Genomic DNA, 113750 nt, shown 5'->3' on the forward strand with positions numbered 1-113750 from the left:
CAGGTCAGTCGCTGTTCCTCGGCGACCCGGCGGCGGATCAGCGCGGCGATCTCGGCGGGCCGGCCGAACAGCCGGCGGGCGCCCGCCACGTCGAGGAACGCCTCGTCCAGCGACAGCGGCTCGACCAGCGGGGTGACGTCCCGGAAGATCCGCATGACCGCCCGCGACGCCTCGGTGTAGGCGGCGAAGTCGGGCGGGAGGTAGACCGCGCCGGGGCAGAGCGCCCGGGCGCGGGCGGTGGGCATCGCGCTGCGGACGCCGTACCGCCGGGCCTCGTAGCTGGCGGAGCTGACCACGCCGCGCGGCCCGACGCCGCCCACCACCACCGGCCGGCCGCGCAGCTCGGGGCGGCGCCGCACCTCCACCGAGGCGTAGAACGCGTCCATGTCGACGTGCAGGACGGTGCAGCCGGTGTCGTCGGCGTCCGGCCCGAAGCGCGGGTCACCGCCTCGGGGCAACGACTGGCTGCGGCCCATGCCAGCAGGCTAGCCCGCCGGTCCGACAACCCACCGCCCAGTCCACGCCACCAGCGCGAAGGCACGGACCAGGTGAGGCCGGCGCAGAGGCACGGACGAACCGGCGTCAGCCCCGGATCACCAGCAGCGGGATGGTCATCTCGGCGGCGGTGTCGGCACCGTGGTACGCGACCAGCCGCGATGCCATCGGCGGTTCGGAGCGGCTGGCGACCACCGCGTACGTGTCCCGGCAGACCACCACCACGTCACCGATCCGGGTCAGGTGCGCCTCGGGCACCGGCCCGAACCAGCCGGTCGCCACCGCCTCGGCCCGGGTCAGCACCTGCGCGGCCGGGCCCAGCACCCCGGTCCAGGCGGCCACCACGTCGGCTTCGGCACCCGGCTCGACGTGCAGGTAGCGGACCCGGGGCTCACCGGCGACCACCCGTACCCCGGCCCGCAGCCGGGGGTCGGTGTCCAGGTCGATCCGGTGCCCGGCGGGCACGTCGAGCTGGCCGTGGTCGGCGGTGACGAGCAGCGCGGCGTCCGGCGGCAGCCCGTCGACGAGCCGGGCCAGCAGCGCGTCCACGTCGGCGGCGGCGGTCCGCCAGGGTGCGGAGTCCACGCCGCTGAGGTGCCCGTGCCGGTCCAGGTCGGGGTGGTAGCCGGAGACGAGCGTGGGCCCGTCCCCGGCAGCGAGCGCCGCCAGCATCCGGGCGGCGAGCGCGTCCACGCCCGCCGCGCCCCGGTAGTCGCCGCCCCGGTTGGCGGCGAGCGTCAGGCCGCTGCCGGCGAACTCGGGGCGGCTGACCACAGTCACCGCGACCCCGGCGGCACGGGCCCGCTGGTACCAGGTGGGCACCGGCTGCCAGCTCACCGGATCGGGGTCGCCGGCCCAGTCGACGTGGTTGAGCACCCGGCCGGTGCCGGGCACCCGGACCGTGAAGCCGAGCACGCCGTGCGCGCCGGACCCGGTGCCGGTGCCGAGGCTGACCAGGCTTGTCGGGGTGGTGGACGGGAAGCCGGTGGTGAGTGGGCGGCCGGCGGTGGCGGCCAGGCCGGCGAGCGTCGGGGCGTACGGGGCGGCGGTGGGGATCTGGTACCAGCCGAGGCCGTCGACGAGCAGCACCGCGATCCGGCGTACCCCGGCCAGGCGCGGGGCCAGGCCGAGCCGGTCGGCCGCGCCCGGTACGCCGAGCAGCGCCAACGCGCTGGGCAGCACGTCGGTCAGGGCGCCGCCGTCGTAGCGCGGCGCCACCCGGTCCAGCGGGCCGGGAGCCGGATCGGGAGCCGGACCGGTCATGCCGGGCGGCGGGCGAACAGGTGCAGCTGGGCGGCGAGATCCCGGTACGGGGACCGGGCGGCGAGGGCGCGCTCCAGCTCCACCAGGGCGGCCTGCTGCCCGTCGGCCACCGCGGCCGGAAGAAGGTCGGCGAGCACCCGTACCCCGTGGACCTCCTCCACGACGAGGCCGGCGGCGGTGAGCAGCGCGCCCGCGTCGGCGGCGTCGTAGCGGCGGCGCAGCGTGTCCCGGCCGCCGGTGGTGCCGTTCGGGTCGGCGGCGAGCGCGGCGGCGGCGTCCAGTTGCCCGTTCATCGCCCGGCCGAGCACGGCGGCGGCCCGGCCGGCGACGAGCACGCTCGCCGCGCCACCCGGCCGCAGCGCGGCGACCAGCGCTGACGTCACCGGTTCCGGGTCGTCGACCACCTCGAGGACGGAATGGCAGAGCACCAGGTCCACGGTGGCTGGTTCGACGAGTCCGGTGAGCGCGTCGGCGTCGCCCTGCGTCGCGCGTACCCGATCGGCGACCCCGGCCTCGGCGGCCCGTCGGGTCAGCGCGGCGAGCGCGTCGGGGCTGGCGTCGATCACCGTGACCCGGTGACCGGCCTCGGCGAGCGGGACGGCGAAGCCGCCGGTCCCGCCGCCGACGTCGAGCACGGAGAGTCGTTCGCCGGCCCGCCGGTCCAGCTCGGCCCGGAGCACCGACCAGATGACTGCGGTGCGGGGGGTGAGGGTTCGGATCTGCTCCACGCGCCGAGCCTAGTCACCCCCCGGCCCGGGTTCAGGACTCGCCGCCGCCGGCGGGGTCGTCCTCGGCGCGGGAACGCTGGTGGTTGGCCACCGGGCCGTCGGTCACCTGGTATTCCCGCGGCTCGGCCTCGTGGGTGGGCGCCCAGTCGGCGCCGAGGCGGGTCCGCCGGGCGTTTGCCACGCCACCGGCGTTCGTGCGGTGAAAGGTCATCGGTTCATCCCCCATACCCCGGGTGGGCCACTCTGCCCACCCGCGTCGGGAGTCTCCCGCCTCCGGCTCGGAGAAACCGTAATGTGGATCACTCCATCAACGGAAATCCCTTGACGCCGGTGTGACGGGGGGCTCGATCGCGTCCAGCCGGTCCGCGGTGAGGTTCGTGACGCCCTCGTGCCGCTGCAGCCGGCCCCGCACCACAAGTGCTCCGCTGGTGCGGGCGACTCGACGGTATCTCTGCCACAGCCCCGGTGAGCAAGTGACATTGAGCATCCCGGTCTCGTCCTCCAGGTTGAGGAACGTGACGCCGCCGGCGGTCGCCGGGCGCTGCCGGTGGGTGACGATCCCGCCGACCCGGATCCGCTGCCCGGGTGGCACCTGGCCGAGCCGGGCGATCGGCACCGCGCCCAGCTCGTCGAGGCGGTCCCTGATGAACCGGGCCGGGTGGCTCTCCGGGGACAGGCCGGTGGCCCAGACGTCGGCGACCAGGCGGTCCACCGCGGCCATGCCGGGCAGGGCGGGCGGGTCCGCGCCGGTCACCGTGCCGGGCAGCCGGCCGGGCCGGTCCTGGGCCGCCGCGCCGGCGGCCCAGAGGGCCTGCCGCCGGGTCAGCCCGAAACAGGCGAAGGCGTCGGCGGTGGCCAGCGCCTCCAGCTGCGCGGCGGTGAGACCGACGCGGCGGGCCAGGTCCGGCATGTCCCGGTACGCCCCGTGCGCGGCGCGTTCCGCCTCGATCCGCTCGGCCACGTCGACGCCGAGGGTACGGACGCTGCCCAGCCCGAGCCGCACCGCCGGGCCGCCCAGCCCCCAGGCGTGCGGCGGCTCGCCCGGCACGCTGCCCCACCGGGTCTGCGGCGTGGACTCCAGCACCGCCTTGGCACCGCTGGCGTTGATGTCCGGCCGGCGCACCTCCACACCGTGCCGGCGGGCGTCGTCGGCGAGCGTCTGCGGCGAGTAGAAGCCCATCGGCTGCGCGTTGAGCAGCGCGGCCAGGAACGGGCCGGGGTGGTAGCGCTTGAGCCACGAGCTGGCGTACACCAGGTAGGCGAAGCTCATCGCGTGGCTCTCCGGGAAGCCGTAGCTGGCGAACGCGGTGAGCTTGCGATAGACGTCGTCGGCCAGCTCGCCGGTGATGCCCCGCTCGGCCATCCCGGCGTAGAGCCGGTCGGCGATCTGCGCCATCCGCTCCACCGAGCGCTTCGCCCCCATGGCCCGGCGCAGCTGGTCGGCGCCGGCCGCGTCGAACCCGGCCAGGTCGATGGCGAGCTGCATGAGCTGCTCCTGGAACAGCGGCACGCCGAGCGTCTTCTCCAGCGCGTTGCGCATCAGCGGGTGCGCGTACGTGACCGGCTCCTGGCCGTTCTTGCGCCTGATGTACGGGTGCACCGAGCCGCCCTGGATCGGGCCGGGCCGGATCAGCGCCACCTCCACCACCAGGTCGTAGAACTCGCGCGGCTTGAGCCGGGGCAGCGTGGCCATCTGGGCCCGGCTCTCCACCTGGAACACGCCCACCGAGTCGGCCCGGCAGAGCATGTCGTACACCTCGGGGTCGTCCAGCGTCATGTCGCCCAGGTCGAGGCGGGAGCCGATCAGGTCGTAGCCGTAGTGCAGCGCCGAGAGCATGCCGAGGCCGAGCAGGTCGAACTTGACCAGGCCGACGGCGGCGCAGTCGTCCTTGTCCCACTGGAGCACGCTGCGCCCGGGCATCCGGCCCCACTCCACCGGGCACACCTCGATCACCGGCCGGTCGCAGATCACCATGCCACCGGAGTGGATGCCCAGGTGCCGGGGGAAGGTCTGCAGTTCGTTCGCGTACGCGACCACCTGCTCCGGAATGTTCGCCACGTCGACCGCGGCGACCGAACCCCACCTGTCGATCTGCTTGCTCCAGGCGTCCTGCTGGCCGGGCGAGAACCCGAACGCCTTCGCCACGTCCCGCACCGCCGACCGGGGCCGGTACGAGATGACGTTGGCGACCTGGGCGGTGTGCTCCCGGCCGTAGCGCGCGTAGACGTGCTGGATCACCTCCTCCCGGCGGTCGGACTCGATGTCCACGTCGATGTCGGGCGGGCCGTCGCGTTCCGGGGCGAGGAAGCGTTCGAACAGCAGCCGGTGCCGGACCGCGTCCACGTTTGTGATGCGCAGCGCGTAGCAGACCGCCGAGTTGGCCGCCGACCCCCGGCCCTGGCAGTAGATGTCCTGCGCGCGGCAGAACGCCACGATGTCGTAGACGACCAGGAAGTAGCCGGGGAAGCCGAGATCTTCGATCATCCGCAGCTCGTGTTCCAGTTGCGCGTACGCCTCCGGGTGCGCCTCGGGCGGCCCGTAGCGCTCGCGGGCGCCGTCCATGGTCAGCCGGCGCAGCCAGCTCATCTCGGTGTGCCCGGGCGGCACCGGGTACGCGGGCAGCCTCGGCGCCACGAGCTGGAGGTCGAAGGCGAGTTCCGCGCCGTACTCGGCGGCCCGCGCCACAGCGCCCGGGTACGCGGCGAACCGCGCCGCCATCTCCGCGCCGCTGCGCAGGTGGGCGGTGGCCGCGGCGGGCAGCCAGCCGTCGATCTCGTCGAGGCTGCGCCGGGCCCGGACCGCCGCCACGGTGGTGGCCAGCCGACGCCGGCCCGGGGTCGCGTAGTGCGTGTTGTTGGTGGCCACTGTGGGCAGCCCGGCGGCGGCGGCCAGCTCGGCGAGCGCGTCGTTGCGGTCGGCGTCGACCGGGTGGCCGTGGTCGGTCAGCTCCACCGCCACCGTCTCCGCGCCGAACAGCGCGGTGAGCCGGTCGAGCTCGCGGGCCGCCGCGTCGACGCCCTCGGTGAGCAGCGCCGCGGGCACGTGCCCCTTGCGGCAGCCGGTGAGCACCAGCACGTGGTCGCGCAGCTCGGCGGCGATCTCCTCCAGCTCGCCGTAGACCGGGCGGCCCTTCTCCCCGCCGCGCAGCTGGGCCCGGGAGATGGTGGCGGCCAGGCGCGCGTACCCCTCGTGGCCGTGCGCGAGCACCAGCAGGTGCCGGCCGAGCGGGTCCGGTTCGCCGTTCTGCGGGCCGGGCAGCCCGAGGGACAGTTCCGCGCCGAAGATCGTCGGCAGCCGCAGCGCGCGGGCCGCCTCGGCGAAGCGCACCACGCCGTAGAAGCCGTCGTGGTCGGTGACGGCGAGCGCGGTCAGCCCGAGCCGGGCCGCCTCCTCGGCCAGTTCCTCCGGGTGGCTGGCCCCGTCGAGGAAGCTGAAGTTGGAGTGCGCGTGCAGCTCCGCGTAGGGCACCACGCCGTCCGGGCGGGTCAGCTCCGGCGGCTGGTATTCCTGGCGCTTGCGGCTCCACGCCGGTGAGTCGCCGCCGTCGGCGTCGACCGCGAGCGGGTCGACCACGTGCAGGTGCCGCTCGCCCTTGGCCCGCCCGGACAGCACCTGCTCCAACTTGGACCACGGCATCTTCGGGTTGTGGAAGCTCACCGGCGCCTCCCCCACCCGGCGGCCAACCGCCTGAGATCTTGGTACGAAACGGCCCCCCGAGGGGCACTTTCGTACCAAGATCTCTCCCGGCGCTCAGTCATAGATCGCCTCCACCAGCCACTGCCCGCCCTCCACCGCGAGCAGCAGGGCGGCGCCGTCGGCCAGGCTCACCTGGAACCGGGCCCGGCGGCGCGCCTCGGCCGGCGCCCACCAGCGTTCGTCCACGGGCCACGGACCGGCCCAACCGGTGATCTCGGCCGGACGCCCGTCGCCGACGGTGAGCCGGGCCGGCGCCGCGCTGACCGCCAGCCGCGCGGTCACCACGACCGGCTGCCCGGCCGCGTCGCGCACGTCGGCCGGCAACGGGGTCGGCAGCACCACGGCCGGCGACGGTGGCGGGATCCGCCCCGGCCACGGCGGCTCGGCCACCGCCCGGCCCCGCCGGGCTCGCCGTCCGGCCCGCGCCCCGGCATCGGGTACGGCGACCGAGGCGGACGCGGCACCCGGAGCGGCCCCGATGCCCGGGATGAGTGACGCGGCCGGGGACGACAGCCCTGTCGGGGACGGCGACGCTGCCGGGACCGGAGCCCGGGACGGCGGCGCGGCCGGAGCCTGGGACGCCGGGACCGGGGGTGCCGCGGCGGGCGGCAGGGGTGGCGGGCCGGGGCGTGCGGGCACCCGCTCGTCGCCCCACGGGACCAGGCGCACCTGGTCGGCCGGGGAACGCCCGCCGCCGAGCACGGCGGTGACCACCGCCTCGGGGCCGAGGATGCCCTGCACCCGGTTCAACGCGCGATGCGCCCGCTCCCGCTCCTCACCGGTCTCCCCCCACAGCCCGGCTTGCAGGCCCGCCTGGGCGAGCACCCCGTCGGGCACCAGCCGCAAGCGGACGATCCCGGCGGTGGGCCGGGCCGGACGCGTCCCGCCCCGGCCGTTGCTGCCGGAGAGCCAGCCGTCGAGCTGCCAGCGGACCCGGTCGGCGATGGCCGCGGCGGTGAGCAGGCCGTCGTGCCGCCAGACCCGGTGCAGTTCCTGGCCGTGCGCGGTGACCGCCTCGATGCCGAGCCGGGTGCAGGCCAGGCCGTATCCGGCCAGCCGCTCGTGCAGCCGCTCGGCGAGTGTGCGGGCGGCGAACGCGGCCGCGTCGACCCGGTCGATCGGCTCGTCGTGGTCGGCGGTGACGGTCAGGTCGGCGGGCGGCTGCCGGACCGCCAGCGGACGGTCGTCCCGGCCGCCGGCGAGCCGGTGCGCCAGCGCCCCGTCGAAACCGAACCGGGCCAGCACGTCCCCGGCGGGCAGCGCCGCGAAGTCGCCGAGGGTGCGGACGCCGAGCCGGCGCAGCAGGTCGGCCAGGGCGGGCCGGCCGAGCGCCTCGACGGGGCGGCCGGCCAGGAACCCGCGGGTGCCGCCGGGGGCCACGATCCGCCCCTCCCGGGCGGCCAGCCCGGCCGCGAACACCCCGTCGGCGATGCCGGCCTGACTCTCCACCGCGCAGCTCTGCGCGACGTGCTCCACGATCCGCTCAGCCGCCGCCTCCTCGCCGCCGAGGTAGCGGCTCGGCCCCCGGGCCGCCGTGGCGCAGGCGCCGGGCCGGATCACCTCGACGCCGGCGACCACCTCCTCCACGGCGGCCACCACCGGCTCGAACGCGCGCACGTCCCGGGCGGGGTCGTGGTCGACAACGGTGAGGTGCGGGCAGCGTCCCTGTGCCTCGCGGCGGCGCAGCCCGCGCCGGATCCCCTCGGCGCGGGCCCGCTCGGAGCAGGCGATCACCCGGTTGGCGTGCAGCACCACCACCGGGTCGGTGGCGGGCACCCCGTCGACGATCTCGGCGGCGAGGACCGGCCAGTCCGGGCACCAGAGCAGCAGCGTCCGCTGCGGTACGCCGCTCACGCCGGACCGGCAGCGGCGAGCGTACGGGCGGGTGGGGCGACCATGCGCAGCCGGCGCGGCGGCGCGGCGGCCGGGGTGCCGAGCCCGGCCGAGCGGGGGATCACCCGGGTCAGTTCGTCGCCGGGCAGCCACACCTTGATCTCCTTGGGGCGGGCGGCGGCGCCCCGGCCCCGGGCCGAGACGGTCACCTCGCGGCGGCGCAGCCGCCCCCGACCGGGGCCGAGCCCCTGCCAGACGCCCCGGACCACCTGGAGCGTGACGTCCGCGCCGTCCCACCGCCCGTACGGGACGAGCACGCTTCCGCGCTGCCGGGCACGGGCGGCCAGCCGGGTCGCGACCGAGGCGGAGACGGTGGCCGGCACGGCGGTGACCACCACGTCGACCCCGTCGATGAGCGCGGCGACCACAGTTGGCCACTCCGGCCCGGGGTCGGGCACCAGGGCCAGCCGGTCCAGGGCGATGCCCGCCTCGGCCGCCGCGCCCGCCCCGAATGTGGGTACGCCGACCACCGCGCACCACGAGCCGGCCCGGGACGCCTCGGCGAGCAGCGCGAGGATCAGCGAGGTGGTGCCGCTGCGCCGGGGCCGGCCGGCACCGACCGCGACCGTGCTGCCGCGCCGCAGACCCCGGTTGGGCAGCAGCCCGGTCAGCTCGGCCCGCACGGGCAGCACCCGGTGACCGCCGGCCGGATCGGGTGCGCTCGCCGGCCGGACCAGATCGGCCAGGGCGGCGGAACCGACCACCATGCGGCCCGCCATCGGACCAACCCCCCGTCGTGTTTCGCCACGGGCCTCACCCGTGGATGGTGCTGTGGATCGTGTCGTGCGCGGCACGCGTGTGCCGTGGCGCGGCGCCCGGCCACCCGGAGTCCCGCCGGTGGTGGCCGGGCGCCACGGATCAGGCGGCGGCGGCTCCGGGCCGGGGCGGGGTGTCGGAGGCGCCGCGGCGCAGCGGGCGGGGCAGGCCGTCGAGCGCCGGCTGGTGGGCCACGCCGAGCGCGGTCTCCACCACCGTCACGAACTCCTCGGCGGCGCGCAGCAGGTCGTCGGCCTCCCGGGCGGTCACCACGCGGGGGATGCCGGCCTCGGCGGCGGCCCGCTTGCTCGCGCCGGCGGCGAAGTAGGCGGCCCACTCGTCCAGCTCGGGGGCGACGGTGGCGAGCAGCACCCAGACGCTGGTGATCCGGTTCCGGCGGGTGGGCGCGGGGCGAGCGCGGGCGGCGAGCACGGCGGCGGCGGCACGCAGCGCCGCGAGGTGGGCGGCGGCGTACCGGAGGCCGTCGGGACGGGTGCGGGTGGCCTCGGCCAGCCCGTCGCGGGCCACCGCGAGCAACTGGGCGGGGGTGCGGTGCGGCAGCACGTGCGCGGGCACCGTGGGCGCCTGGGCCGGACTGGTCGGCATGGGTCTCTCCTCCGCGTGTGGCCGGGGCGGGCGCTCGTGCGACGGGGAACGTCGCCCGGTCGCCCGGAGCGGTCGGTGCGGAGGAAGACGCACCTTGTGGCGGCCGGCCGGATGTGGACGCTTCCCCACACCCACACCCGGCCGGCGTGCCGGCGGGTCCGTCGCCCGCCGCCCGGGGGTCGTGGGCGGCGGGCGACGACCTGCCTGACGGGCCCGGACTCGCGACTGTCCGAGACCCGGTGCGGCCCGCGGTGCCGCACCTCCCGGAAGCCGGTGCCGCGAAACACCGCTTCCGGAGCGTTCGACGGGTGCGCGACCGGCTCGGACAGGCCGGGCCAGCCGGGGAGCTGAGCCGCTTGCCGTCTGAGCCGAACCCGGCTTCGAGGCGAACCTGACTTCGAGCCGGAATCGAACACTCGTTCTAACTACCCTGACAGTACACCTCCCCACCGACGAAAACGCAACGTGTGACGCGCCGGGACGCACGGGAGGGCGACGGCCCCCGGCGGGCCCGCGCGCGGGTGGGGGAAGAATGGGGGGATGCAGCCACACCCGAACGTGCAGGCGGTGCAGCGCGCGCTCGACGAGGCGGGCGCGCGGAACGGATCGGGCGAGGCCAGCCTCGTCCGGCTGCTGCCCGACGCGGTGCACACCGCCGCCGCGGCGGCCGAGGCGCTCGGTGTCGCCGTCGGCGCCATCGCCAACTCGCTGATCTTCGACGCGGACGACGCGCCGCTGCTGGTGCTCACCTCCGGCGCGCACCGGGTGGACACCGCCGGGCTGGCCGCCACGCTGGGCGTGACCCACCTGCGCCGGGCCACCCCGGAGTTCGTCAGGCGGCACACCGGGCAGGTGATCGGCGGCGTCGCCCCGGTCGGCCACCCCGCGCCGCTGCGCACCGTCGTGGACACCGCGCTGGCCGGGTACGACGAGGTGTGGGCGGCCGGCGGCGTACCCCGGGCGGTGTTCCCCACCACGTACGCGGAACTGCTGCGGATCACCACCGGCACCCCGGCCGAGGTGGCGTGAACCCCGGACTCGTCACGCTGCACGTGTGGCGTGTGCCCCGGCGGGCCGTACCCGGTGTGCTGACCCGGATGGCCACCCACCCGGCCCGGCTGCGCCGGCTGCCCGGCGTCCGCTTCGCCAAGCTGCTCGGCACCGGGACCGGCACCGGCTTCGGCCCCGGCGACGCCGACCTGACCCGGTGGGCCGCGCTCGTGGTCTGGGACTCCCCCGCCGACGCGGCCGGCTTCGACGCCTCCCCGGTCGCCCGTTCCTGGGCCCGGATCGCCCGCGCCGCGGTACGGGTCGACCTGCGCCCGCTGACCAGCCGCGGCCGGTGGTCCGGCCGGGAGCCGTTCGGCGCGCCGTCCGGCGGGCGGGTCACCGGGCCGGTGCTGGCGCTGACCCGGGCCCGGCTGCGGGCGCACCGGGCGGCCACGTTCTGGCGCGCGATCCCGCCGGTCGCCGGCGCGCTGCACAGCGCGCCCGGCCTGCTCGCCCGCTTCGGCGTCGGCGAGGCGCCGCTGGGCTGGCAGGGCACGGTGAGCGTGTGGCGCGACCCGGCGGACCTCGTCGCGTTCGCGTACCGTTCCCCGGAGCACCGCGCCGCGATCACCCGCACCCCCACCGAGGGCTGGTACGCGGAGGAACTGTTCGCGCGGTTCGCGGTGGGCGACGTGGTCGGCGACCGTACGGTGCTCGGCTGGGCCGCCGAGGGCGACCCGGAGACGGCGAGAGGGCGCGCATGAGGCTGGTGCGGTGGACCCCGGACGACCTGGTCCGGCGGCTGGACGACGTGGTGGCCGTCTACGGCGAGGCGATGGGCTACCGGCCCGACCTGCTGGAGGCCCGCCGCGGCTACATCGCCACCCACGTACGCCGCCCCGGCTTCCGCGCCGTCGCCAGCCTGACCAACGAGGGACACCTGGCCGGTTTCGGGTACGGCTACCGGGGCGCCACCGGGCAGTGGTGGCACGACCAGGTGTACCGGGCCCTGAACGCGCAGGCCCGGCAGCGCTGGCTGACCCACCCGTTCGAGGTGGTCGAGCTGCACGTCCGCCCGCCCGCGCAGGGCCACGGCCTGGGCGCCCGCCAGTTGCGCGCCCTGCTCGCCGTGGCCGAGGGCGACACCACGCTGCTGTCCACCCCGGAGGCCGACGAGGAGAAGTCCCGGGCCTGGCGGCTGTACCGCCGGTTCGGCTTCGTCGACGTGCTGCGCCACTTCCACTTCCCCGGCGACGAACGGCCGTTCGGCGTGCTCGGCCGGGACCTGCCGCTGCCCTCGCCGGACGCCCCGTGAGCGCGAGGAGTGAGCCGGGTTTGCGAGCCCCGCAGTCGCGAACGAAAGGGCGGCACCGTGAGCGCGAGGAGTGAGCCGGGTTTGCGAGCCCCGCAGTCGCGAACGAAAGGTCGGCACCGTGAGCGCGAGGAGTGAGCCGGGTTTGCGAGCCCCGCAGTCGCGAACGAAAAGGGCGGCACCGTGAGCGCGAGGAGTGAGCCGGGCCTGCGAGCCCCGCAGTCGCGAACCGGAAGCGTCGTGAGGGCCCGGCTGCCCTGGGCGCTGCTGGCCGTGCTGGTGCTCGCCCAGATCTGCTACCCGCTCACCGGCGGCGCGACCCGGGCCGGGCTCACTGTGGCCACAGTGGTGCTCGGCTGGCTGCTCTCGGTCGGCCACGCGCTGCTCACCCGGGGCGCCCGTACCGCCGTCGCGCTGGTCGCTGTCGTCACCGGCGGCGGGTTCGCGGTGGAGGCGATCGGCGTGGCCACCGGGTTCCCGTTCGGCACCTACGACTACTCCGGCGAGCTGGGCCCGAAGCTGGCCGGGGTGCCGCTGATCATCCCGCTCGCCTGGACCTGGATGGCCTGGCCCGCCTGGCTCACCGCGGTCCGGCTGGTCCGCTCGCGGGCTGCCCGGATCGCGCTGTCGGCGGTCGGGCTGGCCGCCTGGGACCTGTTCCTCGACCCGCAGATGGTGGCCGAGGGCTACTGGACCTGGCGCGACGCCACCCCGGCGCTGCCCGGGCTCCCCGGCATCCCGGTCAGCAACTACCTGGGCTGGCTGGGCTTCGCGGTGCTGCTCGCCGTCGCGCTGCGCCCGCTCGCCGGGCCGTCGGTGGACCGGGTCGACGGCCGGGACGCGCCGATGTTCGCGCTCTACCTCTGGACGTACGCCTCCAGCGTGCTGGCGCACGCGGTGTTCCTGCGGCTGCCGGCGTCGGCGCTGTGGGGCGCGGCCGGGATGGCGGTGGCGGCGGTGCCGCTGGCGGTGACGCTGTGGCGGGCCCGCCGGGACCGGGCCACCGAGCCGCAGCCGGCGCCGCGCGTCGACGCCCCGGCATGATCGCCGCCCTCGCGCTGGCCGTGGCGGTCGGCGCGCTCACCGGGCACACGCTCGTCAACGCGCTCGCCTGGCTGCGCCGACCGGCCACCGGCCCGGCCGAGGTGACCGAGCCGGTGGCGGTGCTGCTGCCGCTGCGCGACGAGGCCGACCGGGTCGCCCCGTGCCTGCGCGCGCTGCTGGCCCAGCGCGGGGTGCCGGACCTGCGGATCGTGGTGCTCGACGACGGCTCGACCGACGGCACCGCCGACGTGGTCCGCGCGGTGGCCGGCGACGACCCCCGCCTCACGCTGCTCACCGGCGTCGCCCCGCCGCCCGGCTGGCTGGGCAAGCCGCACGCCTGCTGGCAGCTCGCCACCCGTACCGCCCCGGAGCCGACAGCGCTGGCCTTCGTCGACGCGGACGTGGTGCTCACCCCGTACGCGGTGGCGGCGGCCGTGACCGAGTTGCGCGCGGCGGACGCGGCGCTGCTGTCGCCGTACCCCCGGATCGTGGTGCGGACGGCGGCCGACCGGCTGGTGCAGCCGCTGCTGCAGTGGTTGTGGCTGACGTTCCTGCCGCTGCGTGCGATGGAACGCTCGCGGCGGCCCTCCCTCGCGGCGGCGGGCGGGCAGTTCCTGGTCGTGGACCGGGCCGGCTACCTGCGGGCCGGCGGGCACGCGGCGGTGGCCGACAAGGTGCTGGAGGACATCGAGCTGGCCCGGGCGGTGAAACGGGCCGGCGGGCGGATCGCGCTCGCCGACGGGTCCCGGCTGGCGTCCTGCCGGATGTACGACACCTGGCCGCAACTGCGCGACGGCTACACCAAGTCGCTGTGGGCGACGTTCGGGCACCCTGCCGCCGCGGCGGCCGTGCTGGCGGTGCTGTTCGCGCTCTACGTCGCGCCGCCGCTGCTGGCCCTCGGTGCGCTGCTCGCCGGCGCGCCGGCGGTGGCCGCCGTGGCGTTCCTGGCCTACCTGGCCGGGGTCGCCGGGCGGGTGGTCAGCGCCCGCGCCACCGGCGGACGGGCGTGGCCCGACGCGCTGGGCCACCCCGTGTCGGTCGTGGTCCTCGGTTGGCTGACCGTCCGGTCGTACCATCTGCGGAAGCGACGCCGGCTCACCTGGCGGGGTCGCCCGGTCACCTAGGAGGGGCACGCCATGGCGCGCATCGTGGTCATCGGCGCCGGTGTGGGCGGGCTCGCCGCCGCCGCCCGGCTCGCGGTCACCGGGCACGAGGTCACCGTCCTCGAACGGGCCGGCACGGTCGGGGGCAAGCTCGGCCGGTACGCCCACCACACCCCGGAGGGGGTGTGGCACTTCGACACCGGGCCGAGCCTGCTCACCCTGCCGCAGGTCTTCCACGACCTGTTCGAGGCGACCGGGGCGAAGCTCGACGAATACCTCGACCTGGTCCCGCTGGACCCGATCGTGCGGCACGTCTTCCCCGGCGGCGAGCAGGCGCTCGACTCGTGCGCCGACCCGGACGAGTTCGCCGCCCGGATCGGCGCCGCGTTCGGCGACCGGTCCGCCGCCGACTGGCGCGGCCTGTGGCGACGCGCCGGCCGGGTGTGGGCGGCCTCACACCGGGACATCCTGCGCCGTACCGTCGACTCCCCCCGCGACCTGGCCGCGCTGGCCTGGCGGCTGGGCGACCTGGCCGCCATCGGCCCCGGCCGCAGCCTGCGCGGGCTGGGCCGCCGCCACCTGTCCGACCCGCGGCTGCGGATGCTGCTGGACCGGTACGCCACGTACACCGGCGCCGACCCGCGCCGCGCCCCGGCCGCGCTCGTCGCCGTCCCCTACGCCGAGCTGGCGTACGGCGGCTGGTACCTGCGCGGCGGGCTGGGCACGCTCGCCGACGCGCTGCTGTCGCGCTGCCTGGACCTGGGCGTGGTGGTGCGCACCGACGCCACTGTCACCAGGATCGACGCAGCGGGCGGGCGGGTGCACGGGGTACGCGTGGCCGGGACGGCCGCGCCGGTGCCGGCCGACGTGGTGGTGGCGAACGTGGACGCGCTCACCGTCTACCGGGACCTGCTGCCCGACCCGCGCCGGCTGGCCGCGCTCACCGACCGCAGCCTGGCCGGGTTCGTGCTGCTGCTGGGCGTACGCGGCGACTCCGGGCTGGCCCACCACACCGTCTTCTTCCCCGACGACTACGACGCCGAGTTCGACGCCGTGTTCGGCAACCCGGGTCGCGGGGTGCGGGCCCGCCCGGCGCACGACCCGACCGTGTTCGTCACCGCCGCCGACGACCCGGCGGTCCACCCGGAGGGCCACGAGGCGTGGTTCGTGCTCGTCAACGCGCCCCGGCACGGCACCGCCGCGAGCGCCGTGGACTGGCGGCGGCCCGGCCTGGCCGAGGCGTACGCGGACCGGATCCTCGACGTGCTGGCCGAGCGCGGCGCCGACGTGCGGGACCGGCTGGTGTTCCGGGAGATCCGCACCCCGGCCGACCTGGACGCGGCCACCGGCGCACCCGGTGGGGCGATCTACGGCACCGCGGGCGGGCTGCTGCGCCCGGCCAACCGGGGCCCGGCGGCCGGGCTCTGGCTGGTCGGCGGTTCCAGCCACCCGGGCGGCGGCCTGCCCATGGTGACGCTGTCGGCGGAGATCGTCGCCGAGGCGGTCGGCCCGGCCTGGTGAGCCGGGCCGGCCCCCGTCAGCCGGCGTCGACCAGGGCGCGGCGGACGGCGGAGAGCAACTGGCCGAGACCGAACCCGGCGAGCAGCACCCAGACCGTGGTGGCCATGGTGATGGTCCCGGCGGTCAGGTCGACGTCGATCAGGCCGGTGAGCCCGGCGACCAGCAGCCCGACCAGCGCCACACAGACCCGGGTCGGCCGCTCCCCCACCGTCACCGCGCCGATCTCCCGCATCCCGGCCGAGACCGCCCGCGCCCGCACGTACTCGTGCAGCCAGGACAGGCCGCCGGCCGCCGCCACCAGCGCGCCCGGCGCCCCGAGCAGCCAGAACGCGATCAGCCAGGCCACCTCGCCGAGCCGGTCGGCGACCGAGTCGTACACGTAGCCCAGCCGGGTGGTGCGGCCGGTGGCCACCGCCACCGCACCGTCGACGCTGTCGGCCACCGCCGCCAGCAACACGAACAACGCGCCCAGGAACGGTCCGTCGCCGGGCCGGCCCACAAGCAGCGGTACGCAGAAGCACAGCAGCACACCGAACACGGTCACCGGGGTCGGGCCGACGCGCAGCCGGCCCAGCACGTAGCCCACGTGGTAGGCGAAGCGCAGCCAGGCGCGCACCACCGGCGCGGCGGTACGCGGATCGAAGCCGCCGTGCAGCCGCGCCCACGCGGTCGCGTACTGGTCCCAGTTCAGCTGTGTGCCCACCACGGATCAACCGTAGAAGCACGGCGCGGGTGTCGTGTGGCGGGTGGTCACACCCGTGCGGCGGCGCGCAGCCGCTGCCACACCTCCCGGGTGGCGGTGGACCGGTTGAGCGTGATGAAGTGGATCCCCGGCACACCCTCGTCGAGCAGCTTCTCGCACATCTCGCTCGCCTGCTCGACGCCGAGGCGGCGTACCGCCTCCGGGTCGTCGGCCACCCGCTCGAACCGCTCGGCCAGCGCCGCCGGGAACGGCGCGCCGGACAACTGCACCGACCGTTCGATGGTGCCGATCTGGGTCACCGGCATCACCCCGGCCAGGATCGGGGTGTCGCAGCCGGCCGCTGCCACCCGGTCACGCAGCCGCAGGTAGTCGTCGGCGTCGAAGAACATCTGGGTGATCGCGAACTCCGCGCCGGCCCGGCACTTGCGGACGAAGTGCGCGGTGTCGCTGTCCACGTCCGGCGAGCGCGGGTGCTTGTACGGGAACGCGGCCACGCCGACGCTGAAGTCGCCGCTGTCGCGGACCAGCCGGACCAGGTCCTCGGCGTACCGGACGCCCTCCGGATGGGCGATCCACTCGCCGCCCGGGTCGCCCGGCGGGTCACCCCGCACGGCCAGCACGTTGCGCACCCCGACCGAGGCCAGCCGGCCGATCACGTGCCGCAGCTCGGCCACCGAGTGGTTCACCGCGGTCAGGTGCGCCATCGGCAGCAGCGTCGTCTCGGTGGCGATCCGCTCGGTCACCGCCACAGTGGTGTCGCGGGTCGAGCCGCCCGCGCCGTAGGTGATCGACACGAACGAGGGACGCAGTGACTCCAGCTCGCGGATGGCCTGCCAGAGCAGCTTCTCCCCGGCGGGGGTCTTCGGTGGGAAGAACTCGAAGGAGAAGGTGGGACGGCCGTCACGGATCAGCTCCCCGATGGCCGGCTGGGGATTGGGAAGGACCGAGGGAAGACCGAGCGCCACAGACCGACTGTAACCGGGACGGCACGCCGTGCCGAGATCTTCCCAGCCCGCGAACACCTGGCCGGTGCGACGTCGTACCCCGGGGGTAGAAACGACGGCAGCGCGGAGGGCGGCCGGCGGCCGTTTTGGGGGCCCGCGCGGGGGGTCGCCACGACGGCGACGCACGGCGCCACCACCTGGCCGGGCGTCCACGTCGCCATCCGCGCCGTCGCCCCCGGAGGTTCCGATGATCCCGTCCCCGCCGCCCGGCCCGCGCCTGCTCGGGCCGCTGCTGGCCGAGTTGCGGGCCGCCCGTGGCTGGAGCCAGCAGCGGATGGCCGCCGAGCTCTGCGCCGCCTCGGGCGTGCCCACGCTGACCCGGCACGAGGTGTCCCGCTGGGAACGCCAGCTCCGGCTTCCCGGCGACTTCTGGTCGGCCTGGCTGGCGACGGTCCTCGGGGTGCCGGGCGAGCTGGTCGCCGAGGCCGCCGCCCGCAGCCGCCGGCTGGGCGTGACGCCCGCGGCGGTCGACCCGGCCGGGTCCCGCGCCCGGCTGGCCCTGCTCACGCTCGCGTACCGCTGGGCCGCCGACCCGGACGGCCGCACACTGGCCGGTCCGTTCGCCGCGGCAGCTCCGCCGGCGGTCCCCACCCGGCCCGGTCGGCCCGGGCCGCACGACGTGGGCGTGCCGGCCGGGCCGTTCGCCCACGGCACGGCCGGGCCCGGGGCGGACGGCGGACCGGGAAGGTCCGTGCCGGACGCCCGCCACCCCGGGGGCGGGTGGCACCCGGCGGACGGGGTGACGCTCGCCACGCTGCGGCGCTGGGACGACCTGCTCGGCGGCGGGGATCTCGCCGGGCACGGCGCCCGCCGGCTGCGGCGGGCGGTCCGCGGCTACCGTCGCGCCGGGCCCGCCGGCCGGCGCGCGCTGCTGCCCGCGCTCGCCGAGTCGGCGCAGCTCGCCGGCTGGCTGGCCGCCGACGCGGGCGACCCCGGCGGGGGCCTGGTCGCCTACCGCCTGGCGCTGCGGGCGGCGGTGGCCGCCGGGCAGCCCTCGCTGGCCGGGCACGTGCTCGCGTCGGCCAGTCACCTGCTGGCCGACGCCGGCGACCCGGCCGGCGCGCTGGTCCTGGCCCGGATCGGGTACGCCGCCGGCCGCGCCACCGCCTCGCCCGGCCTGCGGGCGCTGCTGCTGCACCGGGTCGCGCTCGCCGCCGCGCTCGCCGGGCGTCCCCGCGCCGCCGGGCGGGCGCTGGCCGGGGCGGACCGGGCCGGTACGCCGGAGCCCGGCCGGGAGCCGCCCTGGCTCTACTGGCTCGACGCGGCCGAGCTGGCGGCGATGACCGGGCGCACGCTCGTCGCGCTGGGCCGTCCGGCCGCCGCTGCTGACGCCGGTGGCAGCCGCGCGTGACCGTCCCCGCCGGGCCGCCGTGTACGGCGCCTGGCTGGCCCGCGGGCACCTGGGCCTGGGTGCGGTGCCCGAGGCGTGCGCGGTGGCCGGCGAGGCGCTGCTCGACGCGGTCCGGTCCGGCTCTCCCCGGGCCGTCGGCCAGCTCACCGCGTTCCGCCGCGGCTTGGCGCACGCTGCGCCCGGTCCGGCCACCCGGGGGTACGCGCGACTGTTCACGGCGGCCCGCCCGTACCTGCCGCCCGGCGTGCCGCGCCACCGGCGGGACCGTCCGGGCCGGTGAGCCACGAGGCACGCCGGGACGCCGGGCGCGGCGATATCGGGTGTGAACCGCTAGCGTCGTGGCGTGACCGACGCTGCTCCCGTATCCCCCGTCGACCGTGCCGGCCTGCGCCAGCGGATCGACAAGGCGCTCACCGAGTTCCTCGCCGGCCAGCGCGGCCGGCTGACCGCCGTCGACGACGGCCTGCTGCCGGTCGCCGAGGCGATCGAGGCCTTCGTGCTGGGCGGCGGCAAGCGGCTGCGCCCGGCGTTCGGCTACTGGGGTTACCGGGGCGCCGGCGGGGTCGACTCCGACCAGGTGGTCGCCACCCTTGCCGCGCTGGAGTTCGTGCAGGCCAGTGCGCTCATCCACGACGACCTGATGGACCGGTCGGACACCCGGCGCGGTGAGCCGGCGATGCACAGGCGGTTCGCCGCCCGGCACCGCGCGGCCGGCTGGGGCGGCGACGCGGACTCCTTCGGCGACGCCGCCGCGATCCTGCTGGGCGACCTCTGCCTGGTCTGGTCCGACGAGCTGCTGCACTCCTCCGGCCTGCCGCCGGCCACCGTGGCCCGGGCCCGGCCGGTCTTCGACGAGATGCGCACCGAGGTGACCGTCGGGCAGTACCTGGACGTGCTGACCCAGGCCACCGGGGACACCTCGCTGGACCGGGCCGCCAAGGTGGCCCGGTACAAGTCGGCCAAGTACACGGTCGAGCGCCCGCTGCTGCTCGGCGCCGCGCTGGCCGGCGCGCCGGCCGAGGTGCACGCCGCCTACTCGGCGTACGGGCTGCCGCTGGGTGAGGCGTTCCAGCTCCGCGACGACGTGCTGGGGGTCTTCGGCGACCCGGAGCGCACCGGCAAGCCGGCCGGCGACGACCTGCGTGAGGGCAAGCGGACGTACCTGGTGGCGGCGGCCCTGGAGACGCTCGACCCGGCCGGCCGGGAGACGCTGCTGGCCGGGCTCGGCGTACCGGACCTGGACGCGGCCGGGGTGGACCGGCTGCGCGAGCTGATCACCACGAGCGGCGCGCTGGAGCGGGCCGAGCGGCACATCACCGCGCTCACCGAGAGCGCCCTGGCCGCGCTGACCGCTGTCGACCTGGACACCGAGGCCCGCCAGGCCCTGGTCGACCTGGCCATCGCCGCCACCCGCCGCCCCGCCTGACCCTCCGCTCTCCCACCCCTCCCACCCCCACACCCGCCCTCCCCACGCCCGCCCCCGAAGCGGTCGATCATGAAGTTGGCGGCACTTCCGGAGATCGACTTCGCCGCCAACTTCATGATCAACGGGAGCGGGCGCGGGTGGGCGCGGGTGGGGAAGGGCGCTAGAAGGCGACGGCCTGGGCGCGGCGTTTGACCTCGCGGGCCAGGTCGCCGCCGAGGGCGACGGCGGGGGTGCCGGGAAGCGTCGGGTCCTCCCGGTAGAGCCAGCGCAGCGCCTCCTCGTCGTCGTACCCGGCGTCGGCGAGCAGGTTGAGCACGCCGGGTAGGTGCTTGAGCACGGTGCTGTTGGCCACCAGGTCGGCCGGGATCCGGCGGACGCCGTCGCGGCGCACCGCGATCAGTTCCCGGTCGCGGATCATCTGGTGCACCTTGCTGATCGACAGGTCCAGGCGCTCGGCCACGTCGGGCAGCGCCAGCCAGCCGGCCGGGTCGGCCGGTCCGGCCAGGTCGGGGCCGGTCTCGGCGGGTACGGAATCGGTCACCCGACCACCCTGCCACGTGCCCGCCGGGGCCGGTGCACGGCACCCCGCACCGCCGCCGGGAGCGCGGCGGTCCCCCCGTGTCGCAACCCGGCGGTAGCATCCTGTTCAACCTTCATCCTTCCGACACATAGACTGCCTGCCGATGGACACACAGGTCGCCGACACGTTGCTGGGCTCGCTGATCGAGGGGCGCTACCGCATTCGCGGTCGCGTCGCCCGTGGCGGCATGGCGACCGTGTACACCGCCACCGACGAGCGCCTGGAGCGCACCGTGGCGGTCAAGATCATTCACCCGACCCAGGCGCCGCAGGCCCAGGCCCGGATGGCCGGCTTCGTCGAACGCTTCACCGACGAGGCGAAGACGATCGCCCGGCTCACCCACCCGAACGTGGTGGCGGTCTACGACCAGGGCATCCACGCCGGCCTGCCGTACCTGGTGATGGAGTACGTCCGGGGCCGCACGCTGCGCGACGTGCTCGCCGAGCGCCGCCGGCTGAACCCGGACGAGGCGCTCGCGATCACCGAGCAGATGCTCGCCGCGCTCGCCGCCGCGCACCGGGCCGGCCTGGTGCACCGCGACGTCAAGCCGGAGAACGTGCTCGTCGCCGAGGTGCCCACCGGGGGCAGCCGAAACCTGGTCGACAGCGTGGTCAAGGTGGCCGACTTCGGGCTGGCCCGGGCCGTCGAGGCCAGCGCCGAGGACGAGAACGGCAACCAGCTCATGGCGACCGTGGCGTACGTGGCGCCGGAGCTGGTCACCCAGGGCCACGCGGACCCGCGCACCGACGTCTACTCCGCCGGCATCGTGCTGTTCGAGATGCTCACCGGCCGGGTCCCCTACGACGGCGACCGCCCGGTGGAGGTCGCGTGGCAGCACGTCGACCGGGACGTACCGGCGCCGTCGACGCTGGTGCCGGCACTGCCGCCGGTGCTCGACGCGCTCGTCGCCCGGGCCACCCGGCGGGATCCGGCCGGCCGGCCGGCCGACGCCGCGGCGCTGCTGAGCGAGGTGCAGGCGGCCCGCGAGCAACTGGGCGACCCGCACGCGCACACCACTGTGCTGCCGCAGCTCAGCGACGAGACAGCCGTCCTGAGTCAGCCGACCCAGATGGTGGCCGCGCTCCAGCCGGTCGAGCGCCCGGCGTGGGCCCGGCTGCCCGAGGGCGGCGCCGCGCAGCGCCCGCACCGGCGCCGCGCCGCCGAGGAGGACGCCGCGGGGACCGGGTTCGCCGCCCTGCGTACCCGGATCATGGGCTCGCCGCGCGGACGGCTCGCAGTCGCCGCGGTGGTCGTGGTGCTCGGCCTGGTCGCCGCGGGTGGCGGCTGGTGGTTCGGGGTGGGCCGCTACACGGTCGCGCCGCAGCTGGTGAGCCTGAGCAAGGCCGACGCGGAGGCGCAGGCCCAGCGCGGCGGCTTCACGCTGCGGTACGCCGCCCCGCGCTACGACGAGAAGGTCCCCAAGGACACGGTGCTCGGGCAGGCTCCCGGATCGGCCGCGCGGATCGTCAAGGGCGGCACGATCACGCTGACCCTGTCGCTCGGTCCGGAGCGGCTGCCGGTGCCGGACGTGGTGGGCAAGGACTACTCGCTGGCCCAGGCCGAGTTGGAGGGCGTCAACCTGGTCGTGGTCAAGGGCTCCTCGCGGTACGACGACGCCCTGCCGGCGGGCGTGGTGCTGGCCACCGACCCGAAGGTGGGCACGGTGGTCAAGCCCGACACGAAGGTGACGTTGATCCTGAGCAAGGGTCGTGCGCCGGTCTCCGTGCCCAACCTGGTCGGCAAGAGCCTCACCGAGGCACGGACCATCCTCGCGCAGCTCGGGCTGAGGCCGGTGGAGACCGTCAAGGACTCCGACAAGCCGAAGGACGAGATCCTCGGCCAGAGCCCGGCCGACGGCACCGGCGTGGAGAAGGGCGCCCAGGTCAAGCTGGAGATCAGCAAGGGCCCGCCGCAGGTGGCCGTCCCCCGGGTGATCGACATGCCGTGCCAGCAGGCCAAGCAGACGCTGGAGAGCCAGGGCTTCCCGGTCAACGTCCAGCTCAACCCGAACGGCGTCGTCCGGATCCAGAACCCGGCCGAGAACACGCCGGTGCCGCCGGGCACGACGGTCACGGTGACGTGCCTGTGAGCGGCTGCGACGGTCGCCGCCGGGTGGGGTCGCACACCCCCACCTCCGGCGGCCTGGCCCGGGCGGCCCTGCCGTACGCCGAGGCGGCCGAGTCCGAGGTGGTGCAGGTCTACGTCTCGAACTCGCGCGGCTGGGCGCTGCCGCCGGGCGACCCGGCGCAGGACGCGTTGTTCCGCGACGGGTGCGGCGAGCGCGGCCTGCCCGTCTTCATCCACGCCTCACTGCTTGTCAACCTCGGCTCCCCCACTCCGGCGACCGTCACCCGGTCGGCCGATACGCTGGCCCACGCGTTGCGGCGAGGGCGGGCGATCGGCGCCGAGGGCGTGGTCTTCCACGCCGGCAGCTCGGTCGACGCCGGTCACGCCGAGGCGGCCATGCGGCAGGTCCGCGCGGCGTTGCTCCCACTGCTCGACGAGGCAGCGGCCACCGGCGGGCCGATGCTGCTGGTCGAGCCGAGCGCCGGGGGCGGCCGGTCACTGGCGTCCCGGGTCGAGCACCTCGGCCCCTACCTGGACGCGGTCGACCGCCACCCGATGCTCGGCGTCTGCTTCGACACCTGTCACGCCTGGGCGGCCGGGCACGACCTGGCCGCCGAGGGTGGCATGACCGCCACGCTCGACACGCTGGTCGCCACGGTGGGCGCGGACCGGTTGCGGCTGGTGCACGCGAACGACTCGAAGGACCTGTGCGGTTCCACCCGGGACCGGCACGAGAACATCGGCAAGGGCACCATCGGCGAGCCGGCGTTCGCCGAGCTGATGCGTCACCCGGCGACCGCCGGGGTGCCGGTGCTGGTGGAGACCCCCACGGAGAAGCACATCGGCCACGCCGCCGACATAGCCACCCTCAAGCGCCTCCACCCCTGACGGGCCCCTCCCCCTCCCCCGCACCACTGCGTTGATCAAGGAGTTTGTGTCCGGCTCCGGCGCGGAATCAGACACAAACTCCTTGATCAACGGGCGTGGGCGGGGCGGGGGCAGGCGCGCGGGGTCAGGCGCGCAGGGCGGTGTGCAGGATGGTGGCGGCGCGGTCGATCTGCGCGTCGGCGACGTCCAGGTGGGTGACCAGCCGGGCGGTACGCGGGCCGAGCACCGAGATAAGCAGCCCTTCCGCCCGCGCGGCGGCAGCCAGCGCGGGCGCGTCCAGCGGGTGCTTGGTCAGGTCGAGCGGCACGATGTTGGTCCGCACCACCGCCGCGAGCACCCCGTGCGGGGCGACCGCCTCGGCCAGCCGGGCCGCCTTGGCGTGGTCGTCGGCGAGCCGCTCGACGTGGTGCGCCAGCGCGTACCGGCCGGCGGCGGCGAGGATGCCGACCTGCCGCATGCCGCCGCCCATCCGCTTGCGGAGGAACCGCGCCCGGGCGATCTTCTCGGCGCTGCCCACCACCAGCGAGCCGACCGGCGCGCCGAGGCCCTTGGAGAGGCAGACCGAGAGCGTGTCGAACAGCACGCCGTACTCGGCCAGCGGCACCCCGTCGGCCACGTGCGCGTGCCAGATCCGCGCGCCGTCGCAGTGCAGCGCCACCCCGTGCTCGTCGGCGACCTCCCGCATCCGGCGCAGCGTCGGCAGCGGGATCACCCCACCGCCGCCCCGGTTGTGGGTCTGCTCCACGGCGATCGCGCGGGTGGGCACCGCGAAGTAGCCGTCCGGCCGGATCATCCCGGCGACCACGTCGGGGTCCAGCTCCGCGCCGACCGCCGGCCACGTCCGCGAGGAGATCCCGCCGTACGCGGCGGCGGCGCCGACCTCGTACGTGACCACGTGCGCGTCGGCGTCGCAGAGCAGCTCGTCACCGGGGGGTACGTGCAACTGGAGCGCGATCTGGTTGGCCATCGAGCCGCTCGGGGCGAACAGCGCCGCCTCGTGGCCGAAGAGCGCGGCCACCTCGGCCTCCAGCGCGGTGACGGTCGGGTCCTCGCCGTAGACGTCGTCGCCCACCTCGGCGGCGGCCATCGCCTCCCGCATCCCCGGCGTCGGCCGGGTCACCGTGTCCGTCCGCAGGTCGATGACCTCAGCCACGGAGCATCTCCGCCACCAGGAACGCCAACTCCAGCGACTGCTGGGTGTTCAGCCGGGGGTCGCAGGCGGTCTCGTACCGGTCGGGCAGGTCCAGGTCCTCGATGCCCTGGGCGCCGCCGAGGCACTCGGTGACGTCCTCGCCGGTCAGCTCGACGTGCAGGCCGCCCGGGTGGGTGTCCAGACCGCGGTGCACCTCGAAGTAGCCGAGCACCTCGTCGACGATCCGGTCGAAGTGCCGGGTCTTGTAGCCGTTTGAGGACTCGTGTGTGTTGCCGTGCATCGGGTCGCACTGCCAGACGACCTTCGCGCCGGCGGCGGTGACCTTGGCGACGATCGGCGGCAGCGCGTCGCGGACCCGGTGGTTGCCCATCCGGCTGATCAGCGTGAGCCGGCCGGGGATGTTGTCCGGGTTGAGCTTCTCGCAGAGCTCGATCGCCTCGTCCGGGGTGGTCGTCGGGCCGAGCTTGACCCCGATCGGGTTGGCGATGCGGGAGATGAAGTCGATGTGCGCGCCGTCGATCTGCCGGGTCCGTTCCCCGATCCAGAGGAAGTGCCCGGACAGGCCGTACGCCTTGCCGTTGGAGATCCGGGTCAGCGCCCGGTCGTACTCCAGCGCCAGCGCCTCGTGTGAGCAGTGCAGCGTGACGGTACGCAGCGCCTCGTCGTCGGTCATCCCGCAGGCCCGGATGAAGGCCAGCGCCCGGTCGATCTCGCGGGCGATCGCGTCGTAGCGCTCCCCGGCCGGGGACCGCCGCACGAAGTCCTTGTTCCAGTCGTGCACCGCGTGCAGGTCGGCCAGCCCGCCGGCCAGGTACGCCCGGAGCATGTTCATCGCGGCGGCCGAGTTCGCGTACGCCCGGATCATGCGCTGCGGGTCGGCGACCCGCGCCTCCGGCGTGGCCTCCAGCGAGTTGATCATGTCGCCGCGGTAGGCGGGCAGGCCCCGGGCGTCGGTCGGCAGGGACCGGGGCTTGGTGTACTGGCCGGCCACCCGGGCGACCTTGACCACCGGCAGCGACGCGCCGTAGGTGAGCACGATGGCCATCTGGAGCAGCGTGCGGGCGTTGGCGAGCAGGTGGCTCTCGGTGTTGTCGGCGAAGGTCTCCGCGCAGTCGCCGCCCTGGAGCAGGAACGCCTTGCCCTCGCAGACCAGCGCGAGCCGCTGCCGCAGCTGGTCGACCTCGTAGGGCGCGACCACCGACGGCACCGTGTCCAGCACCCGGCAGACCTCGGCGACCTGGGCCGGGTCGTCCCACGGCGGGGTCTGCGCGCGCGGCAGCTCCCGCCAACGGTCGAGGCCGAGGGCCGCGTCCTCGGCGGAGTCGGCGGTCGGGCGGCTGGTCTGCAGACCAGGGCTGCCCACGGCGGGGTGACTCAGCTGATGCCACTCATGGCGCATGAGAGAAAGCGTACGGCGACCGAAGCGATCACTCGCCGCCGAGGGGGATAGTTCCGGTCACTGGGAGGACACCGGCGAGGCCGGCGCGGCCGGCGGCGGTCCCGTCGGGTCGGTGGTCCCGCCGCCCGATGCCGGCCCTGCCGGTTCGGGGGTCGGCTCGACCGGAGTGTCGACGGGCACCTCGCCGGAGATGCACCAGTCCGCCCCGTTCCGGGTGACGGTGAACAGCAGCGACCGGGCGACCGTACGCGATCCGGCGGTGACAGTGACCGAGGCGCTGACCTCCTGGCCGTTCGGGCCGGAGCGGACGTCGGTGATGGTCGCCTGCGGCACCGTGAAGTGGTCGGCGAAGTCGCCGTTCGGGCCGGTGGCGGCGGAGTCGAAGGCGGCGTGCATGGGCGCGCAGAGCTGGCTGCGGCCGGCGTCGGCGTCGCGGGCGGTCAGCGCGTCCAGGTACGCCTGCACGCGTTCCCGGCTCTTGGCCGCCGCCTCCTCGGCGGGCGCCTTCTCGCTGGGCCGGGCGTCGCCGCCCTCCTGACCGTTCGAGCCGCAGGCGGCCAGGGCCACCGGCAGGAACGCGAGGAGAGCGAGGCCGGCGAACCGGCCCCGGTGGCTGCGACCCATCTGTCCTCCCGTCGCGTGGACTCGTCGAGCGGCGAGTGTGCCACACCCGGCCCGCGCCGCCGGGTGACTCCCCATCCTGACCCGGATCGGTGCGCTCGGCCAGGACGGCACGCGGGCGGGGAGGGGCCGGTGTGGCCCCTCCCCGCCGGGTGGGTGGTGCGTCGGCCCTCGGCTCAGCCGAGACCGCCCTTGATGGCGCCGATCAGCTCGCCGTTGCCTGTGTCACCGGAGAGCTCCCAGAAGAACGCGCCACCGAGGCCCTGGCTGTTGGCGTAGCTCATCTTCCCGCCGATGGTCGACGGGGTGTCGTAGCTCCACCAGTTGCTGCCGCACTTGGCGTACGCCGTGCCGCCGACGGTGCCGGTGGCCGGGCAGCTGTTCTTGAGCACCTTGTAGTCCTCGATGCCCGCCTCGTAGGTGCCCGGGGCCGCGCCGGTGGCGCTGCCGCCGGGTGCGGCCTGGGTCACGCCGGTCCAGCCGCGTCCGTAGAAGCCGACGCCGAGCAGCAGCTTGCTGGACGGCACGCCCTTGGACTTGAGCTTCTGGATCGCCGCGTCCGACCAGAAGCCCTGCTGCGGGATCCCGGTGTACGAGTAGAGCGGCGAGTGCGGCGCGGTCGGTCCCTGGGCGTTGAAGGCGCCGAAGTAGTCGTACGTCATCGGCATCAGCCAGTTGAGGTTGGTCGCGGCGCCGGCGTAGTCGGTGGCGTCGATCTTGCCGCCGTTGCTGCCGTCGGCGGTGATCGCCGCGGTGACCAGGAAGCTGGAGCCGAACTTGCTCCGCAGCGCCGAGACCACGTTCTTGAACGCGTTCGGGCCGCTGCTGTCGCACTGGAGGCCGCAGGCGTTCGGGTACTCCCAGTCGACGTCGATGCCGTCGAAGACGTCCGCCCAGCGCGGGTCCTTGACCAGCGAGTAGCAGGAGTCGGCGAACGCGGCCGGGTTCTGCGCGGCCTGGGTGAAGCCGCCGGACCAGGTCCAGCCGCCGAAGGACCAGAGCACCTTCAGGTTCGGGTACATCTTCTTCAGCTTGCGCAGCTGGTTGAAGCTGCCGCGCAGCGGCTGGTCCCAGGTGTCGGCGACGCCGTCGACGCTGTCCGCGGCGGTGTACGCCTTCTCGTAGTCGGCGTAGCTGTCACCGATGCTGCACCGGCCGCCGGTGGTGTTGCCGAAGGCGTACAGGATGTGGGTCAGCTTCGCGGCCGAGCCGCTGGTGTGGATGTTCTTGACGTGGTAGTTGCGGGCGTAGACGCCCCACTCGGCGAAGTAGCCGACGATCTTCTTGCCACCGGGCGGCGGCGTGGTGGGCGGCTGCGTCGTCGGCGGGGTGGTCGTCGGCGGCGTGGTGGTGGGCGGCGTCGTGGTCGGCGGGGTCGTGGTCGGTGCGGCGGTCGTCGGCGTGCCGCCGCCGGTGCAGGAGCCACCGTTGATCGTGCAGCTCACCGGCGCCTTGTACGCGCCGGTGCCGTTGTAGCCCCAGCTGAAGCTGGCGCCCGGGGCGAGCGTGGCCGCCCAGCTCTTGTTCACCGCCACGTAGCGGTCGCCGCTACGGGTGATGTCGGCGTCCCAGGAGCTGCTGATCGAGGTGCCGGAGGGCAGCGTGAACTCGATGCGCCAGCCGTTGACCGTGGAGCTGGTGCCGTTTGTGACTGTCACCCGTCCCTCGTGGCCGGTCCCCCAGTCCTGCACCTTGGCGAACGTGGCGGTGACGCTGCCGGCGGCCGACGCGGTGGTCATGGGCACCGCGGCGACCGCGAGCGCGACCACGGCGCCGGTGGCCCACAGGGCCCGGCGGAGCGATCTCTTCATACGGCGTCCCTCCAATAGTTAGGAAACTTTCCAAATTGATTGCTGAGACGCTACTCACACCGTCGCCACTTCGTCAAGATGTCGATGCATCGATTTCCCGGACGGCACGGCACCGCCCACGCGGGTGCCCGTAGCCTCGTGCCATGACCGTTTTCGACGTCCAGATCGACGCCCTCACCGGCGGCCCGGCCGGCCTCGGCAGCTACCGCGGCCGCGCCCTGCTCGTGGTCAACGTGGCCTCCCGCTGCGGCCTCACCCCGCAGTACGCGGGCCTTCAGGAACTCGCCGACACGTACGCCGGACGCGGGCTGACGGTGCTCGGGGTGCCGTGCAACCAGTTCGCCGGCCAGGAGCCGGGCAGCGCCGCCGAGATCGAGGAGTTCTGCCAGGTCAACTACGGCGTGACGTTCCCGATGACGGAGAAGGTCGACGTCAACGGGCCGGACCGGCACCCGCTCTACGCGGAGCTGGTGTCCACGCCGGACGCCGAGGGGCACACCGGCGACGTGCGCTGGAACTTCGAGAAGTTCCTCGTCGCGCCGGACGGCACCGTCGCGGGCCGGTTCGCGCCGCAGGTCACGCCCGACTCACCGGAGCTGCGTACGGCGATCGAGAAGGTCCTGCCCGCCTGAGCGCCGCAGGGCACGGCGCAGCGGCACGCCCCCGTCCGGAGGCGTGCCGCTGCCGTGGACCGGGTCAGCCGGCGGCGGACCGGAAGACCGGGTAGTAGCCGCCGGACTGCCCCGCGGCCGTCGGGTGGTACGACTTGCTCAGGCTCAGCACGTTCAGGGCGTGCAGCCACTTGGTCCCGCCGCTGCACAGCTGGTGGCCGACGAAGATGGAGCGGACGTCGGCGAATTTGAAGCCGGCCGAGACGGCGGCCGTACGGGTGATGTCGTCGAGCAGGTTGATGCCCTCGTTGATCTTCGCCCGGGACGTCGCGCTGAGCCCGACGCAGGTGGTGCCGAGCTGGTAGAAGACCGGGTAGCCGACCACCACGACGCGGGCCGAGGGCGAGCGGCTCTTGATGCCGTTGTAGACGTTGGCGAGGCGGCCCGGCATCGAGGTGCGGGCCACGTTCATGGCGGACTGCACGGCCGCCACGCACTGGGTCTCCCCCTGGAGCACGCAGGTGCTCATGATGTTGGCGAAGCCGACGTCGTTGCCGCCCACTGTGACGCTAACCAGCGTGGTGGTGGAGGAGAGCGCGGAGAGCTGGCTGTTGATGACGTCCGCCGTGGTGGCGCCGGAGCAGGCGACCGAACGGTACGACGCGGGCTTGATGTTGGTGTTGTAGAGCGCCGGATAAGCGTTCGTACTGCGCAGGCAGTTACCGCTCTCGGACGTGTAGCTGTCGGCGCCGACGCCGGAGGCGTACGAGTCGCCGAGCGCGACATAGCGGTCGGACGGGGCCGCCTGGGCGGGGGCGGCCAGAGACAGAGTGACCCCGACCGAGGCGGCCAGAGTCAGGGCGAGGGTGGCAAGACGGGATCTCCGCACGTCGCACTCCTGGGGGCGTGAAGTGGTGGTGAGAGATAGATATCAATAAGATCACAGGGCATGGAAGATCACCGATTTGCGGCCCGGCGCGCATAGCGACTTACGCCGACAAATCGTTGCCGGTTTCGCGCACCGCACCGAAGGTTTCCGCCAGCGAGGACGAATCGACGCAGATCAGACGCGGACAGGGCGGCTCGGGCCGGACCACGGCTCGCTCAGACGGGGCGGCGGCCGGCGAAACCGCACTCGACCCGGTGGTACCACCGGATGTCGGTGTCCCCCTCCAGCCAGCACCACAGCACCGCCCGGCCGTCGCGCTCACCGGGGAAGTCGAGCAGCACCGGGGCGATCCCCTTCACCGCGATCTCGTGCTGGTGGAACTCGTCCACCACGAGATGCAACCGCGCCTCCAGCGCCTTCACCTCGGCCAACCCGCCGAGCGCGCTGACGCCGTGATCGGCCAGATCGACCCGCAGCTCGGCCAGGTCGGCCCGCAGCCGGATCAGCTCGTCGACGCGCGGCCGCAGCGTGGCCACCAGGTGTCGCGCCTGGGCGAGAGTGAACACCGGGCCAGTATGCGGCACGACCGTCCGGAGGGAAGCTGCCACACGGCACCGCCGGAACGGCGCCGGGTATCGAGCATCGTCGCGCTCGGGTATACAGATGGTTTCTCCCGGATCGGCCCTCGGCTTGCCCGGACACCCCTCGCCCGCCGTTGGAGGCTCACTGGCATGAGCGATCGTTCGCCCAGCCCCAGCACCCCGGACCCGCGGTACCTGTTCCGGTACCGGGATCTGGTCGCCGACACCCTGCCCGAGCATCGCGCCGTCCTGCAGGAGCGTGGTTGGTGCTGGTGGGGCTGGTGGAAGCGACCCAACGAACCCGGACGACTGGAGGTATGGGAGGCGCTCGAACGCGAGACGCTGGAGGGACGTCGGGTGCCGATCGGGCTGTTCCACTCCGGGACGGGCCTCGTTCATCCCGCCATCGTCGACCGCGTGATCCTGCCGCAGCCGGACGATCTCGGGGCCTTCACCTCGCTCAGTCCGCCCGACGCCGAACGGGACGGCGTTCCACCCTACTATCGGGCGAGTCGGCACAGCCGGGGATGGCTACGGCTGGTGGCCCTGGCCGAGGAGCCGATGGAATTCTTCGGGAAGTTCTCCTTCGCCGCCGCACCGCCGTTGCCACATCATCCGCGAGGCCAAATGGAGCGGCTGGTGGGTAAGCGGATCCTGGACGCTGACGAGCTGCGCGCGATGGACACCACCATCTGGGAGATCCGTCCGGCCCAGCCGGCTGACTCCAGCGAGCGGTTCCTGACCGCGTCGCCACGCCAGGACGGCGCGCTGTCCGCCGAGCCGATCGCCTGCCCAGGGCCGTGGCTGCTGCACCTCACCGATCCGCACTATGCGACCGGGCGGTTTCGGTCGGAGCATCAGTGGCGGCTGGAGACCGAGGACGGCGCTACTCGCCCGACCATGGTCGACGCGATCTCCGATGCCCTGGCTCGTGATCAGCGGTCGGTAGGAGCGGTCCTCGTAACGGGCGATCTCACCTACGTCGCCCACCGCGACGAGTTCGCGGCGGCGCGGGCCGGCCTCTTCAAGCTCACCAATGGGCTGCTCGGGCTGGGCATGGAACATCTCGTCGTCATCCCCGGCAATCACGACATCGCCTGGACCCGCGGTGACTCGTACGAATACGGAGCACCGGTCGAGGTGGCTCCGGCGGCGGCAACGGCCGACTACCGGGAGTTCTTTCGCGCCCTATACGGATACCCGGCCTCACCCCACCTCTCGATGGCTCGCCGCTTCGTCTTCCCCGGCGGCAACCTGGTCGACATCGCCGCGGTCAACTCCAGTTCGCTGGAACAGGGGCAGTCGTTCCTGGCGGGCATGGGCCGGGTCCAGGAGTCCGCATACCGCGAGGTGACCAGTGCGCTCGCCTGGTCGAGCCCTGGATCAGCCCTGCGCGTGCTCGCGCTGCATCATCATCTCGCACTGACCGAGGACCTCGAATCGCCCGACGAGTACGCGACGGGTTTCGGGATCGCCATCGACGCACCAAGGATCCAGCGCCTGGCCGCCCGTGACGGGGTGCACCTCGCGGTGCACGGGCACAAGCACCGCGCGTTCGTCTGGCGCACCGAGGCGTACCATCTCCCCGAATACAGCAACGAACGCTGGGACCTGGGACGCTTCAACATCGTCGGTGGCGGGAGCAGCGGCTCGAGATCGTCAGACGGTCGGCGTAACTTCTTCAACCTGATCCGGATGGCGGGTCCAGTCGTGGAGTTGGAGATGTACCGGAGTCAACAACAAGGCTCGTTCGAACGCTTCATGACCTGGCGGGCCCCGCTGGCAACAGGGTCAGACGGCCGGCTTGAGATTGCCCCCTGGAAGGTCGTTTCCCCATGACCATCAGACGGCCCGTCGTGCACGCCCTCATCCTCGACATGGACAATACGTTGTACGACTGGGTGGCGTACTTCGTGCCGGCAGTGCGAGCGATGGTGGCCGTAGCCGCCGAACTCCTCGACGTGTCCGAGGACGAGTTGCGCAACAACCTCCAGGCCGTTCACCGCAACCACGGCAACACCGAGCACCCCTTCGCGCTGCTCGAGACCTCTGCCGTCGAGCGACGCCTACCCGGGATGAGCCAACGAGCACGACACGAGCACCTACTGCCGGCCTTCGCCGCTTTCAACGAGGTCCGGCGACGTCACCTTCACCTCTATCCGGATGTGGAAAGCACGCTCCGGGCCATCAAGGCCACAGGTTGTCACGTTGTGGGACACACCGAGGCCAAGGACGTGAACATCAGCAGTCGAGCAAGGTCGCTCGGGTTGGACGCGATGTTGGAGGCGATCTACGCGCCCCGGTTCGTCGGGCCACCACACCCGTTGGGCGCCGATCGACTGTCCCTTCCGGCCGCAATCGAGGTTCGCGTACTGCCACCGACGGCACGCAAGCCCAATCCGGAGATCGCCCGTCAGATCTCCGAGCAGCTCGGCGTTCCGACTGCCCACTGCCTGTACGTGGGCGACAGCCTGAGCAAGGACGTGGCGATGGCCAAGCGAGCAGGGATGCTCGCCGCCTGGGCTCGCTACGGCACCCACCACGACTCCGACCTCTGGCGCGGCTTGGTCGCACTGTCCCACTGGGACCCGGCGGCCGTCACCGCAGCAGAAGTCAAGAGCGATGATCCTCCGCAGTACGCGCCGGACGTGACGCTCGACGCCTTCCGCGAGTTGTGCGACCACTACACCTTCAGTGCTGCACCGCACCCGAGGCGGCCTCAAGTGATATCGGCCTGCTTGCCGGCGGCACCGGCCGATTGACCCGCTCCGACGGAGGTGTGGTCCGCTGCGGGCGACCATCCGCTCCGCCGGTTTAGGTCACCGATGTTGCTGCGGAACTCACTGAGCCACTCGCCGGTCTCCGCCTCGACCAACTCGGCCGTCCGCAGCACGAGCACGCGGATTAGTTCCTCGCGCCGCCGTACCACCGCGTCCTCCGTGGCCGCGACACCCAACTGCGTGGCAACCCAGTCCAGCCGGAACTCGATGAGTGCCCGCTGAAGCGCTTGCGCGGTAGCGATGTCGCGCATCCAGGCGGAGGACAGGCCAAAGAAGTGGTCGAAGGCCAGGCAGCCACCAGCAATAGCGAGCAGGACATATCCCCAGCTGGCGCCGCTCCCAGCGCTCGCCGCGCTGACGAGGGGCACGACTCCGCCAGCGATCCCCAGCAGAATCGCGCAACCGCGCAGCAGGCGGGAGATCCTGCGGCGTACCGCCTTGTCGCGCAGGTACCAGGCAACCGCGTCCTCAGCCTGCCCTTCCGCCCACCCGCGCAAACGGTCCAGAGCGGCCTCAGGCTGTTGGTCCGCAGCCAAGACGGGGAACGGGCGGATGATCATGTCCCGTCGCGGGACTCGACGGCTTGGCCTGTCGACGTGACCGTTGCCCGCTACCACGAGCCGCCCGATCCCAGCGCATGGCGAAGGCCGTGACCGGGTGGCGGGTCGAGGATCGGAGAATGCTGTCGCGCCATACGCACAGCCTGCGTCATCGCGCCCTACCACTCAAGGAATCAGACGCGTTCCGCCTCCTGCACGAACGTGTCGCTCCGCCGCGCGCCCATCCGGTCCAGCTCGTCCAGCACCGCACCCACGCCGTCAGCGCCGACCAGCACCGTGACCCGCAATCGGGCGGCGAGGGGCTGGTCCTGCCAGTAGCCGCGCGGCAGCAGGCTCGCCTGCGGCGTGGTCGTCGCCACGGCGGCGTCGCTGACGATCACCGAGATCGCGCCGGCGGCAAGCAGGGCGTCGCGCAGGTCGGCGCTGTTGGCCGCCGGATCCGGTTCCAGCAGCGCGGTGACCACCCGTACCCGCTGGCCTGGTGGCACTGCCGGTTCGCCGGCCGGCGCCGCTCCGGTACGGCGGCGGGGCGCGCCCGGCGCGGTCAGGCTGGTGACCCCGCCTAGGTGGTACGCGTCGGCGCCCTGTTGCGCTTGGTCGAGGCGTTCCTGGTCGGCGAGCGGTACGCGCAGGCCGATGAGCGCCTGCACTCCGGCGGCGATCAGCCAGGTCAGGACGAAGGAGAACGCGACCACGCTCACCACGCCGACGAGTTGGCGCCACAGCAGGCCGCCCCCGCCGCCGAGGAACAGCCCGTCGGCGCCGAGCGGGTTGACCCCGCGGTTGCCGAACAGGCCGAGCAGGAGCGTGCCGAGCATGCCGCCGACGAAGTGCACGGCGAGCACGTCGAGCGCGTCGTCGAGGCGCAGCAGGTACTTCAGCTTCAGCGCGAAGTGGCAGACCAGGCCGGCCAGCGCCCCGATCGCGACGGCCGAGGCCGCGTTGACGTACCCGGCGGTCGGGGTGACCGTCGCGAGGCCCGCCACCGCGCCGGAGACCGCGCCCACGACGGTGCTGTGCCCGTCGGTGACGCGTTCCAGCGCCAGCCAGACGAGCATCGCCGCCGCGGCGGCGAGGTGCGTGTTGAGGACGGCCTGCGCGGCCAGGCCGTTGGCCTGGAGGCCGTCGCCGCCGTTGAAGCCGAACCAGCCGAACCAGAGGATGCCCGCGCCGACGATGGTCAGCGGGATCGAGTTCGGTGGCGCGGCGGTGTGCGGCCAGTCCCGGCGGCGACCGACGACGAGCAGGACGGCCAGCACGGCGGCGCCGGCGCTGGCGTGCACGACGAGCCCGCCGGCCCAGTCCTGGGTGCCGAACTTCGCCAGCCATCCGCCGGGGTGCCAGAGCCAGTGCGCGATCGGCGCGTAGACCACCACCGACCAGACCGCGAGGAACAGCACCCAGCCGCCGAAGCGCAGCCGGCCCGCTGTGGCGCCGGTGACGAGCGCCGGTGTGATCACCGCGAACATCATCTGGAACAGGACGAACGCCAGCGTGGGGATGGTGATCCGGCCGTCGACCACGTGCAGGTTGGGCGCGGGCGGCACCTTCAGGTCGGTGAGCCCGAACAGCTCCAGGTTGCCGAACAGCCCGCTGCCGGCGTCGTCGCCGAAGGCGATGGTGTAGCCGACGAGCACCCACGTCAGGCTGACCACGCCCAACGCGATCATGTTCTGTTGCAGCATCGCCAGCACGTTGCGGGTGCGGACCATACCGCCGTAGAAGGCGGCCAGGCCCGGTGTCATGAACAGGACGAGGCCGGCGCACACAAGCACCCAGGCGGTGTCACCCGCGTTCGGAGCGGACATGGTTTCCCCCCTTGTCTCGCAGGTGGACGGAGTCACGAGCGGTGGCCAGGAAGGTGTCCTTCACCCGCTCGTGGTGGGGCAACTGCGCGAAGTGCCGGTCCGGCAGCAGCAACAGCCAGGTGGCGATGTTGAACGGACCGGTCAGCACCGGAATGCCCAGCGGGGTGAGCATGGTGGTCAGCGCCATCTGCACGAACAGCGTCAGCGCGATGCCGAACAGCGTGTAGACGGTCACCAGCGTGCCGGGGCGGTGCGCGACAGCGCCCACCACGATCGCGGTCAGCACGGCGTTGAAGGCGAACAGGCCCTTGTCCAGCGACGCGCCGTCGGCGCCGAACCAGAGCGCCAGCAGTGTCGCGCCGACGGTGCCGATCACCGCGAACAGCGCCGACCAGCGGGAGTTGATCAGCAGGGCGATGAGGATGAGCAGTCCGGTGACCCAGCTCTCGATCAGATAGACCTGGGACACGCCCTTGAGGAAGGTCGGGATGAGGCCCCAGCCGAAGGTGCCGCCGGTCAGCGGTCCCTCGCCGGGGAACGTCGGTGTCAGCTTGGTCAGCACCGTGAACTTGTCGAACTGGTACGCGCCCATCAGCAGGAACCAGGTCGTGAGCACGAACGGGAAGGTGTAGGCGGTCAGGTTCCAGCGTTTGAAGACGGCGTTGAGGGCGAGCGTGACCACCACCGTGCCGATCGCGCCGAGCACCAGGTAGAGCCACATCATCGGGCGCTTGTCGAGGAACGTGGGCACCGCCAGGCCGGTCAGCAGCGGGCTGAAGCCGAACAGACCCTTGCGCCAGCTGGCCGGGTCGACCCGCAACGCCAGCGCGGTGGCGGTGCCCACGACCAGGGCGAGCACGCCGCCGCCGATCACCCGGGGCGTGCCGGCCTCGAACGCGCCCCAGGCGAGCGCGATCAGGATGAGCAGGCCGCTCAGCGGATTGTTCTGCAGCACCACCTGGGCGGCGCCGCGCAGGCACGCGTCGACGAACCGGACCAGCGGGTTCCGGTCGGCCAGGTGGCGCCAGCCTCGTCCGATGTCGGCCATGTCGGTCTTCTCCTCGCCTCAACGCCAGCTGAAGACCGGCGGGAAGGTGCAGCCGGTCACCTCTTCACGGGCGGCCGTGCAGAACGCGCGTACGGCGGCGCGGACCGGTTCGGTCTCCTGACCCAGCACCTTGAACACCAGGCCGGCGTCGTTCGGCAGCCGGCTCACAGCGGTGGCCAGCGGCGTCTGCTCGTCCCACACCGGTGTCGCGGTCCGCTCGAAGACCCGGGCCGCCCGGTCCGGGTCGGTGAGCAGCACGGCGTTGCCGAAGACGTGGAAGCGGTCCATCATGCCGATCCGCGTCACCGGAAACCGGCCCGGAGTGATGACGAACTTCTCCACGAACAGCGGGCGTCCGTCGGGCCGCTGCGCCCGCAGCGTGGTGGAGAACAGGTCGTACGCGAAGATCTCGCCGTCGCGGTAGTACTTGCGGCCGGGCTGGAGCACCTCGGCGTACAGCATTGTCGCGGTCTGCGGCAGGCGGACCACGGTGTCGGAGACGAACCGGCTGCGCCGGAACGGGATCACCGGCTCGGGCAGGAACTCCAGGTAGGCGTCGTCGGCCAGGGTGAAGCTCTGGCTCTGGGTGCCGTAGTTGGCGTCCATCTCCTGGATCTTGGTGGCGGCCTGGGTGACCAGGTGCGCCTGCGCGCCCGGCCCCAGGTCGACGTCGATGCGCAGCCGGTCGCCCTGGAGCACGCCGCCGGAGGTGGTGAGGATCATGACGCAGGGCAGGCCCGGCATCTCCTCGTCCCAGTACAGCGCGCGCTGCACCAGCAGCGGGGACTGCCGGAAGACGTCGCGCATGATGGTCCGGTCGCCGCGCCGCTCGAACCCCAGCCGGAGGATGCCCACCTTGCCGTTCGCGGCAGCCGGCAACTGCGCCGGCTGGTCCTGGTACGGCGCGAGTTCCCGGACGGAGTCCAGAGTGGTCATGCCAGGACTTCGGCGTCGAAGAGCGCGTTGCGGCGGACCAGGTCCACCAGGTCGTCGATGCCCTCACCGGTCTTGCAGTTGGTGAACACGAACGGCTTGCCGCCGCGCATCAGCTCGGCGTCGCGGGCCATCACGTCCAGGTCGGCGTCGACGTACGGGGCCAGGTCGGTCTTGTTGATCACGAGGATGTCGGACTTGGAGATACCAGGGCCGTTCTTGCGCGGGATCTTGTCGCCGGCCGCCACGTCGATCACGTAGATGAAGTAGTCGACGAGCGCGGGGCTGAAGGTGAGCGTGAGGTTGTCCCCGCCGCTCTCGATGAGCACGACGTCGCTGTCCGGGAACCGCGCCTCCATGTCCTCCACCGCGGCGAGGTTCATGCTGGGGTCCTCGCGAACAGCGGTGTGCGGGCAGGCGCCGGTCTCCACCCCGACGATGCGTTCCTCCACCAGCACGCCGGTCAGGGCGCGGCGGACGTGCTTGGCGTCCTCGGTGGTGACCACGTCGTTGGTGATGACCAGGATGCGCAGGCCCTGCTCGACCAGGCGGGGCACGACGGCCTCGATGATGGCCGTCTTGCCGCTGCCCACCGGGCCGCCCACGCCGATCCGACTCGCTGATTTCATTGTTGAGAAAGCCCTTCAGGTGATGAGCGTTCAGCTCATGAACATCCGTACGTGTGCGTGCTGGTGCGCGCCGGCCAGCACGTCGAGGTGCGGCGCGAAGCTCTGCATGTCGTCGAGCCCGGCGGTGCGCACCTCCTCGTAGTCCTCGCCGACCCGCTCGTTCACCGCGAAGAGGATCGACTGGGTGTCGAGGTGGTCCACCCGCATCAGCCGGACCGCCGCGCCGAGCACCATGGAGGCCGCGCCGTACTGGTGGGCGGCGAACGCGTCCGCCTCGTCCACGCCGAGTTCGGCGAAGAGCACGCCGAGCGCGACCGGGTAGGTGACCGGGACGCCGGTGCCGCTCTCCGCGACGCGCTTGCGCAGCAGGGACTCCCCCACCACCCGTTCGGCGGCCTCGGCCAGCTTGCGCCCCATGCGGACGGTCATCGTCCGCGTCTCCTCGTTGATCTTGCGCAGGTGTACGGCCTCGTCGGCCGCCCGGATCCGGTCGGGGTCCCCGGCGAGGGCGGCGCGGTGCGCCACGAGCAGCGCCACCCCGTCACCGGTGGCGGCGGCGCGGGTGACAGTACGCACGAACTCCTGCAACGTGGCCCGGTCGTGCACCGCGCCCTGCTCGACCGCCGTCTCCAACCCGTTGGAGAAGGAGAAGGCACCGACCGGGAAGACCGAGTCACCGAACTGGAGCAGCTTCAGGGCCTCGGTCACCGTGGACACCCCGGCCCCTCAGTTCAGATCGGCGGGCAGGTGCGTGTGCGGGGTCGAGTCGGCCCCGCCGAACAGGCGCCGCGACTCGTGCGGGGCCAGGTACGCGATGATCTCGGTGCCGGGGATGAACTCGTGGGTGAGGCCGGTGAACGCGTGCGTGCGCATCACCGAGTCCATGACCTTGCGGTCCACAGTGAGCGGGACGTACATCTTGGTGCCCTTCACCACCGCCGGCCAGTGCTGGTTGCCGATCGCGTGGCCGAGTTCGACGGCCGAGCGGATCACCATGTCCAGGGACTCACCGTGCAGCGTGTCGAGGTGCACGACCATGACCTCGCCGAGCGCGATCCGGGCCACCACCGCCGTCGCCGTGGCGTCGTCCCAGGCCAGCACGTCACCGTCGCGCAGCCGTACACCGCGGGCCAGGGACAGCGCCAGTTCGGTGCCGAGGCTGGTGGTCCGGCGCAGCCGGCTCTTCTGGGCGTCCCACTGGTCGAGGACCAGGTCGTCGACCTTGGCCTCCCGGAGCCGCTCGGTCCAGGCCGGCTCGTTCACGTTGCCGAGTACCGTTTCGACGAGCATGTGTTCTCCTTTCACGCGACCCCGCCACCGGACGGGCCGGCTGCGGGCACCGCGCCGGGTCAGCTGAAGAAGTAGAGCTGGCTGAGGGGGAGGTTCTTGGCCGCCGGCACTGTCGCGTGCACGCCGTCCATCTTCACGGCGAAGGTCTCCGGGTCGACTTCGAGCTTCGGCGTACGGTCGTTGCGCACCATGTCGCGCTTGGTCAGGTTGCGGCAGCCGTATACCGGCATCACCTGCCGTTGCAGGCCGAGCTGCTCGGCCACACCCGACTCGTGCGCGGCGCGGGACACGAAGGTCACGCAGTTCCTGGCGAGCTGGGAGCCGGTGGCGCCGAACATGGGCCGGTAGTAGACCGGCTGCGGGGTGGGCAGCGAGGCGTTCGGGTCGCCCATGATCGACCAGGCGATCATGCCGCCCTTGAGCACCATCTTCGGCTTCGTGCCGAAGAACGCGGGCTCCCAGAGCACCAGGTCGGCGAGCTTGCCCGGGCTGACCGAGCCGATGACGTGCGAGACGCCCTGGGTGATCGCCGGGTTGATGGTCATCTTGGCGACGTAGCGCAGGACCCGGAAGTTGTCGTTGGCGTCGGAGTCCTCGGCCAGCTTGCCGCGGACGTTCTTCATCTGGCCGGCGAGCTGGACGGTCCGCAGCCAGGTCTCCCCAACCCGGCCCATGGCCTGCGAGTCGCTCTGCATCATCGAGATGACGCCCTCGTCGAGGAGCACGTCCTCGGCGGCGATGGTCTCGGTGCGGATCCGGCTCTCCACGAAGGCGACGTCCGAGGGCACCTTCGGGTTGAAGTTGTGACAGACCATGATCATGTCGTACAGCTCGGACTGGCTGTTGATGCCGTACGGCACGGTGGGCGTGGTCGACGCGGGCAGCACGTTCATCTGGCCAGCGACCTTGATGATGTCCGGCGCGTGCCCGCCACCGGCGCCCTCGGTGTGGAAGGTGTGGATGGTCCGGCCCTCGAAGGCGGCGATGCTGTCCTCGATGTAGCCGCTCTCGTTGAGCGTGTCGGTGTGGATGCTGATCTGGACGTCGTACTCGTCGGCCACGGCGAGGCAGGACCGGATCACCGCGGGCGGGGCGCCCCAGTCCTCGTGGATCTTGAAGCTGGGCACCCCGGCCATGATCTGCTCGACGAGCGGCGCCCGGCCACTGCTGTTGCCCTTGCCCAGCAGGCCGATGTTGATCGGCAGGTCCTCGAAGGACCGCATCATGTTCTGGATGTTCCACGGGCCGGGCGTGATGGTGACGCCGTTCGTGCTGTCGGTGGGCCCGGTACCGCCGCCCCAGAGGGTGGTAACGCCGTTGCTGAGCGCGGCCCACACCTGCTGCGGGGTGACCAGGTGGACGTGCGCGTCGATGCCGCCGGCGGTCAGGATCAGGTGCTCACCGGAGATCGCGTCGGTGCCCGGACCGGTCACCAGGCCCGGTGTCACCCCGTCCATGATGTTGGGGTTGCCGGCCTTGCCGATCCCGGCGATCTTGCCGTCCTTGATCCCCACGTCCGCCTTGACCACACCGAGCAGCGCGTCGACGATCGTCACATTGGTGATCACCAGGTCCACCACGCCCTCGGCGCTGGTGGCCTGGCTGGCACTGCCCATGCCGTCGCGCAGGGTCTTGCCACCGCCGTACATGACCTCGTCACCGAGGACCCGCAGGTCCTTCTCGATCTCGATGTAGAGGTCGGTGTCACCCAGCCGGATCTGGTCGCCCGTGGTCGGGCCGTACATTCCGGCATATTCCTGCCGTGAGATCTGACTCATGCGTTCTCGCTCCAGCTCTGGCGCGTCGAAGGAAGGCCGGGCTACTTCTTGCCCTTGCCGCTCTTGTCCTGGTCCTTGCCCTTGGCCTGGTCCTTGCCCTGGTCCTTGGCCTGGCCCTGCTGCTGCGTCGTCGTCTTGAAGCCGCGCGTCTGGGCCTGGTGGAGCGCCTCGGCCCGGTCCGGCCGGTACCCGGGGATCGGCCCGTCGCCGGTCCAGCCCTGGACCAGGCCGTTGAAGCCGTAGACCCGCTGGGAACCGCCGTACGGGATCAACTGGACGGTCTTGCGGTCGCCGGGCTCGAACCGGATCGAGGTGGTGGCCGGGATGTTCAGCCGCTTGCCGAACGCCGCCGGGCGGTCGAACTCCAGGAAGCGGTTGGCCTCGAAGAAGTGGAAGTGGGAGCCGACCTGGATGGGCCGGTCACCGGTGTTCCGCACGACCACCTCGGTCACCGGCCGCCCGGCGTTGAGTTCCAGAGGTTGGTCGCTGAGCTTGTAGCCGCCGATGGGCCGAAGGTGCTTGGAGTTCGGTCCCGGGTGTTGCTTCGCCATGTCGCCCCCGCTCTGCCGGAGACCGCGGCCTCCGGTCGCTGCTCTACTGGATGGGTGAGTGGACGGTGATCAGCCGCGACCCGTCGGTGAAGACCGCTTCGACCTGGAGCATCGGGATCATGTCCGCCACGCCGGGGATCACGTCGTCGGCGGTGAGCACATGGCTCGCGTCGTTCATGACCTCCTCGACGGTCTTGCCCTCGCGCGCGCCCTCCAGCGCCGCGGCGCAGATCACCGCCACGGCCTCGGGGTGGTTGAGCTTGACCCCGCGCGCCTTGCGGGCGTTTGCGACCATCGCCAACGAGTGGATCGTCAGCTTGTCGAATTCCTTCGGCGTGAGATGCACTTCGTGACCCCTTCGTCCGCACCTTCTGTACGGTTTCAGCTATCCCGTCACGGTAAGAGAGCTTTGGCCGGTTCGAAGCCCGTTCAGGGAGATTTCAGGGGTTGGTGTGCGCCCGCTCGCGCCGGTCGTAGTCGGCGACCCACATCTGCTGGATCTGCTCCAGCGTCCGGCCCCTGGTCTCCGGCAGGTAGCGCCGCACGAACAGGAAACCGAGCACGCACAGCCCGGCGAAGAGCGCGAACACGCCCGACCGGCCGAGCGCGTCCAGCAGGCTCAGGAAGAACTGCGTGATCAGGTACTCGGTGCCCCAGTGGGTGGCGGTGGCGATCGCCACGCACCGGCCGCGGATCGGACCGGGATAGATCTCGTTGATCACGGTCCAGGCGGCCGGGCCGATCGACACGGCGTAGAACGCGACGAAGAAGATCACGCCGACCAGCAGGAACAGGCCCGCGGTGGTGACCCGGCCCTCGCCGCGCCCGGCACCGGCACCGGCACCGGCACCCAGGAAGCTGACGCTGACCACGGCGAGCGAGACCGCCATCCCGGCCAGGCCGACCAGCAGCAGCGGCCGGCGGCCGACGCGGTCGAGCAGGCCGACCGCGACCAGCGCGAACGCGGCGTCCACCGCGCCGACCGCCCAGGTGGTCGCGGAGAGCTGCGCCTGCGGGGTACGGAACCCCGCCGCCGCGAAGATCGAGTCGGCGTAGTAGATGATGCCGTTGATCCCGGTCGCCTGCTGGAACAGCGCCAGCCCCACACCCAGCGCCAGCGGACGCCGCCACTGCGGGGACAGCAGTTCCCGCCAGCTCGCCGTGCGGCCGTGCAGGCTCTTCTCGATCTCGCCGAGGCGCTGCTCCACCCGCTGCTCGGGGACGGTGCGGCACAACGACTCGCGGGCGCGACGGCGGTCGCCCCGCTTGAGGTACCAGACCGCCGAGTCCGGCACCACCACAGTCACCAGGATCAGCGCCACGCCCAGCACGACCGCCGCGCCGAGCAGGTACCGCCACGAGTCGCCGCCGGTGAAGAGCTCGTCCGCCAGGTAGCCGATGAAGATCGCGAAGGTGATGGAGAACTGGTAGACCCCGAGCAGGCCACCGCGGACCCGTTCCGGCGCCGCCTCGGCCGCGAACATCGGCCCGGCGACCGAGGCCACGCCGATGCCCACCCCGAGGAGCACCCGCGCGCCGAGCAGCGCGCCGATGGTCGGCGCCGCCGCCTGCACGATCGCGGCGACGACGTACGCGCCGCCGGCGACCCACAGCGCGCCCCGCCGGCCGGCCCGGTCGGCGAGGTGACCACCGGCGAGCGCGCCGGCCAGCGCGCCCACAGTCACCCAGCTCGCCGCCTCCTCCACCTCGAAGGTGCCCACGTCGAACGTGCGGCGGATGTCGTGCAGCGCGCCGCTGATGACGCCTTGGTCGTAGCCGAAGAAGGCGCCGGAGAGGACGACGATCGACAGGATCGCCACGAGGTTGCGACGGGACGGCCGGCCGGCCGCGCGTCCGCTCGCCGCCATCTCACCCCGTCCGCCGGCGACCGCCAACGAAACGGCCGAAGACCCACATATGCGACATATAGTAGGTTCGCCGCTGCGGTCCGACAGTGAAACGGCCGGACGCCGCCGGGGTGGCTCCTGCACACGGACGGGGGAAGGGTGAACCGGTCGGCGCCGTACGGCTCCGCGGACTCCTACCGCGAGTTCCGCCACCCGATCGCCGCGCTGGTGCTCGCCGTCGTCACCGCCGGCGCGCTGGACGCCTTCGCGTTCCTGCGGTACGGCGCGTTCGTCGCCAACCAGTCCGGCAACGCCATCTTCTTCGGCATGGGACCGGCCGGCGCGCATCCCACCTGGCCGGTCTCGGCCGCGTCCATCGTCGCGTTCGCCACCACCGCCGGGCTGGTCAACCTGCTGCGCCGCCGCACGCGGCCGACCGCGGCCCCACTCGTCGACATCGCGGTCACCGAAGCCGCAATGGCCGTCTGGACGGTGCTCAACCTGGCCCTCGCGTACGGCCGGCACGGGACGGCCGCACGGGTGCTGCTCGCCGCCGCCGGAGCGGTCGCCATGGGCAGCCTGACCACGGTGGCGACGCGTACCGCGGGCATCGCGACGCCGATCACCTACCAGTCGGACACCACGACGAAGACCGGTGAGCGGGCCGCCCGCTGGCTGTTCGGCCCCACCGCCGGCCGGGGACGGGCCCGGCGCGGCACCCTGCTCGGGCTGCTCGCCCTGGTCAGCTACAGCGCCGGCGGCGCGATCGGCACGCTGGCCCAGCACCGGCCCCGCTGGGTGCCGCTGTGGGGGCTGATCGCCCTGGCCGTGCTGATCCCGCTGCTCCGCCGGCACCCGCGGCCGGCGTCGCCGCCCGGCTGAGCGTCAGTCGGCCTGGGCGGCGATCTCCCGGGCCCGGTCCCGGGCCGCCTCCAGCGCCGCCAGCATCGCCGCGCGTACGCCGTGGTTCTCCAGCTCACGGATCGCGGAGATGGTGGTGCCGGCGGGCGAGGTGACCGCCTCACGCAGCTTCACCGGGTGCTCGCCGGAGTCGCGCAGCATCACCGCCGAGCCGATGGCGGTCTGCACGATCAACTCGTGCGCCACCTGGCGCGGCAGGCCGAGCAGGATGCCGGCGTCGATCATGGCCTCGACCAGCAGGTAGAAGTAGGCCGGGCCGGAGCCGGAGAGCGCGGTCACCGCGTCCTGCTGCGACTCGGGCACCCGTACCGTCGCCCCGAGCGGGGAGAACATCCCCTCCGCCAGCGCCAGGTGCTCGCCGCTGGCGTACGCGCCCGCCGAGATCGCGCTGATCGCCTGGTCGACGAGCGCCGGGGTGTTGGTCATGACCCGGACCACCGGGGTGCCCTCGGGCAGCCGGCGGTTGAAGAAGGCGGTCGGCAGGCCGGCGCAGAGCGAGATGACCAGCTTGTCGGCCGGCACCTTCGGGCCGATCTCGTCCAGCAGCGCGGCGGCGTCCTGCGGCTTGACCGACACCGCCAGCACCTCGGCCTCGGCCACCGCGGTCAGGTTGTCCACCACCCGTACGCCGTAGCGCTCGGTCAGTTCCCGCGCCCGGGCCGGCCGCCGCGCGGTGGCGAGCAGCCGCTCCACCGGCCAGCCGGAACGCAGCAGCCCGGAGAGCATCAGCTCGCCGATCTTGCCCGCGCCGATCACCGCGACCGTATGCACCTGACCTGCCATCAGCCGTACCCCTTCCCGGGTCACGTGGGCACGGCGTGGCGGGCCGGTCGACGGCCCGCCACGCCGTGTGCCGTCGATCAGCTACCGAAGAAGACCTCGGCCTCGGCGTACCGCTCCAGCGGCACGGTCTTCAGTTCGCGGGTGGCGTCGGCGAGCGGGACGCGGACGATGTCCGTGCTCTGCATCGCGACCATCTTGCCCCAGTCGCCCTCGTGCACGGCGTCGATCGCCTGGAGGCCGAGCCGGGTCGCGAGCACCCGGTCGAACGCGGTCGGGGTGCCACCGCGCTGGATGTGGCCGAGCACCACGGTGCGGGCCTCCTTGCCGGTCTTGGCCTCCAGCTGCTCGGCCAGCCACTGGCCGATGCCGCCGAGACGGACGTGACCGAACGCGTCCAGCTCCTGGTTGTGCAGCACCATCTGGCCGTCCAGCGGCTGGGCGCCCTCGGCGACCACGACGATCGGGGCGTACTGGTGCTGGAAGCGCTTCTCGACGTAGCCGGCCACCTGCTCGACGTCGAACTGCCGCTCCGGCAGCAGGATCACGTTGGCGCCACCGGCGAGGCCGGCGTGCAGGGCGATCCAGCCGGCGTGCCGGCCCATGACCTCGACCACGAGCGTGCGGTGGTGGCTCTCCGCTGTGGTGTGCAGCCGGTCGATCGCCTCCATGGCGATGTTGACGGCGGTGTCGAAGCCGAACGTGTAGTCGGTGGCGCCCAGGTCGTTGTCGATCGTCTTGGGCACGCCGATGACGTGGACGCCCAGCTCGTGCAGCTTGGTGGCGACGCCGAGGGTGTCCTCGCCGCCGATCGCGATCAGCGCGTCCACGCCCTGCGCGGCCAGGTTCTCCTTGATCCGCTCCACGCCGTTCTCGATCTTGAACGGGTTGGTGCGGGACGAGCCGAGGATGGTGCCGCCGCGGGGCAGGATGCCGCGCACCTCGGGGATGCCGAGCGGCTTGGTCAGGCCTTCGAGCGGGCCCTTCCAGCCGTCCCGGAAGCCCACGAACTCGTGACCATAGGTGGCGACGCCCTTGCGGACCACCGCCCGAATCACCGCGTTGAGACCTGGGCAGTCGCCGCCGCCGGTGAGCACGCCGATACGCATGATCTGCTCATCCTCCTGGAGCATCAGGTGAAGCCCGGATAAGCCCCAGGATATGTGTCAGATCAGACCATCGGCGCCGTTGCCGGCCCGGGGCGGGCCGTCACTGCGCACTGTAGTCGGCACAGGTGTACGCCGACACCGCACCCCGGGCCGTTCCGGACGGCGGACGGGCTACCCGTCAGTAGCTGACCTCGTGGTTCTCCCCCGACTTCGGCGGCTTGCCGGTCACCGCCGCCTTGGCGAAGCCGAGCAGATTCACCACGGCGCTGCCGGGCGAGTCCCAGTACTCCGCCGACCCGGCGTGCACCTTGATCAACGTGATCCCGGGCGTGTCCAGCCCGTCCGGGAACCACGCCTTCAGCAGCGGGTTCCACAGCTTCTTCGCCCGCTCGGCGTCCCACTCCTCCGTGGCGGTGCCGGCCACGGAGACCCAGGCATGGTGCCGCTGGTCGGAGAAACCGACGTTCACCTGCGGGTTCACCCGGATCTGCCGCACCTTCGCCGAGTCGGCGTACGCGAAGAACCACAGGTCGCCGTCGAACTCCGCCTCCTGCAACCCCATCGGGCGGCTGACCAGACGCCCGTCCACGCCGGTGGTGGTGAGCAGGCAGATCCGGGCGTCCCGGATCAGCTCGGTGACCCGGCGACGGGCGTCCGCGGCGTTTGTCGGCTCTTTGCTCATGGGGCACTCCTGTCCTCGGATCGGCGTAGCTGCCGCTCCGGTGCCCTGGGCGGAACCGGTCAAACCTCCCGCGCGGTCATCGCCCGCCACCGCGCCAGGTTGTGCCGCGCGTCGACGAGCGCGTCGTGCCGGTCGGCCTCGGCGTCCGGCAGCCGGGGACGTCCCCGGTCGTCCCAGAGCTGACGCAGCTCCTTGGTGAAGCGGGGGATCTCCCGGGGCAGAGCCGGCATCGCGCCCCAGAGCTGGGCCAGCACGACGTGGTCGTACGCGGCGTACCAGGCCCACAGCTCCAGCTGCTCACCCGGCCGGTCCCGCACCGGCTCCAGCAGGAACTCGTGCAGGTCGTCACGGATGCGCTCGCGGGAGCGCCAGGCCCGGTCGGCCGGCGAGGGGAGCTTGTCCAGCACGTTGCGCCGCACCCAGGGCACCGCCCGGGAGTCGTCGAACTCGGTGGAGACCGCGTAGAACTCGCGGCCGTACTCGTCGACGACGCCGATCGACACCAGGTCGACGATGCGGCCGTCCTCGATGAATTCGCAGTCGTAGAAATAGCGGTAGACCATCGCACCCATCCTCGCCCATCGGCCGCGCGGACCGCTCGCCGGGGCGTCCGCCGAGGTCGGCGGCGTGCCGGCGGCGACCGGGCATGGTCACGGAAGTGTTTCCGGGGGTGTACAGCACGCGACGGGAGCGTCATGATCTGATGTGTACCGCCGTCGGGCGCCGAACCGGTTGAGCTGCTTCGTACCGGGACTGAGAGCTTCACCCGGTGTGCGAGTCGTGACTTCTGACCGGGGAGGGGTTGAGCCGTGGAGTCTCGCCTGCCGGAGCCGGGTGACGCGCTCACGGGTGTGGAGATGTTCGCCGGGCTTGAGCCGGAGGTGCGGCAGCGTGTCATCGCCGCGGCCGTACCGCGCACCTACCGCAAGGGCCAACTGCTCTTCGTCGAGAACGACCCCGGCGAGTCGTTGATCGTGCTGCGCCGCGGCGCGGTGGCGGTGTTCCGCACCGCCCCCACCGGTGAGCGCGCGGTGCTGTCGGTGATCCGACCGCCGGACGTGCTCGGCGAGGTGTCCCTGTTGGACGCCTCCACCCGCTCGGCGTCGGCCGAGGCGATCGAGGACTGCGCCGCGCTGGCGCTGTCCCGGCCCGCGTTCATGGAGCTCGTGCACTCCAACCCGCGCATCCTGGACGCGGTGATGCGCTCGCTGGGCCAGTTGATCCGCCGGCTCACCGAGCAGAACGCCGACCACGTCTTCCTCGACCTGCCCGGCCGGGTCGCGAAGACGCTGGTCCGGCTGGCCGGTGAGAGCCAGGCCCCGATGATCACGATCGAGCTGAACCAGAGCCAGCTCGCCGAGATGGCCGGCGGTTCCCGGCAGAGCGTCAACCAGGCCATCGGCTCGTTCGCCAGCCGGGGCTGGCTGCGTACCGAGGGACGCCGCATCGTGGTCACCGACGTGGCCGCGCTGCGCCGCCGGGCCGGCATGAACGACCGCTGACACGACGACGGCGGGGGCCGGCGGTCGTCCCGCCGGCCCCCGCCGCGTTCGTCGTACGCCCCGGTCAGTCGTTGTCGGTGTCGGCCGGGGGCGCGGTGGGCCCGGGGCCGATCTTCGACGGGTCGGTCTTCTTCGGCGGCGTGGTCGTGGTGGTCGTGGTCTCGGTCGATCCGCTACCGGCGGGCTGCTCCACCATGCCTTTTTCCTCCAGTTCGGCGAGCGTGACGGCGTCCACGTCGACAGTGTCGCCCACGGCCCACACCGTCCCCCGTGGATCGGTCCATGAGGTGGACAGCCGGACGTGCACGGCAAACTCCCTGTCGAAAGGACTTCCTGCTAGGGGAGACTAGACCCGGCCGAACAGCCGTGACGTCCCGCCGACCCGTCGGGTACCCGACTGCGCGGCCGCGCGGGACACTGGGGACCTCACGCGTACGGAGCCGGACATCGACCTCACCTGTGGACACTGCGCCCGGACCGCCGGGCCGGACGACCGCTTCTGCGGCGGGTGCGGGCGCCCGCTCGCGGCGGCCTGCCCGGGCTGTGGGCACGCCAACGACACCGGCGCCAACTTCTGCACCAACTGCGGGCAGCCGCTGCGCGACCACACCGTCGCGGTGCAGGAGGACCGCCGTCAGGTCAGCGTGCTCTTCATCGACATCGTCGACTTCACCACGTACGCCGAGCGGGCCGACCCGGAGCAGGCCCGCGGCCTGCAACAGGCCTACTTCTCCACCGTGCGCCGGCTGGTGCACCAGTACGGCGGCGTGGTGGAGAAGTACATCGGCGACGCCGTCATGGCGTTGTTCGGCGCGCCGGTGGCCACCGACAACGACGCGCTGCGTTGCGTCCGCGCCGGGCTGGAGCTGCAACGCAGCCTGGCCAAGCAGCCGGCCGGACCGCATCCGCCACTCGGGTTCCGCGTCGGCATCGCCACCGGCGAGGCCCTGGTCGACCTGGCCGCGGCCCGCGACGGCGGCCAGGCGTTCGTCACCGGCGACGTGGTGAACACCGCCAGCCGGTTGCAGGGGCTGGCCCCGGTCGGCGGCGTGGTGGTCGACGAGAGCACCTGGGCGGCCACCCGGCGCGAGATGGAGTACGACGACCAGCCGCCGGTGACGTTGCGCGGCCGGTCCACGGTGAGCCGGATCTGGCTGGCCGTGCGGGCCCGGCCCCGGCGCGACGGGCAGACCGCCGAGCTGACCCCGATGGTCGACCGCGACCACGAGCGCGGTCTGCTGGTCAGCGCGTTGCACCGCACGCTGACCGAGCGCACCTCGCAGCTGCTCACCGTCTTCGGCCCGGCCGGGGTGGGCAAGAGCCGGCTGCTGCGCGAGCTGGCCCGGCACGCCGCCAGCCTGCCCGGCACGCACGTCACCTGGCTGACCGGCCAGTGCCCGCCGTTCGGCGAGAACGTCACCTACGCGGCGCTGGCCGACATCGTCCGGGGCTGGGCCGGGCTGACCGGCGTCGACGACCCGGCCACCGTCCGGGAACGGCTGCGCGAGCGGCTGGGCCGCCTCGCCGACCCGCACGCGGTACGGCTGGCCGAGGCGCTGGGCCCGCTCGTCGGCGTCTCCGGCGAACGGCTCACCTCGGCCGAGACCGAGGCGGCGTGGCGGCGCTTCCTGCTCACGCTGGCCACGACCGGCCCCACAGTGCTCGTCTTCGAGGACATGCACTGGGCCGACGAGGCGATGCTGTCCTTCGTCGAGCAGCTCGGCGCGGCGGCCCGCAACGTGCCGCTGCTCGTCGTCGCGACCGCCCGCCCGGAGCTGCGCGAGCGGCACCCCGCCTGGACCGGCACGATCAGCGGGGCGATGTCCATCTCGGTGCCGCCGATGCACGACGGGGACATCGACACGCTCTACTCGCTGCTGCTCGGCCAGGCCACGCTGCCGCAGGACGCACGGGCACCGCTGATCGAGTTCGCCGACGGCAACCCGCTCTACGCCCAGGAGTACGCGCGGATGCTGCTCGACGGCGGGCTGGCGGAGCGGACGGCCCCGCTCACGCTCGTCGACCCGTCCGGGGGCGCCGGGATGCCGCGTACCGTGCAGGCGGTCATCGCCAACCGGCTGGACCTGCTCGACCCGGCCGACCGCGCGGTGCTCCAGGCCGCCTCGGTGGTCGGCGTGCAGTTCTGGGCGGCGCCGGTGGCGCTGGCGCTCGGCCGCCCGGTGGAGTGGGTCGAGCGCGCGTTGCATCGCCTCCAGCGCCGTGACCTCGTCTACGAGCTGCCCGTCTCGACGATGCCCGACCAGGCGGAGTACCGGTTCCGGCACGTGCTGGTCCGGGACGTCTGCTATCAGCGGCTGCCCCGGGCCGAGCGGGTCGGCCGGCACCAGCGCACCGCCGACTGGCTGGAGCAGCTCGCCGACGGCCGGCAGCACGACCGGGCCGAGGTGCTGGCCAACCACAGATGGACGGCGCACGAGATCGCCCGCACCGTCGGGCTGGACCAGACCGCGCACGCCGGCGCGACCCGGTCCGCGCTGCACCGGGCCGCGCGCCGGGCGTACGAGCTGCACGCGCTGGAGACCGCGGCGACGCTGGTGGACCGCGCGCTGAGCGTGGAGTGCGGTCCGGACCCGGCACTGGAGCTGTTCCGGGCCGAGCTGGCGTTCTACCGGGACCGGGACGGCTTCCTCGACGGCGGCGGGACGGCGCTGCTCACCGACCTGGCCGGCCGGCTGGCCGACACCGGTGACCGGCAGGGCGCGGCGAAGGCGTGGCGGCTGCTGGCCACGGCGGCCTTCGCCCGGGCCGACCGCTCGGAGCTGATGCGCTGCCTGGACCGGGCCATCAGGCTGCACGCCACGCTGCCGGACAGCGAGGACAAGGTGGGCGTGCTGCTGGAGCTGGCCCGGGCGCACATGCTCGACGCGGAGACCGAGCCGGCGTGCATCGCCGCCCGCACCGCGGCCGAGCTGGCCGAGCGGCTGGGGATGCGGGAGGCCCGGGCGAACGCGCGCATCACGCTCGCCGTGGTCCGTTACCAGGCCGGCGCCGAGGAGGCGTACGCCGAGCTGGCCGAGGTGACCGAGGAGTGCCGGGTGGAGCGGCTGACCGGCCGTAGCCGCGCGGTGCAGAACCTGGCCTGGGTGCTGCAGGAGGAGGGTGACCTGGCCGGCTCGGCCCGGCTTGTCGACGAGCAGCGGTCACTGGACCTCGCCGGCGAGCACGCCCTGACGGTGAACTTCAGCGACCAGTGGGCCCGGTCGTACTACAGCGGGGACTGGACGGCGGCGCTGCGGATGGCCGAGGGGTCGACGCGGCGCCCGACCGACGAGTGGGACATGCACATCGTGGCCGTGTCCGGCTGGATCCGGGCGCTCAGCGACGACCCGGCCGGTCCGGGCACCGGCGAGGACCTGGTGGACCAGGCACTCGTCGCGGCACGGCGCAGCGGCTTCCAGCGGGTGCTGCGCTCCACGCTGGCGCACGCCGCGCTCTGCCGCGCGGTGCAGGGCCGCCGGGAGGAGGCGATGGCGCTGCTGACCGAGCTGGACGAGGACTGGCGGCAGACCCGGATGATCCCGTTCGCCGAGTGGGTGCCGGCGATCGGCCACGTCGCCGCGCTGCTCGGCGGCGACGCCGCGGTGCTGGTGCGCGACCTGCTGGCGAGGTCGCCGCGCACCACCCGCTGGGCGCGCTCGGCCGGGCGGTCGGCCGAGGCGGCCCTGGCCCGGGACGACGGCGACGCCGCGCGGGCGGGCCGGCTGCTCACCACAGCGGCCGAGGGGTACGCGGAGATGACCGACGTGACCGACCAGATGATCGCGTCCGCGCTGGCTGTCGTGCCGCTGACCGAGGCGGATCCGCCAGCCGGCGCGGCGACGCTGGACCGGGTACGCGCGTTCGCCGGCCGGCACGCCGCAGCGGGCCTGCTGCGGATCGCCGGGGCGACCTGAGCCGGGGCGACCTGAGGGACCGGTGAGCGGACCCTTGAGTCCCCTTACCGGGGAAGTATTCGGCTTTGGCGATGAATGTGACTTTTCGCTTGACGATCAGCGGAGTGAGGAGGGCATCCGAGGAAAAGAGGTGGCTGCTGGCCAGTACAGCACCGGCCTCCGTCCCGTGTCGGTGGCGGCGGACGGGTCGCCGCACGGCCCCGGAGCGCCGTCGGTGCCGGCGGGACACCGGGAAGAGAGCACGAACGACGAGCGGCACGCCACAACGCACTCCCGGAACCGGGTGCCGACGTGTCACGATTCAGGGCACGGGCAGGGATCGGCGAAGGGGGTGTCCGTTGTCAGGGGGCGGGCCCCGTCGGGGACGACGGGACAACGGGCTCGACGCGGCCGAGTACGCGGTCGCGGGCGACGTCGATCCACGCGTCGGCGAGCACCTGCTCGACGTGCTCGCCGCCGGTGGCATCGCGGCCTACCTCCAGCCCTCGGCCGACCTGAATCCGGTGACCCGCACCACCACCGTCCCGGCCCGCCCGGTCGACCGGCTCTACGTCGACAGGTCGCACCTGACCACCGCCCGCGACTACCTCACCCAGCTCGCCGACGAGGGCGGGGGTGACGCGCCGCGCGCCGACGAGCCGGACATCGAGGCCGAGTGGGCGAAGATCGTCGCCGGTTTCCACACCGCGCCGAGCGCCGGCAGCCACCCCTGGCCCGCCGCGGAGGACGTGGACGACCCGCCCGCGCCGGGCACCGTCGCCGGTGGCCGGGCCGAGGAGCCCGCCGGCCCGACCGCCACCGACGTACGCCGGCTGCCGTACGCGGCCGACGTCTCCGGCGTCTCGCTCAGCCGGGACCGGCACGACGAGCCCTCGCTGCTCGACGGCCTGGACACGTTCGGCGCGAACCTGCCCGACGAGGCGTCGGACGAGGAGCACTACACCCCGCCCCCGCCGCCCCCGCTGCCCCGCTTCTCCAAGTACGCGGTGCTCGGCGTGGCCTGCATCGTGCTCGGCTTCCTGCTGTTCCTCTCCCCCACCGTGGTGTCGCTGGTCGACCCGCAGGTGGTGACGCTGCTCGGCTTCACCGGCATCCTGGCCGGTTTCGTGATGCTGATCTGGCGGCTGCGTCCGGGCGACCGGGACGACCACGACCCGGACGACGGCGCGGTCGTCTGACCGCCGCGTCGCCGGGCGCTGCCCGGATGCCGGGACGCCGCGGGCCCTGGGCCGGGGCGTAACAAGCGTGTAACTTACAGTCAGTAGGAATAGGCTGAACGTCACGTCCCGCACCGGCTGTCCGGCTTGCGTCTCCTTCCGGGTCGCCGGTCCCCTGCTGAGCGGATTGCCCGAGATGCGACAGAGCCCCCTCGTGGTGGTGGCCAACCGCCTCCCCATCGACGACAGCGTGGCGCCCGACGGCGCCTTCGAGTGGCGCCGCAGCCCCGGCGGCCTGGTGAGTGCCCTGCACCCGCTGCTGCGGCACACGCCCGCGACCTGGGTGGGCTGGGCCGGCGGCACCGGCCCCGCACCCGAACTGCCGGACGTGGACGGCGTCCGGATGCACACGGTGCCGCTGAGCGCCGAGGACTTCCGCGACCACTACGAGGGCTTCGCCAACGCCACCCTCTGGCCGCTCTACCACGACGCCGTCGAACAGCCGGAGTACCACCGCCGCTGGTGGGAGGCGTACCAGCGGGTCAACCAGCGCTTCGCCGAGGCGGCGGCCCGGGTGGCCGAGCCGGGCGGTCTGGTCTGGGTGCAGGACTACCACCTCCAACTGGTGCCCGGCCTGCTCCGCGAGCTGCGCCCCGACCTGCGGATCGGGTTCTTCCTGCACGTGCCGTTCCCGCCGCCGGAACTGTTCATGCAGTTGCCCCGCCGGGCCGAGTTGCTCCGCGGCATGCTCGGCGCCGACCTGGTCGGCTTCCAGCGGGCCCAGGCCGCGCACAACTTCGCCCAGCTCGCCACCAAGGTGCTCGGCCTGCCCGCCACCGACCGGCGGATCGGCGTGGACGGCCGGGTGGTGCGCGTGGGCGCCTTCCCGGTCGCCATCGACACCGCCGAGATGTCCGCGCTCGCGTCACGTCCCGAGGTCGCCGAGCGGGCCCGCCGGCTCCGGCAGGACCTCGGCCAGCCGGAGCAGGTGATCCTCAGCGTCGACCGGATGGACTACACGAAGGGCATCGAGCAGCGCCTCAAGGCGTACCGCGAGCTGCTCGCCAACGGCGACATCAAGGTCCGCGACACGGTGCTGGTCCAGGTGGCGGTGCCCAGCCGCGACCGGGTGGCGCAGTACCAGATCCTGCGCGACCGGGTGGAGCACCAGGTCGGCCGGATCAACGGCGAGTTCGGCCGGGTCGGCGAGCCGGCGATCCACTACCTCACCCAGCCGTTCGACCGTGCCGAGCTGGTGGCGCTCTACCGGGTCGCGGACGTGATGGCGGTGACGCCGCTGCGCGACGGCATGAACCTGGTCGCGAAGGAGTACGTGGCGGCCAGGGTCGACGGCACCGGCGCGCTGCTGCTGAGCGAGTTCGCCGGCGCCGCCGCCGAGCTGGAGCAGGCGTACCTGGTCAACCCGCACGACCTCGACGGCCTCAAGCAGGGGTTGCTGGCCGCGTTGCGCGCCGGTCCGGAGGACGTGACGGCCCGGATGCGCGCGATGCGCGAACACCTGGCCCACAACGACATCCACGCCTGGGCGGCGTCCTACCTCAGCGCGCTGGAGGAGAGCGGAACGCTCGTCGGCCGCCGCCCCGCCACCAGGTGACCGGCGCCCGGCGCTCACCCGCTGGTGGGCGCCGGGTCCTTCTCCAGCCAGTCCAGGATGGCGTCGATCGGCTCCCGCCAGCGGGCGTCGAGCATCAGGTCGTGGCCCATGCCGGGGAACAGCAGCGGCGCCGAGGCGTACCGCCGGGCCGCCTTGGTCAGCGCCGTCGCCGGCAGCACCCGGTCGTCCGGGCTGCCGAGCACCAGCACCGGTGGCCGGCCCACCGCGGGCTCCGGTGACCGGCCGGTCAGCAGCTGCCACTGCGCCCGCCGCCCGGCGCGGCCCAGCCGGGCCAGGTGCCGCCGCGCGTCGGCGTCCGGCAGCTCCGGGCTGAACAACTGCCGCCGGTTGAGCCGCAGCCCGGCGCCGAACACCGCCGGCACCGTGCCGACCGGGTTGCGCCGCAACGCCGTACCGAACGTCGCCCAGCCGCCGAGCACCGGCGCCACCAGCACCGCGGCCCGCGCCGGGTAGCGGGCCAGCGCGTGCGCCACGACCCGGGCGCCTGCGCCGTGCCCCACCAGCACCGTCTGCCGCGGCAGGCTCGCCGCCACCTGCGTCACATCATGGGTGTACGAGCGCAGCGTCGCCTCCGGCGCCGGCTCGCTGCCGCCGTGCCCGCGCAGGCTCAGCGCGTACGCCGGGAAGCCGCGACCGGCGGCATGCCCCAGCCAGTGCTCGGCGAACGCCCACGCGCCGTGCCCGAACCCGGGCACGAACAGCAGCGGCGGCTTCGCCTCCTCCCGGTCCGGTACGGCGGCGAGCACCTCGCGGCGGGCGGGCCGCTCCGGGCGGGCCCACTCCCACGACCGGACCACCCGCACCCGCTCGGTCGTCATTTGGAGCCCTCCAGCTCGTGCAGCGCCCGCTGGAGCGCGCGCAGGTAGTCGGCGTGCCCGACCTCGAACCAGTGCCGGGTGCTGTCCTTGACCTTCGCCGAGTACCGCTCACCGAGACCGGCCCGGACCCTGCCGTCGAACGCGGCGGCCCGCTCCGGCCGGGTGGCGCGCAGCGTGAGCAGCCGGGCGAACAGCACGCTCTGCCAGTGCGAGATCGCGAAGATGCCGGAGTCCGGCTGCACCAGGCCGACCACGGCGAGCGTGGGATGACCGGCGGTGAACGCGTTGAGCCACAGCCGAGGCCGCCCGGAGCCGTCCTCGTCGCCGAGCACCCGGCCCTTGAGGAACTCGAAGCGCGGCAGGTAGCCGGTGGCGAAGACGACAAGCTCCGGGTCGATGCGCCGGCCGTCGGTCAGCTCCACCGCGCGGTCGTCGAACCGGGCCACGTCCGGCACCGGGGTGACCTCGCCGTGGCCGACGTAGTAGACGAGCTGGCTGTTGGCGATCGGGTGCGTCTCGTAGACCCGGTGGTCCGGCTTGGGCATGCCGAACCGGGTCAGGTCGCCGACGGTCAGCCGCAGCGTCCAGTGGTAGAGCCACTGCCGCACCCGCAGCGGCACCCGCAACGCCAGCAGCGTGTCGTTGACCTGGTCGGCGGGGCGGCCGAGGACGTACTTCGGGGCGTACCAGTAGCCACGTCTGGTGGAGTGCCAGCACTGCGACGCCTGCTGGGCGGCCTCCACCGCGATGTCGCAGCCGGTGTTGCCGGCGCCGACCACGAGCACCCGCTTGCCGCGCAACTGAGCCGGGTCCTTGTAGGACGAGGCGTGCATGACCTCGCCGCGGAACTCCTCAAGCCCTTCGTAGCGAGGCAGCTTCGGCGACCAGTTGTGGCCGTTGGCGAGCACCACGGCGGCGTACCGGGAGGTGCGCTCGGGGCCGTAGCCGCCGGTGCTGCGCGTGGTCACGTCCCAGCGGTCCCCCTCGACCGGCTCGACGCGGACCACCTCGGTGCCGAACCAGATGTGCTGGCGCAGGTCGAAGTGGTCGGCGTACCGCTCGAAATAGGACAGCAGCTGACTGTGGTGCGGGTAGTCCGGCCAGTCGTCGGGCATCGGGAAGTCGGGGAACTGGGTGAACGGCCGGGACGAGATCAGGTGCGTGCTGGCGTACACCGGACTGCGGTCGTGCCGCCAGTTCCAGGCGCCGCCGACACCCGTCTCCCGCTCGTAGCAGTCCACGCCGAAGCCGGCCTCGCGCAGGTTCTTGACGGCGGTCAGACCGCTGGCGCCGGCGCCGATGACGCAGACCGTTTCGCCCCGGTCGGAGACCGGGCGCTCGTCACGGCTCGGTGCGACCGTCCGGTCCGGATCGGGACGGCCGGGGTCGGGGTCGGTGGAGGAGGACACCGCGAAATCCTGCCGAGAATGCCCGCCGTTGTCCAGCCACCGATTCGGCACCGCCCGCCCGCCCGGTGCCGTTGACAGAGCGTCACCGCAGAGCCGGTGACCGAGCGTGAGTGGACCGGCCGCGCCGAAGGCGTACACTCGTCGGCCCTTTGCTCTGCCGCCACTGACGCAGCACCGTCTTTAGCTGCGCTGATGCCTCGCGGCCGTCTGGCCGGACGCGACCCGCCGGTCACGGCGGGTAGCTGGTGCGTATGTGGCGGCAGAGCAAAGGCGGCGAAGCGGTACGCCTTCCGGCAGCCGATCACCTGACTGTGCGTAACGGCAGTCGCCCCGGCTGGGGCGTGCTCGGCGGTCCGCGCCGGTCAGGCGGTGGGCAGCAGCAGGTCGACCAGGACCGGGAAGTGGTCGCTGGCGCGGCGGGTCAGCGGTGTGTCCACCACGTCGTAATCCACGACGGTGATCCGGGGGTCGACGAACAGCGCGTCGATGCGGCGGCGCGGGTCGGCGCAGGAGAACGTGTGCCGGTCGGCCCGGTCGGCGGCGAGCGCCGTGTCGGTCAGCCCTTCGGCGAGGGTCTGCCAGGCCGGGCCGTCCGGGCCCTCGTTGAGGTCCGCGCCGGCCACCACGGGCAGCGTGGACGCGGCCAGCTCCCGCTTGAACGCCGCCGCCTGGGCGGGCCGTTCGGCCGGGTCGGTGGACAGGTGCGAGCCGGCCAGCAGCACCTCGACGCCGCCGACGCGGCACTGCGCGTACGCGGCGCCGCGCATGTGCCGCCCGGGCGTCAGCGGGTACTGCTGGCACCTGGTGTCGGTGACCCGCACCCGCAGGCTGGTCAGCAGCACGTTGCCCAGCGACGGCAGGCCACCGGCGGCCACCACCATGCCGAACGACTCGGCCAGCGCGGCGCACTTCTGCCGCCACCGGAACCGGCGCGGTCCCTCCTGGACGATCACCACGTCCGGCGCCGCCGTCCGGACCACCTCGGCCAGGGCGGCGGTGTCGTCGCGCTGGCTGTGGATGTTGTACGACACCACCCGCAGCGGCACACCCGCGTCAGTCATGTCAGATCCGCCGGGCCAGGTCGGCGGCGCCGATGACGCCTGCGGTGTTGCCCAGCTCGGCCGGGCGCACCTCGGCGACGGGCAGGCGGCTGCGCTGGGCCAGTGCGTCGGCGAACGACCGCCGGGTCGGGCCGAGCAGCAGGTCACCGGCGTCGATCACGCCGCCGCCCACCACCAGCACCTGCGGGTCGAGGATCTGCGCCATGTCGGCGAGGCTGGTGCCGAGCCAGCGGCCGACCTGGGCGAACGCCTCGGTGGAGACCGGGTCGCCGCCCTTGGCCGCGGCGGTCACCATCGGACCGGTGATCGTCTCGGCCTCGCCTCCGGCCAGCTCCAGCAACGCGGTGGCCCGGTGCGGCTCCTGCCGGGCGGCGGCGCGTGCGAAGCGGACCAGGGCGCTGCCGCTGGCGTACTGCTCGATGCAGCCCAGCCGGCCGCAGCCGCACTGGTGGCCGTCCGGCACGGTGAGCATGTGGCCCAGTTCGGCGGCGATGCCGTTGGCGCCGCGGACCAGGTCACCGCCGAGCACGATGCCGCCGCCCACGCCGGTGCCGATGGTGAACATGACCATCGAGTCGTCGGCGTCGCGGGCCGCGCCGTAGCGGAACTCCGCCCAGGCGGCCACGTTCCCGTCGTTCTCCACGATCACCGGCAGGCCGGTGGCGTCGCCGACGTACGTGCGCAGCGGCTCGTCCCGCCAGGCCAGGTTCGGCGCGAACAGCACTGTGGAGCGGGAGGCGTCGATCCAGCCGGCGGCGCCGATGCCGACCGCCTCCACGGCGTGACCGGCGGCCAGCTCGGTGACCACCTCGATGATGACGTCGCGGGTCTTCGCCACGTCGTCGGCGGGGGTGTCCCGTCGCGTCTGCACGAGTACCGTGCCGGCGTCGTCCACGACACCGCCGGCCACCTTCGTGCCACCGACGTCGACTCCGATGGTCAGCGTCACCGCTGCCACTCCCCTCTGCTGTGCTGCCCGCGAACCGGCCGAACCGGCCGTACGGTCCCGGGATGTCCGGTGGTCAGGCCCCGTCGCCTGGTGCGTCCGCGCCCACCTCGCCGGACGCCCGCGAGGCGGGCACCACGGGACGGCCGGCCGGTGACCGGCTCGTGTCCGGCTCCGGCGGCCCGGCGGCGTCGGCGTCGGCACCCGAATCGGCCGCGCCCTCCCCCCGGGTGGCGGCGGACCACACGTCCTGCTCGGGTGCCGGCTGAGAATCATGCCCGGTGCGGGTCGCCTCGCGCCACACGTGGTCCCCGGATCCGGCCGGAGCGGCAGGGCCGTCGTCGGCCGTTCGCTCCGGCTCGGCCGGGTTGAACGCGCGCAGCAGGCTGGCCACCCCGGCCGCCAGGTCCCCGGCGCCGGTGGCGAGCCGCTCGGTGAATTCCGGACTCGGGTCGCGCAAGGCGGCGATACCGCGACAGACAGGACAGACACAGCATTCCGGGGAGCCGGTGGCGAAACCGGCACTGCCGGACGGTTCCGGGGCGGGACCGGCGCCCGGCGGGGTGTGACCGAGGACACCGGAGAGGATCCCACCGAGCGGACCCCAGGCGCCGGAGCCGGGCGCGGCGGCGGCCAGCTTCGCACCGGCGAGCAGGGTGGCGACGAGGCGCTCGGCCTCTTCCCGGGCCGAACCCGGATCAGTGGTGCCCATGGTTCGGCTCCTTCAGCGTGACTACCGGGACGACGATCGGTCAGTGCGCCGCACCGGGTGCTTCTACCCGGCGCTTCAGCTGCTTCAACGCCGCGTCCATGATCATTTTCTCGGCCTTGCGGCGGAACATGCCGAGCATCGCCACGGACAGCTCCACCTCGAGCGTGTACGTCACCGTGGTCGTCCCGTCCGGGTTGCCCACCAGGTCGTACGAGCCGCGCTGGGAGCGCTGCATCTTCGACGGGGCGACCAGGTGCCACTCGATCCGGGAGATGTCCTCGGCGTACTCGTAGGCCAGCACGTACTCGTCGGCCATCACGCCCGCGTCGAGGGTGAACCGGACCTGGCTGGCGTAGCCGTCCTCGTACTCCTCGATCACCTCGGCCCGGCGTACCGCCTCGGCCCACTCGGGATAGCTCGGGAAGTCGCAGATAACGGCCGCCACCCGGTCCGGTGACGCGCCGATGATGATCGACTGGGTGGAGGAGTCCGCCATGGGGGGAGGCTACCCGGCCGCGTCCCGGCCGGTCCCGCTCCACCCGCCGGACGGCGTCTCACCAGCCGGGCGGGCAACCTCCCTGGCAGACCCCCCGGGGTGTGCGGGTAGGTTTCGACAGAGCCGACCAGGCCGGCCCCGCCGGTAGAGCACGAGGGAGTGCAGGTGCGCGAGTTCTCCGTCCCGCCGATCGTCACCGTCGGCGACGCGGCCAACCTGACCGACCCGGTCTGGGAAAACGCCGAGGTCGCCCCGGACACCGTGCAGTTCGTCCGCCCCGGCGCGGGGACGGCGGCGCGCGAGGAGGTGACCTGCCGCCAGTTCCGCGACGAGGTGGTGGCGCTGGCGCAGGGCCTGATCGCCGCGGGTGTCTCCCCCGGCGACCGGGTCGGCCTGATGAGCCGCACCCGCTACGAGTGGACGCTGTTCGACTACGCGATCTGGGCGGCCGGCGCGGTGACCGTGCCGATCTACGAGACGTCCAGCGCCGAGCAGGCCGCCTGGATCCTCGGCGACTCCGGCGCCGTCGCCGTGGTGGTGGAGAGCACCGCGCACGCCACCCTGGTCGCCGGTGTCCGGGACCGGCTGCCGGACCTGCGCGAGGTCTGGCAGATCGAGCTGGGCGCGGTCGGCGAGCTGGTCGCCTCCGGCGCGTCGGTGGACCCGGCCGAGGTGGCGACCCGCCGCTCGCTGCTCAAGGCCGACGACGTCGCCACGATCATCTACACCAGCGGCACCACCGGCCGGCCCAAGGGCTGCGTGCTGACCCACCGCAACATCTACACCGACATCGCCAACGCGGTGCCGGTGCTGCCGAACCTGTTCCGCCAGGGCGCCTCGACGCTGCTGTTCCTGCCGCTCGCGCACGCCTTCGCCCGGCTCATCCAGGTCGGCGTGGTGCACGCCCGCGCCACCATGGCGCACTGCGCGGACACCAAGAACCTGGTCGCCGAGCTCCAGGACTTCAAGCCGACGTTCGTGCTCTCCGTACCCCGGGTCTTCGAGAAGGTCTACAACGGCGCGCGGCAGAAGGCCGAGGCCGAGGGGAAGGGCAAGATCTTCGACCGGGCGGAGAAGGTCGCCATCGCGTGGAGCGAGGCGCAGGAGCTGCCCGGCGGCCCCGGCCTGGGCCTGCGCGCGCAGCACGCCCTCTTCGACAAGCTGGTCTACCGCAAGCTGCGGGCGGCGATGGGCGGCCGGTGCCGCGACGCCATCTCCGGCGGCGCGCCGCTGGGCGCGCGGCTCGGGCACTTCTTCCGCGGCGTCGGGGTGACCATCTGCGAGGGGTACGGCCTGACCGAGACCTCCCCGGCCGCCGCCGCCAACCTCCCCACCGGCACCCGGATCGGCACCGTCGGCCGCCCCCTGCCCGGCGTCACCATCCGCATCGACGACGACGGCGAGGTCCTCATCGCCGGCGACATCGTCTTCCAGGGCTACTGGCACAACGAGGCGGCCACCGCCGAGGCGATCAGCGCCGACGGCTGGTTCCGCACCGGCGACCTCGGGCACCTCGACGACGACGGCTACCTGAGCATCACCGGCCGCAAGAAGGAGATCATCGTGACCGCCGGCGGCAAGAACGTCGCCCCGGCGGTGCTGGAGGACCAGGTCCGGGCGCACCCGCTGATCAGCCAGTGCGTGGTGGTCGGCGACCGGCAGCCGTTCATCGCCGCGCTCGTCACCATCGACGAGGAGGCGCTGCCGAAGTGGCTGGCCGGGCAGGGCCGCCCGGAGACCACGAGCATCGCCGAGCTGCGCGAGGACGCGGCGCTGCGCGCCGAGGTCCAGGGCGCGATCGACCAGGCCAACCAGGCGGTCTCCAAGGCCGAGGCGATCAAGGTGTTCCGGATCCTGCCGCAGGACTTCACCGAGACCACCGGTGAGCTGACCCCGTCGCTGAAGGTCAAGCGGCAGGTCGTGCACAAGACGTACGCCTCGGAGATCGCGGAGATCTACCAACGCTGACTACGATCCGTCACGTGCCCGCCTCCACATCCGGCCAGCCGCAGACGCAGCCCCTCGCGGTCGCGGCCCGCGCGGTCCTCCTCGCGCTGGTCGCCGCCCTGACCCTGTTCGCCACCCGCGACCCCGCCCAGCTCTGGTGGATCGCCCTGCTGGGCGTCGCGGGGCTGCCCGCCGTGCTCGCCCCGCAGCACCGGCTGCTCACCTCGATCAGCCGGTTCGCCGAGGTGGTGGTGCTCGGGCTGGCCGCCAGCCAGGTCGCCGCCGACACCCATCTCACCGGTGTCACCGGCGGGGTGGGCGCCTCGGCGGTGCTGCCGTACCTCGCCGTGCCGGTCACCGTAACCGCGCTGAGCCGCCGGTTCCGCGAGGGCGCCGCGCTGCTCGTGGTCGCGGCGGCGACGCTGCTTGCCAGTGCCGCGTTCACCAAGGTCGACGGCGGGCCGCAGCTCGGCCAGGTCGGCTACCTCACGGTCTGCGCCCAGTGGCTGATCCTGGCCGGGCTCGGCCTCTACACCGCGGGCACGCTCCAGCGCGTCATGCGGGTGCGCGGCGAGGGCAAACCCCAGCCGTACGCCGAGGCGACCCGACTGCTCACCCAGCTCCGTACGGTGGCCCGGCAGTTGCCCGGCGCGACCCTGGACCCGGGTGGCATCTCCGAGCACCTGCTGGAGGAGCTGCGGGTGGTGGCCAAGACCGACCGGGGCGCGGTGCTGTCCGCCAGCGGCGGCGGCCGGCTCGTGGTGCTCGCGCAGATCGGCGCGGACCGGGTGGACTGGGAGACCACGCTCGACGCCGACTCGGCCATCGCCGACGCCTGGGCCAGCCAGCAGCCGACCGTCTCGTCGCGCTCGCAGGCCCGGTCGCGGCGCTCCGGCGAGGTGTCCGCGCTGATCGTCCCGCTGGTGGCGGGCGTACGCACCGTCGGCCTGGTGGTGATCGAGGCGGACACCGCCGCCGCGTACCCGCCGCCGGTGGTGTCCCGGGTGACGGCGCTGACCGGCCCGGCGGCGCTGCGGCTGGAGGCGGCGCTGCTCTTCGACGAGGTGCGCTCGCTGGCCACGAACGAGGAGCGGCAGCGGCTGGCCCGGGAGATCCACGACGGGGTCGCCCAGGAGCTGGTCATGGTGGGCTACGGCATCGACAACGCGCTGGCCACCGTGCACGAGGACGCGGACGAGACCGCCGACTCGCTGCGTACGCTGCGCCAGGAGGTCACCCGGGTGATCACCGAGCTGCGGCTGAGCCTGTTCGAGCTGCGCAGCGAGGTGGACCGGCACGGCGGCCTGGCCGCCGCCATCGCCGAGTACGCCCGCACCGTCGGCGCCTCCGGTGGCCTGCGGGTGCACCTGTCACTCGACGAGTCCACCGCCCGGCTGCCCGCCGCCACCGAGGCCGAGTTGCTGCGGATCGCGCAGGAGGCGGTGACGAACGCCCGCAAGCACGCCGGCGCCTCGAACCTGTGGGTCACATGCGAGGTGGATCCCCCGTTCGCCCGAATCGAAGTGTCGGATGACGGTCACGGCATCGGTGACCAGCGCCCGGACGGGCACTATGGCCTTGCGATCATGGCGGAGAGGGCGGAACGTATCCGAGGCCGGTTGGAGATCAGGCCGCGGCAGCCGAGTGGGACGACTGTGGCGGTGGTGCTCGGTTCGTCGCCCCGGCGCGATAAGGTGCGCGGCAGCGCCGCAGCAGCAGAAGGGGAGTAACCCGAGGATGACCAGCAGTCCGACACCGGCCACCCGTACCAAGGTTCTCCTGGTCGACGACCACGACCTCATCCGCAAGGGGCTGCGTCACGCGTTCGAGCGCGACCGTCAGTTCGAGGTCGTGGGCGAGGCCGCCACCGCCGCGGAGGGCGTGCGCCAGGCCGGCGCGCTCCAGCCCGACGTGGTGATCATGGATCTGCGCCTGCCCGACGGCAGCGGCCTGGAGGCCACCCGCGCCCTGCGCAAGTCCAGCGCGTCAATGGGCATCGTCGTGCTCACCATGTACGCCGGCGACGACCAGCTCTTCGGCGCCCTGGAGGCGGGTGCGAGCGCGTTCGTGCCGAAGACCGCCCCGGCCGACGAGGTGGTGGCCGCCGCCCGGCACGCCGCCTCCTCCCCCAGCGCGTTCACCGCCGCCGACCTGGCCGAGGCGATGAAGCGCCGGCTGGCGCCGTCCGGCCCGCAGCTGTCCCCCCGCGAGGGCCAGGTGCTGCGCCTGCTCGCCGACGGCATGAGCGTGGCCGGCATCGCCAAGCAGCTGTTCGTCAGCGAGTCGACGGCCAAGACCCACATCTCCAAGCTCTACGAGAAGCTGGGCGCGGCCAACCGGGCGCAGGCGCTGATGACCGCGCTGCGGCTGGGGCTGCTGGAGGCCCCGGACGCCCCGAAGTTCTGACGCACCGCCGCGAGAGGCCCCGTCCGCCACGGACGCGGGCCTCTCGCGGCGTTCACGCCATGCGTGGTCGCGTACGGTGAACGGCCGGACGCGTAGCGACGGCGGTCTTTGCACCGCGACGGCGGAGGGGCAGAATACCCGGGTGGTCCACGCGGCGGCGGGGACCGCGTGTCGCCGACACCCGAGGGGCAGGACATGCAGCGGCCGGACTGGGCACCCGAGACGATCGACATCGAGCGCCCCAGCGTCGCCCGGATGTACGACTACTACCTCGGCGGCTCGCACAACTTCGCGGCCGACCGGGCGGCCGCCCGCGCGATGGTGGAGGCGGTGCCGGAGGCGCCGCTGATGGCCCAGGCCAACCGCGCGTTCCTGCGCCGGGCGGTGCAATACCTGGCCCAGGCCGGCGTCCGCCAGTTCCTGGACATCGGCTCGGGCATCCCGACCGTCGGCAACGTGCACGAGATCGCCCAGCGGATCGATCCGGAGTCGCGCGTGGTCTACGTCGACGTGGATCCGGTGGCGGTGGCGCACAGCCAGGAGATCCTGGCCGGCAACGGGAACGCCGCCGTGCTCCAGGAGGATCTGCGCAGGCCGGAGGCGATCCTGGCGCACCCGGAGGTCACCCGGCTGCTGGACTTCACCGAGCCGGTCGCCGTGATGATCGTGGCGGTGCTGCACTTCATCCCGGACGCCGACCGCCCCGAGGAGATCCTCCGGACGCTGCGCTCGGCGCTGGCGCCCGGCAGTCACCTGGTGCTCTCCCAGGCGAGCGAGGACGGCCGCGCCGGCACCGGCGAGCGGGCCGAGGCGGAACGGGTCTACCGACGCACCGACAGCCGGCTCTGGATCCGCAGCCGGGCCGAGCTGACCGCGCTGTTCGACGGCTTCGAGCTGGTCGACCCGGGCGTGGTGTGGGTGCCGCAGTGGCGGCCGGACTCCCCCGACCAGGCGGAGAACGCCGAGCGGGCCGTCTTCATGGGCGGGGTGGGGCGGCTCGGTGCGTGACGACGCGGCCCCCTGCCGCCCGGGCGTCTTCGCCCGGGCCTGGGCCAAGGCGGTCTCCGGCACCAGCTACCTGCCGATGACCCAGTCGCAGCTCGAGGAGATGCTGCAACGGCTCACCGAGCGGCTGGCCGAGGCGCTGCTGGCCGAGCCGTTCGACCTGCGGATCGGCCAGCAGGTCGGCGCGGAGCTGGTGCAGGCGCACATCGCCTCCGCGGAAGGGCTGGGCCGCACCGTCGAGGTGATCCAGCTGCGCCTGGTCCGCGACCTCGACCTGGTCGTCGACGACGTCGAGGACCGGATGGCGCGGCTGCTCGCCACGGTGGCCACCGGGTACGCCCGCGCCCTGCGCGACCGCACGCTCGACGAGCAGGAGTCCATCCGCCGGGCCGCCATGATGGCCCGGGCGCAGGCGGAACGGGCACTGCGCGACAGCGAGGCCCGGTTCCGGCACCAGGCCACCCACGACCCGCTCACCGGCCTGCCGAACCGCACGCTGTTCACCGAACGGCTGACCGACGCGATCACCGCGCCCGGGCGGGGCGCCGACCGGGTCGGTGTCTGCTTCCTCGACCTGGACCGGTTCAAGGTCGTCAACGACTCCCTCGGCCACCAGGTCGGCGACTCACTGCTGGTGACAGTGGCCCAGCGTCTGCACCGGGCGCTCGGTGAACACCTGGTGGCCCGGCTCGGCGGCGACGAGTTCGTGATCCTCGTGGAACGCACCGCCGGCACCGACGACGCGGTGAAGGTCGCCGAGGCGGCGCTGGCGACGGTACGCGAGCCGGCGCTCGTCGAGGGCCACGAGCTGACCGTGTCCGCGAGCATCGGCATCGTGGAGCGGCCGGTCGCGGGCACCTCGCCGATGGATCTGATGCGCGCGGCCGACAGCACGCTGCACTGGGCCAAGGCCGCCGGCGGGGCCCGCTGGTCGTTGTTCGACGCCGACCGCAACCGCCGGGAGCTGGCCCGGTACGCGCTGTCCGCGGCGATTCCCGCCGCGCTGGACCGGGGCGAGTTCTACCTCGACTACCAGCCGCTGACGTCGTTGCGGGACGGGCGGGTGCTCGGCATGGAGGCGCTGGTGCGCTGGCGTCACCCGGAGCTGGGTGTGCTGCGGCCGGACAGCTTCATCCCGCTGGCCGAGGAGACCGGGTTGATCGTCCGGCTCGGCAGCTGGGTGCTGGCCGAGGCGTGCCGCGAGGCGGGCAGCTGGCCGGGCGTGGACGGGGACGCGCCGTTCGTCAGCGTCAACCTCGCCGTCCGGCAGTTGCACCGCAGCGACCTGGTGACCGAGGTACGCGGCGTGCTCGGGCACACCGGCCTGCCGCCGCACCGCCTGCAACTGGAGATCACCGAGAGCACCATGATGAGCACCGTGGTCGAGCCGGTGCGGGCCCTGCGGGTGCTCCGCGACCTCGGTGTCCGGATCGCCATAGACGACTTCGGCACCGGGTACTGCAACCTCGCGTACCTGCGGGACCTGCCGGTCGACGAGTTGAAGGTGGCGGGCGAGTTCGTGACCGGCCTGCGCGCGCCGGGCAGCCGCACCGACGAGCGGATCCTCGCCTCGCTCGTCTCGCTGGCCCACGCGCTGGACCTCACCGTCACCGCCGAGGGCGTGGAGACGGCCGACCAGGCCGACCGGCTGCGCGCGATCGGCTGCGACGCCGGTCAGGGCTGGCACTTCGGCCGTCCCGGCGCGGCCGCGCCGCACCTGGGCCGGGTACCCGCCCACGTAGACGCCGCCTCCTGACCCGGCCGGCGCCGCTCCTGACCGGCCGGCCCGCCGCCTGATCCGGCCCGCGCCGCCTGATCCAGCCGGCGCGCGGGATCCGGCCAGCGCGCGGTCAGCCGGCCAGCAGGGCGGCCATCCGCTGCGCCTGCGTCTCCCAGCGCCATTCCCGCTCCACCCAGGCACGGCCGGCGGCGCCGAACTGCCGGGCCAGATCCCGGTCGGCGAGCAGCGTGGCCACCCGGTCGGCGAGCTGCGCCACGTCCCGGCCACCGACGACGTACCCGGTCTCCCCCTCGCGGACCGCGTCCGGGGCGCCACCGGAGTCGCCGGCCACCACCGGCAGTCCGGTAGCGCTCGCCTCCAGGTAGACGATCCCGAGACCCTCCACGTCCAGGCCCCGGTTGCGGGTGCGGCACGGCATCGCGTAGACGTCTCCGGCCGCGTAGTGGGCGGGCAGCTCGGCCGAGGGCACCGACCCGGTGAAGACCACGTCGCGTTCCAGCCCGGTCTGCCGGGCCAGCTTCTCCAGCGTCGAGCGGTACGGTCCGCCGCCGACCACGAGCAGCGCGGCGTCGGGCACCCGGCGGCGGATCGCCGGCAGCGCGCGGATCAGCATGTCCTGGCCCTTGCGGGGCACCAGCCGTGACACGCACACCACCACCGGGCGGTCGGCCAGCCCGAGCCGCGATCGGACCTGCCGGCCGTCGACGTCCGGGTGGTAGGTGTCCACGTCCACGCCGGGTGCGAGCCGCCGCAGCTCGGTCAGCCCGTCCAGCACGCGGGCCAGCCGCTCCCGGGTGTACTCGCCGAGGTAGGTGGTCACGTCCACGCCCCGGCCGATCCGGCGCAGCGCCGACCGGGCGCCGGGCAGCGCCGCCCAGCCGACCTCGTGCCCGTGGGTCAGCGCCACCGCCCGGCGGATCCCGGCCCGCCGCCGCAGGCCCGCGGCGAGCAGCCCCAGCGGGGCCGCCGCGCCGAACCAGACGGTGTCGCAGTCGTACGCGCGGGCCAGCCGCGCCGCCCGCCGGGCGATCAGCGGGGTGGGCAGCAGCACCCTGGTCCGCTCCCGGACCACCTCGAACGGCTGGTCGGCGTCGAACTTCTCCGCACCACGCCAGCTCGACGCGTACACCACGACCGAGCCGGGCGGCTGGCGCACCGCCAGGTTGTGGACGAACGACTGGATGCCGCCGGGGCGCGGCGGGAAGTCGTTGGTGATCAGCAAGGTGCGGCTCATCGGCCGTGCTCCCTGGCGTAGGCGCGGGCGGCGGCCATCCGCTCCACGGTGGACGGGTGGGTCGCCGACCAGAGGCGCTCCCAGCGCGGCGGGTCGGGGTCGGCCAGGTTGACCCCGGCCAACCGCCGCTGCATCGCCTCGAACGTCGCGGGGTCGCCGGTGAGCGCCAGCGCGTGGGCGTCGGCCCGGGACTCGATCCGGCGGGAGACGAGCGCCTGTGCCGGCGTGGCGAGCAGGCCGGCGACCGTGACCAGCGCGATCAGCAGCGGGAACGCCCGGGGCTGGGCGATCGAGTCGACGCCCGCGAGCCGCAGCAGCGGCGTCCAGGACCCGATCAGGTAGAGCGCCACCACCGCGGCGGCGGCGCCGAGCGCGCCGAGCAGCGTGCCGGTCCACACGTCCCGGTCCTTGGCGTGCCCCATCTCGTGGGCGACCACGCTGGTCACCTCCGCCGGCTCGGCCTCGCGCAGCAGCGTGTCGTAGACGACCACCCGGCGCGTCGGGCCGAGCCCGGAGACGTAGGCGTTCACCGCGCTGGTACGCCGGGACGCGTCGGCGACGAGCACGTCGCGCACCGGCACGCCGTCCCGGGCGGCCATCGCGGTCAGCTCGCTGCGCAGCGGGCCCGGCTCCATCGGGGTGAACCGGTTGAACACCGGCTCGACGAGCACCGGCAGCACGAACGACAGCACCACCACGAGGACGGCCGCGCCGGCCGCGCCGAACGCCCACCACCAGCGCGGGGCGAGCCGGACCACGGTGTAGAAGCCGAGCAGGACCAACGCGCCGATCACCGCGCTGACCGCGTACGACTTGAGCAGGTCGACCGCCCAGCCACCCCAGCTCTGGGTGCTCAGCCCGTAGCGGACCAGCACGGTACGGCGCCAGGCCGCGAACGGCAGCGTGAGCAGGTCGGCGAGGAACATGACGGCCAGCCCGCCGAGCACCGCCTGCGCGACCCAGTGCCCGCCGAAGGGCCGGCCGACCAGTTCGACCAGGCGGCCGCCCAGCGGGGTCAGCCCGAGCAGCAGCGCCACCACCAGCCCGACCGCGAGCGCCGACCAGGCCGCCGGACGCAGCGCGCCGTGGAACTCCCGGCCCCGGGCCACCTGCCCGGCCGGAAGGTCCCGCAGCGCCGCGAGCTGGTCGGCCCGGGGCGCCGGCGGCCGGCTCCACGGCACCAGCAGCACCACCGCCACGAGCAGCGCGACCGCCAGGCCGCCCAGGGTCAGCAGCGCCCAGGCACGCGGGGTCACCGAATCACCCCGCCGTGGTACCCCGTCCGCGTCATGCCGCTCCCCTCCCGCCGTGACCGCCCATCATATTGACCGGCGGCGCACCGCCCTGCCTCAGTCCCGACGGGCGTGCGCCGCCGCCGCGACGAAGGCCGCCGCCGCATGGATCACCACGAGTCCCGCGACGGCCCAGACGGGTGTGGGGGCGCCGGCGCAGATGAGGCCCACGGTGACGGGGATTCCCAGCAGCACCAGAAGGATCGCGCCGCCGAGGTAGCCGCTGCGCGGTGGGTCGTACCGGGCGCGGTCCACCGCTGCGGCCGGAACGAGGTCGGCCTTGGCTTCCAGGTACGCGCTTGCCCGTGCAAGCTGTGAAGCCCTGCGGCCGGCCTCGGCGCGTACGCGGGCGAATTCATCCCCGTACGCCGCGAGACCGGTGTGCTGAGGATCGACCGCGTACCAGCCGGTGTGCTGGGCGAGGTCGTAGGCGGCACGGATCTGGGCGGCGAGTGTCTGCCATTCCCTGACGCCGGTCCGTGTTCCGAGTTCGGAGAGCCGGTTCAGGACGACGGTGAGATCCGCGTCGCCACGGTTGCCGGCCGGGATCGGGTCGTTGGTGAAGAGCAGGACGAGCCGCCTCAGGTAATCGGTGAGATCGGCCCAGCACTCCGCCGCGTTCCGTCCGTTCTTCTCCGTCGCCGTCGGCAGCTCCTCGTCGAGTTCGGCCAGCAGTGGCTCGGCTTTGAGCAGAGCGAGCCGGCGCTGTTCCAACTGCCTGACGCCAATGGCACGCAGCAGTGTCTCCGCGTCCGCGGCCGCCTCCCTCAGCGCCGCGCGGTCCGGCGACTCACCGCGTTTGGGGAGCAGGTCCTGCCGCCCCGCCGCTTCCAGGTGCAGGTAGGCCAGTCCCCACCTGAGATTCCACTCTTCTTCGTCACCGCCGCAGTACTTGGCCACGGCCACCACGACGGCACGCGACTTGAGCACCTCACCCCGGCAGGCACCTGCCACGCCCTCGACAGAGCGGTAGATCGCCCGGGCGACCTCGTCGAACGACCGGTCGCCCACCAACGCGCGGAGGTCTTCCGCGAGCACTCGCAGGTGCGGATCGAGACCCGCGCGGTCGAGTGGCTTGCGCGGGCGCCCGCGCTTCCCGCCGTGCTGCACCGCCATCTGCTGACCCATCGAGGCAGGAGGAACGGATGCCCTGTCGGCCTCAGGCTACGCGCGGGAGCAATCGGCCGGCGTTCCGGAGCGCCGGCCGCCGCTCCGTGGAAAATTCCTGACCTGCGCTTTCTGCGCGCTCGCGCAGGCGTGGAAAAAGCTCGGCTCTCAGCCCGTCCGGCTGCGGCTACAACCGAATCACACCCCCCGAGCGGCGGGGCAGAGGACTCTCGAAAGGTAAGGCCATGAGCACGGACCGGACGCTGCACCGCAGCCGCCATCTCGACGTGATCGTCTTCCTGGCCGTTCTGGCCACCGGCATCCTGCTGACTCTCATCGGCACCCCGACCAGCGACCTGGTGACGATCGCCACCGCCCTCTCCGGGCTCTATCACACCTGGAACACCAGGCGGCTCGCCCCGCTTCCGTCGGCGAAGCAGACCCGAGACCGGACGGTGCCGGCTGACCCGAAGGGGCCGCGGCCGGACCCGCGCCGACGGTGACCCGCGGACCCTCGCCTCGGCGTACGCGGCGGCGGCAGCGGGCAGCGGGCGTGTCAGGCGATCCGGCGACGGCCGGGACGGCGGGGTGCCGGCGCCCGTGTCGCGGCGGGCACGGGCGCCGCGACCGGCGCGGGTGGCAGCACCTCGACCTCGAATCCGGCCCGGGCGAACACCTCGATCGCCCGGTGCTCGGCCGGACCCAGGTCGGCCGGGTCGGAGTCGAGCAGTGCGGTCACCAGGCAGCCGGAGCAGCCGGCGCCGCGGTTGCCGCAGGTGTCGCAGTCGATCAGCATCAACGCCTCCTGACGGGTCGCCGGTGGCGGTCGGGGAAGGAGCCACCACCGTCGGTCACCACGACGCTAACGCTCGGGTACGACAGAACCGGACAACGAGGCAGCAGCCGCCGCGAACACGAACCAGTACGCCGAAGTGGCGCGATCGGCACGCACGCGACCCCGCCACCGCACCGAGCTGGAGCCGATCAGGCAGCGGGAGGAGGAGCGGGCTCAGGACCGGGCGAGGCGCCGCAGCAGCGAGTCGGCGCCCAGCGGGTACGCGCCGTGCCGGCGTACCCCGTCGGCGACCTCGCGGTCGGAGGAGACCACGACCACCGGCCGCCCGGACGGCTCGGCACGCACCAGGCGGCGGATCAGCTCGTCGGCGGTCTCGCCCTTGCGGGAGAACAGCACCCGCACGCCGCGCGGCGCCGGGGGCAGGCCGTGCATCCGCTCCGCGCCGTCGAAGACGACAGTGACCTCGTCCCCGGTCTGCGCGGCGATCCCGCCCAGCCCGGTGATCAGCCGCTTGCGCTGCTGCTCCAGTGACATCTCGCCGAAGCCGCGCTTCGTCACGTTGTAGCCGTCCACCACCAGGTGCGCCCGCGGCAGCGCGAGCAACTGGTCGAGGCGGGCCGGGTCGTCGGTGTCGCGGGCCCGCGTCGACGGCCCGGCCGGCGCGGTGCCCGGCTGCTCGGCGAACGCGTCGGCGACGAAGTCGGCCGGGAGCTTGTCCACCGGGTCGAGCGCCAGCTCCCGGCGCAGCCCCACGGCGGCCTGACCGATGGTCTCCAGCAGCAGCCACAGCCGCGCGTCGTCGACCGAGCGGGCCTCCTTGGCGCTGGCCCGGGCCACCCCGGCGGCGGCCTCCGCCTCGGCCAGCCGGGCCCGGGCGCGGCGCAGCTCGGCGTCCGCGTCGGCGGCGGCGCGGGCCGCCCGCCCCCGCTCGGTGGCGAGCAGCTCGGTGGCCTTGCGCTCGCGGGCCTGGGTCTCCCGCAGGGTACGTGTCAACTGGCGGGCCTCCTCGCGGAGCTGGCCCAGCTCCTCCCGGACCCGGGCCAGCTCGTCGCGCAGCTTCTCCGCCTCGACCCGGGCCACCGCCCGGTCGTGCTCGGCGCGGGCGGCCCGCTGCTCGGCCTCGCGGACCAGCTCGGCCACGACCGCGCTGTCGGCCTCGGCGCGTACCGCCTCGCCGCTGGCCTCGATCAGTTCCCGCCAGCCCCGGGGCCGGGCCAGGTAGGCCAGGGCGGCCACCTCGACCGGGTCGGCGGCGGCCGGCGCGGTGCCCTCGACCACCGCAGCGCCCAGGTCACCGGCGTCGACGAGCACCCGGGCGGTGATCCGCTGCCGGAACAGCGGGTCGGCGGTGAGCTGGGCGGCGATCGCTGGCGCGCCGAGGCGGGCCCGGCGGTTGGGGGCGAACTTCGCGACCCGCCGCAGTGGCACCGGCACCTCGTCGGCGGGCAGGCCGGGCAGCACGGCGGCGGTGAGCGTGACGATCCGCTGCCGGACCGGCTCGGGCAGCACGGGCTCGGGTTCGGCAGCGGGCGGTGTGCCCTCGTCAGCGGGCACGCCGACCACCGGCTCCTCCGCGGAGGAGTGGTCGTCGTACGGCTCGGTGAGGGGCATGAGGCAAGTCTCCCACCCCGAACGGGCCCACCGCCCGGTGAGTGAGCCGATCTCTCATCGTACCCCCGTGGTATCTCCTGGGGCCGCAGTGACAGGAGTGTCGGACCGTGCCGCTAGCGTCCCGCGGGTGACACGAGCGGAGTACGTCCAGGAGTCGCTGGCCGGCCTGGACCCGGCGGGCAGCGGTGTCGACCCGGCGCTGCCGCTCTACGCGACCACCTTCGTCGTGGTCGACCTGGAGACCACCGGGGGCGCGCCCGACGGCGGCGGGATCACCGAGATCGGCGCGGTGAAGGTCCGTGGCGGGGAGGAGCTGGGCGTGCTCGCCACGCTCGTCAACCCGGGCGTGCCGATCCCGCCGTTCATCACCGTGCTCACCGGCATCACCCAGGCCATGCTGCTGCCCGCCCCGCCGATCGAGCAGGTGCTGCCGAGTTTCCTGGAGTTCATCAGCGACGCCGTGCTCGTCGCCCACAACGCGCCGTACGACGTGGGTTTCCTCAAGGCGGCCTGCGCGAAGCACGGCTACCGCTGGCCCAACCCCCGGGTGCTGGACACGGCCGCGCTGGCCCGGCGGGTGCTCACCCGCGACGAGGTGCCCAACCGCAAGCTGGGCACGCTCGCCGCCTACTTCCGCACCGCCACCCAGCCCAACCACCGGGCGCTGGACGACGCGAAGGCCACCGTCGACGTGCTGCACGGGCTGATCGGCCGCCTCGGCGGGCACCGGGTCGACACGGTCGGCGAGGCGATCGAGTTCGCCCGCGCGGTCACCCCGACCCAGCGCCGCAAGCGGCACCTCGCCGACGGGCTGCCCAAGGTGCCGGGCGTCTACATCTTCCGGGCCGCCGACGACCGGCCGCTCTACGTCGGCACGTCCGGCGACATCGCCACCCGGGTCCGCAGCTACTTCACCGCCGCCGAGAAGCGGGCCCGGATCTCCGAGATGCTCGCCGCAGCCGAACGGGTGGAGGCGGTCGAGTGCGCCCACTCACTGGAGGCGGAGGTCCGCGAGCTGCGGCTGATCGCGGCGCACGCGCCGCCGTACAACCGCCGGTCGAAGTATCCGGAGCGCCAGGTGTGGCTGAAGCTCACCGACGAGGCGTACCCCCGGTTGTCGATCGTGCGCGACATCGCGCCCACCGACACGGCCTACCTGGGGCCGTTCCGGTCCCGGCAGGCCGCGGAGCTGGCCGCCGCCGGCTTCCACGACGCGGTGCCGCTGCGGCAGTGCACGCACCGGCTCTCCCGGCGCACCACCATGCCGGCCTGCGCGCTGGCCGAGCTGGGTCGCTGCCCGGCGCCCTGCGAGCACCGGATCACCCCCGAGGAGTACGACGACCGCGCGGCGACCCCGTTCCGCACCGCCACCAGCGACGACCCCGGTGTGGTGGTGGACGCGCTGCTCGCCCGCATCGAGGTGCTGTCGGCCGCCCAGCGCTACGAGGAGGCGGCGGTGGTACGCGGCCGGCTGGTGGCGGTGCTGCGCGCGGCGGTCCGGATGCAGCGGCTGGCCGCGTTGACAGGCATCGCCGAGCTGGCCGCCGCCCGCCCGGCCGCCCGGGGCGGCTGGGAGCTGGCGCTGGTGCGGCACGGCCGGCTCGCCGGGGCCGGGGTGTCCCCGCCCGGTGTCCACCCGCGACCCACGATCACCGCGATCCGGGCCACCGCCGAGACGGTGCTGCCCGGGCACGGTCCGGTGCCGGCCGCGACCGCCGAGGAGACCGAGCGGATCCTGTCCTGGTTGGAGCGACCGGAGACAAGGCTGGTCGAGACGACCGCCGGATGGGCCTCGCCGGTGGCCGGCGCGGGGCGTTTCCGCGACCTGCTGGCGAAGGCGGAGGGTGGCGGATCCGCCAAACTCTCGACCGAACGCTCATGACCAACTGACCGATCGGACTACCTCGCCTCCCTTAGTCTGTTAAAGGAGTGCAGACCTGCCCGATTCGCGGGCTCTGCTCCCGGCCGCCGGTTCCCGGTGGCCGAGGGCCGGGGTGAGGAGGTGTCCCAGGTGGACGTCGACGCCGGACACGGCGCCGCCCTGGGTGGCGCGCTCCCGACCCAGGGCGAGTTGCCGCTCACCCGCCGCCTGCGTTCCCTGCTCACCTGGCCCACCGCTGACGGCGACCCGGTCACCACACTGGTCCGCGCCCATCGCGGCATCCATTCGAGCGCCGACGCCTCGGTGCTGCGCCGGGCCTACACGATCGCCGAGAACATGCACCGCGGCCAGTTCCGCAAGAGCGGCGAGCCGTACATCACCCATCCGCTGGCGGTGGCGCAGATCTGCGCCGACCTCGGCATGGACACCATCACGCTGGTCGCCGCCCTGCTGCACGACACGGTGGAGGACACCCGCTACACGCTCCAGGCGCTCCAGGAGGACTTCGGCCGCGAGGTCGCCCACCTGGTCGACGGCGTGACCAAGTTCGACAAGGCGTTCTACGGCAAGGCCGCCGAGGCGGAGACCGTCCGCAAGATGATCGTGGCGGCCGGCAAGGACGTCCGGGTGCTGGTGATCAAGCTGGCCGACCGGCTGCACAACATGCGTACGCTCGGCGTCCGTTCGGCGGCGTCCCGGGAGCGGATCGCCCGCAAGACCCAGGAGGTGCTGGTCCCGCTCTGTGACCGGCTGGGCATCCAGACGCTCAAGCGCGAGCTGGACGACGTGGTGCTGCTGCACCTGCGGCCGGAGGAGCACGCGCGGATCGCCCGGTTCGTGCACGACCGGCCCGGCTGGGACGCCTACCTCGCCGACGTGGTGGCCCGCACCCGGGTGGCGCTGCGCCGCAACCGGGTCGACGCCGAGGTCTCCCCCCGCCCCCGGCACCTCTACTCGATCTGGAAGGACACCGTCGCCGGCGACCACGCCGCCCCGTACGACCTGCCCCGCATCGCGATCGTGGTGGACGGTCCGGCGACCGACTGCTATGCCGCGCTGGGCGCCGTGCACGGGCTCTGGCGTCCGGTGCCGGGCCGCTTCAAGGACTTCATCGCCTCCCCGAAGAACAACCTCTACCGGTCGCTGCACACGAGCGTCTGCGGGCCGCAGGACCGCACCGTCGAGGTGCTGATCCGCACCACCGAGATGCACCGCTCGGCGGAGTACGGCGTGGCCGCCCACTACCGTTTCCCCCGCACCGCGGGCCGGGCCGTCGACCGGACGGACGAACTGGCCTGGCTGCGCCGGGTGCTCGACTGGGAACAGGAGACGGTCGACCCGACGCAGTTCATGGAGTCGCTGCGCTGCGACCTGTCCGAGGCGCAGATCCAGGTGGTCGCCGACGGGCGGCAGGTGGTGCTGCCAGCCGGCGCGACCCCTGTCGACCTCGCGTACGAGCTGGGCACCGAGCGCGGCGACCACTGCCTGGCGGCCCGGATCAACGGCCGGCTCGCGCCGCTCGCCTCCGAACTGGAGGAGGGCGACGTGGTGGAGATCTTCACCGAGAACGACGCGGAGAGCGGATTCGAGGCGGACGTGGCCCCGCGCGGCCCGCGCCGGGAGTGGCTGGGCTTCGTCAAGTCCCCGCACGCCCAGATGCAGATCAACCGCTGGTTCGCCGAGCACACCGAGCCGGGCATCTCGATCGCCGACAAGGTCCGGCTCGGCCGGGCCTCGATCGGCCTGGCGTTGCGCAAGCACAACCGGGGGCTGGCCAACGACCTTCCGCTGCTGCGGCTGTCCGAGGAACTGGGCTACCCCGACCTGGAGACGCTGCTGGTGGCGGTCTTCGACCGCACCGTCGAGCCGGACACGGTGGTCCAGCAGCTGATCGATCTGGTCGACCACAGGCAGTAGACGGAGCCGGCCCGCGCCGGGACCACTAGCCTGAACGGCATGATCCCCCGCGCGCGTGCCACCGGACGGGCCCTCGGCTACAAGTTCTTCTACCGGCTTCCGGTCCCGCTGCGGCGGCGGCTGGTCCGGCTGGCCGTACCGAAGTACATCGTCGGCGCGGTCACCCTGCTGCGGGACGCGGAGGCCACCGGCGCGGGCCGTCTCCTGCTGCTGCGCCAGCCGCCCGGGTACAGCTGGACGCTGCCCGCCGGGCTGCTGCAACGCGGCGAGGCCCCGGTCGTCGGCGCCGCCCGCGAGCTGTACGAGGAGTCCGGCGTCCGCCTGTCCCCCGACGCGCTGCGACCGGCGGTGCCGAACGCGGTGGTGCACGCCAAGGGCTGGGTCGACGTGGTCTTCGAGGCGGAGGTGCCGGCGTCGCGCACCGAGCTGAAGGTGGACGGGGCCGAGGTCATCGAGGCGGCCTTCCATCCGCTCGACGACCTGCCCCGGCTCAGCCGCGCCACCGCCAACCTGCTCGGGTACTACGGCATCGGCCCGCGCGCCGGCGAGCACCCGCCGGCCCCGTGAGCACCCCGGTCCCGTACGCGGGTGTCGCGGCCCCGGCCGTCGAGGTGTGCGCCGTGGTGCTGGCCGCGGGCGAGGGCACCCGGCTGCGTCCGCTCACCGAGCGGGTGCCGAAGGCGCTCTGCCCGGTCGGCAACGTCCCGCTGCTCGACCGGGCGCTGGCCCGGCTGGCCGGGCTCGGCCTGACCGGCCCACGCCGGGTCGCGGTGAACGCCTGCTACCTGGGTGACCAGGTGATCGCACGGGTGGGCGGGCGGGCACACCTGTCCGTCGAGCCGGGCGCTCCGCTGGGCACCGCCGGTGGTGTGGGCCGGCTGCGGGACTGGATCGACGGCCGGGGCGTGCTGGTCGGCAACGCCGACGCGTACCTGGCCGATCCGCAGGCGCCACCCGGCGAGGACATCGCCGCGCTGCTGGACGGGTGGGACGGGCATGGCGTACGCCTGCTCGGCCGGCCCGCCGGCGACCCGGACGCCCCCGGCACCTTCGGCGGCCACGACTTCGTGGGTTTCTCGCTGCTGCCCTGGCGGCTGGTCCGCGACCTGCCGGCCACGTTCGGCGACCTGGTCCGGGCCGTGTGGCGGCCGGCGGAGGCAGCCGGCGAGCTGACCGTGGTGCCCTACCGGGGCACGTTCTACGACACCGGCACCCCGGCCGACTACCTGGCCGCCAACCTGCACGCGGCCGGCCCGGACGGGCTGGTCGACCCGACCGCGACGGTGACCGGCCGGGTCACCGGCTCGGTGGTCGGCGCCGGGGCGGTGGTGCACGGCGACGTGGACCGGTCGGTGGTGTGGCCGGGCGCGCGCGTCGCGGCCGGGGAACGCCTGCGCGAGGTGATCCGGGCCGGGGACGACCTGACCGTCCCGGCGGCGCGGTGAGGGTCACTGGCTCTAGCATTGGCCTCGTCGCCGACGAACGGAGAAACGTCCCGTGATCACCGCGATCGTGCTGATCGACTGCGCCACCGACTCCATCCCCGAGGTGGCCGAGGCCCTGGCCGACCTGCCCGGCGTCAGCGAGGTCTACTCGGTGGCCGGGCACGTCGACCTGGTCGCCATGGTCCGGGTCCGGGAGTTCGAGCAGATCGCGCAGGTCATCGCCGGCAGCATCTCGAAGGTGCCGGGCGTGCTGAACACCGAGTCGCACATCGCGTTCCGCGCCTACTCGCAGCACGACCTGGAGTCGGCGTTCGCGATCGGGCTGGCGAACGCCGACTGACACGAGCCGGTGACCGGCCCACCCTGGCGGGGCGGACCGGTCACCGTCGACCGTGCGGTACGTCAGCTCTGGCTGGGCACCGGGGTCTCCGTGGTGCCCGGAGCGGGCGCCTCGGTCTCGGTGCCGCCCGGAGCCGGCGACTCGGTGCCACCCGGGGACGTGGTGCCGCCCGGGCTGGGCGTGCCGCTGGCGCTGGTCTGCGGCACCGGGACGCCCAGGGTCTGCGCCAGGGCCACAAGCGCGTCGTAGTGCGCCTGGAGGACCGGCAGCGCGTCCTGCGCGATCTGCACCACCGACTGTTCCGAGCCCTGCGAGATCTCGGTCTGGGTGGCCTGGATCGCCTGGACGTGACCGGCGAGCTGCGCGGTCACCCACGCCTTGTCGAACTCGGCGCCGCTGAGGTTGTTCAGCTTGTCCAGGACCTTCTGCTGGTCGGCGGTCGGATCGGCCGGCAACTGCACGTTGAGCTGCTGCGCGGTCGACTGCACCGTCTGGTCCAGCTGGGTGTGGTCCGTCACGAACATCTTGCCCAGGTCCTTGACCTGCTGGTTCTGGCCCTTCTGCTGGGCCAGGTTACCGGCGGTGATCTCGAACAGGTTGACCTGGTGCACCGCCTGCAGGTACTGCGTGTCCTGCGTCGACGGCTGTGCCGCCGCCTGCGCCGCGGCGGCGGGCGCCAGCCCCACGACCACCAGCGCGGCCAGCAGGCCCAGGCGTTTGATTCCCAACATTCGTTCCTCCCCCATGAGACGTCGGACCGCACGGATACCCGGCTGACCGGGGTTATTCCTGCGATTCCACCCGTCCGTGTCGGGGGCGACGGCGGTCGGCGCACCGGCCTCCGGGCGTGCTCGGGAGGCAACCGGACGTCCGGGCCGGAAACGGCAGTGGCGCCCGCCGGATGATCCGGCGGGCGCCACTGTCAGTCGTACCGGGGAGGGTCAGCGACGGCTCTCGCCGCTGCCGATCTCCTCCCGCTCCGGCCGTGCCTCGACCGGCGGGTGCCCCGGCGAGACCGGCGCCTCGGCCGGCTTCTCGATCGGGTAGAAGAAGCCCCGGATCGCCGGGCCGAGGGCACCGAGCCGGTTCATCTTCTTCGGCACCACCCAGCCGACGTAGTCGAGCGCCGGCGGGTGACCGTCGTGGCCCTCGGCCGAGGTGAGCGGCTGGTGGACCTCGACGAACCGGCCGTCGGGCAGCCGCTTGATGATGCCGGTCTCCACGCCGTGGGCCAGCACCTCCCGGTCGTGCTGCTGCAGACCCAGGCAGATCCGGTACGTGATGTAGTACGCGATCGGCGGGAGGATCAGCAGGCCGATCCGGCCGCCCCAGGTCATCGCGTTCAGGCTGATGTGGAACTTGTCCGCGATGACGTCGTTGGCGCCGGAGAGGGTCAGCACGATGTAGAAGGCGAGCGCCATGGCGCCCACGGCGGTCCGGGCCGGAACGTCCCGGGGCCGCTGGAGCAGGTTGTGGTGCTTGTAGTCCTTGAGGCGGCGTGCCTCCAGGAACGGATACATCGTGGACAGGCCGACCAGGATTCCGGGTAGCACCACCGTCGGCCAGAACAACGGTGGGATGACGTACCCGTTGCCGATCGGGATGTGGATCTCCCAGCCCGGCATGAGCCGGGTCGAGCCGTCGAGGAACATGACGTACCAGTCGGGCTGGCTGGCCGCCGAGACGACCCACGCCTCGTACGGGCCGAACAGCCAGATCGGGTTGATCTGGAACAGGCCGCCCAGCAGCGCGATCACGCCGAAGACGACCATGAAGAAGCCGCCCTGCTTGAGCGCGTAGCGCGGGAACATCCGCTCGCCGACCACGTTGTCGTTGGTCCGGCCGGGGCCGGGCCACTGGGTGTGCTTCTGCTTGAACACCAGGCCCAGGTGGACGCTGATCAGCGCCACCAGCAGGCCCGGGACGAGCAGCACGTGGGCGATGAAGAAGCGGCTGATGATGATGGTGCCGGGGAACTCCCCGCCGAAGATCGACGAGCTGACCCAGGAACCGATCACCGGGATCGACAGGATGATCGCGGAGGCGATCCGCAGGCCGGTGCCGGACAGGCCGTCGTCCGGCAGCGAGTAGCCGGTGAAGCCGGCCAGGAAGCCGACCCAGAACAGCAGCGAGCCGATGATCCAGTTGGTCTCACGCGGCTTGCGGAACGCGCCGGTGAAGAAGACCCGCAGCATGTGGACCACGATCGCGGCCATGAACAGCAGGGCCGACCAGTGGTGCATCTGCCGCATGATCAGACCACCGCGGACATCGAACGAGATGTCCAGGCTGGAGGCGTAGGCGGCCGACATCGGGGTGCCCCGCAGCGGGGCGTAGCTGCCGTTGTAGATGACCTCCGTCATCGCCGGCTCGAAGAAGAACGTCAGGAAGACGCCGGTGAGCAGCAGGACGATGAACGAGAACAGCGCGATCTCGCCCAGCAGGAAGGACCAGTGGTCGGGGAAGACCTTGTTCAGCAGCTTGCGCAGGGGCGTGGCCACCTGGAAGCGGTCGTCCACCGCCCGCGCGCTCTTGGCCGGCAGCGCTGCTGCATCAAACTTTCGGCGCTTCATGGCCGCTCCCAGAAGTCGGGACCGATGGTCTCGGTGTAGTCGGACTTCGCCACGAAGAAGCCCTCCTCGTCCACCTCGATCGGCAGCTGCGGCAGCGGCCGGTTCGCCGGGCCGAAGATCGGCTTGGCGTTGTCGGTGATGAGGAACTGGGACTGGTGGCAGGGGCAGAGCAGGCGGTTGGTCTGCTGCTCGTAGAGGCTGGCCGGGCAGCCGGCGTGCGTACAGATCTTGGAGTACGCGACGTAGTTGCCCCACATGTAGTCGCCGTGGCCCTTGCGCTCGTTCGCGGCGCGCGACTTCTGCGCGTCGTCCTCCCGCAGGTGGATGAGCAGGGTGGGCGAGTCGGCGTGCAGGTTGCTCACGCCGCCGTCGATGCCCGGGAACACGGTGAGCTGGCCGCCGACGCTGACGTCGGCCGGGCGGATCGGGCGGCCGTCCTCACGGATCAGCCGGATCTTCTTGCCGCCCTCGCCCGGCTGGAAGCCGGTGGTGAACATCTGGTTGTTCTTGTGCGGCTGCTCGATCAGGCCACCGATCAGCGGGGCCGCGGCCACCGCGCCCACCGGTGCCAGACCGGCGAGCAGCGAGATGCCGAGCAGCGGCCGGCGGCGCACGCCCACCTCGTCGGCGAGGTAGAGCATGGTCTCACCGGTGATCTTGCGACCCTCCGGGTCGGCGGCCTGGTCGTGCCGGTCCTGGATCGAGACCTCCTTGGGCAGCAGCTTCTTGCCCCAGGTCAGGATGCCGAAACCGATGCCCAGCAGGGCCAGGCCCAGCGTCAGGCCGAGCAGCGGCGTGTAGAGCTTGTCGCCGCCGCGACCCGGCTCCCACTGCCACGGCCACCAGATGTAGACCACCAGGAAGGCGGTCGCGAAGACGCCGGTCAGCAGGAACATCAGGGCGACCGTACGGGTCAGCCGGCGCTCGGCCTTGCTGCCCGGGACGACCTGCGCCTCGTAGTGGACGATCTCGATGTCGTCGCGCCGCGCGCCCTCCTGGACGATGTCGAACCGGGAGAGCCGGGGGTCGTTCACGTCGAGCGGCTCCGGGCCCTGCTGAGCCTGGTGCTCGGTGTGGGTGCTCATGCCGTCACCTCGCTACGGGTGACGCCGGGGGTCGGCGCCACAGCACTGAAAGCATTGATCCGTCCGGTCACGACTTGCCCGCGATCCACAGGCTCGCGAAGACCAGCGCGACGATGCCGACCAGGAAGATCGCCAGACCCTCGGTCGACGGGCCGTACCGGCCCAGGTTGAAACCGCCCGGGTCGCCGTCGTGCTTCAGCGTCTCCTGGATGTAGGCGATGATGTCCGCCTTCTCCTCGGGCGTGATCTGGTTGTCGCCGAACACCGGCATGTTCTGCGGGCCGCTCAGCATGGCGGCGTAGATCTGCCGGTCGCTCGCCGGGGCGAGGCTCGGGGCGTACTTGCCGGAGGACAGCGCGCCGCCGCCGCCGCCGAAGGCGTGGCACTGCGAGCAGTTGATCCGGAACAGCTCACCGCCGGTGGACAGGTTGGCGCCCTCACGCAGGTCGCCGTTGGGCACCTCCGGGCCGCCACCGAGCTCCTGGATGTACTGCCCGAGCTGGCGCACCTGCTCGTCGGTGAACTGCGGGGGCTTGCGCATGGCCTGGGCCTCCTGCCGGGCCATCGGCATGCGACCGCTGCTGACCTGGAACTCCACCGAGGCCGACCCGACGCCGATCAGGCTCGGACCGCGGCCCTCGACGCCCTGGGCGTTGCGACCGTGACAGGTCACACAGCTCACGTCGAACAGCGCCTTACCTTCGTTGCCTGCGGCGGTCAACGGAGGGTTGTCCTGCGCCTGCACGCCGGGGGCGAAGACGGTGTAGGCACCGCCGGCCAGCATCAGCGCGGCGAACAGCCGGACCGCGGCGCCCAGCCGGCGGCGGCCCCTGCTGCGCGCCACGGGCCGCCCGCGCAGCCGCGCGAGCAGACCGCGTCGGCGGTCGTTGTCAGAAGTCATGACCTGTGTCCTTAACCGGTTGGACCTTGTCTCAGGGGACGGAGCAGCGGCGCGGTTCGTGACGCGCCAAGATCACTGGAGCCAGTAGATCATGACGTAGAGCCCGATCCACACGACGTCCACGAAGTGCCAGTAGTAGGACACGACGATCGCCGAGGTCGCCTGGGCGGGGGTGAACCGGCCCATCGTGGTACGGATCATGAAGATCACGAAGGCGATGAGACCGCCGGTCACGTGCAGACCGTGGAAGCCGGTGGTGAGGTAGAACATCGACCCGTAACCGTCTTCGTTGATCTTCACACCCTCGTGCACCAGGGTCCGGTACTCGTTCAGCTGACCGAGCACGAAGATCAGACCCATCACGAAGGTGATCGTGAACCACCGGCGCAGGGCGTGGACGTCGCCGCGCTCGGCCGCGAACACGCCGATCTGGCAGGTGATCGAGGAGAGCACCAGGATCACCGTGAACGTGGTCGCGTACGGGATGTTCAGCACCTCGGTGTGCTTCTCCCACTGCTCCGGCGCCGCAGCGCGGATGGAGAAGTACATGGCGAACAGCGCCGCGAAGAACATGAGTTCGCTGGAGAGCCACACGATCGTCCCGACGCTGACCATGTTGGGTCGGGTCAGGGAGTGGATCCGGCTCTTGTCAATGGCTGGGGCCGCAGTCACGCGGTCATTATTGCCCCTGACCGGGACCGACGATCAGCGGGGTGCCAAACCCGGCCCTTTCGTGGCCCGATCGTGGTGGTCCGCTTCGCCTGACCTACCCTGAAAAGCGTGCTGCACGTCGATCAGATCCGCGCCGTCACCTCGGCTGTTCCGGCGACGCTGGCGGCGGGAGGCGAGGGCGCCCCGCCGCCGTTCACCGTGACCCGGGTGTTCACCGAGACCCGGCTGGACAGCTGGCTCACGCTGGGCATCGTCCTGGCCGCCGGCCTCTACCTCTACGGGGTGCACCGGCTGCGGCTGCGCGGCGACCGGTGGCCGGTCATCCGTACCGTGTCGTTCCTCGGCCCCGGCCTCGGCGGCATCGCGCTGGTCACGCTCACCGGCCTCGGCGCGTACGACACCGCGCTGCTCTCGGTGCACATGGTCCAGCACATGGTGCTGTCCATGGTCGCGCCGATCTTCCTGGCGCTCGGTGCCCCGGTGACGCTGGCGCTGCGCACGCTGCCGGTGCGGCCCCGCAAGCGGCTGCTCGCGATCGTGCACAGCAAGGTGATCCGGGTCTACAGCTTCCCGCTTGTGGCGTTCGCCATCTTCGTGGTGAACCCGTTCGCGCTGTACTTCACCGACCTCTACGAGTTCACCCTGCGCCACGAGTGGGCGCACGAGCTGGTCCACGCGCACTTCATCGCCACCGGCTGCGTCTTCTTCTGGCCGCTGCTCGGCCTGGACCCGCTGCCCGGCCGCTGGCCGTACCCGGGTCGCGCGCTCCTCATGCTGCTCTCGGTGCCGTTCCACACGGTCCTCGGGCTGACCATCATGCAGAGCACCACGCTGTTCGGCGGCGACTGGTACCCGTCGCTCAACCTGTCCTGGTCCGACCCCTGGAACGACCAGGTGGTGGCCGGCGGCATCCTGTGGGCCGGCGGCGAGTTCGTCAGCGTCACCATGCTCGCCGTCCTGGTCGTCCAGTGGGTCAAGCAGTCCGAGCGCGAGGCCCGCCGGCTCGACCGCGAACTGGACCGCCAGGAGGCCCGCCAGCGCGCCGCGGAGGCGAGCGCCTGAGGCCCGTTCCGGGGTACGCCCCGAGCCCGGCCGGGCGGGCCGACGGCCCGGATGTGACAACGGCTACGATCAGCGGGCAGCTACGAGGTGGGAGCCACGTCACGATGAGCGATCGTCTTTGCACCGTCCTGCTCTACAGCGACGACCCGAAGGTCCGCGACCGGATGCGACTCGCCGTTGGCACCCGGCCGGCACCGGGAATCGAGATCGAGTTCGTCGAGGCCGACGACTACAACGCGTGCATCCGGCTGGTCGACGACTACGAGATCGACCTGCTCCTGCTCGACGGTGAGGCGAGCCCGGGCGGCGGCATCGGCATCGCCCGCCAGATCAAGGACGACCGGGACGACGCGCCGCCGACCTGCGTGGTGCTGGCCCGCGCCGCCGACCGCTGGCTGGCCGCGTACGCCGAGGTCGACGCCACCCTCACCCACCCGCTGGACCCGGTGGTCGCCGGCAGCACCGTGGCGGAGCTGCTGCGCCGCACCCACGCCGCGGCCTGACCCCGGCCTTCGCGCGCCACGGCGACGCGGCCGTGGCGTGCCCCAACCGCTTTCCTCACGCCGCTCGGGAGGCCCGTCATGGGCGAACGGACCTGGCCGCTTCTGCTCAACGCGCTGCTGCGCGGCGAGGAGCTCTCCACCGCCGACACGGCGTGGGCGATGGGCGAGATCATGGCCGGCTCGGCCACCCCGGCGCAGATCGCCGGGTTCGCCGTGGCGCTGCGCACCAAGGGCGAGACGCCCGCCGAGCTGGGCGGCCTGGTCGAGACCATGCTGACCCGCGCGGTGCCGGTGCACCTGCCCGAGGACGTGCGCGCGAGCGCGCTGGACGTGGTCGGCACCGGCGGCGACCTCGCGCACACGGTGAACATCTCCACCATGGCGGCGCTCGTGGTCGCCGGGGCCGGGGTGCGCGTGGTCAAGCACGGCAACCGGGCCGCCTCTTCCTCCTGCGGCACCGCCGACGTGCTGGAGCAACTCGGCGTACCCCTTGATCTGGCGCCCGAGCAGGTGGCCCGCTGCGTCACCGAGGCCGGCATCGGTTTCTGCTTCGCCGCCCGCTTCCACCCCGGCATGCGCCACACCGGCCCGGTCCGCCGCGAGATCGGCGTACCCACCGCGTTCAACTTCCTCGGCCCGCTGACCAACCCGGCGCGGCCCCGCGCGGGTGCCGTGGGCTGCTTCGACAAGCGGATGGCCCCGGTGATGGCCGCCGTCTTCGCGGCCCGTGGCGACTCCGCGATCGTGGTACGCGGCGAGGACGGCCTGGACGAGTTCAGCACCGGCGCCCCCACCCGGGTCTGGGTGGCCCAGCAGGGCACCGTCACGGAGGCCCTGCTGGACGCCGCGGAGCTCGGAGTGCCCCGGGCCACCCTGGCCGACCTGCGCGGCGGCGACGCGGTCTACAACGCCGACGTGGTACGCCGGCTGCTGGCGGGTGAGACCGGCCCGGTACGGGACGCGGTGCTGGTCAACGCGGCTGTGGCGCTGGCGACCCAGGGCCCGCTCGACGGCGATCTGCACGAGGCGCTGCGGGCCAACCTGGACCGCGCCGCCGAGGCGGTCGACTCGGGCGCCGCAGCGGCAGCGCTGGAGCGCTGGCTCGAGGTGGCGCGCGCCGCCTGACGGCGGCCTGACGCGGGTGTTGTCATACCCGCGTGCCAAACTACACGGGAGTTATTTTCCGTTTTGGACCTGCGATCCAGCCGAGCCTTTGGTCCACCGGCCGGCGGCTCCCCGCCCCGACCGGTGCCCGGAGCGAGAGGAGCCACCCGTGTCTGACCGCGAGCTGCACTGTGACACCTGCGAGGGCGTCGTGCTGTTCGAGGCGCCGCCGTGCGGCGACGGGCACGGCGCCGACTGCCCGGAGCTGATCTGCACCGGTTGCGGCGCGGCAGTGGTGATCGCCACCTTCACGTTCCGTCCGACCCGCTTGTCGAGCCGCCGCGCCCCTCGCCGGCCGTCCCACCCCAAGGCCGCCTGACCTCCACTCGCCTTCCCGCCGCCCTTCTGCGCCGCGCCTGTCCGCACCTCTCTGCGCCTCCGCGCCGCGCAGGCGCCCCTCCCCACCCCCTCCCCTCCCCGCCACGCCCGACAGCCCCACCGTCCGCCGCTCGTGATCAAGGAGTTTGTGTCACCCACGCCCGTCCAAGCGGACACAAACTCCTTGATCACCGCTTAATGGCCGGCAGGTGGCGGGCGCGCTCCCCTTCCGAAGCGGTGATCAAGGGGTTTGTGTCACCGGCGGCGCGTGAAAGTGCCGCAAACTCCTTGGTCAACGGGGACGGGCGGCGCGGAGCGCACGGTGACCGACGCTCGCCGGGGGCGCAGGGGGGGCGGGTGTGGGGCCTTGGGCGGGAGTGCCGGCGGTGGGCCGTCACGGCACCCGGCGTTGGGAGCGGACTGCGGTTCCGCCCATCGGACGAGCCGCGCGGCGAGCCAGATCTTGGAAGGAAATGGCCGCCATAGGAGCGCTTTCCCTCCAAGATCTCCTGTGGCCATGGCAAGTGGGACGGTGCTCCCGGCGATCGGAACAGCCCGGTGAGTGTGAGCCCGGGTGGTGCGTCTCGGGGCGGAGCGGGCACCAGGCCGGCCGCACGAGCGGTGATCATGAGGTTGGCGGGGACAAAAAGGACCGCCAGTGCCGTCAACTTCATGATCGACGGGGACGGGCGGGCGGAGGGCAAGGGCTGCCAGAGGAGGGAAAGCGGCAGGCCCGCCGCCCCGGTGGGGGTGGCGGGCCTGCGGTGGTGCTCGGGTCAGTGCTCGGCGGTACGGCGGGTGCCCGAGTAGTACTCGAACAGGAGCCCGCAGCTGGCGAAGACGACCGCCACCAGGCCCAGTCCCAGCAGCCAGAACTGCCAGAACACCAGGCCCAGGCCGGCGATCGCGGCGGCCAGCGCCAGGCCGAACGGCCAGTAGCTACCGGGGCTGAAGAAGCCGACCTCGCCGGCACCGTCGGCGATCTCGCCGTCCGGCCGGTCCTCGGGGCGCAGGTCGATACGGCGGGAGACGAACCAGAAGAAGCCGCCGCACATCGCGCAGAGCAGGAAGGACAGGAGCAGCGCCACAGTGCCGATCCACTCGATGTGGCCGCCGCTGTCGCCGTACGTCCAGGCGCCGTAGAGGATCGTCGCGCCGAGGAGGAACGTGGCGATGGTCAGGAAGATCTTCCACTCGGTCTTCATGCCGAACCCCTCAGCTTCCCGCGCCGGCCGACGCGTCGGACGGGTTGAAGTTGTTCACGTCGCGCCGGGTGTCGAACGGCTTCGTCTCGGTGGCGTACTCTTCCTCACCGATCTCGCCGAGCGCCTCCTGGGTCGACTTGCCGGCCTTCTTGGCCGCCAGGAACTGGTCGTACTTCTCCGGCGAGACGACCCGCAGCTCGAAGTTCATGAAGGCGTGGTAGCTGCCGCACAGCTCGGCGCAGCGGCCGACGAACGCGCCTTCCTGGTCGATGCTGGAGACCTCGAACGTGTTGCGCACGTTGCCCGGCATGACGTCCCGCTTGAACAGCAGCTCCGGCACCCAGAACGAGTGGATGACGTCGCGGCTGGTCTCCTCGAAGCGGATCGAGCGCCCGCTGGGCAGCACCAGGATCGGGATGACCTCGCTGGTGCCGAGCACCGAGGCGACGGTGTTGGCCTCCGGGCCCTGGCCGTCGCGGTAGTTGAACTGCCAGTTCCACTTGAACGCGACGACCTCGACGGTGACGTCCGGGTTCCTCGACTGCTTGTTCACGTCGGTCTGCACGACCGCCGTGTAGTAGAAGAGCACGGAGACCACGAGGATCGGCGCGATGGTGTAGAGGAACTCCATCGGCAGGTTGTAGCGGGTCTGCACCGGCAGCTCGTTGCCGCGCTTGCGGTAGCGGACCACGCACCAGAAGATCAGGCCCCACACGAACACGCCGACGGCGAGCGCCGCGATGCAGGACGCGATCCACAGGTCGTACATGCGCTGCGACTCGGGCGTGATGCCGCCCTGCGGCCAGCCGAACCCGCCGAACGCCTTGCCGACGTCACAGCCGGTGAGCGAGACCAGCAGCACCGCCGCGCCGAGACCGAGCCCGGCGATTCGACCAGCACCACGCCGCCGGCGCACACCGGCCCCCGGGGAAGCGCTGTCCCGTACGGCCGAGCGCCGTACCTCCGAACTCCTTGCGACCACCTGGTCCTGCCTCCCTAGCGCGCCGCGGCGGTTGTTCTCCCTGACACCGACGGCAAAGGCGTCACCGACGGTCGCAGATTACTCGACCATGACCGGCCAGGCCGTCTTGGGGTCGCTGTCCACCCCCTTCGGGGGGATCTTGGGCGTAACCGGGCGATAGCGTGGAACCTCATGAGCGCCTCCCCGGTCTACCTGGACGCCGCCACCGCGGCCCCGCTGCATCCGGTCGCGCGGCAGGCGATGCTGGCCGCCCTGGACGACGGCTGGGCCGACCCGGCCCGGCTCTACTCGGCGGCCCGCCGCGCCCGCCAGCTCCTCGACGCCGCCCGGGAGGCCGCCGCGCAGACGCTCGGCGTCCGCGCCGACGAGCTGTCCTTCACCCCCAGCGGTACGGCGGCAGCACACGCCGCGGTGCTCGGTGGCCTGGCCGGGCGGCGGCGGGCCGGGGCGACGCTGGTGCACTCGGCGATCGAGCACTCGGCGGTGCTGCACGCCGCGCAGCGGCACACCGCAGGTGGCGGCGCGGCGGTGTCCGTACCCGTGGACCGGTCGGGCCGGCTGGACCTGGACACCTGGGCGGCGGCGGTGGCCGCGCCCGGCGTGGCCCTCGCGGCGCTGATCGGGGCCAGTCACGAGGTGGGCACTGTGCAGCCGGTGCCCGCCGCGGCGGAGCTGTGCGCGGATGCGGGCGTGCCGCTGTACGTGGACGCGGCACAGCTGGCCGGCCGGGTGCCGCTGCCGGCGGGCTGGTCGGTACTGACCGCCAGCGCGCACAAGTGGGGCGGGCCGCCCGGTGTGGGGCTGCTCGTGGTGCGCAAGGGCACCCGCTGGGAGTCGCCGTACCCGGACGACGAGCGGGAGTCGGGGCGTACCCCCGGGGTGGTGAACCTGCCGGCGGTGGTCGCGGCGGCGGCGAGCCTGCGCGCGGCGGCGGCCGACGCGGCGGCCGAGGCGGCCCGGCTGGGCCCGCTGGTGGACCGGATCCGGGCGCGGGTGGCGGCCGAGGTGCCGGACGTGGAGGTGGTCGGCGACCCGGTGGACCGGCTGCCGCACCTGGTGACGTTCTCCTGCCTGTACGTCGACGGCGAGGCGCTGCTGCACGCGCTGGACCGGCGCGGGTTCGCGGTGTCCTCCGGGTCGTCCTGCACGTCCTCGACGCTGCGCCCGTCACACGTGCTGGAGGCGATGGGGGTGCTGTCGCACGGCAACGTACGGGTGTCGCTGCACCGGGAGACCACCGAGGCGGACGTGGACCGGTTCCTGGCCGAGCTGCCCGGGATCGTGGCGGACCTGCGGGCGGAGGCCGGGGTGACGGACCTGTGAGCGCGAGGAGTGAGCCGCTCCTGCGAGCCCCGCAGTCGGGAACGGAGATGGCACTTTGAGCGAGCCGGACGAGGTGCTGGACTGCCGGGGGCAGCGCTGCCCGCTGCCGGTGATCAATCTCGCCCGGCTGGTGCCCGGCCTGCCGGCCGGCGCGGTGGTGCGGGTGCTGGCCGACGACCCGGCGGCGGCCGTCGACATCCCGGCGTGGTGCCGGATGCGCGGCCACGAGTTCCTGGCGGCGCACGAGGGGCCCGCCTACGACGTCCGCGTGTAAGGAAGGGCCCCTTCTTAACGCCTCCGGTAGAGGAAGGGCCCCTTGTTAACGCACGCCGCCGGCAGTCAGCGCAGGTAGGCGAGGATGCCGGGCAGGGGGTCGGCCTCCACCGCGGTGTCGACCACCAGACGCGGGCCGATCAGCGGCTCGTACTCGGCCCGGCGGCGCAGCGTCAGCTCCCAGGTGCCGTCCTCGGGCGGGCGCGCCTCGACCCGGCGGCGGTGCTCCGCCTCGTCGCCGCAGTGCACCTCGATCACCCGCAGCGGCACCCCGGCCCGTTCGGCCACGTCGTGCCAGAGGCCCCGGGCACTGGCGACCGGGTTCACCGCGTCGACGACAACGCTGAGCCCCAGGCCGAGCTGCACCTCGGCCAGCCCGGCGACAGCGCCGTAGGCGGCCATCCCGGGCACGTCACCAGTGAGCCCGTAGCGGTGCAGGGCGCGCTCGACCGGGTCGACCGGCAGGACCGGGGCGCGCAGCGCGGCGCCGACCCGGGCGGCCAGGGTGCTCTTTCCCACACCCGGCAGCCCGGCGAACGCGACGAGCACCGGCTGGCCGGAGCCGGGGCGGGCCGCGTTCGGGTCCAGCCCGGCGGCCGGGCCGGTCACAGCAGGTGCGGCCGGACGTCCTCGGCGGCCGCGTCCCCGTACGACTCGGCGAGTCGCTTCACGAACAGGTCCCGGCGGACCTCGTACTCCTGACCGCCGAAGTTCTCCAGCACGAGCGCGGCGAGCAGGCAGCCGACCTGGGCCGCCCGCTCCAGGCCGACGCCCCAGTCGAGCGCGGCGAAGAAGCCGGCCCGGAAACCGTCGCCGACACCTGTCGGGTCGACCGCCTGGATCTCCCGCGCGATCGGCACCCGGAACGAGCCGATCTCCCGGCCGGCGATCTCCACGCCCTGCTTGCCGAGCGTGGTGACCCGCACCTTGACCCGGTCGAGCAGCTGCTCGTCGGTCAGGCCGGCCTTGCTCTGCAGCAGCGACTTCTCGTACTCGTTCGTCATCAGGTAGTCGGCGCCCTCGACCAGGCCGAGCACGTCCGCGCCGTCCATCCGGGCGAGCTGCTGCGACGGGTCGGCGACGAAGGAGTAGCCGCGGTCCCGGCACTCGCCCGAGTGCCGGATCATCGCGGCCGGGTCGTTGGCGCTGACCAGCACCAGGTCCAGGCCGCCGAGGCGCTGCGCCACCGGAGCGAGCTCGATGTTGCGGGCCTCGCTCATTGCCCCGGCGTAGAAGGAGGCGATCTGGCACATGTCGGTGTCGGTGGTGCAGACGAAGCGTGCCGTGTGCGCGACCTCGCTGACGTGCACCGAGTCACAGTCGACGCCGTGGCGCTCCAGCCAGGAGCGGTAGTCGGCGAAGTCGGCGCCGACCGCGCCGAGCAGCACCGGGCGCAGCCCGAGCTGGGCCATGCCGAAGGCGATGTTCGCCGCGGTGCCGCCGCGCCGGAGCACCAGCTCGTCGACGAGGAAGGACAGCGAGACCTTGTCGAGCTGGTCGGCGATGAGCTGGTCGGCGAACCGGCCGGGGAAGCTCATCAGGTGGTCGGTCGCGATCGAGCCGGTCACGGCGATCTTCATGTCAGCCCTCGGGGTCGGGAGCACGGCGCGGTCAGCCTACCGGCCCCCGGGCCGTGCGGACGGCCGTCGGTCGCCAACCGGTCGATCAGCGCACATCCGAAGTCGCGCGCGGGAGGTACGACGCAGCGGCGGACCGCCCCGTTCGGGGGCGGCCCGCCGCTTCGGTCGGTCAGTCGACTCAGCTGAAGGAGTCGCCGCAGGCGCAGGAGTTGCCCGCATTCGGGTTGTCGATGGTGAAGCCCTGGGCGTCGATCCGGTCGGCGAAGTCGATGGTGGCGCCGGTCAGGTAGGGGGCGCTCATCCGGTCGACGACGACCTCGACACCGTCGTAGTCGGTGACGACGTCACCGTCGAGCGAGCGCTCGTCGAAGAACAGCTGGTACCGCAGGCCGGAGCAGCCACCCGGCTGCACCGCGACCCGGAGCCGCAGGTCGTCGCGGCCCTCCTGCTCGATCAGGGCCTTGACCTTCTGCGCCGCGACGTCGGTGAGGACGACGGTGCTGGGGGCCTTGGCCTCGGTCGACTCGGTCTGCGCTGGCGTGGTCACGTGGAAGTCTCCCTGCGCGGTATAGGTCCGGACGTCCTGGCCAACGCCGCACGTCCGCCAGTGATTCCCGGTGTGGTCCGTCTTTCGATCGTACGCCGCCTCCGGCGCCACCACCCGGCGGCGTGAGCAGCGGAACCGGTCAGCGGCTCCATTGCCGGGCCAGCCGGGCGCCGAGCGCGCGCAGCCCCTCGGCCGGGCGGGTCATCGCCGCGTCCACTCCCCCGTGCTCCTCGCCGCCGAAGTGCTCGACCAGGCTGTGTGCCTCGGTCACCCCGGCCGCGGCGGCCTCCCGCCGCCCGGTGCTCACCCGTCCCGCCAGCACCACGCAGGGCACGCCCCGGTCCCGGGCGGCCCCGGCCACGCCGGCCACCACCTTGCCGCGCAGCGACTGGTGGTCGAACGAGCCCTCGCCGGTGATCACCAGGTCGGCGGCGTCGAGCGCGGCGTCCAGCCTCACCGCGCGGGTGACCAGCCCGATGCCGGACTCGCACCGGCCGCCCAGCGCCAGGACCGCCGCGCCGAGACCGCCGGCCGCACCGCCGGACGGCAACGCGCCCAGCCCGGACGGGCAGCCCGGCAGCCGCTCGGTGAGCACCTGCGCCCAGCGGGTCAGCGCGGCGTCCAGCAGCAGCACGTCGGCCCGGTCGGCGCCCTTCTGCGGGCCGAAGACGCTGCTCGCGCCGTGCAGCCCGAGCAGCGGGTTGTCCACGTCGGTGGCGGCGACGAGCGTCACGCCGCGCAGCCGGGGCTCGCCGTCGAGCGCGGCCACCTCGGCCAGCGCCGCGCCGCCGTACGGCAGGGCCCGGCCCGCGCCGTCCAGCGGCGTGACACCCAGCGGTACGAGCATCCCCGCGCCGCCGTCGTTGGTGGCCGAGCCGCCCAGCCCCACCACCACAGTCCGCGCGCCCGCCTCGACCGCGGCGGCGACGAGCAGCCCCAGCCCGTAGGAGGTGGTGGCCTTCGGGTCACGTTCGGCGGCGGCGAGCAGGTGCAGTCCGCACGCCTGCGCGCTCTCCAGGTACGCCGTGCCGTCGTCGGTGAGCAGGATCTCACCGGCGGCCGGGCGGCCCAGCGGGTCGACGGTGGGCACCGGCAGCCGGCGTCCGCCGAGTGCCCCAGCGAGCACGTCGATGAACCCCGGCCCTCCGTCGGCCAGCGGCCGGACCAGCAGTTCGTCGCCGGGGGCGACGTCCCGCCAGCCCTCGGCCACCGCGGCGGCCACGTCGGGGGCCGGCAGCGTGCCGGCGAACTTGTCCGGGCAGAGCAGCACGCGCATGCGCAGCAGTGTGGCAGGCCACATCCGACGCGGCTGCGGCGCGGGCGCGCTGTGCGACCATGGGGGGCGTGACTTCGACCTGGGTTGAGCCGTCCAACACCGCCACGGCGCTGCTGCTCCTCGGCCGTGGCAGCGACCCCGCCACCGAGCGTGGCGTGGAGTGTCCGGGTGATCTCCCCGCTCCGAGCGACCCCGGCCTGGTGGCCCGCGCCGCCGCCGCGAAGGCCGCGCTCGGCACCAAGGTGTTCGTCCTGGGCCACCACTACCAGCGCGACGAGGTGATCCAGTTCGCCGACGTGACAGGCGACTCGTTCAAGCTGGCCCGGGAGGCGGCGGCCCGCCCGGACGCGGAGTACATCGTCTTCTGCGGCGTGCACTTCATGGCCGAGAGCGCGGACATCCTCACCTCGGACGCGCAGAAGGTGATCCTGCCCGACCTCGCGGCCGGCTGCTCGATGGCCGACATGGCGGTGCTGTCGCAGGTCGAGGCCGCGTGGGACACGCTCACCGATCTGGGCATCGCGGCGGACACCGTCCCGGTGACGTACATGAACTCCTCGGCCGACATCAAGGGCTTCGTCGGCCGCAACGGCGGCGTGGTCTGCACCTCGTCGAACGCCAAGCGGGCCCTGGACTGGGCCTTCGAGCAGGGCCGCAAGGTGCTGTTCCTGCCCGACCAGCACCTGGGTCGCAACACCGCGGTGCTGGAGATGGGCTTCTCGCTCGACGACTGCGTGCTCTACGACCCGCACAAGCCGAACGGCGGGCTGACCCCGGAGCAGCTGCGCGACGCGAAGATGATCCTGTGGCGCGGCCACTGCTCGGTGCACGGACGGTTCACGCTCGACAGCGTCAACGACGTGCGCGAGCGGGTGCCGGGCGTGAACGTGCTGGTGCACCCGGAGTGCCGCCACGAGGTGGTGAACGCCGCCGACCTGGTCGGCTCGACCGAGTTCATCATCCGGACCATCGAGGCGGCCCCGGCCGGCTCGGCGTGGGCGGTGGGCACCGAACTGAATCTGGTCCGCCGGCTCGCGCTGGCCCACCCGGACAAGCAGATCATGTTCCTCGACCGGGCGGTCTGCTACTGCTCGACGATGAACCGCATCGACCTGCCGCATCTGGTCTGGGCACTGGAGGAGCTGGTCGCCGGTCGGGTGGTGAACCAGATCACCGTCGATCCGGAGACCGCTCGACACGCCCGGTCGGCGCTGGACCAGATGCTCGCGCTCCCGGGAGCTTGATCACCGTCGGTGACGCAGCTGGCACGGAAACGCACCTGACACCCCGGTTCGTGCCCTCGCTGGCGATGTGACCGATTCCATTTCCGTCACGGAGGGCTATGCTGCCGGGGCGACGACACACGCGGCCCGTTTTCCCATGACCGCGTTCCGGGTAGCGATGAACTTCGTGCACCCATCACTAGACACGGCAGCACCCAACGCGCTGGAGGTTGCGTTGACCGACGACGTCCTGGTCGTACACGGAGGTACTCCGCTCGAAGGGCGGATCCGCGTGCGCGGCGCGAAGAACCTGGTGTCCAAGGCGATGGTGGCCGCCCTGCTGGGCGACACACCCAGCCGGCTGTTCGACGTGCCACGCATCCGTGACGTCGAGGTCGTCCGCGGCCTGCTCGGCCTGCACGGCGTCAAGGTCAGCGACGGCGACGAGGAGGGCGAGCTCGTCTTCGACCCCTCGAACGTCGAGAGCGCCAGCACCGACCAGATCAACGTGCACGCCGGATCCAGCCGGATCCCGATCCTGTTCTGCGGCCCGCTGCTGCACCGGCTCGGCCACGCCTTCATCCCCGACCTGGGCGGCTGCCACATCGGCCCGCGCCCGATCGACTTCCACCTCCAGGCGCTGCGTGAGTTCGGCGCCACCGTCGAGAAGACGCCGGAGGGACTGCACCTGTCCGCGCCCAACGGGCTGCACGGCACGAAGTTCTCGCTGCCGTACCCGAGCGTGGGCGCCACCGAGCAGGTGCTGCTCACCGCGGTGATGGCCGAGGGCGTCACCGAGCTGCGCAACGCGGCGGTCGAGCCGGAGATCGTCGACCTCATCTGCGTGCTGCAGAAGATGGGCGCGATCATCAAGGTGCACACCGACCGGGTGATCGAGATCCAGGGCGTCAAGAAGCTGCACGGCTACACCCACCGGCCGATCCCGGACCGGATCGAGGCGGCGAGCTGGGCGGCGGCGGCGCTGGCCACCCGCGGCCACGTCGAGGTGCTGGGCGCCCAGCAGGCCGACATGATGACCTTCCTGAACATCTTCCGGTCGGTCGGCGGCGAGTACGAGGTCACCGACCTGCGCCCGCCGCGCGGCGGCAGCCCCGGCCAGGAGGGCGGCATCCGGTTCTGGCACCCGGGCGGCGAGCTGAACGCGGTGGCGCTGGAGACCGACGTGCACCCGGGTTTCATGACCGACTGGCAGCAGCCGCTGGTGGTCGCGCTCACCCAGGCCCGTGGCCTGTCGATCGTCCACGAGACGGTCTACGAACAGCGGCTCGGCTACACCGAGGCGCTGAACACGATGGGCGCCAACATCCAGGTCTACCGGGACTGCCTCGGCGGCACCCCGTGCCGCTTCGGCCGGCGCAACTTCAAGCACTCCGCGGTGATCGCCGGGCCGAGCAAGCTGCACGCGGCCGACCTGGTCATCCCGGACCTGCGGGCCGGTTTCAGCCACCTGATCGCGGCGCTGGCCGCCGAGGGCACCTCCCGGGTGTACGGCGTGGACCTGATCAACCGGGGCTACGAGGACTTCGAGGCCAAACTGGCCGACCTCGGCGCGCACGTCGAGCGTCCCTGACCGTCCCGCCCGCTCGACCCGGCCGCGTCCGGTGCACCCGTGATGTGCACCTGGCGCGGCCGGTTGGCTACCCTTGCCGCGTGCCGTCGCTGTTTCGCCGCAAGTCCGCCGACCTCGTCGAGGATTCCGTCACCACTGTGACGGCCGACGAGGAGTCCGCCGCCGCCCGCCCCCGGGGCTACACGCCCAGCAAGAAGGAGCTCGGGCAGGTCACGCCGAAGCGCCCGGTCGCCGGCCGCCGGCCGACCGCGCCGGCCAAGCCGCTGACCAAGGAGGAGGCCCGCGCGCAGCGTCGCGCCGCCCGCGCCGAGGCGGCGGCCGAGTTCCGCCGCGAGGGCGGCCCGCGTGACAGGGGCCCGGAGCGGCTGCTGGCCCGCAACGTGGTCGACTCCCGGCGCACGATCGGCACCTGGTTCTTCGGCGGTGCGCTGATCGTGCTGTTCGGCTCCAACCAGGCCATGCCGCCGATCGTGCGGCTGCTGTCGAACGTGCTCTGGGGCGCGCTGGCCCTCGGCGTGCTGATCGACTCGGTGCTGATCTCCCGGAAGATCAAGCGGCTGGTCCGCGAGCGCTTCCCCAAGAGCACCGAGAAGCTCGGCTCGCTCTACTTCTACGCGATCATGCGGTCGATCACGTTCCGCCGGATGCGTGCGCCCGCACCCCGGGTGAACATCGGCGACAAGGTCTGACCGACCCCGGACCGGCCCTTTCCCGCCCCGGCGGGGAGGGGCCGTCGTCGTTGTCAGGCCACCCCGAGCAGGCGCAACACCGCGGTGGTGGCCGCCGCCGCGACCACGACCAGCACGAACGGGGCCCGGCGCCAGGCGAGCAGCAGGCCGACGAGCACTCCGGCGGGCCGGGCGTAGCCGGCGAAGCCGCCGGCCTCGGTGAGCGCCGCGGTGGCGGCGAGCGCGGCCAGCAGCGTCGCGGCGCCGACCGGCAGCAGGTGGCGGGCCCATTCGGGCAGGTCCAGCCGGTCCCGCAGCAGCACACCGGCGACCCGGAAACCGTAGGTGCCGGCGGCCAGCGCGAGGATCACCGCGATCAGCACGAGACCTCCCCCGCCCGCACGCTCCGGCCGTCAGCCGCCTCGCCGGCGGTCCCGTCCGGGGCGGCGTCCCGGTCAGACGGCACGGCATCCGCGTCCCGCAGCGCGGCATCCGCGCCGGGCGGTGCGGCATCCGCGCCGGGCCGTGCGGCGTTCGCGCCGGGCGGTGCGGCATCCGCGTCGTCCGCCGCGGCGGGTGAGCGGTGGCGGGCCAGCAGAGGCAGGGCCAGCGCGGCGAGCGCGAGCAGCACCGGCAGCCCGGCCGGCAGCAGCGGGGTCGCCAGCACGGCGAGTACGGCGCCGAGAATCGCCACCCGGCGGGTCTCCCGGTCGCGCAGGCTGGGCAGCAGCAGGGCGGCCAGTCCGGCCGGGAACGCGGCGTCGAGTCCCAGGGCGGCCGGGTCGCCGGCCGCGCCACCGGCGAGCACGCCGAGCGCGGTGCCGGCGTTCCAGGCGAGGAACAGCAGCACCCCGGCGAGCCAGAACGCCCGGCGCCGCTGCGGCCCGGCCGGACGGGCCAGCGCGAACGCCGTCGCCTCGTCGGTCATCAGGTGGCTGCCGAGCAGCCGCTGCGTCCGCCGGGTGCCCAGCGCGCCGCCGAGAGCCAGGCCGAACGGCAGGTGCCGGGCGTTCAGGAGCAGGCCGGCGAGGACAGCCGCGAGCGGGCTGCCGGCCGCGACGAGCCCGACGGCCATGAACTGGGCGCCCCCGGCGTAGACCAGCGCCGACATGGCCAGTGTGGCCCAGACCGGCAGGCCGGCGGCCACCGCCATGGCACCGAACGACGCGCCGACGGCGAGCATCGCCGCGCCGATGGCGGCGACGTCGCGGAGCACCCGGGCGTCGCCCGTTCGGTATGCCGTACGCATGTCCATTATCCTGAACGGGAGCACGCTTGTTCGTCAAACCGAACAAACCGACCGATGGAGCGAACACATGGCGATAGACCCCGCTCCCCCGCTCGCCACCATCGCCGCCGCGCTGCGCCGCGAGCGCGAGCGGGCGGGCCTGTCGCTGACCGAGCTGGCCCGCCGCGCCGGGATCGCCAAGTCCACCCTGTCCCAGTTGGAGTCCGGCGCCGGCAACCCCAGCGTGGAGACGCTCTGGGCGCTCGGCGTCGCGCTGGACGTACCGTTCAGCCGCCTGGTCGAACCGCCCACCGCCGCCGTCCGGGTGGTACGCGCCGGGCAGGGGCCCCGGATCCGGTCCGAGCACGCCGACTTCTCGGCCACCCTGCTCGCCGCCGGAGCGCCGCACGCCCGCCGCGACGTCTACGTGATGGAGCTGGAACCCGGCGCGGTACGGATCGCCGAGGCGCACACCCCGCGCAGCGTCGAGCACGTCGTGGTCGCCGCCGGCCGGATGCGCGTCGGCCCGGAGGCCGACCCGGTCGAGCTGGGACCCGGCGACTACGCCGCCTTCCCCGGTGACATCCCGCACCGGTACGAGGCGCTGGCCCCCGGCACCTTCGCCGTACTCGTCATGGAGCACCCGTGACCGCTGACGTCTCGGCCGGCGCCCGGTAGAGCCGCGTCACCACCTCCTCGATGTCCGGCTCCACGATCGAGATGTCCCGCAGCGTGGTCAGGCCGGCCAGCCCGGCCACCACCTCGGCGACGCTCGCCCGCTCCAGCGCGAAGACCAGCCGCCGCCCGTCCGCCTCCACCCGCTGCACCGGGGCGCCGGGCAGCACCGGCGGCTCGGGCAGCGCCGCGTCCAGCTCGGCGACCACCATCCGGCGTGAGCCGTACCGGCGGTGCAGCTCGGCGATCGACCCGTCGTGCACCACCCGCCCGTGGTCGATCACCACGAGCCGCCGGCACAGCCGCTCGATGTCGGCCAGGTCGTGGGTGGTGAGCACGAGCGTGGTGTCCCCGGCCCGGCCCAGCTCGGCCAGGAAGCCGCGTACCGCCTGCTTGCTGACCACGTCCAGGCCGATCGTCGGCTCGTCCAGGAACAGCACCTCCGGGCCGTGCAGCAGCGCCGCGGTCAGCTCGCCGCGCATCCGCTGACCCAGCGAGAGCTGCCGGACCGGAGTGTCCAGGAACCCGTCCAGGTCGAGCAGTTCCCGGCAGCGCGCCAGCCGGGCCGCGTGCTCGCCGGCCGGCACCCGGTAGACGTGCCGCAGCAGGTCGAACGAGTCCCGCAGCGGCAGGTCCCACCAGAGCTGCGAGCGCTGCCCGAACACCACACCGATGCGCAGCGCCAGCCGGGTCCGGTCGGCCACCGGGCGCAGCCCGCACACCCGAGCCCGCCCCGCCGACGGCGTCAGCACGCCGGTGAGCATCTTCAGCGTGGTCGACTTCCCGGCGCCGTTCGGGCCGATGTAGCCGAGCATCTCGCCGCGCTCCACCCGCAGGTCGACCCCGTCGACGGCGGTCACCGTCCGCTTCTCGCGCCGCAGCGGCCCGGCCTTCACCCGGACCGTGAACTCCTTGCGCAGACCGTCCATCTCGATGACGCTCATGACCCCGTACTCCGGTAGTGACGGACCCCGACGCGCCAGGCCAGGGCGGCCAGCGCCGCGGCGACCACCGCGACGCCCGGCGCGGCCCAGCCCGTCCAGGACGGCAGGCCGAGCGGGTCGGCGCGGCCCAGCAGCGCCAGCGCCGGGTGGTAGCTGACGAAGGCGAACCCCATCCCGTACGCGAACAGCGCGCGGAACCACCCGCCGTACACGGTGACCGGGTACGAGGTGAAGTCGCGCCCGCCGTAGGTGACAGCGTTCGCCAGCTCACCCGAGTCGACCCAGTAGAACGACACGGTCGCGGTCAGCACGAAGACCGAGCCGAAGAAGACCACGGCGGCCAGCGGGGCGACCACCGCCAGCGCGACCCGCCCCGGCGTCCAGTCGATGCCGGCCGAGGCGAGCGCGAACAGCAGCACGGCGAGCCCGAACACGGCCCGGGACAGCTTGCGCAGCGGCAGGTCCATCAGCAGCAGTTGCGGCAGCGCACCGAGCGGGCGTACCAGCACGGCGTCGAAGAGGCCGGTGCGCACGTACCGGGGAAGCCGTTCGATGTTGCCGACCAGCAGGTCGGCGGCGGCGAAGCCGCACGACGACAGGCCGACCACGACGAGCGTCTCGCGCAGCGTGAAGCCGCCCAGCTCCCGCGTCACGCCGAAGATCACCAGGACGGTGACCACGTCGAACACGGTGGCGCCCACGTTCCCGACCAGGTCCACCACGAACGAGGTGCGGTACGACGCCTGCGACCGCGCCTGCGCACCGAGCAGCGCCCGGTACGCCCTCAGCTCAGCCAGGTCAGCCACCCTGGGCGCGCTGCCGCGCTCAGCCACCCTGGACCACCAGACGGCGTTCGGCGCGGCGCTGCACCAGCCGGCACAGCGCCAGCAGCAGCACCGCCCAGCCGGCCTGCACCGCGACCAGGGTGAGACCGGTGGCCATCGGCTCCCGCTCGACCAGCACGTCCAGCGGCACCTGGAGGATGCTGGGGAACGGCGTGGCGTACCGCAGGACCGTCTCCAGCGGGCCCGGCAGGAAGCCGAGCGGGAAGTAGAGCCCGGCCAGCACACCGGAGCCGAGCGTCCACAGGATCATCGGGCCCCGGACGTCCTGCAGCCAGTACGCGGTGGCGTTCACCAGGTAGCGGCAACCGAAGCAGACCACCACCGCGAGCAGCGCGGAGAGCAGGAACAGCGGCACCGTGGCCCAGTGCCGGGGCACGTACACGGCGAAGAAGAACGGGCCGACCACCAGCGGCGGCACCATCCGGACCAGCGACGCGAACCCGGCCCGGCCCAGGTCGGTGGCGAGGTAGCTGGTCACCGGGTGCACCGGCCGCAGCAGGTCGGCGGCCACCTCACCGGTACGGATCCGGTCGGCCAGATCGGTCCAGCCCCAGATGGCGATCACCGCGAGCAGTCCCTGACCGGCCCAGACGAACGTGGCGAGCTGCGCCCGGTCGTAGCCGGCCACGGTGCCCGCCGCGCCGGTGGCGGCGAGGAAGATGTAGCAGCGCAGGAAGCCGAACACGGTGTTCGTGCACAACCCCGCCACGGCCGCCTGACGGTAGGTCGCGTGCCGCCGGAACCCGGCCGCCGCGATCGCGCCGAATGTCCGAAACCATGGGGTAACGTGTGCGCCGGTGGGTGGTGCCACAGTGGCGGTGACCGAGCCCACGCCGTTACCCTCCTTCCGCAGCCACGACGTGCTGGACCGGGCGACTGTACCGGCATGTCCGGGCCCCAGCGCGAGAATTTCCAATGAGGTGACACCGCCGTGAGCGAGCGACGCGAGCCGGCCCCGGGGCCGTCCCGCGCGAGCGGCGGGAGGGGTTGCCGATGAGCGGCTGGGGCAGCTGGCGCGAGCCGGCCGAACCGGCCTGGGCCGCCGAGCCCACCCACGAATGGCAGCCGCAGTTCCCCGGGCAGCGCTACCCGGGTGACATCGGCATCGAGAACCTGACGCCGCGCCCCCGCGCCGTGGTCGGCCGGGCCGAGGTACGCCCGGTCAATCCCGCCGCCGACCCGGTCAGCCCGGCCGCTCCCCGTGACGCGTACCCGGTCAGCCCGGCCGGTCCACACGGCCCCTACCCGGTCAGCCCGGCTGCGCCGCACGACTCGTATCCCGTCAGCCCGGCCGGCCCGCACGGTACGCACCCGGTCAACCCGGCCGGGCCGCACGGCACGCATCCGGTCAGCCCGGCCGGTCCGCGCCGGGCCGATCCGGTCAGTCCGGCCGGCGCACATGGGCCATACCCCGTCAGTCCGGCCGGCGTTCACGGCACGTACCCCGTCAGTCCGGCCGATCCGTACGGCACGTACCCGACGAGTCCGGCGGGCCCGCGCGGGGCCGAGTCGAACGGTCCGGCGGCTTCCCGCGGGGCGTACCCGGCGGGTCGCGGCGGGTACGCACCGGACGACCGGCGTGGGCACCCGGACGGACCCGGCGCGGACGGACGGCGGCCCTGGCCGGAGGACCGGCATCGACCCGGACCGCCGGTGCCGCCCGAGCGTCTCGACCAACGCTGGACGCGCCCCGACGCCGCGCCGCGCCGGCCGTCCCAGCAAGGCTGGATGCCGGAGCCGAACGAGTTCCCGCACGCCGCCGAGCGCCGGGCCGATCGCCCGCACCCGGCCGACGGCCGGCCGGCCGCGTCGGGACAGCGGTGGGGTGCCGCGCCCGACGCGCGGCAGCCCGACCACTCCCCCACCGGGCGTCGCGAGTCTCCGTCCGACGGACGCCGTGGCGTCTTCCCGGACGACCGCCGGGAATCCCCGTCGGACGGACGGCGTGACCACGGCACCGGGCGCTCCGTCGACCGGCGCGACGGCACTGTGACTCCGCCGGTGCGGGACGCGGCGGGATGGGCCGGACCGGCGCGCGACGGCTGGCGCGAACCGCACCGTGACGGCCGGCGCGAGCCGGACCGGCGCCCTCCGGCGGACGGGCATGAGCCGGTGGACCGGCGGGAGCCGGTGGACGGCCGCGCGCCGGGCCGGGAGGCTGCCGCGTACTCCGAGGCCCAGCGTCGCGCGCCGGAGAACGGCCGGGCGCAGACCGAGCCCGACCGCTACGGCGCCTCGCGTCCCGCTGCCGACCAGCGGTGGCACGATCAGCGTCAACCGGCCGACCGCCCCCGCCCGCACCAGGGCGAGTGGCCGATCGTCGGGCCACGTTCCCGCCCGGAGGCGGATCCACGGCAGCCGGACGAACGCCGGCGCCCGACCACGGACCGGCCGGCGGCGCAGCGGTACCCGATACCGCCGTCCGAAGCCGCCCGCGCCGACGTACGCCACCCGGAGCAGGGCGGTTCCGGCCGTCCGGCCACCCGGCCGGCCGGCCCGGGCGACCAGCCCGACCTCGCCGGTTCCCGCGACGAGCCGCGCTCCCGGCCCTCCGCCACCCGGCCGCCCACCGCCCCGCCCCGCGCTGAGCCCGGCCGGCCGCAGCCGGACCTCACCGCCCGTCCCGAGGCCCATGCCCCGCAGTGGCCGGCACGCCCGGACGGGCACCGGCCGGGATCACCCGATCGGGGTCCGGCACCGCCGGCCGACCACCGTACGCCGCCGGCACCGTCGCACGACCGGCTGGCGGCGCCGGGCGATCCCCAGGCGGCACCGGGCGTACGCAGGCCGGCACCGTCGGATTCGCCCAGGTCCTCGCCGCCGGCGCAGTGGCCGGTACGGCCTGCCGCGCACCCGCCTGCCCCGGTCGGTGACGGCCGGGAGACGGCACCCGTCGAACCGGCCGCACACACGCGCCCCGACGCCCGTCCCCGGTTCAGCCCGGAACGACCCGGCCCCGTGCCGCCGCCGGCTGCGCCCGTCCGCCCCGGTGACGGCCCGGCCGTGCCCCGAACCGGCGACGCCCCACGACCCACGTCTCCTGCGCCGGGGTCCGGCGTGCCTGTCGCGGGCGCCCCGGCTCCCGGCACGGGCACCCCCGTGGCGCCGTCGGCAGACCGGAGCGAAGGCGCGACCCGGCCGGCACCACAGCAGGACCGGAGCGGCGATCGTCACGGCCCGCCTCCCGTCGATCGGGCGAACCCGGTTGCGGCCGCGTCGGCTCGTCCGGCACCGCCGGCCTACCCCGGCGCCACACCTGCCGGGGCGCCCGCCGACCAGTCGGCCGTACCCGCGCCGGCCGGTCCGACCGAGCCGGCCATGCCCACGCCCACCGACCCGGTGGAGCGCCAGGTCACCCCACCGGTTCCGATCGTCTCCCGACCCGCCGCCGAGGCGGGCGTAGCCAGCCGGCCCGAGGCCACTGTGGACGGCGCGGTCACGCCGGGCACTGTGGACGGCGCGGTCACGCCGGGCACGGCTGCCGATCGTCGTCAGTCCGAAGTAGCCGCCCTGCCCACACCGGCCACCGAGGCCGACCGCCAGGAGGGCGTCGTGGACGCCGCAACGACGGCCGGCACAGCACGGCGTGAGGCCGGGGAGACCACCGCCCGCACCGTCGAGCCGGCGGAACGGGCAGAGCACGGCCCGACGGACAAGACCTCCCCGGTCACGGCCTCCGGCGCCGAGGCGTGGTTCCGCCCGAACCAGCCCGTCCCCTCACCCTCGCAGAACGCGGAACCGTCAGAGATCTTGGAAGATTCCGGCCCTTCCGAGGGCCCTTTCGTACCAAGAGCTTCGACGGACGGGGCCGAGCCGGCGACCGGCGATGCCACGCGGGGGCCCGCCGACGTGGCGGTGCCGCCCGTCGGCGCAGCGGCCGGCCCCGTACCCACATCCACCGCTGGTGGGCCGACCGGCCCCGCCCCGGAGGCGACGACCGAGCCCGCGCCCACCACCGAGCCAACGCGCGTTTCCGCACCGGCCGCCGGCACACAGGTGGACGCCGCGACGACCACCGGTCCGGCGGCCGGGCACCCGCGCACGCCCGCCCGCGCCGTTGACGACGAGCAGGGCACGCCAGGCGGGGCGCCCACGGACCCTGGAAACGCAGACCTCGGCAACGCGCATCCCGGGGACGCTGACCGCGCACCGGCAGGCGGCACGCCGGTATCGGCCGACGCCGATCGTGCGGAGGTCACGCCCACCGCACCCGCAACCGGCGACAGTCCCGGCAGCACGGCGGATCCGGTCGACGCCGGCCACACCGACGTGACGCCGGCCCCGCAGGCGGCCGACGACGAACCCGCGCCCAGCCGCACCACGACCGGCGCCACCGCAACCGCCGAAGCCGACACCACGGGACCTGCCGAGGGCGGCCACACCGGCATCGCGCCCACCGAGCCCGCACCGGCAGACGAGCCTGCCACCGACACGGCCGAACCCGCCGGCACGCCGCAGGACACCCCGGTGACGCCCGCCGGGACGGCGACCGACGAGCCCGCCACCGAACCCGCCGAACCGGAGCACGACAGCGAGCCGGCAGCACGACCCGACCCGGCCGGCCGGACCGACGACGCGCCGTCTCCGCGTACCCCCGAACCGGCGGCGCCGCCCCCGGCGGACCCGGAGCAGGCCCTCGCCGCTGTCGCCTGGCGGCTGGACCCGCGGACGCTGCGCGAGGAGGCGCCCGATCCGGCGCGGCTGCGGGTCATCCGGGACGGGCTGACCGGCAAGCTGGACACGGCGCTCGACAACCGCAGCCGGGCCCGGCTGCTCAGCCTGCGCGCGGTGGCGTCCCGGGTCCTCGGTGACCTTGACGACGCGCTGGACGACGCGCGGCTGGCCGTCACGTACGCCGAGGCTACCGGCGAGTTCCGGCGGACCGCGCTGGCCCGCGCGCGGCTCGCCGAGGCGCTGCGGTGGCGGGGTGACCACGCGGAGGCGGACCGGTTGTTCGCCGAGGCGAACTCGCCGGAGCTGCCGGACCGGCTGCGCGCGCTGCTGCACGAGCACGCCGGGCGTTGCTGCTACGACCAGGGCCGGCTGACCGAGGCGTGCCTGCACTTCGAGCGGGCGCTGGACCTGCGTCACGGCGAGGACGCACAGCTCAACGCCCGGGTCGAGGTCGCGCTGGACGCGGTCGCCGAACGGGCCGCCGCCGACGGGTTCGGGCCCGCGCCGCGCCGGCCCGAGGAGGTGCTCGGCACGCCACGTCCGCCGGTGGCGACGTTCGACGAGGAACAGCGGCTCTGGGGGTACGCGGACGCCGACGGCGAGATGGTCATCGCGCACCGGTACGCCGAGGCGCAGCCGTTCCACGAGGGACTGGCCTGGGTACGGCGACCGGAGGCGTCCCGCTGGGCGCTGATCGACACGTCCGGCGCGGCGCTGATCGAGGCGAACAACGGCTACCGGTCGGTGCTGCCCTTCTCCGACGGGCTGTCCTGGGTGTCGATGGACGGCAAGAGCCGGTGGATGGCCGTCGACCGGATGAACATCGTGAAGATCCCGCCCGGCTACGAGGAGGCCCGGCCGTTCCGCAACGGCCTGGCGGCGGTACGGCAGAACGGCGGCTGGGGCGCGGTGGACCTCGCCGGCGAGGTGGTGGTGCCGACCCGCTACCACCGGATCGGCACGCCGCTGGCGGACGGGCGGGAGGCCGACGGGTTCACCGCCGACGGACTGGCGGTGGTCGAGCTGGCCGGCCGCCGGGGCGTGGTGGACCGGACCGGACGGGTGGTGGTGACGCCCGCGTACCCGACGGTGGTGGTGCACCCGGTGGCGTTCCTGTTCGCCGCCGAGTCGGGCCGGTGGGGGGCGCTGGACCGGCGCGGCGAGCCGCTCATCGACCCGGTGCACCCGGGCCGCTCGGCGGTGGTCGCGGAGATCGACAGACTGCTGGCCGACGCCAGCCCGGTGCTCTGACCCGGGCGGGTCTAGGGTCGGAGCATGGAATTCCGTCACCTGGGCCGCTCCGGCCTGATGGTCAGCGAGATCTCGTACGGCAACTGGATCACCCACGGCTCGCAGGTGGAGGAGGACGCGGCGGTCGCCTGCGTCCGGGCCGCCCTCGACAGCGGCATCACCACCTTCGACACCGCCGACGTGTACGCGGGCACCCGCGCCGAGTCGGTGCTCGGCCGCGCGCTCAAGGGCGAGCGTCGCGAAGGGCTGGAGATCTTCACCAAGGTCTACTGGCCGACCGGTCCCGGCCGCAACGACAGGGGTCTGTCCCGTAAGCACATCATGGAGTCGATCGACGGTTCGCTGCGTCGTCTCCAGACCGACCACGTGGACCTCTACCAGGCCCACCGCTACGACTACAGCACGCCGCTGGAGGAGACGATGGAGGCGTTCGCCGACGTCGTCCACTCCGGCAAGGCGCACTACATCGGCGTCTCCGAGTGGAAGGCGTCCCAGCTGCGCGAGGCGCACGCGCTGGCCCGCGAGCTGCGCATCCCGCTGATCTCGAACCAGCCGCAGTACTCGATGCTGTGGCGGGTCATCGAGACCGAGGTCGTCCCCACCAGCGAGGAGCTGGGCATCGGCCAGATCGTCTGGTCGCCGATGGCCCAGGGGGTGCTGTCCGGCAAGTACCTGCCGGGCCAGCCGCCGCCGGCCGGCTCCCGCGCCACCGACGAGAAGTCCGGGGCGGGGTTCATCGCCCGGTTCATGACCGACGACGTGCTCACCCGGGTGCAGCGGCTCAAGCCGCTGGCCGAGCAGGCCGGGCTGACCATGCCGCAGCTCGCCGTCGCGTGGGTGCTGCAGAACCCGAACGTCGCCTCGGCGATCGTCGGCGCGTCCCGGCCGGAGCAGGTGCACGACAACGTGAAGGCGGCGGGCGTGAAGCTCGACGCCGACCTGCTCAAGGCGATCGACGAGATCGTCGAGCCGGTCACCGAGCGGGACCCGGCGAAGACCGAGAGCCCGGCCCAGCGCCCGTGACGTCGCGTCGTTCCCGGGCCGGTTCGCGCCGGCCCGGGGACGACCGGGCCGGCTACTCCCAGAAGCGGATCAGGGCGTAGCCGATCTGGTACAGCTCGCGCGGCAGGCCGAGCGCGTCGCCGACCGCGAAGACCGCGCCGAAGAACACCCTGTTGATCTGCGGGCTCCACAGCAGCGCGAACAGCAGGATGAAGCCGTACGGGGCGAACAGGTCGTACATCCGCCGGTAGGCGGGACTGAGCCAGGGCTGGAGCATGTTGCCGCCGTCCAGGCCCGGCACCGGCAGCAGGTTGAGCACGCTGGCGGTGAGCTGGAGGAACGCGAGCAGTCCGACGCCGGCCCAGAACTCCAGCGGCCCGCCCAGTTCCGGCCCCCACGCCACGGCCGCCACCAGCACCAGCGTGAACAGCACGTTCGTGGCGGGCCCGGCCAGGCTGACGAGCGTGTGCCGCAGCCGGCCGGGGATGGAGTGCCGGTCGACCCAGACCGCGCCGCCGGGCAGGCCGATGCCGCCGAGCAGCACCACGACGACCGGCAGCACGATGGACAGCAGCGGGCTGGTGTACTTCAGCGGGTTGAGCGTGAGATAGCCGCGGTGCGCGATGTCCCGGTCGCCGGCCCGGTACGCGACCACGGCGTGCGCGTACTCGTGCAGGCAGAGCGAGACCAGCCAGCCGGAGACGACGAAGAGGAACACGTCGAAGCCGACGTTGCCGTACCGGTTCCAGGTCATCACCCCGGAGGCGACGAAGAGCGCCACCAGGGCCAGGAAGATCGGGCTCGGCCGGAACGCCGCCCGGGGCACGCCGAGGACCAGCGGCTCACCCGGGCGGTCGTAGCCGGTCATTCGGCCGGGGGTTGCAGGCTCATCCGGTAGTCCACCCGGTCGTCCTCGACGAGCACGACTGTGGTGACGCCGGATGCCGCGAGCTCCCGCCAGGTCTGGCCGATCCACGACTCGGCGTCCGCCTGGCTCGTGAACGATTCGGCGGGTCCGTCGACCGCGTCGCCGTTCGTGCCCTCGTACCGCCAGCTCCACGCCATGCCGCGTCTCCCCTCGCCGCCGTCGTCCCGCAGGACGCCAAACCTCCGCAAGCCTAGTCGCCCGCCCACGACGCTTCACCCCTCGACCGGCGCGGGCCGACGCGCGGGTGCCCGCAAGGTTCGGCCGTCACCAACGGGGTATCCACGCCCGACGTCGTCAGCGAGGGAGGACACCATGCGGCCGTTGCGGGAGATGGACACCGAGGAGGTGCGGGCGATGGCGGTACGCGGCGGCATCGAGGCGGCCCACGAGATGGACCGGGAGGAGCTGCTCGACGCGCTCCTCGCCCGCCCCGGCGAGGGAGCCTGGCAGGAGGATCCGAAGCCGGTTGACGTGAATCCCAACGACTATCGCTTCGAGGCCCCCGAGCGCCGACCGCGATGAGCCACCTCTCACTGCCCCGCCCGGGCGGCGGCATCTAAGGTACGGGGCATGTCCGTTGACGGGTGGCACACCCTCCTCGTGCTCGGCGGTATCCGCTCCGGCAAGTCCGAGTTCGCCGAGTCACTGGTCGCCGACGCGCCCACGGTCCGGTACGTGGCCACCGCCCCCGCCGGGGACCCGGAGGACACCGAGTGGGCGACCCGCCTCGCGGCGCACCGCGCCCGCCGGCCGGGAAGCTGGACCACCGAGGAGACGGCCGCGAACCCGGGCCGGCTGGTCGAGGTGATCGCCACCGCCGGACCGAACGAGACGCTGCTCGTGGACGACCTGGGCGGCTGGGTGACGGTGCTGCTCGACCCGGCCCACCAGCCGGCCGACGACACCGCCACGATCACCGAGCTGGCCACGGCGGTGCGCTCCACCGCGGCCCGGGTGGTGCTGGTCAGCCCGGAGGTGGGCCTGTCCCTGGTGCCCACCACGCCGCTGGGCCGGGCGTTCACCGACGCGCTCGGCGCGACGAACCGCGCGGTCGCCGACGCCTGCGACGCGGTCGCGCTCGTGGTCGCCGGGCAGACCGCGTGGCTCAAGCCGGCCACCCCGGCGCACGCCGTGCCGCCCGCCGCCACGTCGCCCGAGGCCGCGTCGATCCGCACCGCGCCGACCGGGGCCACCACGAACCAGACCGTGTCGGCCCAGGCCGTACCGGCCGACCTCGGTGCCGGGGACGTGACGCTGCCCGAGGTGCTCACCCCCGCCGCCGCCCCGGTGCCCGCACCGGCCACCCCCGAAGCACCGGATACCGGCGACTGGGCCGCACCGACCATGGCGCTGCCGATGATCGCCACCGGCCTGGTCATCCAGCCGGGCATGGAACTGCCGATGCCCGACGACTACACCGGGCCGCAGGCCGTCGACCGGCTCGCCACCCTCGACCTCCCCGGCGCCGGCCTCGGCGTGCTGGAACAGGTGGTCGGTTTCGCCGCCGCCACCCAGGGCACCTCGACGCCGCGTCCGTGGGACTCGGTTCGCGTACTTCTGATTCAGGGCGACCACGCGGGCGGCGCGTCGGCCGGCGCGACGCCCGGTGAGTCGGGCCGCCGCGCCCGGCAGGCCCGCGCCGGCCGGGGCGCGCTGGCCCGGCTCGCCGCCGAGAACCGCGCCGGCCTCCAGATAGTCGAGGCGCCCGCCTCGGCGCCGATCGAGGACGGTCCGGCGCTGTCCGCCGACGAGGTGGAGGCGGCGCTGCGCTACGGCTGGCGGCTCGCCGAGCAGGCTGCCGACGCGGGCGTGCGGTTGCTGGTCCTCGCCGCGTGCGGTGCGGGCGCCGAGACCGCCGCCGCGGCGGTGCTCGCGGCCACCGCGGGCGCGGAGCCGCCGACGGTGCTCGGCCGGGTGATAACCGAGCAGGGCGAGATCGACGACGCCGCCTGGATGGTCCGCTGCGCGGCGGTGCGGGACGCGCTGCACCGCACCCGGCGCTCCGCCCGCGAGGCCAAGGACGTGCTGGCCGAGCTGGGCGGCGGCGACATCGCGCTGGCCACCGGCGTGCTGCTGGGCGCCACCGCCCGCAAGGTACCGGTGCTGCTGGACGGTCCGGTGGGCACCGCCGCCGCCATGGTCAGCCGCGACCTGGCCGGCCAGGCCCGGCACTGGTGCCTGCTGCCCGACCACGGCGGCCGTCCGGGCGTACGCCTCGCCGCCGACGTGCTCGGCCTGACCCCGCTGGTGGACCTGCGGCTCGACCTGGGCGAGGGGGCGACCGCGCTGGCCGCGCTGCCGCTGCTGCGCTCCGCGCTGACGCTCGCCGCCACGCTGCCGGTGCACCCGTCGCTGGGCGGCCCCGACGACGACAGCGACACCGGCACCGACGACGGCCGGACCGACGACGACGAACCGGACTTCGCCGAGCCGGAGCCGGCCGGCCCGGGCCCGGCCACGACCGGGTCCGACGAACCGGTCTCCCCCGGCCGACGTGCCGACTGAGGCACGGCTCGCCGACGGCATCCGGCTGGCGCTCACCACGTTCACCACCGCACCGGTACGCGCCGGACGCGTCGACCGGGCCGCCGCGGGCACCGCGATGGCGCTCGCCCCGCTGGTCGGGGCGCTGCTCGGCGCCGTACTCGGCGGGGTGCTGCTGCTCACCGGCGCGCTCGCGCCACCACTCGTCGCCGCCGTGGTCACCGTGGGACTGGGCGCGCTGCTCACCCGGGGCCTGCACCTGGACGGGCTGGCCGACACCGTGGACGCACTCGGCTCGTACCGGCGCGGGCCGGCCGCGCTGGAGATCATGAAGCAGCCGGACGTCGGCCCGTTCGGGGTGGTCGCGCTGGTGGTCGTACTCCTGCTCCAGAGCGCGGTGCTCGCGGAGCTGGCCGGCCGGGGGGCGCTCGCCGCGTTCGCCGCCGTGGTCGCGGCCACCGCGGCCGGGCGGCTCGCCGTCGGCCTGGCCTGCCGGCGCGGCGTGCCGGCGGCCCGGCCCGAGGGCCTGGGCGCGCTGGTCGCAGGCACGCTCGGGTGGGGCGCGCCGGCGCTCGGCGCGCTCGCCGTCGCGCTGGCGGCCGTGCCCGCCGTCCCGGACCGTCCGTGGCAGGGGCCGCTCGCCGTGCTCGGCGCGCTCGCCGTCGCGGCCGGGCTGCTCCGGCACCTGGTACGCCGCTTCGGCGGCATCACCGGCGACGTGCTCGGGGCGCTCGTGGAGGTCGTCACCACGCTGTCCTACCTGGGACTGGTGCTGACCGGCTGAGCGTGACCGGTCCGGGCGGGTAGCGTTCGGGGCGAGTGCACCGGCGCGGTCGAGGGGGACGGCATGCTCATCACGGACGACTTCCTGCCGGTACCGGTGCCCGAGTCGCTCGACGCGACCTACCTGGTGCCGATCACCGGGCTGCCGAAGGTGAGCCCGAAGACGGCTGTGGAAGGGCTGGCCGGACGGCTCGCCGAGCCGGTGCACGGGCTGGCCCGGCAGATGCTCGACAGCCCGCTGATGACCGTTGACACCCGTACCGTCGACGAGTTCCCCGAGCTGCCGCCGGACCTGCTCACCGCGTTCGGCGCCACCGAGGAGCAGCTCGCCCGGCTGGCCGCCGCCACCCACCTGGTGGTGGTGCAGGCCGAGTACCGGCCGGGCTGGCCGCCCGCGCACGAGTGGGC

Annotated in this window: 108 protein-coding genes and 1 pseudogene (2 of these 109 cut by a window edge); 46 read left to right on the top strand and 63 right to left on the bottom strand. The window is 73.6% G+C overall.

All coding sequences use genetic code 11. The annotated features are described in order from the left end of the window. From AB0B20_RS09725 to AB0B20_RS09760, 8 genes are all read right to left on the bottom strand, one after another. Positions 1–476 carry the 5' portion of a DNA polymerase IV gene (locus tag AB0B20_RS09725; protein ID WP_357380755.1) on the bottom strand. Its footprint begins 784 nt before the window's first position, so 476 of the gene's 1260 nt are visible here — the first part of the coding sequence; the start codon lies at positions 474–476; its stop codon lies off the left edge, out of view. Between the two features lie 106 nt (positions 477–582). Continuing rightward, complete coding sequence (locus tag AB0B20_RS09730) at positions 583–1758, bottom strand: nucleotide pyrophosphatase/phosphodiesterase family protein (RefSeq protein WP_357380753.1); 1176 nt, start codon at positions 1756–1758, stop codon at positions 583–585. Further along, the gene (locus tag AB0B20_RS09735; protein ID WP_357469569.1) at positions 1755–2486 is read right to left on the bottom strand and encodes a methyltransferase domain-containing protein; all 732 of its coding nucleotides are present in this window, start codon (positions 2484–2486) and stop codon (positions 1755–1757) included. Before AB0B20_RS09735 ends, AB0B20_RS09730 begins: the two co-directional genes overlap by 4 nt. A 31-nt stretch (positions 2487–2517) precedes the next feature. After that, positions 2518–2697: a hypothetical protein gene (locus AB0B20_RS09740; RefSeq protein ID WP_013287622.1), complete on the bottom strand. Its 180-nt coding sequence runs from the start codon at positions 2695–2697 to the stop codon at positions 2518–2520. Between the two features lie 96 nt (positions 2698–2793). Then, a complete protein-coding gene (locus AB0B20_RS09745; protein ID WP_357380749.1) occupies positions 2794–6144 on the bottom strand; it encodes an error-prone DNA polymerase in 3351 nt (1116 codons plus the stop codon). A gap of 93 nt (positions 6145–6237) precedes the next feature. Next, entirely contained in the window at positions 6238–8037 is a 1800-nt protein-coding gene (locus AB0B20_RS09750; protein WP_357380747.1) for a DNA polymerase Y family protein, read from the bottom strand. Next, positions 8034–8795, bottom strand: coding sequence for a hypothetical protein (locus AB0B20_RS09755; protein ID WP_357380745.1), 762 nt, complete (start codon positions 8793–8795; stop codon positions 8034–8036). The genes AB0B20_RS09750 and AB0B20_RS09755 overlap by 4 nt, the downstream gene beginning before the upstream one ends. 139 nt (positions 8796–8934) lie before the next feature. Continuing rightward, complete coding sequence (locus AB0B20_RS09760; protein WP_357380743.1) at positions 8935–9438, bottom strand: SAV_6107 family HEPN domain-containing protein; 504 nt, start codon at positions 9436–9438, stop codon at positions 8935–8937. A 540-nt stretch (positions 9439–9978) separates the two neighbouring features. Between AB0B20_RS09760 and AB0B20_RS09765 the strand changes: the two genes are divergently transcribed. The 6 genes from AB0B20_RS09765 to crtI all read left to right on the top strand — a co-directional run bounded on the left by AB0B20_RS09765 (position 9979) and on the right by crtI (position 15408). Further along, a complete protein-coding gene (locus AB0B20_RS09765; RefSeq protein WP_357380741.1) occupies positions 9979–10467 on the top strand; it encodes a YbaK/EbsC family protein in 489 nt (162 codons plus the stop codon). After that, positions 10464–11192, top strand: coding sequence for a monooxygenase (locus tag AB0B20_RS09770; RefSeq protein ID WP_357380739.1), 729 nt, complete (start codon positions 10464–10466; stop codon positions 11190–11192). The genes AB0B20_RS09765 and AB0B20_RS09770 overlap by 4 nt, the downstream gene beginning before the upstream one ends. Continuing rightward, a complete protein-coding gene (locus AB0B20_RS09775; protein WP_357380737.1) occupies positions 11189–11743 on the top strand; it encodes a GNAT family N-acetyltransferase in 555 nt (184 codons plus the stop codon). Before AB0B20_RS09770 ends, AB0B20_RS09775 begins: the two co-directional genes overlap by 4 nt. Positions 11744–11980: 237 nt before the next feature. Continuing rightward, the gene (locus AB0B20_RS09780) at positions 11981–12784 is read left to right on the top strand and encodes a carotenoid biosynthesis protein (protein WP_357380735.1); all 804 of its coding nucleotides are present in this window, start codon (positions 11981–11983) and stop codon (positions 12782–12784) included. Beyond that, positions 12781–13908: a glycosyltransferase family A protein gene (locus AB0B20_RS09785; RefSeq protein ID WP_357469574.1), complete on the top strand. Its 1128-nt coding sequence runs from the start codon at positions 12781–12783 to the stop codon at positions 13906–13908. The genes AB0B20_RS09780 and AB0B20_RS09785 overlap by 4 nt, the downstream gene beginning before the upstream one ends. 12 nt (positions 13909–13920) lie before the next feature. Next, the gene (gene crtI, locus AB0B20_RS09790) at positions 13921–15408 is read left to right on the top strand and encodes a phytoene desaturase family protein (RefSeq protein ID WP_357469576.1); all 1488 of its coding nucleotides are present in this window, start codon (positions 13921–13923) and stop codon (positions 15406–15408) included. A gap of 16 nt (positions 15409–15424) precedes the next feature. Here crtI and AB0B20_RS09795 read toward each other — a convergent pair whose 3' ends face one another. After that, positions 15425–16114, bottom strand: coding sequence for a CDP-alcohol phosphatidyltransferase family protein (locus AB0B20_RS09795; protein ID WP_357380729.1), 690 nt, complete (start codon positions 16112–16114; stop codon positions 15425–15427). 44 nt (positions 16115–16158) lie between these two features. Then, positions 16159–17076 carry a methylenetetrahydrofolate reductase [NAD(P)H] gene (gene metF, locus AB0B20_RS09800; protein WP_357380727.1) on the bottom strand — a complete coding sequence of 306 codons (918 nt, stop codon included), beginning with the start codon at positions 17074–17076 and terminating at the stop codon, positions 16159–16161. Positions 17077–17302: 226 nt separating this feature from the next. Between metF and AB0B20_RS09805 the strand changes: the two genes are divergently transcribed. The 3 genes from AB0B20_RS09805 to AB0B20_RS09815 all read left to right on the top strand — a co-directional run bounded on the left by AB0B20_RS09805 (position 17303) and on the right by AB0B20_RS09815 (position 19892). Beyond that, positions 17303–18466, top strand: a complete 1164-nt coding sequence (locus AB0B20_RS09805; RefSeq protein WP_357469579.1) for a helix-turn-helix domain-containing protein — start codon at positions 17303–17305, stop codon at positions 18464–18466. Then, complete coding sequence (locus AB0B20_RS09810) at positions 18450–18746, top strand: hypothetical protein (protein ID WP_357469582.1); 297 nt, start codon at positions 18450–18452, stop codon at positions 18744–18746. The genes AB0B20_RS09805 and AB0B20_RS09810 overlap by 17 nt, the downstream gene beginning before the upstream one ends. A gap of 63 nt (positions 18747–18809) precedes the next feature. Then, positions 18810–19892, top strand: a complete 1083-nt coding sequence (locus AB0B20_RS09815; RefSeq protein ID WP_357380723.1) for a polyprenyl synthetase family protein — start codon at positions 18810–18812, stop codon at positions 19890–19892. Between the two features lie 160 nt (positions 19893–20052). Here the strand turns inward: AB0B20_RS09815 and AB0B20_RS09820 are convergent, their stop codons facing one another. Further along, positions 20053–20433: an Rv2175c family DNA-binding protein gene (locus AB0B20_RS09820; RefSeq protein ID WP_357469585.1), complete on the bottom strand. Its 381-nt coding sequence runs from the start codon at positions 20431–20433 to the stop codon at positions 20053–20055. Positions 20434–20575: 142 nt separating this feature from the next. Here AB0B20_RS09820 and pknB point away from each other — a divergent pair, with 142 nt between their 5' ends. Together pknB and AB0B20_RS09830 are read left to right on the top strand one after the other, a co-directional pair. Then, complete coding sequence (gene pknB, locus AB0B20_RS09825) at positions 20576–22561, top strand: Stk1 family PASTA domain-containing Ser/Thr kinase (protein ID WP_357469588.1); 1986 nt, start codon at positions 20576–20578, stop codon at positions 22559–22561. Next, complete coding sequence (locus tag AB0B20_RS09830) at positions 22558–23427, top strand: deoxyribonuclease IV (protein WP_357469592.1); 870 nt, start codon at positions 22558–22560, stop codon at positions 23425–23427. The genes pknB and AB0B20_RS09830 overlap by 4 nt, the downstream gene beginning before the upstream one ends. A gap of 124 nt (positions 23428–23551) precedes the next feature. Here AB0B20_RS09830 and AB0B20_RS09835 read toward each other — a convergent pair whose 3' ends face one another. The 4 genes from AB0B20_RS09835 to AB0B20_RS09850 all read right to left on the bottom strand — a co-directional run bounded on the left by AB0B20_RS09835 (position 23552) and on the right by AB0B20_RS09850 (position 28411). Next, positions 23552–24580, bottom strand: a complete 1029-nt coding sequence (locus AB0B20_RS09835) for a GntG family PLP-dependent aldolase (protein ID WP_357469595.1) — start codon at positions 24578–24580, stop codon at positions 23552–23554. Then, a complete protein-coding gene (locus tag AB0B20_RS09840) occupies positions 24573–25979 on the bottom strand; it encodes a class II 3-deoxy-7-phosphoheptulonate synthase (RefSeq protein WP_013475760.1) in 1407 nt (468 codons plus the stop codon). The genes AB0B20_RS09835 and AB0B20_RS09840 overlap by 8 nt, the downstream gene beginning before the upstream one ends. 57 nt (positions 25980–26036) lie before the next feature. Further along, positions 26037–26603, bottom strand: a complete 567-nt coding sequence (locus AB0B20_RS09845) for a hypothetical protein (protein ID WP_357469598.1) — start codon at positions 26601–26603, stop codon at positions 26037–26039. A gap of 173 nt (positions 26604–26776) precedes the next feature. Further along, positions 26777–28411 carry a glycosyl hydrolase family 18 protein gene (locus tag AB0B20_RS09850; protein ID WP_357469600.1) on the bottom strand — a complete coding sequence of 545 codons (1635 nt, stop codon included), beginning with the start codon at positions 28409–28411 and terminating at the stop codon, positions 26777–26779. 143 nt (positions 28412–28554) lie between these two features. On the opposite strand from AB0B20_RS09850, the gene AB0B20_RS09855 reads away from it, so the two are divergent. Continuing rightward, on the top strand, positions 28555–29043 hold the full coding sequence (locus tag AB0B20_RS09855) for a glutathione peroxidase (protein WP_357469603.1): 489 nt from the start codon (positions 28555–28557) through the stop codon (positions 29041–29043). Between the two features lie 64 nt (positions 29044–29107). On the opposite strand, the gene AB0B20_RS09860 is transcribed toward AB0B20_RS09855, so the two are convergent. Next, entirely contained in the window at positions 29108–29911 is an 804-nt protein-coding gene (locus tag AB0B20_RS09860) for an SGNH/GDSL hydrolase family protein (protein ID WP_262013278.1), read from the bottom strand. A gap of 215 nt (positions 29912–30126) precedes the next feature. Further along, positions 30127–30477 (bottom strand): DUF2203 domain-containing protein, encoded by a 351-nt coding sequence (locus AB0B20_RS09865; protein WP_260034125.1) that lies wholly within the window; start codon positions 30475–30477, stop codon positions 30127–30129. Between the two features lie 165 nt (positions 30478–30642). Between AB0B20_RS09865 and AB0B20_RS09870 the strand changes: the two genes are divergently transcribed. Beyond that, complete coding sequence (locus tag AB0B20_RS09870; RefSeq protein WP_357469606.1) at positions 30643–32331, top strand: metallophosphoesterase; 1689 nt, start codon at positions 30643–30645, stop codon at positions 32329–32331. Continuing rightward, positions 32328–33254, top strand: a complete 927-nt coding sequence (locus tag AB0B20_RS09875; protein ID WP_357469609.1) for an HAD-IA family hydrolase — start codon at positions 32328–32330, stop codon at positions 33252–33254. Before AB0B20_RS09870 ends, AB0B20_RS09875 begins: the two co-directional genes overlap by 4 nt. On the opposite strand, the gene AB0B20_RS09880 is transcribed toward AB0B20_RS09875, so the two are convergent. From AB0B20_RS09880 to AB0B20_RS09930, 11 genes and pseudogenes are all read right to left on the bottom strand, one after another. Beyond that, positions 33212–33832, bottom strand: a complete 621-nt coding sequence (locus AB0B20_RS09880; RefSeq protein ID WP_357469612.1) for an SLATT domain-containing protein — start codon at positions 33830–33832, stop codon at positions 33212–33214. The two genes, AB0B20_RS09875 and AB0B20_RS09880, sit on opposite strands and share 43 nt — an antisense overlap. A gap of 173 nt (positions 33833–34005) precedes the next feature. Further along, complete coding sequence (locus tag AB0B20_RS09885) at positions 34006–35640, bottom strand: ammonium transporter (RefSeq protein WP_357469615.1); 1635 nt, start codon at positions 35638–35640, stop codon at positions 34006–34008. Then, on the bottom strand, positions 35618–36688 hold the full coding sequence (yut, locus tag AB0B20_RS09890; protein ID WP_357469618.1) for an urea transporter: 1071 nt from the start codon (positions 36686–36688) through the stop codon (positions 35618–35620). Before yut ends, AB0B20_RS09885 begins: the two co-directional genes overlap by 23 nt. Before the next feature lie 18 nt (positions 36689–36706). Next, positions 36707–37624 carry an urease accessory protein UreD gene (locus tag AB0B20_RS09895; RefSeq protein ID WP_357469620.1) on the bottom strand — a complete coding sequence of 306 codons (918 nt, stop codon included), beginning with the start codon at positions 37622–37624 and terminating at the stop codon, positions 36707–36709. After that, complete coding sequence (gene ureG, locus AB0B20_RS09900) at positions 37621–38250, bottom strand: urease accessory protein UreG (protein WP_013287653.1); 630 nt, start codon at positions 38248–38250, stop codon at positions 37621–37623. The genes AB0B20_RS09895 and ureG overlap by 4 nt, the downstream gene beginning before the upstream one ends. A 30-nt stretch (positions 38251–38280) precedes the next feature. Next, positions 38281–38958 carry an urease accessory protein UreF gene (locus AB0B20_RS09905; RefSeq protein WP_357469625.1) on the bottom strand — a complete coding sequence of 226 codons (678 nt, stop codon included), beginning with the start codon at positions 38956–38958 and terminating at the stop codon, positions 38281–38283. Positions 38959–38976: 18 nt separating this feature from the next. Continuing rightward, positions 38977–39540: an urease accessory protein UreE gene (ureE, locus tag AB0B20_RS09910; RefSeq protein ID WP_013475749.1), complete on the bottom strand. Its 564-nt coding sequence runs from the start codon at positions 39538–39540 to the stop codon at positions 38977–38979. A 59-nt stretch (positions 39541–39599) separates the two neighbouring features. Beyond that, positions 39600–41318, bottom strand: coding sequence for an urease subunit alpha (locus AB0B20_RS09915; RefSeq protein ID WP_357469628.1), 1719 nt, complete (start codon positions 41316–41318; stop codon positions 39600–39602). 215 nt (positions 41319–41533) lie between these two features. Next, positions 41534–41869 (bottom strand): annotated as a pseudogene (locus AB0B20_RS09920) (urease subunit beta); the annotation flags it as partial. A gap of 43 nt (positions 41870–41912) precedes the next feature. Continuing rightward, positions 41913–42215 (bottom strand): urease subunit gamma, encoded by a 303-nt coding sequence (locus AB0B20_RS09925; RefSeq protein WP_013287657.1) that lies wholly within the window; start codon positions 42213–42215, stop codon positions 41913–41915. A 94-nt stretch (positions 42216–42309) separates the two neighbouring features. Beyond that, positions 42310–43737, bottom strand: coding sequence for a sugar porter family MFS transporter (locus AB0B20_RS09930; protein ID WP_357469630.1), 1428 nt, complete (start codon positions 43735–43737; stop codon positions 42310–42312). 138 nt (positions 43738–43875) lie between these two features. On the opposite strand from AB0B20_RS09930, the gene AB0B20_RS09935 reads away from it, so the two are divergent. Then, complete coding sequence (locus tag AB0B20_RS09935) at positions 43876–44598, top strand: YoaK family protein (protein WP_357469633.1); 723 nt, start codon at positions 43876–43878, stop codon at positions 44596–44598. A gap of 3 nt (positions 44599–44601) precedes the next feature. Here AB0B20_RS09935 and proC read toward each other — a convergent pair whose 3' ends face one another. The 4 genes from proC to AB0B20_RS09955 all read right to left on the bottom strand — a co-directional run bounded on the left by proC (position 44602) and on the right by AB0B20_RS09955 (position 47771). Continuing rightward, the gene (gene proC / locus AB0B20_RS09940) at positions 44602–45420 is read right to left on the bottom strand and encodes a pyrroline-5-carboxylate reductase (protein WP_357380678.1); all 819 of its coding nucleotides are present in this window, start codon (positions 45418–45420) and stop codon (positions 44602–44604) included. A gap of 77 nt (positions 45421–45497) precedes the next feature. Beyond that, positions 45498–46526, bottom strand: a complete 1029-nt coding sequence (locus AB0B20_RS09945) for a 6-phosphofructokinase (RefSeq protein WP_073831551.1) — start codon at positions 46524–46526, stop codon at positions 45498–45500. 178 nt (positions 46527–46704) lie between these two features. Then, positions 46705–47208 (bottom strand): pyridoxamine 5'-phosphate oxidase family protein, encoded by a 504-nt coding sequence (locus tag AB0B20_RS09950; RefSeq protein WP_357380676.1) that lies wholly within the window; start codon positions 47206–47208, stop codon positions 46705–46707. A 59-nt stretch (positions 47209–47267) separates the two neighbouring features. Next, positions 47268–47771: a polyadenylate-specific 3'-exoribonuclease AS gene (locus tag AB0B20_RS09955; RefSeq protein WP_091420952.1), complete on the bottom strand. Its 504-nt coding sequence runs from the start codon at positions 47769–47771 to the stop codon at positions 47268–47270. A 246-nt stretch (positions 47772–48017) separates the two neighbouring features. On the opposite strand from AB0B20_RS09955, the gene AB0B20_RS09960 reads away from it, so the two are divergent. Beyond that, positions 48018–48710 carry a Crp/Fnr family transcriptional regulator gene (locus AB0B20_RS09960; protein WP_013287664.1) on the top strand — a complete coding sequence of 231 codons (693 nt, stop codon included), beginning with the start codon at positions 48018–48020 and terminating at the stop codon, positions 48708–48710. A 64-nt stretch (positions 48711–48774) separates the two neighbouring features. Here AB0B20_RS09960 and AB0B20_RS09965 read toward each other — a convergent pair whose 3' ends face one another. Next, positions 48775–48963 (bottom strand): hypothetical protein, encoded by a 189-nt coding sequence (locus AB0B20_RS09965; protein ID WP_357469636.1) that lies wholly within the window; start codon positions 48961–48963, stop codon positions 48775–48777. Between the two features lie 193 nt (positions 48964–49156). On the opposite strand from AB0B20_RS09965, the gene AB0B20_RS09970 reads away from it, so the two are divergent. From AB0B20_RS09970 to AB0B20_RS09980, 3 genes are all read left to right on the top strand, one after another. After that, entirely contained in the window at positions 49157–52624 is a 3468-nt protein-coding gene (locus tag AB0B20_RS09970; protein ID WP_357469736.1) for an adenylate/guanylate cyclase domain-containing protein, read from the top strand. A 338-nt stretch (positions 52625–52962) separates the two neighbouring features. Further along, positions 52963–53802 carry a DUF308 domain-containing protein gene (locus AB0B20_RS09975; protein WP_357380669.1) on the top strand — a complete coding sequence of 280 codons (840 nt, stop codon included), beginning with the start codon at positions 52963–52965 and terminating at the stop codon, positions 53800–53802. Between the two features lie 175 nt (positions 53803–53977). Next, positions 53978–55396 carry a trehalose-6-phosphate synthase gene (locus AB0B20_RS09980; RefSeq protein WP_357380667.1) on the top strand — a complete coding sequence of 473 codons (1419 nt, stop codon included), beginning with the start codon at positions 53978–53980 and terminating at the stop codon, positions 55394–55396. Positions 55397–55410: 14 nt separating this feature from the next. On the opposite strand, the gene AB0B20_RS09985 is transcribed toward AB0B20_RS09980, so the two are convergent. The 6 genes from AB0B20_RS09985 to AB0B20_RS10010 all read right to left on the bottom strand — a co-directional run bounded on the left by AB0B20_RS09985 (position 55411) and on the right by AB0B20_RS10010 (position 60859). Then, on the bottom strand, positions 55411–56235 hold the full coding sequence (locus tag AB0B20_RS09985) for an alpha/beta fold hydrolase (RefSeq protein WP_357469639.1): 825 nt from the start codon (positions 56233–56235) through the stop codon (positions 55411–55413). Next, entirely contained in the window at positions 56232–57644 is a 1413-nt protein-coding gene (locus AB0B20_RS09990) for an NAD(P)-binding domain-containing protein (protein ID WP_357380663.1), read from the bottom strand. The genes AB0B20_RS09985 and AB0B20_RS09990 overlap by 4 nt, the downstream gene beginning before the upstream one ends. 362 nt (positions 57645–58006) lie before the next feature. Then, positions 58007–58705 carry an endonuclease/exonuclease/phosphatase family protein gene (locus AB0B20_RS09995; protein WP_357380661.1) on the bottom strand — a complete coding sequence of 233 codons (699 nt, stop codon included), beginning with the start codon at positions 58703–58705 and terminating at the stop codon, positions 58007–58009. Position 58706: 1 nt separating this feature from the next. Next, positions 58707–59654: an ROK family glucokinase gene (locus AB0B20_RS10000; RefSeq protein ID WP_357380658.1), complete on the bottom strand. Its 948-nt coding sequence runs from the start codon at positions 59652–59654 to the stop codon at positions 58707–58709. A 73-nt stretch (positions 59655–59727) separates the two neighbouring features. Continuing rightward, entirely contained in the window at positions 59728–60363 is a 636-nt protein-coding gene (locus AB0B20_RS10005) for a hypothetical protein (protein WP_357469642.1), read from the bottom strand. A gap of 40 nt (positions 60364–60403) precedes the next feature. Continuing rightward, entirely contained in the window at positions 60404–60859 is a 456-nt protein-coding gene (locus tag AB0B20_RS10010; protein WP_357469645.1) for an SRPBCC family protein, read from the bottom strand. A gap of 165 nt (positions 60860–61024) precedes the next feature. Here AB0B20_RS10010 and AB0B20_RS10015 point away from each other — a divergent pair, with 165 nt between their 5' ends. The 5 genes from AB0B20_RS10015 to AB0B20_RS10035 all read left to right on the top strand — a co-directional run bounded on the left by AB0B20_RS10015 (position 61025) and on the right by AB0B20_RS10035 (position 67973). Further along, on the top strand, positions 61025–62827 hold the full coding sequence (locus tag AB0B20_RS10015) for an AMP-dependent synthetase/ligase (RefSeq protein ID WP_357469650.1): 1803 nt from the start codon (positions 61025–61027) through the stop codon (positions 62825–62827). A 14-nt stretch (positions 62828–62841) separates the two neighbouring features. After that, complete coding sequence (locus AB0B20_RS10020) at positions 62842–64536, top strand: GAF domain-containing sensor histidine kinase (RefSeq protein WP_357469653.1); 1695 nt, start codon at positions 62842–62844, stop codon at positions 64534–64536. A gap of 7 nt (positions 64537–64543) precedes the next feature. Continuing rightward, positions 64544–65212, top strand: a complete 669-nt coding sequence (locus AB0B20_RS10025; protein ID WP_013287678.1) for a response regulator transcription factor — start codon at positions 64544–64546, stop codon at positions 65210–65212. A 195-nt stretch (positions 65213–65407) separates the two neighbouring features. Next, complete coding sequence (locus tag AB0B20_RS10030; protein WP_357380647.1) at positions 65408–66220, top strand: SAM-dependent methyltransferase; 813 nt, start codon at positions 65408–65410, stop codon at positions 66218–66220. Positions 66221–66296: 76 nt separating this feature from the next. Beyond that, positions 66297–67973: a bifunctional diguanylate cyclase/phosphodiesterase gene (locus tag AB0B20_RS10035; protein ID WP_357381158.1), complete on the top strand. Its 1677-nt coding sequence runs from the start codon at positions 66297–66299 to the stop codon at positions 67971–67973. 94 nt (positions 67974–68067) lie between these two features. On the opposite strand, the gene AB0B20_RS10040 is transcribed toward AB0B20_RS10035, so the two are convergent. The 3 genes from AB0B20_RS10040 to AB0B20_RS10050 all read right to left on the bottom strand — a co-directional run bounded on the left by AB0B20_RS10040 (position 68068) and on the right by AB0B20_RS10050 (position 71612). After that, positions 68068–69192 (bottom strand): glycosyltransferase family 4 protein, encoded by a 1125-nt coding sequence (locus tag AB0B20_RS10040; protein WP_357380645.1) that lies wholly within the window; start codon positions 69190–69192, stop codon positions 68068–68070. After that, entirely contained in the window at positions 69189–70448 is a 1260-nt protein-coding gene (locus AB0B20_RS10045; protein ID WP_357469656.1) for a M48 family metallopeptidase, read from the bottom strand. The genes AB0B20_RS10040 and AB0B20_RS10045 overlap by 4 nt, the downstream gene beginning before the upstream one ends. Before the next feature lie 93 nt (positions 70449–70541). After that, on the bottom strand, positions 70542–71612 hold the full coding sequence (locus tag AB0B20_RS10050) for a hypothetical protein (RefSeq protein ID WP_357380641.1): 1071 nt from the start codon (positions 71610–71612) through the stop codon (positions 70542–70544). A gap of 224 nt (positions 71613–71836) precedes the next feature. On the opposite strand from AB0B20_RS10050, the gene AB0B20_RS10055 reads away from it, so the two are divergent. Next, on the top strand, positions 71837–72094 hold the full coding sequence (locus tag AB0B20_RS10055; protein ID WP_357380639.1) for a hypothetical protein: 258 nt from the start codon (positions 71837–71839) through the stop codon (positions 72092–72094). Positions 72095–72147: 53 nt separating this feature from the next. Here the strand turns inward: AB0B20_RS10055 and AB0B20_RS10060 are convergent, their stop codons facing one another. Both AB0B20_RS10060 and AB0B20_RS10065 read right to left on the bottom strand, forming a co-directional pair. Next, positions 72148–72387, bottom strand: a complete 240-nt coding sequence (locus tag AB0B20_RS10060) for a hypothetical protein (RefSeq protein ID WP_357380637.1) — start codon at positions 72385–72387, stop codon at positions 72148–72150. Between the two features lie 213 nt (positions 72388–72600). Continuing rightward, complete coding sequence (locus AB0B20_RS10065; RefSeq protein WP_357469660.1) at positions 72601–73998, bottom strand: NYN domain-containing protein; 1398 nt, start codon at positions 73996–73998, stop codon at positions 72601–72603. 127 nt (positions 73999–74125) lie between these two features. On the opposite strand from AB0B20_RS10065, the gene AB0B20_RS10070 reads away from it, so the two are divergent. The 5 genes from AB0B20_RS10070 (at position 74126) to AB0B20_RS10090 (ending at position 79582) form a co-directional block, all read left to right on the top strand. Continuing rightward, the gene (locus AB0B20_RS10070; RefSeq protein ID WP_357469663.1) at positions 74126–75880 is read left to right on the top strand and encodes a DEDD exonuclease domain-containing protein; all 1755 of its coding nucleotides are present in this window, start codon (positions 74126–74128) and stop codon (positions 75878–75880) included. A 129-nt stretch (positions 75881–76009) separates the two neighbouring features. Further along, positions 76010–77797 (top strand): RelA/SpoT family protein, encoded by a 1788-nt coding sequence (locus tag AB0B20_RS10075; RefSeq protein ID WP_357469739.1) that lies wholly within the window; start codon positions 76010–76012, stop codon positions 77795–77797. A 39-nt stretch (positions 77798–77836) separates the two neighbouring features. Then, positions 77837–78364, top strand: coding sequence for an NUDIX domain-containing protein (locus AB0B20_RS10080; protein WP_357380631.1), 528 nt, complete (start codon positions 77837–77839; stop codon positions 78362–78364). After that, positions 78361–79242, top strand: a complete 882-nt coding sequence (locus AB0B20_RS10085) for a sugar phosphate nucleotidyltransferase (protein ID WP_357469666.1) — start codon at positions 78361–78363, stop codon at positions 79240–79242. Before AB0B20_RS10080 ends, AB0B20_RS10085 begins: the two co-directional genes overlap by 4 nt. 52 nt (positions 79243–79294) lie before the next feature. Then, positions 79295–79582, top strand: coding sequence for an Lrp/AsnC ligand binding domain-containing protein (locus AB0B20_RS10090; RefSeq protein WP_357469669.1), 288 nt, complete (start codon positions 79295–79297; stop codon positions 79580–79582). Positions 79583–79644: 62 nt separating this feature from the next. Here AB0B20_RS10090 and AB0B20_RS10095 read toward each other — a convergent pair whose 3' ends face one another. The 5 genes from AB0B20_RS10095 to AB0B20_RS10115 form a co-directional block, all read right to left on the bottom strand. Further along, the gene (locus AB0B20_RS10095; protein WP_357469672.1) at positions 79645–80313 is read right to left on the bottom strand and encodes a DUF4142 domain-containing protein; all 669 of its coding nucleotides are present in this window, start codon (positions 80311–80313) and stop codon (positions 79645–79647) included. A 210-nt stretch (positions 80314–80523) separates the two neighbouring features. Further along, positions 80524–82155: a cytochrome b N-terminal domain-containing protein gene (locus tag AB0B20_RS10100; protein WP_357380625.1), complete on the bottom strand. Its 1632-nt coding sequence runs from the start codon at positions 82153–82155 to the stop codon at positions 80524–80526. Then, a complete protein-coding gene (locus AB0B20_RS10105) occupies positions 82152–83240 on the bottom strand; it encodes a Rieske 2Fe-2S domain-containing protein (RefSeq protein WP_357469675.1) in 1089 nt (362 codons plus the stop codon). The genes AB0B20_RS10100 and AB0B20_RS10105 overlap by 4 nt, the downstream gene beginning before the upstream one ends. Before the next feature lie 67 nt (positions 83241–83307). Beyond that, positions 83308–84141: a cytochrome c gene (locus AB0B20_RS10110; RefSeq protein ID WP_269704829.1), complete on the bottom strand. Its 834-nt coding sequence runs from the start codon at positions 84139–84141 to the stop codon at positions 83308–83310. 72 nt (positions 84142–84213) lie between these two features. Next, complete coding sequence (locus AB0B20_RS10115) at positions 84214–84813, bottom strand: heme-copper oxidase subunit III (protein WP_354869940.1); 600 nt, start codon at positions 84811–84813, stop codon at positions 84214–84216. Between the two features lie 126 nt (positions 84814–84939). Between AB0B20_RS10115 and AB0B20_RS10120 the strand changes: the two genes are divergently transcribed. The 4 genes from AB0B20_RS10120 (at position 84940) to AB0B20_RS10135 (ending at position 87861) form a co-directional block, all read left to right on the top strand. Then, positions 84940–85875 (top strand): cytochrome c oxidase assembly protein, encoded by a 936-nt coding sequence (locus AB0B20_RS10120; protein ID WP_357381154.1) that lies wholly within the window; start codon positions 84940–84942, stop codon positions 85873–85875. 104 nt (positions 85876–85979) lie between these two features. Beyond that, positions 85980–86378, top strand: a complete 399-nt coding sequence (locus AB0B20_RS10125; RefSeq protein WP_357380620.1) for a hypothetical protein — start codon at positions 85980–85982, stop codon at positions 86376–86378. Positions 86379–86456: 78 nt separating this feature from the next. Continuing rightward, entirely contained in the window at positions 86457–87503 is a 1047-nt protein-coding gene (gene trpD / locus AB0B20_RS10130; RefSeq protein WP_357380618.1) for an anthranilate phosphoribosyltransferase, read from the top strand. A gap of 148 nt (positions 87504–87651) precedes the next feature. Next, positions 87652–87861 (top strand): hypothetical protein, encoded by a 210-nt coding sequence (locus tag AB0B20_RS10135; protein ID WP_357380616.1) that lies wholly within the window; start codon positions 87652–87654, stop codon positions 87859–87861. A gap of 775 nt (positions 87862–88636) precedes the next feature. Here the strand turns inward: AB0B20_RS10135 and AB0B20_RS10140 are convergent. After that, a complete protein-coding gene (locus AB0B20_RS10140) occupies positions 88637–89065 on the bottom strand; it encodes a cytochrome c oxidase subunit 4 (RefSeq protein WP_357380614.1) in 429 nt (142 codons plus the stop codon). Between the two features lie 10 nt (positions 89066–89075). Further along, positions 89076–90047: a cytochrome c oxidase subunit II gene (coxB, locus tag AB0B20_RS10145; RefSeq protein ID WP_357380612.1), complete on the bottom strand. Its 972-nt coding sequence runs from the start codon at positions 90045–90047 to the stop codon at positions 89076–89078. 171 nt (positions 90048–90218) lie between these two features. On the opposite strand from coxB, the gene AB0B20_RS10150 reads away from it, so the two are divergent. Then, positions 90219–91370 (top strand): aminotransferase class V-fold PLP-dependent enzyme, encoded by a 1152-nt coding sequence (locus AB0B20_RS10150; RefSeq protein ID WP_357469679.1) that lies wholly within the window; start codon positions 90219–90221, stop codon positions 91368–91370. A gap of 55 nt (positions 91371–91425) precedes the next feature. Beyond that, the gene (locus AB0B20_RS10155; protein ID WP_073831489.1) at positions 91426–91644 is read left to right on the top strand and encodes a sulfurtransferase TusA family protein; all 219 of its coding nucleotides are present in this window, start codon (positions 91426–91428) and stop codon (positions 91642–91644) included. Between the two features lie 65 nt (positions 91645–91709). Here the strand turns inward: AB0B20_RS10155 and AB0B20_RS10160 are convergent, their stop codons facing one another. The 4 genes from AB0B20_RS10160 to AB0B20_RS10175 all read right to left on the bottom strand — a co-directional run bounded on the left by AB0B20_RS10160 (position 91710) and on the right by AB0B20_RS10175 (position 95070). After that, a complete protein-coding gene (locus AB0B20_RS10160) occupies positions 91710–92252 on the bottom strand; it encodes an ATP-binding protein (RefSeq protein ID WP_357469682.1) in 543 nt (180 codons plus the stop codon). Beyond that, positions 92249–93223, bottom strand: coding sequence for a carbohydrate kinase family protein (locus AB0B20_RS10165; RefSeq protein WP_357380605.1), 975 nt, complete (start codon positions 93221–93223; stop codon positions 92249–92251). The genes AB0B20_RS10160 and AB0B20_RS10165 overlap by 4 nt, the downstream gene beginning before the upstream one ends. Positions 93224–93401: 178 nt before the next feature. Next, the gene (gene erpA, locus AB0B20_RS10170) at positions 93402–93770 is read right to left on the bottom strand and encodes an iron-sulfur cluster insertion protein ErpA (RefSeq protein ID WP_269704820.1); all 369 of its coding nucleotides are present in this window, start codon (positions 93768–93770) and stop codon (positions 93402–93404) included. A gap of 139 nt (positions 93771–93909) precedes the next feature. Next, the gene (locus AB0B20_RS10175) at positions 93910–95070 is read right to left on the bottom strand and encodes a glycerate kinase (RefSeq protein WP_357469685.1); all 1161 of its coding nucleotides are present in this window, start codon (positions 95068–95070) and stop codon (positions 93910–93912) included. A 44-nt stretch (positions 95071–95114) separates the two neighbouring features. Here AB0B20_RS10175 and nadA point away from each other — a divergent pair, with 44 nt between their 5' ends. The 3 genes from nadA to AB0B20_RS10190 all read left to right on the top strand — a co-directional run bounded on the left by nadA (position 95115) and on the right by AB0B20_RS10190 (position 98549). Continuing rightward, entirely contained in the window at positions 95115–96290 is a 1176-nt protein-coding gene (gene nadA / locus AB0B20_RS10180; protein ID WP_357469687.1) for a quinolinate synthase NadA, read from the top strand. A 214-nt stretch (positions 96291–96504) separates the two neighbouring features. After that, positions 96505–97860 carry a UDP-N-acetylglucosamine 1-carboxyvinyltransferase gene (gene murA, locus AB0B20_RS10185; RefSeq protein ID WP_357380599.1) on the top strand — a complete coding sequence of 452 codons (1356 nt, stop codon included), beginning with the start codon at positions 96505–96507 and terminating at the stop codon, positions 97858–97860. 80 nt (positions 97861–97940) lie between these two features. Then, positions 97941–98549, top strand: coding sequence for a DUF3043 domain-containing protein (locus tag AB0B20_RS10190; protein ID WP_357380596.1), 609 nt, complete (start codon positions 97941–97943; stop codon positions 98547–98549). A 53-nt stretch (positions 98550–98602) separates the two neighbouring features. Here the strand turns inward: AB0B20_RS10190 and AB0B20_RS10195 are convergent, their stop codons facing one another. Beyond that, entirely contained in the window at positions 98603–98911 is a 309-nt protein-coding gene (locus AB0B20_RS10195; protein ID WP_091421090.1) for an AzlD domain-containing protein, read from the bottom strand. Then, positions 98905–99777, bottom strand: coding sequence for an AzlC family ABC transporter permease (locus AB0B20_RS10200; protein ID WP_357469690.1), 873 nt, complete (start codon positions 99775–99777; stop codon positions 98905–98907). The genes AB0B20_RS10195 and AB0B20_RS10200 overlap by 7 nt, the downstream gene beginning before the upstream one ends. Positions 99778–99844: 67 nt before the next feature. On the opposite strand from AB0B20_RS10200, the gene AB0B20_RS10205 reads away from it, so the two are divergent. After that, the gene (locus AB0B20_RS10205; protein WP_357380592.1) at positions 99845–100405 is read left to right on the top strand and encodes an XRE family transcriptional regulator; all 561 of its coding nucleotides are present in this window, start codon (positions 99845–99847) and stop codon (positions 100403–100405) included. On the opposite strand, the gene AB0B20_RS10210 is transcribed toward AB0B20_RS10205, so the two are convergent. From AB0B20_RS10210 to AB0B20_RS10225, 4 genes are all read right to left on the bottom strand, one after another. After that, a complete protein-coding gene (locus AB0B20_RS10210) occupies positions 100389–101375 on the bottom strand; it encodes an ATP-binding cassette domain-containing protein (protein ID WP_357380590.1) in 987 nt (328 codons plus the stop codon). The two genes, AB0B20_RS10205 and AB0B20_RS10210, sit on opposite strands and share 17 nt — an antisense overlap. Beyond that, positions 101372–102172 (bottom strand): ABC-2 family transporter protein, encoded by an 801-nt coding sequence (locus AB0B20_RS10215; RefSeq protein ID WP_357469742.1) that lies wholly within the window; start codon positions 102170–102172, stop codon positions 101372–101374. The genes AB0B20_RS10210 and AB0B20_RS10215 overlap by 4 nt, the downstream gene beginning before the upstream one ends. Positions 102173–102200: 28 nt before the next feature. Continuing rightward, positions 102201–103052, bottom strand: a complete 852-nt coding sequence (locus AB0B20_RS10220) for an ABC-2 family transporter protein (protein ID WP_357380588.1) — start codon at positions 103050–103052, stop codon at positions 102201–102203. Between the two features lie 2407 nt (positions 103053–105459). Then, positions 105460–105696 (bottom strand): hypothetical protein, encoded by a 237-nt coding sequence (locus tag AB0B20_RS10225; protein WP_357469693.1) that lies wholly within the window; start codon positions 105694–105696, stop codon positions 105460–105462. Positions 105697–106489: 793 nt separating this feature from the next. Between AB0B20_RS10225 and AB0B20_RS10230 the strand changes: the two genes are divergently transcribed. Together AB0B20_RS10230 and AB0B20_RS10235 are read left to right on the top strand one after the other, a co-directional pair. Next, on the top strand, positions 106490–108145 hold the full coding sequence (locus AB0B20_RS10230; RefSeq protein WP_357469696.1) for a WG repeat-containing protein: 1656 nt from the start codon (positions 106490–106492) through the stop codon (positions 108143–108145). A gap of 24 nt (positions 108146–108169) precedes the next feature. Further along, complete coding sequence (locus AB0B20_RS10235) at positions 108170–109168, top strand: aldo/keto reductase family protein (protein ID WP_357380582.1); 999 nt, start codon at positions 108170–108172, stop codon at positions 109166–109168. 52 nt (positions 109169–109220) lie between these two features. Here the strand turns inward: AB0B20_RS10235 and AB0B20_RS10240 are convergent, their stop codons facing one another. Together AB0B20_RS10240 and AB0B20_RS10245 are read right to left on the bottom strand one after the other, a co-directional pair. Beyond that, positions 109221–110015 carry a site-2 protease family protein gene (locus AB0B20_RS10240; protein WP_357380580.1) on the bottom strand — a complete coding sequence of 265 codons (795 nt, stop codon included), beginning with the start codon at positions 110013–110015 and terminating at the stop codon, positions 109221–109223. Beyond that, a complete protein-coding gene (locus AB0B20_RS10245) occupies positions 110012–110212 on the bottom strand; it encodes a hypothetical protein (protein ID WP_120568738.1) in 201 nt (66 codons plus the stop codon). Before AB0B20_RS10245 ends, AB0B20_RS10240 begins: the two co-directional genes overlap by 4 nt. 175 nt (positions 110213–110387) lie before the next feature. Between AB0B20_RS10245 and AB0B20_RS10250 the strand changes: the two genes are divergently transcribed. From AB0B20_RS10250 to AB0B20_RS10265, 4 genes are all read left to right on the top strand, one after another. After that, positions 110388–110597, top strand: coding sequence for a hypothetical protein (locus tag AB0B20_RS10250; protein ID WP_030500114.1), 210 nt, complete (start codon positions 110388–110390; stop codon positions 110595–110597). A gap of 48 nt (positions 110598–110645) precedes the next feature. Beyond that, complete coding sequence (locus AB0B20_RS10255; protein WP_357469699.1) at positions 110646–112580, top strand: bifunctional adenosylcobinamide kinase/adenosylcobinamide-phosphate guanylyltransferase; 1935 nt, start codon at positions 110646–110648, stop codon at positions 112578–112580. Beyond that, on the top strand, positions 112570–113343 hold the full coding sequence (gene cobS / locus AB0B20_RS10260) for an adenosylcobinamide-GDP ribazoletransferase (RefSeq protein WP_357380575.1): 774 nt from the start codon (positions 112570–112572) through the stop codon (positions 113341–113343). Before AB0B20_RS10255 ends, cobS begins: the two co-directional genes overlap by 11 nt. 63 nt (positions 113344–113406) lie before the next feature. Next, positions 113407–113750 carry the 5' end (the start) of a DUF2314 domain-containing protein gene (locus AB0B20_RS10265; RefSeq protein ID WP_357380573.1) on the top strand. It continues 946 nt past the right edge of the window, so the window shows 344 of its 1290 coding nt (coding positions 1–344); its start codon is at positions 113407–113409; the stop codon falls past the right edge of the window.

Source organism: Micromonospora sp. NPDC049151 (genome assembly GCF_040648395.1).
GTDB lineage: Bacteria > Actinomycetota > Actinomycetes > Mycobacteriales > Micromonosporaceae > Micromonospora.

Coding starts and splice junctions, on each gene's coding strand:
- AB0B20_RS09740 (WP_013287622.1), bottom strand. CDS start 2,697: ATGACCTTTCACCGCACGAACGCCGGTGGCGTGGCAAACGCCCGGCGG.
- AB0B20_RS10100 (WP_357380625.1), bottom strand. CDS start 82,155: ATGAAGCGCCGAAAGTTTGATGCAGCAGCGCTGCCGGCCAAGAGCGCG.
- AB0B20_RS10140 (WP_357380614.1), bottom strand. CDS start 89,065: ATGAAGACCGAGTGGAAGATCTTCCTGACCATCGCCACGTTCCTCCTC.
- AB0B20_RS10110 (WP_269704829.1), bottom strand. CDS start 84,141: ATGACTTCTGACAACGACCGCCGACGCGGTCTGCTCGCGCGGCTGCGC.
- AB0B20_RS09840 (WP_013475760.1), bottom strand. CDS start 25,979: ATGCGCCATGAGTGGCATCAGCTGAGTCACCCCGCCGTGGGCAGCCCT.
- proC (WP_357380678.1), bottom strand. CDS start 45,420: ATGGCAGGTCAGGTGCATACGGTCGCGGTGATCGGCGCGGGCAAGATC.
- AB0B20_RS10250 (WP_030500114.1), top strand. CDS start 110,388: ATGCGGCCGTTGCGGGAGATGGACACCGAGGAGGTGCGGGCGATGGCG.
- AB0B20_RS10175 (WP_357469685.1), bottom strand. CDS start 95,070: ATGTGGCCTGCCACACTGCTGCGCATGCGCGTGCTGCTCTGCCCGGAC.
- AB0B20_RS10240 (WP_357380580.1), bottom strand. CDS start 110,015: ATGACCGGCTACGACCGCCCGGGTGAGCCGCTGGTCCTCGGCGTGCCC.
- AB0B20_RS10245 (WP_120568738.1), bottom strand. CDS start 110,212: ATGGCGTGGAGCTGGCGGTACGAGGGCACGAACGGCGACGCGGTCGAC.
- AB0B20_RS09985 (WP_357469639.1), bottom strand. CDS start 56,235: ATGACGACCGAGCGGGTGCGGGTGGTCCGGTCGTGGGAGTGGGCCCGC.
- AB0B20_RS10255 (WP_357469699.1), top strand. CDS start 110,646: ATGTCCGTTGACGGGTGGCACACCCTCCTCGTGCTCGGCGGTATCCGC.
- AB0B20_RS09995 (WP_357380661.1), bottom strand. CDS start 58,705: ATGACTGACGCGGGTGTGCCGCTGCGGGTGGTGTCGTACAACATCCAC.
- AB0B20_RS10205 (WP_357380592.1), top strand. CDS start 99,845: ATGGCGATAGACCCCGCTCCCCCGCTCGCCACCATCGCCGCCGCGCTG.
- AB0B20_RS09775 (WP_357380737.1), top strand. CDS start 11,189: ATGAGGCTGGTGCGGTGGACCCCGGACGACCTGGTCCGGCGGCTGGAC.
- yut (WP_357469618.1), bottom strand. CDS start 36,688: ATGGCCGACATCGGACGAGGCTGGCGCCACCTGGCCGACCGGAACCCG.
- AB0B20_RS10060 (WP_357380637.1), bottom strand. CDS start 72,387: ATGCTGATCGACTGCGACACCTGCGGCAACCGCGGCGCCGGCTGCTCC.
- AB0B20_RS10125 (WP_357380620.1), top strand. CDS start 85,980: ATGAGCGATCGTCTTTGCACCGTCCTGCTCTACAGCGACGACCCGAAG.
- AB0B20_RS10105 (WP_357469675.1), bottom strand. CDS start 83,240: ATGAGCACCCACACCGAGCACCAGGCTCAGCAGGGCCCGGAGCCGCTC.
- AB0B20_RS09850 (WP_357469600.1), bottom strand. CDS start 28,411: ATGAAGAGATCGCTCCGCCGGGCCCTGTGGGCCACCGGCGCCGTGGTC.
- AB0B20_RS10055 (WP_357380639.1), top strand. CDS start 71,837: ATGAGCACGGACCGGACGCTGCACCGCAGCCGCCATCTCGACGTGATC.
- AB0B20_RS10065 (WP_357469660.1), bottom strand. CDS start 73,998: ATGCCCCTCACCGAGCCGTACGACGACCACTCCTCCGCGGAGGAGCCG.
- AB0B20_RS09785 (WP_357469574.1), top strand. CDS start 12,781: ATGATCGCCGCCCTCGCGCTGGCCGTGGCGGTCGGCGCGCTCACCGGG.
- trpD (WP_357380618.1), top strand. CDS start 86,457: ATGGGCGAACGGACCTGGCCGCTTCTGCTCAACGCGCTGCTGCGCGGC.
- AB0B20_RS10025 (WP_013287678.1), top strand. CDS start 64,544: ATGACCAGCAGTCCGACACCGGCCACCCGTACCAAGGTTCTCCTGGTC.
- AB0B20_RS09980 (WP_357380667.1), top strand. CDS start 53,978: ATGCGACAGAGCCCCCTCGTGGTGGTGGCCAACCGCCTCCCCATCGAC.
- AB0B20_RS10035 (WP_357381158.1), top strand. CDS start 66,297: ATGACCCAGTCGCAGCTCGAGGAGATGCTGCAACGGCTCACCGAGCGG.
- ureE (WP_013475749.1), bottom strand. CDS start 39,540: ATGCTCGTCGAAACGGTACTCGGCAACGTGAACGAGCCGGCCTGGACC.
- pknB (WP_357469588.1), top strand. CDS start 20,576: ATGGACACACAGGTCGCCGACACGTTGCTGGGCTCGCTGATCGAGGGG.
- AB0B20_RS10150 (WP_357469679.1), top strand. CDS start 90,219: ATGAGCGCCTCCCCGGTCTACCTGGACGCCGCCACCGCGGCCCCGCTG.
- AB0B20_RS09895 (WP_357469620.1), bottom strand. CDS start 37,624: ATGACCACTCTGGACTCCGTCCGGGAACTCGCGCCGTACCAGGACCAG.
- AB0B20_RS09855 (WP_357469603.1), top strand. CDS start 28,555: ATGACCGTTTTCGACGTCCAGATCGACGCCCTCACCGGCGGCCCGGCC.
- AB0B20_RS10200 (WP_357469690.1), bottom strand. CDS start 99,777: ATGCGTACGGCATACCGAACGGGCGACGCCCGGGTGCTCCGCGACGTC.
- AB0B20_RS10005 (WP_357469642.1), bottom strand. CDS start 60,363: ATGGGCACCACTGATCCGGGTTCGGCCCGGGAAGAGGCCGAGCGCCTC.
- crtI (WP_357469576.1), top strand. CDS start 13,921: ATGGCGCGCATCGTGGTCATCGGCGCCGGTGTGGGCGGGCTCGCCGCC.
- AB0B20_RS10010 (WP_357469645.1), bottom strand. CDS start 60,859: ATGGCGGACTCCTCCACCCAGTCGATCATCATCGGCGCGTCACCGGAC.
- AB0B20_RS09915 (WP_357469628.1), bottom strand. CDS start 41,318: ATGAGTCAGATCTCACGGCAGGAATATGCCGGAATGTACGGCCCGACC.
- AB0B20_RS10080 (WP_357380631.1), top strand. CDS start 77,837: ATGATCCCCCGCGCGCGTGCCACCGGACGGGCCCTCGGCTACAAGTTC.
- AB0B20_RS09730 (WP_357380753.1), bottom strand. CDS start 1,758: ATGACCGGTCCGGCTCCCGATCCGGCTCCCGGCCCGCTGGACCGGGTG.
- AB0B20_RS09755 (WP_357380745.1), bottom strand. CDS start 8,795: ATGGCGGGCCGCATGGTGGTCGGTTCCGCCGCCCTGGCCGATCTGGTC.
- AB0B20_RS09805 (WP_357469579.1), top strand. CDS start 17,303: ATGATCCCGTCCCCGCCGCCCGGCCCGCGCCTGCTCGGGCCGCTGCTG.
- AB0B20_RS09870 (WP_357469606.1), top strand. CDS start 30,643: ATGAGCGATCGTTCGCCCAGCCCCAGCACCCCGGACCCGCGGTACCTG.
- AB0B20_RS10050 (WP_357380641.1), bottom strand. CDS start 71,612: ATGGGTCAGCAGATGGCGGTGCAGCACGGCGGGAAGCGCGGGCGCCCG.
- AB0B20_RS09945 (WP_073831551.1), bottom strand. CDS start 46,526: ATGCGTATCGGCGTGCTCACCGGCGGCGGCGACTGCCCAGGTCTCAAC.
- AB0B20_RS09875 (WP_357469609.1), top strand. CDS start 32,328: ATGACCATCAGACGGCCCGTCGTGCACGCCCTCATCCTCGACATGGAC.
- AB0B20_RS09885 (WP_357469615.1), bottom strand. CDS start 35,640: ATGTCCGCTCCGAACGCGGGTGACACCGCCTGGGTGCTTGTGTGCGCC.
- AB0B20_RS09765 (WP_357380741.1), top strand. CDS start 9,979: ATGCAGCCACACCCGAACGTGCAGGCGGTGCAGCGCGCGCTCGACGAG.
- AB0B20_RS09955 (WP_091420952.1), bottom strand. CDS start 47,771: ATGGTCTACCGCTATTTCTACGACTGCGAATTCATCGAGGACGGCCGC.
- AB0B20_RS10210 (WP_357380590.1), bottom strand. CDS start 101,375: ATGAGCGTCATCGAGATGGACGGTCTGCGCAAGGAGTTCACGGTCCGG.
- AB0B20_RS09880 (WP_357469612.1), bottom strand. CDS start 33,832: ATGATCATCCGCCCGTTCCCCGTCTTGGCTGCGGACCAACAGCCTGAG.
- AB0B20_RS10095 (WP_357469672.1), bottom strand. CDS start 80,313: ATGTTGGGAATCAAACGCCTGGGCCTGCTGGCCGCGCTGGTGGTCGTG.
- AB0B20_RS09760 (WP_357380743.1), bottom strand. CDS start 9,438: ATGCCGACCAGTCCGGCCCAGGCGCCCACGGTGCCCGCGCACGTGCTG.
- ureG (WP_013287653.1), bottom strand. CDS start 38,250: ATGAAATCAGCGAGTCGGATCGGCGTGGGCGGCCCGGTGGGCAGCGGC.
- AB0B20_RS10235 (WP_357380582.1), top strand. CDS start 108,170: ATGGAATTCCGTCACCTGGGCCGCTCCGGCCTGATGGTCAGCGAGATC.
- AB0B20_RS10030 (WP_357380647.1), top strand. CDS start 65,408: ATGCAGCGGCCGGACTGGGCACCCGAGACGATCGACATCGAGCGCCCC.
- AB0B20_RS10165 (WP_357380605.1), bottom strand. CDS start 93,223: ATGAAGATCGCCGTGACCGGCTCGATCGCGACCGACCACCTGATGAGC.
- AB0B20_RS09930 (WP_357469630.1), bottom strand. CDS start 43,737: ATGGCGGCGAGCGGACGCGCGGCCGGCCGGCCGTCCCGTCGCAACCTC.
- AB0B20_RS09845 (WP_357469598.1), bottom strand. CDS start 26,603: ATGGGTCGCAGCCACCGGGGCCGGTTCGCCGGCCTCGCTCTCCTCGCG.
- AB0B20_RS10040 (WP_357380645.1), bottom strand. CDS start 69,192: ATGAGCCGCACCTTGCTGATCACCAACGACTTCCCGCCGCGCCCCGGC.
- AB0B20_RS09950 (WP_357380676.1), bottom strand. CDS start 47,208: ATGAGCAAAGAGCCGACAAACGCCGCGGACGCCCGTCGCCGGGTCACC.